Genomic DNA, 114,371 nt, shown 5'->3' with positions numbered 1-114,371 from the left:
CCGGTCGCCCTCCGCGACCAGTGCGTTCAGCGCGTCCAGCGAGGCGGTGGAGGTCAGCAGCAGCGGATAGCCGTCCGCCAGACTCACCGGCTCGCCCGGTCGCGCGTACACGGGATCGATGAAACGGCGCCGTTCCGGCGCGTCCAGATGGACCAGCCTGACCTCGGTGCCGAGGAAGGCCCCGAACCAGTCGTGGGCCTCCCGCGCCGCCTCGACGACATCGAGACGGCTGCGGTGCAGCCGCACCCGGACCGTCTCCCGCGGTTCCGGGACCTCCACGGTCAGGGCGGCGCTCCCCGGCGCGGCCAGCACGACTCCGCCGCCGGGCACGGGCTCGGCCGAGACCAGCGCCAGCCGGGGCCGCTGCCGCTGGGTGACCACCGTTCCCTCGGTGTCCACCAGCATCCAGCGGCGGTCGCCGCCGAGTCCCCATGGCTCGACGACGGCCTCCCCGACGGCGCACGCGGCCAGCGATTTGACCGGATGGACATGGACGGCGCTCAGGCCGGGAGCAGGCATGCCCCCATCCTGCCAGCCGCCACCGGGACGGCCCGCCCGTGCCCCGTACCTCCGCGGACGGGTGCTAGTAGCCCCGGCCGCCCTGGTACGGGCGGTTGTACGGGTCCTCGTACGGGGACTGCGCGGGCGCGGGCCGGGGCGCCGCCGGGCGCATCGACTCGTAGCCCGTCCCCGGCGCGGGACGCTGCTGCTGGTACGGCGGAGGGGACTGGTACCCGCCGCGGCTCGCCGCCGGCTGCTGCGGGATGTAGGGCGCCGGGGCGTGCTGCAGCTGGGCCGGCTGCATGGGCGCGTAGCTCTGCTGGGTCGCCGGCTGCGGGTAGCCGTACGACGGAGCGGGCTGGGAAGGGGCCGCGGGAAGCGCCGGCAGGGCCGACGGCAGCGCCGGCAGATAGCTGTTGCCGGTGTCGTACGCGGCGGGCACTCGGATCGGTGCGATCTGAGGCGTACCCCGCTCCGCGACCAGGGAGTCGTAGATGGGGGTGTCGGGGAAGGACGGCGCGGAGTAGTAGCCGCCGCCGTAGGTGGAGCGGGGGGAGGTCATGGCACCTAAGTTAAGCCCACGATGTGCGGATTGGGGAGTCCCAATCTCAGGCTCATCCGATTTACGCGGGTTCTCCCGTTCCGACCTGGCAAAACATCGTCCGGGAGATGGTTTGGGAGCGCGATCTACCCGCGCGTAGGCACGGCCCGCCCCCGGTGCCCGGAACCCGGTGTTCCGGGCGGTTTCCGGGCCCGGTGCCGAGGGGCGCGCCGCTCACTTCTTCCGTATCCCCTCGTTCCAGATCAGCGAGGCGATGTTCGGCTTCACCGCCGTGGTGACCACACCCATGGCGGCGCGGACGTGGTGCCGCTCCTCCAACTCGCGCAGCATGGCCGCCGCGAGGTCCCGGCGGGCGGTGAACACCCCGTCGGCGCTGGTGCGTTCGGTCCGGTAGTCCGTGACGACGGGGTGCTCGAAAAGGCCCGAGGGGCGGACCAGCGTCCAGTCGAGGCCGGTCGCTCCGATCACCTCCTCCATGCGGCGCATGTCCGCGTGCAGGGTGCGGCCCAGCCGCCGGTTCACCAGCGGATCGAGCACATGGTTGAAGAAGTGCGCGCCGGTGGGCCGCCAGTCGGGGTCGGCGACACTGGAGCTGACGGCCAGCAGCCGCTTCACGCCGTGGCGGGCCATGGCCTCGGTGATCGCCCCCGCGCTCGTCGAGTACAGGGTGATCGCCTCCTTGGAGAACCGCGCGCCGAGCGCGGAGAGGACCGCGTCCGTGCCGCGCACGGCGGCGTCGACCGCCGCGGGGTCGGTGGCGTCGGCCACGGCCTCGGTGAGTCCGGGCCGCGCCTCCAGGGAGCCGGGGCGGCGGGTCACGCCCACCACCTCGTGGCCGGCGGCGAGGGCCTGGTCGGTGAGGTGCCGGCCGGTGGGTCCGTTGGCACCGAAGACTGCGATACGCATGGCGGGGTTCGTCCTTCCGAGGGGTCGTCCTGACGCCCTTGACTCTGTCGATCACGCCACGCAGGCTCAACGCTGATGAATAACGCCGCCGTTGCCGCCGCCCCCGCCCGTCCCCGCGGCAGGCCGCCCGGCCGTCCGCCCACCCGCGCCGCGATCGTGTCCGCCGCCCGCGCGCTGTTCCTGGAGCGCGGCTACCGGGCGACGACCGTACGCGCCGTCGCGGGGGCCGCCGGGGTCGACGCGGCGCTGATCTCCTACCACTTCGGCTCCAAGAAGGGCCTGTTCGCCGAGGTGATGCAGGTGCGGTGCGCCGATGTGCTGGGCGTCGAGGAGGTCCTGGGCGGGGATCCGGCCGGTCTGCCCGGACGGCTCGTCGACGCGGTGACGGGGCTGTGGGAGGACCCCGACTTCCGGAGGCTGTCCGGGCTGGGCGGCGAGGGCGCGGAGGCGGTCCGGGAGTACCTGGAGACCGAACTGCTGGCCCGGCTCGTTGAATTCCTGGGCGGCCGCGACGCCACCGCCCGCGCCACGGCCGTCGTGACCGTCCTGGGCGGTCTCATCTACACCCGTTACGTGAATCCGCTGCCCACCCCGGCCGCGCTCACCCGGGACCAGACCCGCGCCGTCCTCGCGCCCGTCCTGCGCGCGGCCCTGGGCACCCGCCCGGCCCGCCCGGCCTCCGCCCCCGCGGGCCGGCGGCGCGGAGACCGCCCGCCACCGAGGTGACACCCCGGAGCGCGTCGGCTCGAACGACCTTTCGTCGAATTGCAAAATTCTGCAATTCACTACATGCTGTGTTCGCCGTATCCGCAAGTGATGCGGTGCGCCGACGGGGGCACCCCGGCGCGCCGAGGGCTGACGAAGGGGTCCGCGACCGTGCCGGTTCCGCTGTACCAGGCCAAGGCCGACTTCTTCCGGATGCTCGGACACCCCGTCCGGATAAGGGTTCTGGAGCTGCTGCAGAACGGCCCGATGCCCGTCCGGGACCTGCTGGCCGCGATCGAGGTGGAGCCCTCGGCGCTCTCCCAGCAACTGGCGGTGCTCCGCCGGTCCGGCATCGTCCACGCCACCCGCGAGGGTTCGACCGTCGTCTACGCCCTCGCCGGCGGCGATGTGGCCGAGCTGATGCGGGCCGCCCGCCGGATCCTCACCGAGATGCTGGCCGGGCAGAACGAACTCCTCGCCGAACTCCGCGGCGCCGAGGTCTCCGCGCCGTGAGCACCCCCGCCCTCCGGCCCGTGGCACGGGTCCGCGCCCTGCTGCCCACCCGCGCCGACCTCGGCGCGATGACCCGGAACCCGCGCCGGGACCTGCTCGCCGGACTCACCGTCGCCGTCGTCGCGCTGCCCCTCGCGCTGGGCTTCGGCGTCTCCTCCGGCCTCGGCGCCGAGGCCGGACTCGCCACCGCCGTGGTCGCGGGCGCCCTCGCCGCCCTCTTCGGCGGCTCCCACCTCCAGGTCTCCGGCCCGACCGGCGCCATGACCGTGGTGCTGCTGCCCATCGTGGCCGCGCACGGCCCCGGCGGCGTGCTCACCGTCGGACTGATGGCCGGTGTCCTGCTGATCGCGCTCGCGCTGCTCGGGGCCGGCCGCTTCATGCGCTACCTCCCCGCCCCGGTGGTCGAGGGCTTCACCCTCGGCATCGCCTGCGTCATCGCGCTCCAGCAGGTGCCGAACGCCCTCGGCGTGCCGAAACCCGAGGGCGACAAGGTCCTCCCCGTGACCTGGCACGCGGTGCAGGCGTTCGTACGGGCCCCCAACTGGACCGCCGTCGTCCTCGCCCTCGCCGTCGCCGCGGTGATGCTCGTCGGCGCCCGGCTGCGGCCCGCCGTCCCCTTCTCCGTCGTCGCGGTCGCCGCCGCCACGCTCGCCGCCCAGCTCCTCCACCTGGACGCGGCCGCCCCCATCGGCACCCTGCCCTCCGGACTGCCCGCCCCCTCCCTCGCCTTCCTGGAGCCGGCCGCGCTGCCCTCGCTGCTCGCCCCGGCCGTCGCCGTCGCGGCGCTCGCCGCCCTGGAGTCCCTGCTCTCGGCGACCGTCGCCGACGGGATGACGACCGGTCACCGGCACGACCCGGACCGGGAACTGTTCGGACAGGGCATCGCCAATCTCGCCGCCCCGCTCTTCGGCGGTGTCCCCGCCACGGCGGCCATCGCCCGTACCGCGGTCAACGTCCGGACCGGCGCGGGCTCCCGGCTCGCCGCCCTCACCCACGCCCTCGTCCTCGCGGTGATCGTCTTCGCCGCCGCGCCGCTCGTCTCGCGGATCCCGCTCGCCGCGCTCGCCGGAGTGCTCCTCGCCACCGCCGTCCGCATGGTCGAGGTCGGGGCCCTGCGGGCGATGGCCCGCGCGACCCGGCCGGACGCCGTCGTCCTGGTGCTGACCGCCGCCGCCACCCTCGTGCTCGACCTCGTCCTCGCGGTGATCATCGGCCTGGCCGTGGCGGGGGCGCTGGCGCTGCGGGCGGTCGCCCGGCAGACCCGCATGGAGCGGACCGAGGTCACGGCCGACCTCACCGGACCGCACAGCCCGGAGGAACACGCGCTGCTGGCCGAGCACATCGCCGCCTACCGCATCGAGGGACCGCTCTTCTTCGCGGGCGCCCCCCGCCTCCTGCCGGAACTCTCCGAGGTCGCCGGCGTCCGCGTGGTCGTCCTGCGGATGGCGGGGATCACCACCATGGACGCCACCGGAGCCCTCGCCCTCAAGGACGCGGTACGCGCGCTGCACCGGCGCGGGATCGCCGTGTTCGCCGCCGGGATCCGCCCCGCCCATCTGCCGGTCCTGGGCTCCGTCGGCGCCCTCGGACCGCTCCAGCGGGAGGGACCGGCGCACACCACCACGGGGGAGGCCGTCACCGCCGCGCGCGCCCATCTCCACCGGTCCGGACTGCTGCCCGCCGCACCCGTCACCGAGGAGGCCGTCCGGTGAGCCCCCGGCCCGACACCCTGCCCCTGCGGCACGTCCTGACCCTCCCGGCGATGGGCCCCGCCGTCCGGATCGCCCGCGAGACCACCGAACAGGTGCTGGCCGAATGGGGCATCAGCCGACGCCACCGCACCGTCGACCCGGCGCTGCTCATCCTGTCCGAGCTGGTCACCAACAGCGTCCGGCACGCCGCCTCGCACTCCCCGAACATCACCGTCCACTACGCGGCCGGCCGCCACACGTTCGCGTTCGCCGTCCACGACCGCCACCCGCACCGGCCCGCCCTCCTGACCGCCCTGCCACGCCCCGGGACCACCGGCGGCGGCCTCGGCACCGTCATGGAACTCACCCTCGGCCTCGGCGGCACCGCCGTCGTCCGCGGCGACGCCGACGGCGGCGGCAAGAGCATCTGGATCACCCTCCCGCTGTGAACCGCGGCGGCAGGACCACGTACGGCAACGCACAAGGCAAGGAACGACCATGAACGACACCACCGGGGCCCTGCCGCCCTGCCCCGAGTGCTCCGGCACCTACACCTACGAGTCGGGCGCGCTCCTCGTCTGCCCCGAATGCGGCCACGAATGGGCCCCGGCCGGCACGGAGTCCGGAGCACCGGCCGAGGACACGGCGATCCGCGACGCGGTCGGCAACGTCCTCGCCGACGGCGACACCGTCACCGTCGTCCGCACCCTGAAGGTGAAGGGCAGCCCGACCGGGATCAAGGCCGGCACCAAGGTGCGCAACATCCGCCTCGTCGACGGGGTGGACGGCCACGACATCGACTGCAAGGTCGACGGATTCGGCTCCATGCAGCTCAAGTCCAGCGTGGTCAAGAAGGCCTGAGCACCGGCCCGCCGCCCGCCCGTCCGGCACGCCCGGGGTCATGACGGGCGGGCGGAGGCGCGAGGATGTCCCCATGGAGAACGTTTCTGGGTGGACACGGCGCACCGCGCCCGTACGACGGCGGCCGTCCGGCACGCGGGCACGCACGGCGGGCGAGGAGCGGCAGCGGTGAGCACGCCCCTCTACCAGTTGAAGGCGGAGTTCTTCAAGACACTCGGTCACCCGGTCCGCATCCGGGTGCTGGAACTCCTCAGCAAGCGCGAGCACGCGGTCTCGGAGATGCTCACCGAGATCGGCGTCGAACCCGCCCACCTCTCCCAGCAACTGGCCGTGCTGCGCCGCGCCAACCTCGTGATCCAGCGCCGGGAGGGCTCCGCCGTCCTCTACTCCCTGGCCGACCCCCGGCTCGCGGAACTGCTGAGGGTCGCCCGGACCATCCTGTCCGGCGTCCTGGCCGGGCAGGCCGAACTCCTCGCCGATCTGGAGGCCGCCGACGGACCGGGCTCCTCCCGGCGGCGCGGCACGCGGTGACGGAGCGCGCACCGGGCCCCTCCCGGCGGGCGGGAGCGGCCCGCCGAGGCGCTAGGTTGACCGGGAGAAGTCTCGGCAGACGGACTCGCGATGGGGGCGAGCATGACCATGCTTAAGGGAACCAACGTTCCGGTGGCGGCCCAGGCCGTCCGCGTCGAGCTGGGGTGGCGCACCGGCCCCGGCACACCGGACGTGGACGCTTCGGCACTCCTGCTTCTCGCGAACGGGAAGGTACGCGACGACGGGGACTTCGTCTTCTACAACCAGCCCGTGCACGCCGCGGGCGCGGTCCGCCACGAGGGCAAGCGGGCCACCGCGGGAGCGGCCACCGACACGCTCGCCGTGGACCTCGCCCGGCTGGAACCCGCCGTCGACCGGGTGGTCCTCGCCGCCTCCGCGGACGGCGGCAGCTTCGGCCGGGTCGCCGGACTGTACGTACGGGTCATCGACGCGGTCGGCGGCGCGGAACTGGCGCGCTTCGACAGCACCGACGCCACCGTCGAGACGGCCTTCATCCTCGGCGAGCTCTACCGGCGCCAGGGCGCCTGGAAGTTCCGCGCGGTCGGCCAGGGGTACGGCAGCGGACTCGAAGGGCTCGCCACGGACTTCGGCATCTCCGTCGACGAGCCGCAGCGCCCCGCGAGCCCGGTCCCGCCCGCTACCATGCCCGCCGCCCCGCCGCCGCCCCAGCCCTCGGCCCGGGTCGCGGCGCCGCCGCCCGCACCGCTCCCGCCGCACGCCCAGCCGACCCTCGCCGGGCCGATGGCCCCGCCGGTGCCGCCCGCGCCCCCGGCCCCGCCCGCCCAGCCGGTGCGCCTGACGAAGGTGACGCTCACCAAGGACGCCCCCGCCGTCTCCCTCGCCAAGCAGGGCGGCACCTCCGGGGCGATGCGCGTCAACCTCAACTGGGAGGTGCGCAAGCAGTTCAAGGGCTGGGGCAGCAAACTCGGCCGGGCCGTGGCCCAGCACGCCGACCTCGACCTCGACCTCTGCGCCCTCTACGAACTGACCGACGGCCGCAAGGGCGTCGTCCAGGCCCTCGGCAACGCCTTCGGCGCCTACCACCAGCCGCCCTACGTCGAACTCGACGGCGACGACCGCACCGGCGCCGTGGAGGCCGGTGAGAACCTGACCATCAACCTCGACCAGAAGGCCCGGATCCGCCGGCTGCTGATCTTCGTCACCATCTACGAGGGCGCCCGCAGCTTCGCCGATCTGCACGCCACGGTCACCCTCCAGCCGCAGCACGGCGCGCCGATCGACTTCTCGCTCGACGAGTGCACCGTCCCCTCGACGGTCTGCGCGCTCGCCCTCATCACGAACAACGGCGGCGACCTCACCGTGCAGCGCGAGGCCCGTTACCTCGTCTGCGACCGGGGCGTCAGCCCGCAGCGCACCATCGACCGCGCCTACGGCTGGGGCATGAACTGGACGCCCGGCCGCAAGTGAGCCGGACCCGCGGTCACTGATCCGGCGCGGCCTCGGGACGGGCGTAGTGACGCCCCTTCCAGGCCGCGCCCCGGCCCCGGTAGTGCTGAACCGCCGAGTCGACGGTCATCAGCAGGTACAGCAGCGCGGTGAACGGCAGCAGCGGCGCGAGCCACAGCGACTGCCGGTAGTACCCCAGCATCGGGGTGTACGTCCCGGCCATCACGGCCCAGGCCGCGCCCCCGGCCCAGGCCGCCGTCGCGTCGCCGCCCAGCAGTCCGGCGGCCAGCGTGAGCGGCGGCGCCAGATAGACGAGCGCGAGCCCCAGCACCGTACCGAGCAGCACCAGCGGGTTGTGCCGCAGCTGGGCGTACGCGCTGCGCGACACCATGCGCCACAGATCCCCCAGCCCCGGGTACGGGCGCACACTGTCCACCCGGTCCGCCAGACCCAGCCAGATCCGCCCGCCGCCGCGCCGCACCACCCGCGCCAGCGCCACGTCGTCGATCACCGCCTGCCGGATCGAGTCCGGCACCTGGGCCCGTACGGCGGTCTCCGTCCGCAGCAGGACGCAGCCGCCCGCGGCGGCCGCGGTCCGCCCGCCGCTCCGGTTGATCCACCGGAACGGGTACAGCTGAGAGAAGAAGTAGACGAACGCCGGGACGACGAGGCGCTCCCAGGCGCTCTCCACGCGCAGCCGCGCCATCTGGGAGACCAGGTCGTAGCCGCCCGCCGTGGCGGCGGCCACCAGTTCCCGCAGACTGTCCGGCTCATGGGCGATGTCCGCGTCCGTGAGCAGCAGGAACTCCGGATCACGGGAGCGGGCCAGCGTGATCCCGTGCCGTACCGCCCAGAGCTTGCCCGTCCACCCCGGTCCGGGCTCCGGGGGCGACACCACCGTGACCGGAAGACCGCCGTGCCGTACCGCCAGTGTGCGGGCCAGCTCGCCCGTCCCGTCGGTGCTGCAGTCGTCCACCAGGACGATCTCCGCGGTCCCGGGATAGTCCTGCGCCAGCAGCGACGGCAGGCTCAGCGGGAGCATGTCCGCCTCGTCGCGGGCGGGGACGACGACCACCACCGAGGGCCAGTGCGCCGGGGCGGCGCGGGCGGGGAGCCGCTGGCCGGTCCGCCAGAAGAACCCCTGTCCCAGCAGCAGCCAGACCCATGCGACCAGCGACACCACGGCGATCCAGGCAACGGCGCTCATTGCCCGAAGTCTGCCCCACTGAGCCGGGACCGCAAGGGGCGTCGACTATGGTGACCGGGTGAAGATCGCGCTCATGGACTCCGGAATCGGCCTGCTGGCCGCCGCCGCCGCAGTACGCCGGCTGAGGCCGGACGCCGGTCTGGTGCTCTCCTCGGACCCCGGCTCCATGCCCTGGGGACCGCGCACCCCGCAGGACGTCACCGTACGGGCGCTCGCCGTGGCCCGCGCCGCCGCCGAGCACCGCCCCGACGCCCTGATCGTCGCCTGCAACACCGCCTCCGTGCACGCGCTGGAGACCCTGCGGGCCGAGCTGGAGCCCGCGCTCCCCGTCATCGGCACCGTCCCCGCGATCAAGCCGGCCGCCGCCGCGGGCGGCTCCGTCGCCATCTGGGCCACCCCCGCCACCACCGGCAGCCCGTACCAGCGCGGACTGATCCGTGAATTCGCCGGCTCCGCCGACGTCACCGAGGTGCCCTGCCCCGGACTGGCCGACGCCGTGCAGTACGCGGACGAGGACGGCGTCGAGCGGGCGGTCGCCGCCGCCGCCGCGCTCACCCCGCCGGACGTGCGTGCCGTCGTCCTGGGCTGCACCCACTACGAGCTGGTCGCCGACCGCATCCGCGCCGCCGTCCAGCGGCCCGGCCTGCCGCCCGTCGTCCTGCACGGCTCGGCCGGTGCCGTCGCCGCCCAGGCACTGCGCCGGATCGGTGCCGAACCCGCTCCGTCGGCCGAACCGGCCGCGTCCCTCACCGTGCTGCTCGGCGGCATCGCCTCGGACCTCCCGGCCGCCGCCCTGGCCTACCCGGAGGGCCGCGGACTGGCCGCGGTCGGCTCCCCGCGCTGAGGCCCGCACCACCCGAGCGGGGCCGTCGGACCCGCCCCCGGAGGCACGTTCTTCAGTACGCTGCTTGACATGACGGACCACCCTCGCAAAACGACGCGCAACGGTGCCGCCACTCACACCGCGGTCTGGACCGGCCGCGCCACCAACCGCACCCAGTGGGTGCTCGCGGCCGCCGGCGCCGCCTGCCTGGCCCTGGGCATCCAGCTCGCCGTCAGCTCGACCTGGACCTCCGGCGGGGTGCCGCTCCTGATGTCGGTCATCGGCTGCGTGGCGGCCGGGCTGCTCATGCTCTTCGGCACCCTCGCCTTCGTGAACGTGGCGGTCCGGGTGGACGGCGACGCCCTGGAGGTGCGCTGCGGCCACATCGGCCTGCCGCGCCGCAGGATCCTGCTCACCCATGTGGTCGGGGCCGAGTTCGCTCCGAAGGTCACCCCGCGCCAGTGGGGCGGCTGGGGATACCGCTGGCGTCCCGACCAGGGGACCGCCGTGGTGGTGCGCCGGGGCGAGGGCCTGGTGCTCCGGCTCGGGGACGGCCGGACGTTCACCGTCACCGTGGACGACGCGGAGGCCGGGGCCCGGTTCATCCGCGACCGGCTCCATCTGCCCGCCCCCGGCTCCGCCGCGGGCACCTGACCGAGGGTTCGTCGGCGTCCGTGCGCGCTCGCGCGGGGTCCGCCGCGGGCACCTGGCCTCCTGGGTCCTTCCGGGTCCGTGCGTGCCCGTCCGCGCGGGCGGTCAGACCCCGTCCGGCGTGATCGGCCGCCGCGCCGAGGCCAGCCCGGCGAGCAGTCCGGCCCCCGCCGTCACGGGAGTGAAACTCAGCGCGTTGCCCACACCCGCCAGCACCGCGAGCGCGGTGAGCGCCGCACCGGCCGTCAGCACCACCGGGGTGCTGCGCGGCGAGCGCCACAGCGTGTACAGCAGCCAGGCGAACGCCGTCCCCAGCAGCACCACACCGACCACACCCTGCTCGGCCGCCTGCTGGAGCGCCGCCGAATGCGGTTTGCCGTCCGCGCCCAGGGTCTGCCGCACGGTCGGGCTCAGCTCCGCGAAGCGGTCCGGACCGATGCCCAGGACCGGATGCTGTCCGGCCAGCCGCACCGCGTCCTGCCACAGCCGCACCCGGTCGCCGGTGAACCGCCCCTCCAGGGCGGCGGTCAGCCCATCGGGAAGGACCCCCTCGGCCAGGGCCCACGACAGACCGGCCATCAGACCTGCCACCACCGCCAGACCGGTCAGGACCAGCAGCCGGCCGCGCATCCCGGACGCGGCCAGCGACCACAGCAGGACGCCCAGCGCCGCCACGCACCCCGGCACGGAACCGAGCCCGAGCGCCACCCCGGCGGCCCCGAGCGCCGTCAGCCGCAGGACGAGCCGCACCCCCTCGGACCGGGCCGCGGCCGCCGCACAGCACGCGGTCCCGGCCGACAGCACCAGCAGCGCCGCCGTGGCGCCGGTGTCCCCGGGCGCGGTCTCCGCCGTCGCCGTCGCGCCCGGCATCCCGTGCCGCCACACGAACGCCGCCGCCAGCGCGGCCGGCGCGGCGGCGGAGGGGGTGGCCACCGGGGCGAGCGTCCCGCAGATGCGACCGCAGGCGAAGCCCGCCGCGACCGCCAGCAGGGCGAGCAGGACCCCCTCGGGCCTGGTCTCCCGGCCCGCCGCGCTGATCAGCGTCCAGATGGCGCAGGCGGCGAGGATCAGGGCCCCGGCGGCGTCGGACCCGGTGCCGCTCTCGGGACCGCGTCCCGGCGGTTCAGCCCTCACGTGGTCCCCCGTCCGTGACCGTCGCGTTCACGAACGGCAGCGTCGGGCCGCTCGGCGGGGGGTGGGCGACAGGGTAACGGCAGGAGGGGGCACAGGGGCGGAAGATGCGGGGAAACGATCCGGCGGTGGTGATTCCGTGATCGGGGCGGGGCTCCCGTACGGCGGGCCCGCCACCGTAGACTCCGCCGGGTGAGCACCACGATCGCGCCGGTCGGCGAACCGCAGCAGCCCGCCCCCGCCCGTCCACGAGCCCTGCCGCGCCTCGCGCGGCCCGCGGCGGCGGTGGTCTCCGGCGTGCTCCTCTACCTGAGCTTCCCGCCGCGCCCCCTGTGGTGGCTGGTGCTGCCCGGTTTCGCCCTGCTCGGCTGGGTGCTCTTCGAGCGCCGGCTCCGCGCGGCCCTCGGCCTCGGACTGCTCGCCGGGCTCGGATTCATGCTGCCGCTGCTGCACTGGACCGGCGAGGAGGTCGGCCCGGTGCCGTGGCTGGCCCTGGCCGCGGCCGAGGCGCTGTTCGTCGCGGTCGGCTGCGTCGGCATCTCGGCGGTCACCCGGCTGCCTGGCTGGCCCCTCTGGGCGGCGGCCGTCTGGACCCTCGACGAGGCGGTCCGGGCGAGGGTGCCGTTCGGCGGCTTCCCCTGGGGCAAGATCGCCTTCGGGCAGGCCGACAGCCTGTTCCTGCCGCTCGCCGCGCTGGGCGGCACCCCGCTGCTCTCCTTCGCCGTGGTGCTCTGCGGTTTCGGTCTCTTCGAGGCCGTCCGCCGCTTCCGGCTGCGGCGGACCACGGGCGAGCTGCCCCGGCTGGCCGCGGCCGCCACCGCCGCGGCCGTCCTGGTGCCCGTCGCCGCCGCCCTCGCCTCGCTGCCCCTGGTGGACGACTCCGCCGAGGACGGCACCGCGACCGTCGCCGCGATCCAGGGCAACGTGCCCCGGCTCGGCCTCGACTTCAACGCCCAGCGCCGCGCCGTCCTGGACAACCACGCCAAGCGCACGGAGCAGCTCGCCCGGGACGTCAAGGCGGGCAAGGTGGCCCAGCCCGACTTCGTCCTGTGGCCGGAGAACTCCTCCGACCTCGACCCCTACCGTTACGCGGACGCCCGGATCGTCATCGACGACGCGGTCAAGGCCATCGGCGTGCCCACCGTCGTCGGCGCCGTGGTCGAGCCCGACACCGGGAACCTGCGCAACACCCTCATCCAGTGGGACCCGGACAAGGGCCCGGTCGACACGTACGACAAACGCCATATCCAGCCGTTCGGCGAGTACATGCCGATGCGCTCCTTCGTCCGGATCTTCAGCTCGGACGTGGACCGGGTGCAGCGCGACTTCGGACCGGGCCACAAGGTCGGCGTCTTCGATCTCTCGGGTACGAGCGTCGGACTGGTGACCTGCTACGAGGCCGCGTTCGACGACGCCGTGCGCGACACGGTCGAGCACGGCGCCCAGCTGATCGCCGTCCCCAGCAACAACGCGACCTTCGGCCGCAGCGAGATGACCTACCAGCAGCTCGCCATGTCCCGGGTGCGCGCGGTCGAGCACAGCCGCGCGGTCGTCGTCCCCGTCACCAGCGGCGTCAGCGCGGTGATCCGTCCCGACGGCACGGTCGTGCAGAAGACGAAGATGTTCACGCCGGACGCCCTCGTCGACGAGGTGCCGCTGCGCTCCTCGCTGACGCCCGCGACGCGGATGGGCCCGCTCCCGGAAGGCCTGCTCGCGCTGCTCGCGCTGGGCGGGATCGGCTGGGTGGCGACGCGGGCGGTCCGTGCCCGCCGCGTCCGCTGAACGGGGGACGTGCCGCGTAGGGTCGGTGCATGGCTACTCCTGACTTCATCCGCGAGATCCGCGCGACCGCCGGTCACCAACTGCTCCTGCTGCCCGGCGTCAGCGCCGTCGTCCTCGACGACGAGGGCAGAGTGCTGCTCGGCCGGCGCGCCGACACGGGTGGCTGGTCGGTCGTCGGCGGCATCTCGGAGCCCGGGGAGCAGCCCGCCACGACGGCGGAGCGCGAGGTCTACGAGGAGACGGCCGTGCGCTGCGTGGCGGAGCGGGTGGTCCTCACCCAGGCGCTGGAGCCCGTGCAGTACGCGAACGGCGACCGCTGCCAGTTCCTCGACATCACCTTCCGCTGCCGCGCCGTCGGCGGCACCGCCCGCGTCAACGACGACGAGTCCCTGGAGGTGGGCTGGTTCCCCGTCGACGCGCTGCCGCCGCTCAAGGACTTCTCGCTCCTGCGGATCAAGCACGCGCTCACGGACGGCCCCACCTGGTTCGAACCCACCGACGCGCGGGCATGACACGGGGGCCGGGCGATCCGCCCGGCCCCCGTTCCACGCGCGAGGTCAGCCCTCACCCGCGACGGCCGGCGCGGGCCGCGCATCCCCCGTGGCCCGCCCGTCCGGCTCCACATCGGCCAGGTCCCGCAGCCGGGTCTCCTTCGCGCAGACGACCGCCAGCACCGTGACGAGGACCGCCGCGATCACGTACAGCGCGATCGGCGCGGAGTCGTCGTAGTCCGCGAGCAGCGCGGTGGCGATGAGCGGCGCCGGGGCACCGGCCGCGACGGACGAGAACTGGGCGCCCATCGACGCGCCCGAATACCGCACCCGGGTCGCGAACAGCTCCGAGAAGAACGCCGCCTGCGGCGCGTACATCGCCCCGTGGAACACCAGCCCGACCGTGACGGCGAGCAGCAGGTTCCCGAAGTCCCGGGTGTCGATCAGCGCGAAGAACGGGAACATCCACAGCCCGACCCCGACCGCACCGGCCAGATAGACGGGCCGCCGGCCGACCCGGTCCGAGAGCGCGCCCCACAGCGGGATGACGGCGAAGTGCACCGCGGACGCGACGAGCACCGCGTTGAGCGCCGTCTGCTTGCTCAGATCCGCGGCCGTCACCGCGTACACCAGGACGAACGCGGTGATGACGTAGTAGCTGATGTTCTCCGCCATCCGGGCCCCCATGGCGACGAGCACATCCCGCCAGTGGTGCCGCAGCACGGCCACCACGGGCATCCTCTCGGCCTCCTCCGCCTCCTTGCCGCGCTCCCGCGACCGGGCCAGCGCCGCCTTGAAGACCGGCGATTCATCGACAGAGAGACGAATCCACAGACCGACCATCACCAGCACCCCGGACAGCAGGAACGGAACCCGCCAGCCCCACGCCTCGAACGCCGAGTCCGACATCAGCGCGGTGAGCGCCGACAGCACCCCCGTCGCGATCAGCTGCCCGGCCGGCGCGCCCGTCTGCGGCCACGAGGCCCAGAACCCCCGGCGCGCCGGGTCCCCGTGCTCCGACACCAGCAGCACCGCCCCGCCCCACTCACCGCCCAGGGCGAAGCCCTGCACCAGCCGCAGCAGGGTCAGCAGCACCGGCGCCGCCACCCCCACGGTGGCGTGCGTCGGCAGCAGCCCGATCGCCAACGTGGCCCCGCCCATCATCAACAGGCTCAGCACCAGCAGCTTCTTGCGCCCCAGCCGGTCACCGTAGTGCCCGAACACCAGAGCCCCGAGCGGCCGGGCGGCGAAGCCGACGGCGTACGTCAGGAACGACAGCAGCGTGCCGACGAGCGGTTCGGAGTCGGGAAAGAACAGCTTGTTGAAGACCAGGGCCGCCGCCGACCCGTACAGGAAGAAGTCGTACCACTCAATGGTCGTTCCGATGAGACTGGCGGCGACGATCCTGCGGAGGCCGGACGGCGTCGGGGGAGCGGATGCTGGGGTGGCCATGGTTACCACTTCCGGAGGGGGACGGGGGACGGGGACGTGTCGCCACACCGTAGGAAGGGGCAGGTCGGGGGCGTATGTGGTGGGGCACCACAGTTGGGCGCGGGGGAGTGCCCGGGGGCACCATGGGGCGGGTGCGATCAGCCACGGAGGCGCGGGTGATGTACGTCGACAACGATCCGATCGTGCTGGCGCACGCGGGTGCGCTGCTGAGCGGGACGCCGGAGGGGGAGACCCGGTACGTCGAGGGGGACGTGCGCGAGCCGGAGACGGTGCTCGAACGGGCCGCGGAGACGATCGACTTCACGCGGCCGGTGGCGCTGTCGCTGATCGCGCTGATGCACTTCGTTCCGGACACGGACCACGCGCACGAGCTGGTGGCACGCTACGTCGGCGCGCTCGCGCCGGGCAGCCGGCTGATTCTCTCCCAGGTCACCGGGGACTTCGACCCGGAAGGGGTGGCCAAGGGCGTGGCGACGTACGCGGCTCGTGGCGCGGTCTTCGTTCCCCGGTCCCATGCCGAGGTGGTCCGGTTCTTCGACGGGCTCGAACCGGAGGAGCCCGGCGTCGTGCCGTTGGACCGGTGGCGTCCGGAGCCCGGCGAGGCCGAGGAGTCCGCAGGCCAGGAGCCGGTGCCGATCTACGGGGGAGTGGCGCGCAAGGTCTGACGTGTACGGGGACGCCGTGACCGTGCGACGAGCGGGTGACGGTGTCCCCGCGCAGGGGTGCGGCGACGCGCCGTCCGCGCCCCGTTCCGCATTGCGGTGTTCCGCGGATGCGCTTGACTCGGTAGGTGTACAGATTCGCCTCGCTCGCTCTGCTGGTTCTGGCCGCGGCCTTTTCGGTGGCCGCCTCGTTCGCCTTCTCCCCGTGGTGGTGGGTGGCGGCCGGTCCGCTGGTCCCGCCGGCCCTGACCGGGCTGTGGGACGTGACGCAGCGACGGCATTCGGTGCTGCGGAATTATCCGGTGCTGGGGCATCTGAGGTACGTCCTCGAATACATCCGACCGGAGATGCAGCAGTACTTCGTGGAACGCAACTACGACGGCCGGCCCTTCGACCGCAGTGTGCGGAGCATCGTCTACCAGCGGGCCAAGGGAACGGAGGCCGAGGAGGCGTTCGGTACCGAACGCGATGTGTACCTCACCGGCTACGAGTTCCTCGTGCCCTCCATGGCGCCCGAGCCCGTGCCCGACCGGGCCCCGGTCGTCCGGGTCGGCGGGCCCGACTGCACCCGCCCGTACGACATGGCGCTGCTCAACGTCTCCGCCATGAGTTTCGGCTCCCTCTCCGCGAACGCGGTGCTCGCGCTCAACCGTGGCGCGGCCGCCGGCGGATTCGCGCACGACACCGGGGAGGGCGGGCTGTCGGAATACCACCTGCGGCACGGGGGCGATCTGATCTGGGAGATCGGCACCGGCTATTTCGGCTGCCGCACCGGCGACGGAGACTTCGATCCGGACGCCTTCGCCGGGAAGGCCGCGCACCCGCATGTGAAATGCGTGTCCCTGAAACTCTCCCAGGGCGCGAAACCCGGCATCGGCGGGGTGCTCCCCGGTGGCAAGGTGAACGCCGAGATCGCACGCGTACGGGGTGTTCCCGAGGGACGGACCGTGATCTCCCCGCCCTACCACCGGGTCTTCCGGACGCCCCGCGAACTCGTCCGTTTCATCGCCTCGATGCGGGAGAAGGCGGGCGGAAAGCCCACCGGGTTCAAACTCTGCGTCGGCTCCCGGCGTGAATTCCTCGCCGTGTGCAAGGCGATGCTCGCGGAGGGCGTCACCCCGGACTTCATCGTCGTCGACGGCGCCGAGGGCGGCACCGGAGCCGCCCCGCTGGGCTTCGCCGACAACGTCGGCATGCCCCTGACCGAGGGGCTGATCACCGTGCACAACGCCCTGGTGGGCACCGGACTGCGCGACCGGATCCGGATCGGGGCGAGCGGCAAGGTCGCCACCGGCAGCGACCTCGTGAAACGGCTCCTCCAGGGCGCCGACTACACCAACGCCGCCCGCGCCATGATGTTCGCCGTGGGATGCATCCAGGCCCAGCGCTGCCACACCAACACCTGCCCGGTCGGCGTCACCACCCAGGACCCGCGCAGGGCGCGGGCACTGGACGTCGACGACAAGTACCAGCGGGTGCGGCGCTTCCAGGAGGCCACCGTGAACAGCGCGCTGCAGATCATGGCCGCCATGGGCGTCCGCGACCCGGGGGAGCTGAGCCCCGCCCAGCTGCGCCGCCGGCTCGATCCGCGCACCGTGCTCTCGTACGCCGAGCTGTACGACTGGCTGCGCCCCGGCCAGCTGGTGGACGGGCCACCGCCGGAGTGGGCGGCGGACTGGCGGGCGGCCGACCCGGACACCTTCGGGCATTCCCTAGGATGAAGGGCGTGACAGCGAGAACGAGCGACATCGAGCAGGCGGCCCGCGTGCTGCGCGCGGGCGGTCTGGTGGCCCTTCCGACCGAGACCGTCTACGGACTGGGAGCCAACGCGGAGGACCCCGCCGCCGTCTCGCGCATCTTCCGGGTCAAGGGGCGACCGCCGTCCCACCCGCTGATCGTGCACCTGGCCGGAGCGCATCAGCTCGACGCCTGGGCCGTGGACGTGCCCGACACGGCCCGGCTGCTGGCGGAGCACTTCTGGCCGGGGCCGCTCACCCTGGTCCTGCGGCGCGGCCCCCAGGTGCCCCTCGAAGTGACCGGCGGTCTGGAGACCGTCGCGGTGCGGGTGCCCGACCACCCCGTCGCCCTCGCGCTCCTGGAAGCCTTCGGCACGGGTGTCACCGCCCCCTCCGCCAACCGCTTCGGCGCGGTCAGCCCCACCACCGCCGACGACGTCCGCAGCGAACTCGGCGACGGTGTCGACCTCGTCCTGGACGGCGGCACCTGCGCGGTCGGCATCGAGTCGACCATCGTCGACGTCACCGGTGAGGTCCTGGCCGTCCTGCGCCCCGGCGGCGTCACCCGCGAGGACATCGAGGCCGTGCTCGGCCACCCCGTCGACGTGCCCGTCACGAGCGGCGTCCGCGTACCGGGACAACACCCCTCCCACTACGCCCCGCGCGCCCGCGTCGTCCTCGTCGACCCGGAGCGGGCCGTCGCCGAGGCCGAGCGCGCCCAGGAGGAGGGCCGGCGGGTCGGCCTGCTCCTCCCGGCCGCTCTCGCGGGCACCGACGTCAAGGCGCACGCCGTGCTGACGGTTCCCGCCGCACCGGCCGCGTACGCCCGCGAGCTGTACGGCTTCCTCCGCGAGTTCGACCGCAGGGGCTGCGACCTCGTCGTCGCCTCCCTGCCGCCGGAGGACGGACTGGGCCTGGCCATCGCCAACCGGCTCCGGCGCGCGGCGGGCCCCCGCTCCACGGACTGACCCCCGGCCGGCAATCCCCTGGTGCCACGCGCCGGTGACGTCGAGAATCGGCGGATGGATGACGTGAGGCTGTCCGACGGGACCATCGTGCTGACCCCGCTGGGACCGGACGATCTGGAACCCCATCTCGCCGGGGAGGACGCGGAGCTGGTCCGCCGGCTCAACGGCGGATCCGGCACCCGCGAAGGGGTCGCCGCCTATCTGCGCCACTGCCGGGAGCAGTGGGAGGCGGCCGGGGCGCTGCGGGCCTTCGGGGTCCGGGCCGGGGACGCGGGCACGCTCGCCGGGACCGTCGACCTACGGTTCGGCGTGGAGGGACTGGACCCGGGACAGGTGAACGTCGCCTACGGGCTCTACCCGTCGTGGCGGGGGAGCGGCCTGGCGACCCGGGCGGTGCTGCTCGCCTGCCGGTACGCGGCCGGCGAGGGCGCGACGCAGGCCGTGATCCTGGCGGAGCCGGACAACGCGGCCTCCCTGGCCGTGGCCCGGCGCGCGGGATTCACCGCCGCGGGGTCCACGACCACACGGGACGGCACCGCCTTCGAGCGGTACGTCCTGGACCTGGCCGCGACCGCTCCGCCCGGCCGGAGCGTGCGCGTCGAGCATCTGGACGGGCCGGGCGCGCTGCGCGCCGAGGACGCGCTGCGGACGGTGTACGCGGAGGCGTTCGCCGGGCCCCCGTTCCACGAGACGGCCCAGGACGTCGACGCCGCGTTCCGCCGCTTCCCCGTCCTGGCCGGCCGCCCGGCGTTCCGCGCCGTCCTGGCCAGGACCCCCGACGGCGAACCGGTCGGCATGGCCTACGGTCACGCCCTGACGGCCGACACGGTCTGGTGGGACGAACTCGTCGACCCCGTCCCCGAGGCCGTGCGGCGCGAGGACGGGCGGCGCTCCTTCGGACTGATGGAGCTGGCGGTCCGGGAGGCCTGGCGCGGGCAGGGCGTCGCCCGGCGGCTGCACCGGGCGCTGCTCGGCAGCGTCCGGGCCGAGCGGGTCCTGCTCAATGTGCACCCCCGGAGCCTGGAGGCGCGGGCCGCGTACCGGGCCTGGGGCTACCGCACGGTCGGCCCCGCGAGCAGGTTCGGCACCGGCGAGGACGCCGAACGGCTCGATCTGATGCTGCTCGATCTGACCGCCGCGCGGCCGTAGGGACCCCGCCCCGCCCCCGCGCGTCCGTGGCGCGCGGGAGCCGGACGGGGCCGGTCCGGGTCAGACGGGGGTGCGGGCCAGCAGGGCGGTGAAGTCCGTGCCGGTGGGCAGGGTGCCGAAGGCCAGTCCGCGGTCCCCGGCCAGCCGCGAGGCGCAGAAGGCGTCGGCGACGGCCGCCGGGGCGTGCCGGACCAGCAGCGAGCCCTGGAGGACCAGGGCGGCGCGCTCGATGACGCGGCGGGCACGCAGCGGGGCGTCCTCGGTGAGGACCATCTCCCGGCGCAGCTCCTGCCAGGCGGTGTCCAGCCGGCGGTCACCGCCGGACGCGGCGTCGATCTCCGCGGACAGCGCCTCCAGGGACTCCGGCTCTCGGGCCAGGGCACGCAGCATGTCCAGCGCGTTGACGTTGCCGGACCCCTCCCAGATGCCGTTCAGCGGGGCCTCCCGGTAGAGCCGCGGCATGCCGGACTCCTCGTCGTACCCGTTGCCGCCGAGGCATTCCAGCGCCTCCGCCACCGCGGCGGGCTGGCGCTTGCACACCCAGTACTTGCCGACCGCCGTGGCGAGCCGGAGGAAGGCCCGCTCCCCGGCGTCCCCGCGCTGCGCCCGGTCGGCGGCGCCGGCCAGCCGCAGCGCCAGCGTCGTGGCCGCCTCCGACTCCAGCGACAGGTCCGCGATCACATTGCGCATCAGCGGCTGGTCGATGAGCTTGGCGCCGTACACCGAGCGGTGGCGGACGTGGTGCGTCGCCTGGGCGAGGGCCGCCCGGGTGCCGGAGGCGGAGCCGAGGACGCAGTCGAGACGGGTCATGGTGACCATGTCGATGATGGTGCGCACCCCGCGCCCCTCGTCGCCGACGAGCCAGGCCACGGTGTCGTCGAACTCCGGCTCGCTGCTGGCGTTCGAGCGGTTGCCGAGCTTGTCCTTGAGGCGCTGGATGCGGAAGGTGTTGCGGCTCCCGTCGGGCAGCACCCGGGGGACGAGGAAGCAGGAGAGCCCGGCCGGGGCCTGGGCGAGCACCAGGAACAGATCGTTCATCGGCGCGCTGGTGAACCACTTGTGGCCGCGCAGCCGCCAGGTACCGTCCGGCTGCGGGGCGGCCGCGGTGGTGTTGGCGCGTACGTCCGTACCCCCCTGCTTCTCCGTCATGCCCATGCCCGCGAGCAGACCCGGCTTCTCGGCCGGGGTGCGCAGCCCCGCCTCGTACACCCGGCTGGTCAGCAGCGGTTCGTACGTCTTGGCGAGGTCGGGCGCGTGGCGCAGCGCGGGGACCGCCGCGTACGTCATGGAGACGGGGCATCCGTGGCCCGCCTCGGCGCTGCTCCACACCATGAAGCCGGCCGCGCGCGCCACATGCGCCCCGGGGCGCTCGTCCGCCCAGGCCGCCCCGCCGAGCCCCGCGCCGATCGCCACGTCCATCAGGGCGTGGTACGAGGGGTGGAACTCCACCTCGTCCAGACGGTTGCCGTAGCGGTCGTGGGTGCGCAGCCGGGGCTCGTGGCGGTTGGCCTCGTCGGCCCAGCGCTGGACCTCCTCGCTGCCGGCCCGGCGGCCCAGCCGGTGCAGTTCGTCGAGATACCACTCCGCGCCCTCGCGGCGCACCCCTTCGAGCAGGACCGGGTCGTCGGCGACGTCGTGACCGACGAGCGGAGGGGTCTGGTTGGTCACCTCGTGGGTGGTGGCGGTGGGGTGGCTGTGCGGAGCGGGGCTCGCGGACATGGGGGTCCTCCTGGGCAGAGACGGATCAGGGGCGGGGAGCGGCGCCCGCGCAGCGCAGCGCCATGGCGGCCAGCTCGTCGAGCAGGCTCTCGGGGTCGCCGTCCCCGGGGTCGCCGAGCGGGGCCACCAGGACCTCGCCGATCGCGCCGGTGAGCGCGGCGGCGGTGATCTCCCCGTTCTGGGGCGGCAGCAGACCGTCGGCCATGCCCTGGCCGATCACCTCGGCGAACAGGGCGCGGTAGCGGAGGCGGAAGACGAGGCGTTCCGCGCCGACCGGGGGATCGGCGGGCGCGGCGAGCAGCGCGTAGGCCAGTCCGGGGTTCTCCAGCGCGCGGCGGGCGAAGGTCTGCACGCCCCGCACGAGCCGTTCGACCGGCGTCCCGGCGGTGGCGAGCACGGCGGAGAGCACCTCCACCTCCCGCCCCGCCGCCCGCCGGAACACCTCGACGGCGAGCGCGGACTTCGACGCGAAGTGCTGGTACACCGACCCCGCCGAGATTCCGGCGGCACCGGCGACCGCGGTCACGGACGCCCCTGACCAGCCGACTTCCGCGACGACATCGGTCGCTCGGGCGACGAGATGCTCGCGTGCCGATTCGAGACGCTGGATTTGGGCCGGGGTCTTGCGGTAAGCCATGGAAGAAGTGAAGCATCATTCATAGTTTCCCGACAAGGGCCGGACGCGCCGGTCCTCGATCCCTGGAGCACGTGTGCATCTCAGTGCCATGCTGGACGGTGTCGTTCGCTCGGCCGGCCGCAAAGAAGCCCTTGTCTACCGCGACCGGCGATGGACCTACCGCGAGTTCGACGAGGCCGTGCGCCGCGCCGCCACCCTGCTGCGGGAGGCGGGGCTCGGCCCCGGCGACCGCCTGGCCGTGATGACGCACAACACCCCGGCCTTCCTCTTCGCCGCCTTCGGTGCCTGGCTGGCCGGTGCCACCCTGGTGCCCGTCAACCACAAGCTCCAGACCGCCGAGGTCACCGACCAGCTGCTCCACTGCGGGGCCCGGCTCGCGGTGGTCGACCAGGAGATCGGCGAACGGGCCACCACCGCCGCCGCGGACGTGCGCTGGCTGGTCAGCCACCCGGACGCCCCGGCGGACGAGGTGCCGGAGGGCTCCTTCGAGGCGCTGCTGGCCGGCGCGTCCCCCTGGTGCGGCGAGCCCGGACCGGACACCGACATCGCCCAGATCCTGTACACCTCGGGAACCTCCGGCCGCCCCAAGGGATGCGTGCACACCCACCGGGGCATCGCCCTCACCGCCACGTACACCGCGGCGACCGTGCCCCTGCGCCGCGACGAGCGCTTCCTGGTCTGCATGCCGATCTGGCACGCCTCCCCGCTGAACAACTGGGCCCTGGGCACCCTGCTGCTCGGCGGCACGGTCGTGCTCCAGCGCGAGTACGAGCCCCGCACCATGCTGGAGACCGTGGAGCGCGAGCGGATCACCGCCGTCTTCGGCGCGCCGGTCGCCTTCATCGCCCCGGTGCAGACCGTGCCCGACTTCGACGCCCACGACCTCTCCTCGGTCCGCTCCTGGATCTACGGGGCCGGGCCGATGGACGCCGGAACCGTCCGCAGGCTGATGAAGGCGTACGGCTCGCGCCGCTTCCACCAGGTCTACGGGATGAGCGAGATGGGGCCCGTGGGGGCCTCGCTCTCGCCCGACGAGCAGGTGGAGAAGGCCGGGTCGATCGGGCGCGGCGGCATGGTCGGCGTCGATCTGCGCGTCGTGACGGCGGACGGGACGGACGCCGCCGCCGGGGACACCGGGGAGATCTGGCTCCGCTCGGACACCCGCATGGTCGGCTATCTCGACGACGAGGCCGCCACCGAGGCCGCGTTCGAGGGCGGCTGGTACCGCAGCGGGGACCTCGGCCGGGTCGACGAGGACGGGTTCGTCACCATCGTCGACCGGCTCAAGGACATGATCATCACCGGGGGCGAGAACGTCGCCTCCCAGGAGGTCGAGGGCGCGCTGCTGGCCCACCCCGACGTCGTCGACGCCGCGGTCGTGGGGCGCCCGCATCCGCAGTGGGGCGAGACCGTCGTCGCCGTCGTGGTGCCGAGGGAGGGTGCCGCACCCGGGCTGGAGGAGATCCGGGCCTGGCTGGAGCCCCGGCTGGCCCGCTACAAGATCCCGCGCGAACTGGTGCTGAGCGACGCCCTGCCCCGTACGCCCTCCGGGAAGATCACCAAGCACGTGCTGCGCGCCCGGCTGTCCCAGGGCTCCTGACCGGCCGCGCCGTCGCCACCCCGTGCCGGTCGGGGCGCCGGGGCCGCGTAGGGTCGCGGCATGGCCGAGGAGCGGGTGCGGGGCGTACGCAGGGGGCCGGGACGGCCGCGCGAGGAGCGGGTGACCGGCGCCGTGCTGGACGCCGTCGTCGCGCTGGTGGCCGAGAGCGGCATGGGCGCGCTGACCATGGACGCCGTGGCGGCGCGGGCCGGGGTGAGCAAGCCCGCCATGTACCGCCGCTGGTCCACCAAGCAGGATCTGATCATCGCCGCGGCCGAATCGCGCATCGGACCGCTGACCGTGCCCGACATGGGCGACTTCCGCGCCGAACTGCGCGCCGTCCTCACCGCCCGCGCCCGCGCCTACCGGCTGCCGGGCGTCGACCGGCTGCTCGCCGGCGTCATCGGCTCGGCGGCCGAGGCGGGGGCGGAACGCGGTGCGTACCGGGACTACACCGCGCGCGTGATGAGCGAGACCCGGCACCTGCTGGAGCGCGGGGTCGAACGGGGCGACGTGCGGCGGGACGTCGACATCGACGCCGCGGCCACCCTCGTCGCGGCCTCCCTGGTGTTCCGGATGGTCGGCGAGCAGCGGCAGCCGGACGACGTGCTCGTGGAGTCGGTCGTCGAGCTGATCGGCCGGGCGGTCGCGGTCCGGCCGTGAGCCGCGGGGGCGTGTCCGGCGCCCCCTGAACGAGAGCCGCGAGCAGTCGCGGAGAGGGTGCGGCCGGAGGGCCGTGCCCTTCTCCGGCATGCCCGCACCCGGGTCGGGTCCCTCGTCCCCGCCCGCGCCGACACGCCTGTTACGCAGGGACGTTCACGCGCGGTGGCCCCGGCGGACCGGTCCCGGAGCGGAGCGGAATCTTTTCCTCCCACCCCGTTGCCCCCGGGCGGCCCAATATCGATACTGTCGGTTACGTAATCAACGTCGATCGTGGGAGGAACCCATGGCAGCCGCCATCACCGACGGTCCGAAGCCCGTACTCGACAAGCCGCTCATGCGGTACGGCCGCAGGACGCTGGAGCGCCTCGCGCCCGGTACCCCCGAGACGCCCTACCGCGTCCTCGGCATCAGCCCCCTGACCCCGCTCATCGGCGCGGAGATCAGCGGCGTCGACCTGACCCGGCCGCTCGGCGAGGAGGTCGCCGAGGAACTGCGCCGGGCACTGCTCGAATGGAAGGTGATCTTCTTCCGGGGGCAGACCGGTCTGGAGCCCGGCCACCACCTCGACCTCGCGGCCGTCTGGGGACCGCCGGAGGCCAACCCGTTCTTCCCGAAGGCCGAGACCGCCGGTGTGTCCCGGCTCGCCAAGGACGCCATGGCCGTCGGCAACGAGAACATCTGGCACAGCGACCACTCCTTCATGGCCGCGCCCGCCCTCGGCTCCGTCCTGCGCTCCGTCGAGGTGCCCTCCGCCGGGGGAGACACCATGTGGGCCGACATGGGCGCCGCGTACGACAACCTCTCCGAGGAGATGAAGGCGCGCATCGAGCCGCTCACCGCCGTGCACGACTGGGTGCCGAGCTGGGGATCGACGATGACCGGGGAGCAGATCGCGCACTTCCGCGAGACGCTGCCGCCGGTCGAGCACCCCGTCGTGGTGCGCCACCCGCGCAGCGGCCGCAAGCTCCTCTACGTCAACGAGCCGTTCACCACCCGCATCGTGGGCCTCACCGACGCCGAGAGCCGGGCACTCCTGGACGAACTGGTCCTCCAGGCCCGCGTCCCCGAGTTCCAGGTCCGCTTCCACTGGGAGCAGGACTCCGTGGCCATCTGGGACAACATCGCCACCCAGCACTACGCCATCAGCGACTACTACCCGCGCCGCCGGGTCATGGAGCGCATCGCCGTCGCCGGCGTCCCGCTGTCCTGACCCCCTCCCGGGCCGCGTCCCGAACGCGCCGTCACATGCGGCCCCTTCCGGACGCGGCCCCGGTCCGCGCACCGCCCGGCGGCCGTCCGCGGTACGCCCGCCCGCCCCCTCATCCGTTGCCCGCTCCCCCGGAGGACCCCATGAACGCGGCTCCGACCCTGTCCCATCAGTCCTCCACACCCACCGGCCGCGTCGACGGCCGCCGGGCCTGGACCGTGACCGCGCTGCTGGTGGTCTTCATGATGGTGAACTTCGCGGACAAGTCCGTCCTGGGCCTGGCCGCCGACGAGATCCGCGCGGACCTGCATCTGAGCGCCACCCAGTTCGGCCTCGCCAACAGCGCGTTCTTCCTGCTCTTCTCGGTCTCCGCGGTCGTCGTCGGCCTCGTCGCCGACCGGGTCTCCCCCCGGCTCCTGCTGCTGGTGATGGCGCTGCTCTGGTCGGTCGCCCAGGCACCGGCCGCGCTCGGCGGGGGGCTCGCCGTCCTGGTCACCTCCCGTGTCGTCCTCGGCGCCGCCGAGGGACCGGCCTTCCCCGTCGCCCAGCAGGCCACCCTCGCATGGTTCCCCGACCACCGGCGCAATCTGCCCGGTGCCCTGATCACCCTCGGCGTCACGCTCGGCGTGATCGTCTCCGCACCCGGCCTCTCCTGGCTGATCGAGCACCACGGCTGGCGCTCCGCGCTCTGGGCCCTCGCCGCCGTCGGACTCCTGTGGGCCGCCGCCTGGAAACTGCTGGGCGCCGACGGCACGCACACCACCGAGGACACCGCGCCGGCCGCCGGCACCCGGACGGGGACGGCCACGGCCGTGCCGTACCGGAAGATCCTCGCCACCCGTACCTGGACCGGCGCCACGCTCGCCTACTTCACCAGCTACTGGTCCGTGGCCCTGATGCTGGTCTGGCTGCCCTCCTACCTGCGCAACGCCCTCGGCCACCCCGCGCACACCGCGGCCGTCCTGATCGTCGTGCCCTGGGCGGTCGGCGCCGTCGCCCTGCTCGCCCAGGCCGGGATCACCGGCCGGCTCATGCGCCGGGGCGTCGGCAGCCGCCGGGCGCGCGGCCGGGTCGGCGGCTGGCTCCTCGCCCTGGGCGCCGTCTGCCTGCTCTCCCAGGCCCTGGTCGAGGACCCCACCGGAAAAACCGTCCTCGTCTCGCTGGGCTTCGGCCTCGGCGGCTCGTACGCCACGGTCGCGGCGACCACCGTCGCCGAACTCGCCCCCGCCGGACGGAGCGGCGGCGCGCTCGGCGCCATGAACGCGGTCGTCACCGCCGCCGGACTCGCCGCGCCCGCCGTCGTCGGCGCCCTGGTCGACACATGGGGCAACCACGGCTACCACCTCGCCGTCGCCCTGTCCGGAGCCCTGCTCGTCATCGGCGCCGCGGCCTCCTTCCTCCTGATCGACCCGGCCCGCGACATCGCACGGCTCGGCCGCTGATGCCCGCCGCCGGCCGCACCCGCCCATCCGACCCACCTCAAGGAGCCGCCCCCGTGAGCACCCCCACGGAACCCGACACCGCCCCCCTCGACCGGGCCGTGACCGCCCTGCGGGCCGGCCGCGAGAGCTGGGCCGCGACCGGCACCGCCGAACGGATCGCCCTGCTGGAACGGATGCTGCCGCGCATCGCGCAGGGCGCCCCGGCCATGGTCGCCGACGCCGCGCGCGCCAAGGGCTACGAGGCCACCTCCTCATGGGCCGCGGAGGACTGGGTGACCGCACCCTGGGCCCTGGCCCAGACCGTGGGCGCCTACCTCCATGTGCTGCGCAGGCTGGCCGACGGCCGCGACCCGGTTCCGGCCGGCGCCGTCCGGGAGCGCGACGGGCGCACCGTCGTCGACGTCTTCCCCGCCACCGCCACGGACCGGCTGCTCCTCAACGGCTTCTCCGCCCAGGTCCGGACGCTGCCCGGCACCACCCGGGAACAGGTGCTCGCCCGCGCCGCCGGGACCTACCGGGGCCGGCCCGCCCACCCGGGTGTCGCCCTGGTGCTGGGCGCGGGGAACGTCGCCGCGATCACCCCGCTCGACATCCTGCACAAGCTCTGCCAGGACAACCAGGTCGTCCTCGCCAAGATGAACCCGGTCAACGCCTATCTGCGCCCCCACTTCGAGGCCGTCTTCCAGGAGTTCGTGGACCGGGACTGGGTCCGCTTCGTCGACGGGGGAGCGGCCGAGGGCGCGTACCTGACCGGGCACGAGGGCATCGACACCATCCATGTGACGGGCAGCGAGCGCACCCACGACGCCATCGTCTGGGGCACCGACGAGGACGCGGCGCGCCGACGCCGCGAGGACACCCCGCTGAACACCAAACCGTTCACGAGCGAACTCGGCGGCGTCAGCCCCTGCATCGTCGTCCCCGGGCCGTGGAGCGACGCCGATCTGCGCTTCCAGGCCGAGCACATCGTCACCAGCAAGATGAACAACTCCGGGCACAACTGCGTCGCGAGCCAGATCCTCGTCGTCCCCCGGGACTGGGACGGCACCGACCGCCTGCTCGACGAGATCCGCCGGGTGCTGCGCCGCCTCCCGGCCCGCACCGACTACTACCCCGGCGCGGCCGGCCGGCTCCGCGCCGTCGTGGACGCGCACCCCGGAGCCGAGCACCCGGCCGGCCCCGGCGGTGCCACGCTGGTCGCGGACGTCCGCGGCGAGGGCGACCCGATGCTCACCGACGAGGTGTTCGCCAGCGCCCTCGGCGTCGTACGCCTCGAAGGCGGCGACCCGGAGACCTTCCTGCGCCGGGCCACCGACTTCGCCAACGACACCCTGCCCGGCACCCTCGGCGCGACCCTCCTCGTCCACCCGCGCACCGAACGGGCCCACCGTGCCGCCGTGGACGCCGCCGTCGACGGACTGCGCTACGGCACCCTCGGGATCAACTGCTGGTCGGCCTTCGGGTTCCTCCTCGGCTACACCCCCTGGGGCGCGTACCCCGGGCACACCCGGCAGGACATCGGCAGCGGCATCGGCTTCGTCCACAACGCGTTCATGCTGGAGGACGTGGAGAAGACGGTGCTGCGGGCCCCGTTCGCCCCGTCGCCGAGGGGGCTGTTCACCGGAGCGCCGTCGCTCTCCCCGCGCCCTCCGTACTTCGTGACCAACCGGACCGGGCGCACGACGATGCGGCGGCTCACCGGGTTCACCGCCGCACCGAAGGCGTCGAAGCTGCCCGGCATCCTCCTCTCCGCCCTGCGCGGCTGAGCGGCCGGGCCGGGGTGTCAGGGCGTGACGAGCGCGAAGTCCGGGTCCGGAGCGCCGAGATGACCCAGCAGCTCGGTGATCCTCGCCGGGTCGCCGGTCACCTCGGCGCGGCCCGCGAGGTCCGCCGGGGCGAGCTGCCCCAGCAGGACGGCCCGCAGATCCGCCTCGTCCAGGGTCACCTCGACATCGGGCTCCACGGCCGCCGGTCCGCCGGCGGCCGTGTGTGTCAGCACCCCGTTGTGCAGGCGCAGCACGATCGCGTCGCCGCCGCGCACCTTCCAGAGCACGGTGATGTCGGCGTCCCAGCTGCGCGGGCCGTCGACCCGGATGCACAGCGCGTCGAAGAGCTGGTCCAGGCTGAGCGCCCGCAGGAAGTCGAGGGAGGTGGTCGTGGTCGGTGTGCCGACCGCGCCGTCGCGCAGTTCCAGGGCGCCCATCAGGAAGAAGTTGCGCCAGGTGCCGTTCTCGCTGCCGTAGCCCAGCTGCTCCAGGGCGTCGGCCTGGAGCGCCCGCGCCCCGGTGTGCTCCGGCTCCGCGAAGACCACGTGGTTGACGACCTGGGCCACCCATCGGTAGTCGCCCGCCTCGAAGGCCTCGCGCGCCCGGCGCACCACCTCGTCCGCGCCGCCCATGAAGTCCACGTACCGCCGGGCCGCCTCGACGGGCGGGTGCTCCCACAGATGCGCCGGGTTCCCGTCGAACCAGCCCAGGTACCGCTGGTAGACCGCCTTGGTGTTGTGGCTGACCGAGCCGTAGTAGCCATGGGTGTGCCAGGCCCTCTCCAGGGCCGGGGGCATCTCCATCGCCTCCGCGATCTCCAGCGGGGTCATCCCCTCGTTGATCATCCGCAGCGTCTGGTCGTGCAGATAGGCGTAGAGGTCGCGCTGTTCGGACAGGAAGCCCAGCACCCGCTCACGGCCCCGGACCGGCCAGTGGTGGGAGGCGAAGGCGAGGTCGGTCGCGTCGCCGAACAGGGCGACGGCCTCCGTCAGATACCGCGCCCAGACGTGCGGGTCGCGGACCTCGGCGCCCCGCAGCGTCAGCAGGTTGTGGAGGTTGTGCGTGGCGTTCTCCGCCATGCAGAGCGCCGAGTGGGCGGGGAAGTGGATGTTCAGCTCGGCGGGCGCCTCCGTGCCCGGTGTCAGCTGGAAGACCATCCGGATCCCGTCGACCGTCTCCGTCTGCCCCGTACGGGTGATGTCGAGCGTCGGCGGGACCAGCCCGACCGAGCCGGTCGACGTCGTCTGCCCCAGTCCGGCACCGATCTGGCCGCGCTCGCCCTTGGGCAGCGCCGCCCCGTACATGTACGCGGCGCGGCGGGCCATCGCCGTGCCCGCGTACACGTTCTCGCTCACCGCGTGCTCCAGGAAGCCCTCCGGCGCGAGCACCGGCACACCGGCCGCCACGTCCTCGTCGGTGAGGACGCCCCGCACCCCGCCGAAATGGTCGACATGGCTGTGCGTGTACAGCACACCGGTGACCGGGCGGTCCCCGCGGTGGCTCCGGTACAGGGCGAGGGCCGCGGCGGCCGTCTCGGCCGAGATCAGCGGGTCGATCACGAGGACGCCGCGCTCGCCCTCGACGACCGTCATGTTCGAGAGGTCGAAGCCCCGGATCTGGTAGATCCCCTCCGTGACCTCGAACAGACCGTGGTCGCGGACCAGCCGGCTCTGCCGCCACAGGCTCGGATTGGCGGTGGGCGGGCAGTCGCCGTCCAGGAAGCCGTAGGCGTCGAGGTCCCATACGGTCCGCCCGTCGGCCGCACCGATGATGCCGGACTCCGCCGTTCCCATGAACCCGTGGCGCGCGTCGTCCAGATCCCGGGTGTCGTCGAACGGGAAGCGGCGCAGCACCGACTCGTTGGCCCGGCCGATCGCGGGCTGCGCGTCCTTGGGCGGTGTGTTCCCGGTCATCCCGTGCTCCCTGTCCGTCGGAGAGGCGGCCCGCCGGCCGCCCCTGACCGCCAGCCTCGCCCGCGCGGCGCACCCCGGCCAGCAGGACTGCGCCGAACGGATCACCCGAATGCCGCTGCCGCTTGCGGCACTTGTGTGACCTGCGAGAACGGAGGAGAATTCCGCCAGTGGGGTGGACTGAGCAGGACACGCAATGGCAGGCGCTGGGTCTCGGAGCGGACGAACTCCGGGTGTACGAGGCGCTGCTCGACCCACCCGCACCCGTGTCCCGCACCGCGCTCGCCCAGCGTCTCGGGCTGACGGTCCGCCGGGTGACGAACGCGCTCGGCCGACTGGCCGTGCAGGGCTTCGTCCATCCGGCCCGGCGCGGCACGGCCCTCCCCGAAGCCGTGGCGCCCGCCACCGCGCTGCGCAATCTGATCCATCTGCGCCAGGCCGAACTGCTGCACCGCTCCGCGGAGCTGGAGGAGCTGACCGGATCCGTCGACCGGATCGCGGCCCGGCTCCAGAGCGCCGTGCCCACCCGGGGCGCCACCGGGATCGAGGCGGTCCGGGGCGGCCGGGCGATCGCCCTCCGGGTGCGGTCGCTGCTGGTCTCGGCGAGCGAGGAGGTCGTCCTCCTGGACCGCCCGCCGTACGCGTCGAGCGCGCCGAACGGGATGCCCGCCCCGCTCGACGTCGCCGAACCGGTGCGGCGCGGGGTGCGGGTGCGCGTCGTCGTGGACCGCGAGGGGCTGCGCTTCCACGGGCGGGCCCGGGGCCTGGGCGAACTGGCCGCGCAGGGCGTCCAGATACGGGTCGGCGTGGACCTGCCCACCAAGCTGATCGGGATCGACCGCCGGGTGACCCTGCTGCCCCCGACCGACGCGGCGGACCCGACGGCCTCCGCCCTGGTGGTGAGCGACGCGCTGCTGAGCAACGCCCTGGTGCCGCTGTTCGAGGGGATCTGGGAGCGCGCCCTGCCCATCGGCTCCGTGGTGGAGGAGGAGATCACCGACGAGGACCGGGAACTGCTCACCATGCTCGCCTCCGGCCTCAAGGACGAGGCGATGGCCAGACGGCTGGACATCCACGTCCACACCGTGCGCCGCCGCATCACCCGGCTGATGCGCGCGCTGAACGCGGAGACCCGTTTCCAGGCGGGCGTCCAGGCCGCGCTGCGCGGCTGGCTCATGGCCTGACCCCGTGCGCCCCGCACCGCGGGCCCATAATCATTCCGGTTTGTCCTGTCGAGTCCGGTACGCGTAGATTCCCCGGGCCTGCCGCCGACGAACCGCTCCCCTCCCGGCTCGCGGACGAGCGGCACGGCGACCTGTCGTCATCGGCTGGGAGGCCCCGCCCATATGTCCGGAACCGTCGACCGATGGACCACCGCGCTGCGCGACGCCCGGCGCGCGGGCACCCTGTGGCCGTGGTGGCTGGCGGCCCTCGCGTCGGCCTGCGGCTACGCCGTGGCCACCGTCTTCCACCCCGGCTACCTCAGCGCCGACAGCAACACCCAGCTGGGACAGGCGCTCGGCGACGAGCCCGTCAACGACTGGCACCCGCCCGTGATGGCCCTCGCCTGGCGGGCCGTCATCGCGGTCACCGGCGACTTCGCCGCCATGGCCGCCCTCCAGACCGCCCTGCTGTGGGCTTCCCTCTGGGTACTGGCCCGGCTGGTGTGGAAGCACACCGGCAGCCGCGGACTGTCCCTCGCCCCGCTGGCCGTCGGCTTCGCCCCGCACCTCATGAACTTCACCGGCGTCGTCTGGAAGGACGTGCACCTGGCGTATGCGCTCCTCGCCGTTCTCGCCGTGGCCCTGACCGTGCGCGACCTGCCTCCGGACCGGACGAGGACGCGCTGGGCGCTCCTCGCCCTGGGCCTGCTGCTGCTCGGCTACGCCGCCCTCGTCCGCAAGAACGGCCTGCCCGCCACGCTCCCGTTCCTCGCCCTGCTCACCCTCGCGGCCCGGCCCGCCCCCGGCCGGCGGCACTGGCTGGCCGCCGCCGGGGCCTTCCTCGCCGTCGTCCTGGCCGGCGGCGCCGCCGTGGACGCGGCCACCTCCCCGCTGCCGACCCGCGTCTACGCGGTGATCCCCGTCGACGACCTCGTCCACGTCCTCACCCCGGAGCAGGTGCGGACGGCCGCCGAACGGGCGGGCGCGAGCCCCGGTCTGAGGGACGGTCTGGTCACCGCCGCCACCGACTGCGCGCGGCGCGGGATCACCTCCGACGCGTACCTCCAGTGCTTCCCGCACCGCCGGCCCTTCGACGTCACCTATCTCGACCGGAACGCCGACGTCCTCGTCCGCATGTGGACCCAGCAGATGCCCCGGCACTGGAAGGGGTACGCGGAGTACCGCGTCCGGGTCTTCAGCAAACTGCTGTTCCGGAGCAACCAGGTCTTCTGGAACGGCACCCGCGTCAACGAGGGCGTCGAGGTCAACCCGGTCGTCCGGCGCGAACCGCTCAACGACACCCTGCGGGCCGCGCTGGGCAACTACGTGACCGGGGCCCACCGCGATCTGCCCGTGCTGTTCCAGGGCTGGTTCTGGCTGGCCGTCTCGCTCGTCCTCGTCCTGCGCCGCCGGTGGGCCGGCCCCTTCGGCCGCGAACTGCGCCTGCTCGGCGCCAGTTCGCTGCTCTACATCCTGGCCTATCTGCCGACCGCCCCCGAGTCCAACTACCGCTATGTGTACTGGCCGGCGCTGGCCGGGACCGTCGCGCTGACCCTCGTCGCCGTCGGCCACGCCGCCCGGCGCCGCGCCGTGCCGGGCACCCCGGCCGGAACGTCCTCCACCCGCCCCGCCGTACCGCAGGCCGGGGCCCCGCCCGAGACCGTCCCGGCCGCCGCGCCCCTCGGCTGACCGGCGCCGGGACTGGCGGACCGTGCGGCCGCTCGGGCAGGCTGGCCCGTATGTACCCGGAACTGCAGAACGTGGCGATCGACTGTGCGGATGCCTATGAACTGGCCCGGTTCTGGAGCCGGGTGCTGGGCCACCCGCTCCACGAGGAGGACGGGCCGGGCGTGACGGAGGCGGAGGTGATGCTGCCGCACGGGCCGCTGCTCCACTTCAACCAGGTGCCCGAGCCGAAGACCGCCAAGAACCGGCTGCACCTGTGCCTTCGGCCGACGACGACCCGGGAGGCGGAGGTCGCCCGGCTCCTGGAGCTGGGCGCCACCCTCGTCGACGACCTGAGGGAGCCGGACGGCACCGGCTGGGCGGTCCTCGCCGACCCCGAGGGCAACGAGTTCTGCGTTCTGCGCAGCGCCGCCGAGCGGGCGGCGACGAGCGCGTCCTGACCCGGCGGCCGGACCGTGGTGGCGGGTGGGGCCCGCGTTACCATGGGGCTTTCTGTCCACTTGGTCGAACGGTCGGCCTGGAGCGAGCGTGCCCGGGTGGTACGGAGATCGGAGCGTCGTGTCGAGTCGACCCGCGGGCCACAAGGCGATCATCGAGGCGGCCCGGCAGGAGTTCTCCGAGCAGGGGTACGGATCGACCTCGATCCGCGACATCGCCCAGCGCGCCGGCGTCAGCCTCTCCGCCCTGTACTACTACTACAAGGGCAAGCAGGAGCTGCTGGTCGCCATTCTCGACGACGGGCTCGACACCTACTTCTCCGCCTGCGAGCGCGCGCTCGACGCGGCCGGCGACGATCCGGCCGAGCGGCTGGAGGCGCTGGTCGAGGCCACCGTGCGCTTCCGCATCGACCACCGCACGAAGAGCAGCATCGTGCTGACCGAGGGCCGCAGCCTGGAGCCCGAGCACCTCGCCCGCTACCGGGAGAACGAGGAGCGGGGCTCCCGCCAGTTCCGCGAGGTGATCGAGGACGGGGTGGCGCAGGGGCTGTTCCTCACCCCCTACCCCGACGACGCCCGGCGTGCGGTGATCGCGATGTGCAACGCGGTCGCCCAGTGGTACCGCGCCGACGGCGAGGTCGGTCCCGACGAGCTGGTCGAGCGCTATGTCGCGCTGGCGCTCGTCGTCGTCGAGTACCGCCCCCGGGCCACCCGCCGAGGCGCCGCCGTACGCGACTGACCCCCGCCGCGCCCGCCCGAGAGGCGCCCGCCGACCCCGTCACCGGGGCTCGGCGGGCGCCTTTCGCGTTCCCGCGCCGGGCAGGCCCCTCACGTAAACGGTCAGTGCTGTCCGAATAGCTTGGCATTAAACAGTCAGCGCTGTATGTTTTACGTGCCGGCGCAGACGCCGGCCGCAGAGCCGCCCCGGAGCCGGGGCGAAGAGCCGAGGAGCCACATGTCCGGCGAGATCCTGGAACACCCCACCCTCTTCATCGGCGGCCGCTGGGTCCGGCCCGCCGGGTCCGATGTCATCGAGGTCCGCTCGCCGCACGACGGGAGCCTCGTCGGACGGGTGCCGCACGCCACCACCGAGGACGTCGACGCCGCGGTCGCCGCCGCCCGCGAGGCGTTCGACCACGGGCCCTGGCCGCGGCTGCGGGTGGAGGAGCGGCTGGCGGTCATCGGGCGGATCGTGGAGCTCATGGCCGCACGGGCCCGGGAGTTCGCCGAGCTGATCACCCGCGAGAACGGCTCCCCGATCTCCTGGAGTCTCGTCAACCAGGTGAAGGGCGCGATCGGCCACTTCGCCGTCACGGCCGAGGTGGCCGGGGCCTTCCCGTTCGAGGAGTCCCGTCAGGGCCTGAGCCGGCCGCTGGTGCTGCGGCGTGAACCGGTGGGCGTCGTGGCCGGCATCGTGCCGTGGAACGTGCCGCAGTTCACCGCCGCCTCCAAGCTGGCCCCCGCGCTCGCCGCCGGCTGCACCGTCGTGCTCAAGCCCTCGCCCGAAACGCCCCTCGACGCCTTCCTGTTCGCGCGGATCGCGGCCGAGGCCGGACTGCCCGAGGGTGTCCTGAGCGTGCTGCCGGCCGACCGCGAGGTCAGCGAGTACCTGGTCGCGCACCCGGGCGTCGACAAGGTCGCCTTCACCGGATCGGTCGCCGCGGGCAAGCGCGTCATGGAGGTCGCCGCCCGCAACCTGACCCGCGTCACCCTGGAACTCGGCGGCAAGTCCGCGGCCGTCGTGCTGCCCGACGCCCCCGTCGACGACGTGGTGAACACCGTGCTCACCGGCTCCTTCCTCAACAACGGTCAGGCCTGTGTCGCCCTGACCCGGGTGCTGCTGCCCCGCAGCCGCTACGAGGAACTGAGCGGCGCGCTCGTCGAGGCCGTCCGCGCGCTCACCGTGGGCGACCCCCTCGACCCGGCCACCCAGGTCGGCCCGCTCGTGACCAGGCGTCAGCAGGCCCGCAACCTCGACTACATCCGCATCGGCCGGGAGGAGGGCGCCACCCTGCTGACCGGCGGTGGAGTCCCCGCCGGACTGGAGGCCGGCGCCTATGTCGAGCCGACGCTCTTCGGCGACGTCACCAACGACATGCGCATCGCCCGCGAGGAGATCTTCGGCCCGGTGGTCTGCCTGCTGCCGTACGAGGACGAGGAGGACGCCGTACGGATCGCGAACGACTCCGACTTCGGGCTCTCCGGGGCCGTCGTCACCGCCGACGTCGACCACGGACTGGAGATCGCGCGCCGCGTCCGCACCGGCACCTTCACGGTCAACGGCTTCTCCGTCGACCTGACCGCGCCCTTCGGCGGCTACAAGAACTCCGGCATCGGCCGCGAGTTCGGCGCCGCCGGCCTCACCGCCTACCTGGAGCAGAAGGCGATCGCCCTGCCCGCGTTCTGACCCGCCCCGGCCCCGGTGCGCCGGGGCCTCCCCTCCCCACCCACCGCACATCCGCGGGCCCGCCCCCGCGCGGGCACCCGCACCCCTCAGGAGCCGTCATGCTTGCCGCACTCATCACCGCCCCCGGTCAGGACACCCTGGAAGTCCGCGACGACGTCGAGACCACCGGCTTCGGCCCCGGAAAGGTCAGGGTCGCCATCAAGGCCACCGGCCTCTGCCACTCCGACCTCTCCGGCATGTCCGGGAAGATCCCCGGCCCCACCCCGATGGTCCTCGGCCACGAGGGCGCCGGAGAGGTCCTGGAGGTCGGCGACGGCGTCACCCATGTGAGGCCCGGTGACCGCGTCATCGTCAACTGGCGCCCCGCGTGCGGACACTGCGCCCACTGCCGGCGCGGCGAGTCCAACCTGTGCGGCGCCGGATCCGCCGCCATGCGGGTCCCCGCCTTCACCTCGCGCGGCACCGACCTGTACCGCTTCATGGGTGCGGGCACCTTCGCCGAGGAGGTCGTCCTCGAAGCCGGATTCGCCGCGCCGATCCCCGACGACGTGTCCTACGAGGCCGCCCTGATCGGCTGCGGCGTCACCACCGGCATCGGCGCGGCGATCAACTCCGCGCGGGTCGCGCCCGGTGAGACCGTCGCCGTCGTGGGCTGCGGCGGCGTCGGCATCAGCGCCGTCATGGGCGCGCGGGCGGCCGGTGCCGCGCAGATCGTCGCGATCGACCCGGTGGCCTCCCGCCGTGCCTGGGCCGTCGACTTCGGCGCCACCGCCGCCGTCGCCCCCGACGAGGTCAAGGACGCCGTCGCCACCTACACCGGGGGACTCGGTTTCGACCACGTCATCGAGGCCGTCGGACGCCCGGCCACCGTGCGCTCGGCCTACGAGACCGCGCGCCAGGGCGGCACGGTCTGCCTCGTCGGCGTCGGCGGCTTCGAGGACATGGTCCCGGTCAACCTGCTGGAACTCTTCGTCAGCGCCAAGCGCATCATCCCCTCCGTGTACGGCGGCGACGACGTCACCCGCACCTACGACCGCATCATCAACCTGCTCCGGGCCCGCCGCATCGACCTGGAGGCGCTGGTCACCCACCGGCTGCCGCTGGCCGACGTCAACGACGCCCTCGGCCTGATGCGCAGCGGCGAGGCGCTGCGCGTCATGCTCACCACCGGCTGAGCAGCCCGCCCCGCCCGCGCCGCCCGGATCCGCCACCCGCCCCTGCGGGGGCGCGGACCCGGGCGGCGGCCCGTCGGCCCCGTACGGCATAGGATTTCCGCATGTCCGAGCAGCATCCCCCCCGGCAGCGGCGTGTCCAGCAGCGCGCGCTCGACACCCGCAGGCTCCTTCTCGACGCCACCGTCCGGGTCCTCGTCGACCAGGGCTTCGCCCAGTTCTCCACGCTCGCCGTGGGGGAGGCCGCCGGGGTGTCACGGGGACGCCTCGTCCACCACTTCCCGACCCGCACCGCGCTCATCGAGGCCACGCTCGACCACCTCGTCGAACGCTACCGGGAGCGCGTCCCGCTCCATCTGGAGCTGATCACCGACGGCCCGCACGAGGGACGGATCGCCCGCGCCCTCGATGTGCTGTGGAGCCTCAAGCGCAGCCGCGAGTACCAGGCGTGCCTCGAACTGATGGCGGGCGCCCGCGGCGACGACGAACTCCGCGACGCCCTGCGCGTCTTCGACCGCCGCCTCGGCGACGCCCTCTCCGACGCCGTGCACCGCCTGGTCGGCCCCCTCGCCGACCGTCCCGGCTTCGACGCGAGCCTGCTGACCGCGATCAGCGCGATGCGCGGACTGCTCCTCATGGCCCGCGCCACCGGGGTCTCGCAGGGCGAACTGGAGGCCGACTGGTCCGCGATGCGCGAGCGGCTCGTGCTGGTCTTCCGGGAGTACGACCCGGAGGGCGTCTAGGAGCCCCCGCCCGGCCCTCGGGTCTGGGTGTGAACCGGACACACACCTGGAGGTCTCGGCAGCGGCTGACCGGCCCCGGACCGTGCCGGTGGCCCCGTCCGGCTACGGTGGGGCGGCATGACCTCCACCGAGACCGAGATCACCGCCGAACTCGTCGTCGCGCTGCTGCGCGAGCAGCATCCCGACCTGGCCGGCCGGCCCGTCCGCCTCGGTGCGCGCGGCTGGGACAACCAGCTCTGGCGACTGGGCGACGACCTCGCCGTACGGCTGCCCTGGGCGACCGAGCGCTCGGACGAACTGCTCCGTAAGGAACACGCCTGGCTGCCCGTCCTCGCCCCCGGACTGCCGCTGGCGGTGCCCGTGCCGCAGCGCATCGGTGAGCCGTCCGCGCGGTTCCCCCGGCCCTGGACCGTCACCACCTGGGTGCCCGGGACGCCGGGCGACCGGGCGCCCGCCACCCGGGCCGACCACGCGGCCGAGACCCTGGCCGCCTTTCTGGCGGCGCTGCACCGCCCCGCGCCCGACTCCGCGCCGACGGGAGGATTCGGCCGGGGCGGACCGCTCGCCGCGATCTCCGACTCCGTTGTGACATCGATCGGCGCCTGTGCGGAGCAGGGGCTGATCGACGACCCGGACGCGGTCCGCGCGGTCTGGGAGGACGCGGTCGCCGCACCCGGGTGGGACAGTCCCGCGCTCTGGCTCCACGGGGACCTCCACCCGGCCAACGTCCTCACCGCGGACGGCAGTTTCTGCGGGGTGATCGACTTCGGCGACCTCTGCTGCGGCGATCCGGCGGGCGATCTGGGGTCCGCCTGGGTGCTGCTGCCGGACGGTGCGCTCGACCGCTTCCACGCGGTGTACGGACCGGCCGCGGATCCCGCGACGCGGCGCCGCGCCCGGGGCTGGGCCGTGGTGCAGGCGCTGACCGGGCTCTCCGTCGGTGACGCGGGCGACCACGGCCGCCCCGGCGGCAAGTCCTCCTGGGGCCCGCCCGCCCGCGCCTCGCTGCGCCGCCTCCTGGAGACGGCGGCCTGAGCCGGGGCGCGGCTCAGGGGCGGCTGGTGAGATAGCCGCCCATCGAGGTGAAGTACTCCGTCGCCGCCAGCTCCCTGCCGTCGTCGGTGCGCACCCGGGTGACCGCCAGACCGCGGTTGCGGCCGGTGCGCGCGTCGGCGCCCGCGACGATCACGACGCCCTCGCCCTCGCGGTAGAAGATGCGGCCGGGCGTGCCCCCGTACCGCCCCTCGGAGACGTCGGCGGCGAGGACTTCGAGGCGCCGGCCCCGGTGGTAGGCGTAGGCGCTGGGGTACGGCTCGGACTGGGCGCGCACCAGGCGCTCCAGGTCCTCGGCGGGCCAGGTCCAGTCGATGCGGATGTCCTCGTCGGACCGCTTGTGGAAGAAGCTCGCCTGCGAGCGGTCCTGGCGGGTGAACTCGGTCTGCCCGGAGGCGATCAGGGCGAGCGCGCCGGTGGTGACCGGGGCGATGAGGTCGACGGTCCGGTGGAACAGGTCGGTCGCGGTGTCCTTCGGGCCGACGGGCACCGCCTCCTGCCGGACGATGTCGCCGGCGTCGAGTTCGTCGTTCATCAGGTGCGCGGTGACGCCCACCTCGCTCTCGCCGTTGATCAGGGCCCAGATCAGCGGGGAGAAGCCGGCGTACTTCGGCAGCAGCGAGTCGTGGATGTTCAGCGTGCCGTGCCGGGGGAGGGCGAAGACGCGCGGCGGGATCCAGGTCCGCCAGTTGTTGGCCACGATGATGTCGGGATCGGCCGCGCGGAGGCGCTCGTACAGCTCGTCGTCGTCCGGGCGGTTGCGGATCAGCACGGGGACGCCGTGCTCCTCGGCCAGGTCGGCGACCGAGTCGCTCCAGATCTTCTCGTACGCGTGCTCGCTCTTGGGGTGCGTCACGACCAGCGCCACGTCGTGCTCGGAATCCAGCAGGGCGCGCAGGGTGCGGTGCCCCCAGGTCTGATAACCGAACATGACGACCCGCATGGGGTTCCTCCTCAGCATGGGAACGGTGCGAGGCAAGTAAAGCAAGGCTTACCTTATCGCGCAACGCACCCTCGCGGGCGCGCAGTTGTGGGGCGTTCCGCCCGGGGTTGGCTGAAAATGCTGTCCGGATCTGACCTATCGACACCGCCGCGTGATTAACTTAGCCTTACCTAAGTTCAGCGGGCCGGTCCTTCGGCGTGCCCGTCCTTCGTACTGTCTCCGCACCTGGCGCGCGGCGGCTTTCCCGCACGATGGGAGTGATATGTCACAGGTTCGTCCTGCCGACGCACCACCGGTCCACGACCTCATCGGAATCGGCTTCGGGCCGTCCAATGTGGCCATGGCGATCGCGGTCAGCGAGCACAACGCAGCAGGCGCGGGGGAGCCGCTGAGCGCGCTGTTCTTCGAACGCCAGCCGAGCTTCGGCTGGCACCGCGGCATGCTCATCGACGACGCGACGATGCAGGTGTCCTTCCTCAAGGACCTGGTGACGCTCCGGAACCCCTCCAGCGGGTTCAGCTTCCTCTGCTACCTCCAGAGCAAGGGACGGCTGATCGACTTCATCAACCACAAGAACCTCTTCCCGCTCCGGGTCGAGTTCCACGACTACTTCGAGTGGGCCGCGGCGCAGGTCGGCGACATGGTCGCCTACGACCACGAGGTCGTCGCCGTCACGCCCGTCCTCGTCGAGGGCGTCGTGGAATACCTGGACGTCACGGTCCGCTCCGGCCAGGGCCTTGCCGTCCACCGCGCCCGCGACCTCGTCGTCGGCACCGGGCTGCGCCCCCTCCTGCCGGACAACGTCGAACGCGGCGACCGCATCTGGCACAACTCCGAACTGCTCGCCCGCATCAACGAGCTGGACGGCACCTCGCCCCGGCGTCTCGTGGTGGTCGGGGCCGGCCAGAGCGCCGCGGAGAACGTGGCCTATCTGCACCGCCGCTTCCCCGAGGCCGAGGTCTGCGCGGTCTTCTCGCGCTACGGCTACAGCCCCGCCGACGACAGCAGCTTCGCCAACAAGATATTCGACCCCGGCGCGGTCGACGAGTTCTACGCCGCCCCCGAGGGCGTCAAGCGCCGGCTGATGGACTATCACGGCAACACCAACTACTCGGTGGTGGACATCGATCTGATCGACGACCTCTACCGGCAGATGTACCAGGAGAAGGTGCTCGGCGCCGAGCGGCTGCGCTTCCTCAACGTCTCGCGGCTGGAGGAGGCCAAGGAGACGTCCGACCACGTCCTGGCCACCGTCCGTTCCCTCGTCACGGGCGAGGAGACCCGGCTGGAGGCCGACCTCGTCGTCTTCGCGACCGGCTACAGCCCCGCCGACCCGCTCGCCCTGCTCGGCGACGTCGCCGGCCACTGCCTCCGCGACGAGGAGGGCCGGGTCCGGGTCGAACGCGACTACCGCATCTCCACCGACGACACCGTGCGCTGCGGCATCTACCTCCAGGGCGGCACCGAGCACACGCACGGCATCACCTCCGCGCTGCTGTCCAACACCGCGGTGCGCGTGGGCGAGATCCTCGACTCGATGCTCGCCCGGGGCACCGCGCCCGCCCCGCGCTGATCCGCACCGCACACCCGTGACCAGAGGGATGACGTACGCCGACATGAGCACCACCGCAGTGGAGCGCCCCGCCCCCCGGGGTCCTGCCGAGGCCCGCCGCAAACGGGCCGCGGGACTGGGCGCACTGGTGGTGCTCCTCGTCCTCGCGTCCGCCGTCTCCCTGGCGGTGGGCGCGCGGGCGCTGAGCCCCGCCGAGGTCTGGCACGGGCTGTTCGCCGCGCCCGAGCCGGACCAGCGGCTCACCGAGATCCGGCTCATCGTCCACACCGTACGGCTGCCGCGGACCGTGCTCGCCGTGGTCGCGGGCCTCGCCCTCGGCGTCGGCGGCGCCCTGATCCAGGGCTACACGCGCAATCCGATCGCGGACACCGGCCTACTGGGGGTGAACGCCGGCGCCTCGTTCGCCGTGGTGTCGGCGATCGCCGCGTTCGGGCTGACCGACCCGTTCCAGTACGTGTGGTTCGCCTTCGCGGGCGCGGCCGTCTCCGGGGTCGTCGTCTTCGGCCTGGCCAGTATCGGCCGGGGGGCGGGCAATCCGCTGACGCTGGCCCTGGCGGGCCAGGGCATCACCGTGTTCCTGGCGGCGCTGACGACCGCCGTCGCGCTGTCGGACCAGAAGTCGCTGAACGCGCTGCGGTTCTGGAACGCCGGTTCGGTCGCGGGCGTCGGATTCGACGTCATCGGCCCGGTGGCGGTCTTCGTCGCCCTCGGTCTGGTCGCCGCCCTGTTCGTGCTGCCCTCCCTCAATCTGCTGAACCTCGGGGACGACGTGGCGCGGGGGCTGGGCGTGAACATCGCCCGGAGCCGTACGGTCGGGATCGTCGCCGTCACGCTGCTGGCGGGCGCGGCGACGGCGGCGTGCGGGCCGATCGCCTTCCTCGGGCTGATGGTGGCTCATGTGGCCCGGTTCCTCACCGGTCCCGACTACCGCTGGCTCGTCCCGTACGCGGGTCTGCTCGGCGCGGTCGTCCTGCTGGTCTGCGACATCGTGGGCCGGGTGGTGGTGCGGCCGGGCGAACTGGACTCCGGTGTCGTCGTGGCGCTGCTGGGCGCCCCGTTCTTCGCGGGCCTGGTGTGGCGCGGAAAGTTCAGGAGCGCATGAACGTGACGCAGGAGCGCGTGAACGTGACAGAGGTACGGCGCCCGGTCCTGGCGCGGGGTGTGCGCTGGGGCGGGATGTCGGTGGTCCTGCGGCCCCGGGTCGCCCTGGTCACCCTGGCCCTGGCGGCGGCCGCCTTCCTGGTGTTCTGCCTGTCCATCGCCGTCGGGGACTTCCCGATCGCGCTGTCCCGGGTGATCGCCACGCTCTTCGGCGGGGGCGAACGGGTCGACGAATTCGTGATCATGGACCTCCGGATGCCGCGCGCCCTGGCCGGGGCCGTCGTGGGGATCGCCCTCGGGGTGTCCGGGGCGATCACCCAGTCCGTCGCCCGCAACCCGCTGGCCAGCCCGGACGTCCTCGGCATCACCGGCGGCGCGGGCATGGTCGCGGTGTTCCTGGTGACCGTGTCGGGCGGGGCCTCGGCGGCCGTCGCCGGCACGCTGGGACTGCCGCTGGCCGCGCTCGCCGGCGGGCTCGGGGCCGGACTGCTGGTGTACTTCCTGGCCTGGCGGCGCGGGGTGGACGGCTTCCGGCTGATCCTCATCGGGATCTCGGTGAGCGCGATGACCGAGGCCGTCACGACCTGGCTGCTGGTCGGCGCCGACATCCGGGACGTGGCCCGCGCCCAGGCCTGGCTGGTCGGTTCGCTGGACAACCGATCCTGGGACGACGTGCGCACGGCGCTGTGGTGCTCGCTCGTTCTGCTGGTGGTCGTGGCCTGCGCGGTCTTCCCGTTCAAGCCCATGCACCTGGGCGACGACGTGGCGGCCGGCCTCGGCGTGCGCCACACCCGGGTCCGGGCCGTCCTGCTGCTGTGCGCCGTGCTGCTCGCCGCCGTCGCGGTGAGCGCGGCGGGCCCGGTGCCCTTCGTCGCCCTCGTGGCGCCGCAGGTGGCGATGCGTCTGGCGCGCTGCCCCACACCGCCGTTGGTGGCCTCCGGGCTCTTCGGCGCGCTGCTGCTCACCGGCGCCGACCTGATCGCCCGCGCCGTGCTTCCCGCCTCCCTGCCCGTAGGGGTCGTGACCGCGGTGATCGGCGGACCGTTCCTGGTGTACCTGCTGATACGGGCGAACCTGCGGCAGGGCGCCGCGTGACCGACGAGCCGGACCACCCCGACGAAGGAGCAGCCGTGGCCGTTCAATCCATCCTGACCACCCCCGAGTCCCCGCCCGCGGAGCCGGGCCCCGCGCGGCTGGCCGCCCGGGGCGTCACCGTCGGGTACGGGGGCCGGACCGTCATCGACGGCCTGGACGTGGAGATTCCACCCGGAGTCATCACGACGATCATCGGGCCCAACGGCTGCGGGAAGTCGACCCTGTTGCGCACCCTGAGCCGGCTGCTGAAACCGGCCTCCGGCACCGTGGTGCTGGACGGGGACGACATCGCCCGGCTCAGGACCCGGGACGTGGCCAGGAAGCTCGGGCTGCTGCCGCAGGCACCCGTCGCGCCCGAGGGGCTGACGGTCGGCGACCTGGTGGCGCGCGGCCGCCATCCGCACCAGAGCTGGCTGCGGCAGTGGTCCTCCGACGACGCCGACGTGGTGGCCGACGCGCTGGCGATGACCGGGGTGTCCGAACTCGCCGACCGCCCGGTCGACTCGCTGTCCGGGGGGCAGCGCCAGCGGGTCTGGATATCGATGACCCTGGCCCAGGGCACCGACCTGCTCCTGCTCGACGAGCCGACCACGTACCTCGACCTGGCGCACGCCGTCGACGTGCTCGATCTCGTGGACGATCTGCACGAGTCCGGCCGCACCGTGGTCATGGTCCTCCACGACCTCAACCTCGCGGCGCGGTACAGCGACAACCTCGTCGTGATGCGCGGGGGCGAGATCCTGGCCCAGGGCCATCCCCGCGAGGTGATCACGGCCGAGCTGCTGGACGAGGCCTTCGGCCTGCGCGCCCGGGTGATCGACGATCCGGTGGGCGACCGCCCGCTGATCGTGCCCATAGGGCGCACCCACGTCCCGCTCAACTAGGGCGCGGACCAAGGAAGTAGAAGAATTTAGGCTAGGCTACCCTCACCTCACCGAGGTAAGGTTTGGCTGCCCTTATCCAAGGGCTCAGTGGACAGCGCAAAAGCAAGGGAACCCGGATGCTCCTCCATAGAACGACGCCCATGAAGCCCTGGCGGCGACTGGCCGCGACCCTGTCGGCGGCGGCCCTCGGCGTCGGCCTCCTGGCGGGGTGCGGATCCGACACGAAGGACGACGCGGACACGACGGCGGACAAGGCGCCGGCCGCCGCGGGCGCCTTCCCGGTGACCGTGGAGCACGCGTTCGGGTCCACCGAGATCACCAAGGCCCCGGAGCGCGTCGTCTCGGTCGGCTACACCGACGACCAGGCGATCCTCGCCCTCGGCATCAAGCCGGTCGGCATGGTCGACCAGTACCCCAACCCCGAGGGCACGACGCCCGACATCAACACCCAGTGGCCCTGGGTGAAGGACAAGTGGGGCGACGCCCGTCCCGAGGTCATCATGAAGAACGGTGACACGGGCCCCAACTACGAGAAGATCGCCTCCCTCCGGCCCGATCTGATCGTCGCGGTCTACTCGGAGATCGATCAGGCCGCCTACGACAAGCTCTCGAAGATCGCTCCGACCGTGGGCCGCACCAAGGCGGAGAAGGAGCCCTTCAGCGCCCCGTGGCAGGACAACGCGGTGCACATCGCCAAGGCCCTCGGCAAGGAGAAGGAGGGCAAGGACCTGGTCGCCGGCATCCAGACGAAGCTGGACGCCGCGGCGAAGGCCCACCCCGAGTTCGCGAAGCAGACCGCCGTCCCGCTCTCCTGGTACGACAACTCGGTCGCGCCGTTCACCACCACCGACGTCCGGGGCCGCCTGGTCACCGGCATCGGCTACCAGGGCGCCACGGAGATCGACAAGATCGCCGGCGGGAAGTTCTACACCAAGCTCTCGCCCGAACGCATGGACCTCGTCGACGTCGACCGCATCTTCGTCATCAACGACAAGGCCGACACGGAAGCCCTCAAGAAGTCGCCGCTCTTCGCCAACCTCAAGGCGGTCAAGGAGGGCCGGGTCTCCTACCTCCTGGACAGCGAGGGCCCGGCCGTCGGCGCCGCGATGTCCCAGGGCACGCTGCTGTCGCTGCCGTACGCCATCGACGAGCTCGTGAAGTCGGCGGGCCAGTGACCCCCTTCGCACGGCACACCCCGGACCCCGGGTGAGCGCCGCCGGAACGCGCGCCGTCCCGGCCGCCCTCTCCACGGCGTCCGGCCGGGAGGCCGCCCGCTGGGTCGCGGAGCACTGCCGCGCGATGCCGTGGCTGACGGCGGCCACCGTGGGCACCACGGTGGCCGGGGCCGCGCTCCAGGTCCTCCCGGTGCTGCTGCTCGGCCAGGTGGTCGACGGCGTCACCGGGGGCGAACCCCGGTCCCTGCTGGTCAGGATCGGCGTACTGATGGTGGCCGCCGCGCTGTTCGGCGCGGCGGCCACCGCGGCGTCGACCTATCTCATCGGACGGCTCGGCGCGGATCTCCTCGCCCGGCTCCGGGAGCGCGCCGTGCGCGCGGTCCTCGCGATGCCGAGCGCCCGGATCGAGCAGGTGGGGCGGGGGGACGTCCTCTCCCGGGTCGGCGACGACGTCGCCGTGCTGTCCCGGGGCATCCGCTCCGCCGTCCCCACCGTGTTCACCGCCGGGGTGCTGGTGGTCATCGCCACCCTGGGCATGTTCGGTCTCGACTGGCGGCTCGGGCTGGCCGGGGCCGGGGCGCTGCCCGCGTACGCGTTCGCCCTGCGCTGGTACCTGCCCCGCTCCGCGCCGCTCTACCGCCGGCAGCGGGCCGCCCAGGCCGACCGGGCCCAGGCCCTGATCAGCGGACTCGACGGGATCGACACGGTCCGCGCCTACCGGCTGGAGGGCGCGTTCCGGGAGAAGGTCACCGAGGAGTCCTGGCGGGTGCGCAATCTCGGCGTCGACGTCTTCCGCTTCTTCGGGCGCTTCGTCGGCCGGGAGAACCGCGCCGAGTTCATCGGACTGGTGCTGATCCTGCTGGTCGGGTACGTCCTGCTGGAGGGCGGATCGGCCACGCTCGGCGAGGTGGCCGCCGCCCCGCTGATGTTCCACCGGCTGTTCACCCCGCTCGGCGCCATCATGTTCACCTTCGACGAGGCGCAGAAGTCCGGCGCCAGTCTGACCCGGCTGGTCGGCGTCGTGGGGGAGGACGCCCAGGAGCGGCTGGTGGGGGACGGCGGGGCCGCCGCCCCGGAGACCGTCGCCCACCCCGTGTCGGTGGAGAAGCTGACCTTCGGCTACCCCGGCTCCGAGGAGCCGGTCCTGCGGGACGTCAGTCTGACGATCCCGGCCGGGAGTTCGCTCGCGCTGGTGGGGGCGACCGGGGCCGGCAAGTCCACCCTGGCCGCGCTGATCGCGGGGATCGGGACGCCGTGGAGCGGTGCCGTGCGCATCGGACCGCACGATCTGGCGGATCTCGACGAGGCGGGCGCGCGGGCGCTGGTGAGCATCCTGACCCAGGAGACGCACGTCTTCTCCGGGCCGCTCGCCGACGATCTGCGGCTGGCCGCGCCGGGGGCGACCGACGCCGAACTCGCCGACGCGCTGCGGACCGTGGGCGCGGCCTCCTGGGTGGAGGAACTGCCCGAGGGGACGCGGACCGCGGTCGGTGAGGGCGGTGAGCGGCTGGACGGCACCAAGGTCGCGCGGATCGCACTGGCCCGGCTGGTGCTGGGGCGGGCCCCGGTCGTCGTGCTCGACGAGTCGACCGCCGAGGCGGGCAGCGAGGGCGCGGCCGAACTGGAACGCGCGGTGCTGGCCGCCTGCGCGGGCCGCACCACCCTGTTCGTGGCACACCGTCTGACCCAGGCGATGGCCGCGGACCGGATCGCCGTCCTGGACGCCGGACGGGTGGTGGAACAGGGCACGCACGGCGAACTGGTGGCCCTGGGCGGCCGGTACGCACGACTGTGGCAGGCCTGGCGAGAAGGTAGTTAGGTAAGCCTTAGTTAGGCTAGGCTAAGTCGCAAATCTCGGATGGGAAGCGGAGTCTTTCGATGATGGAACCGGTCGCTCGTCTCGTACGGCTCTCCGACCCCCGGCTGGCGGGCCTGCGCCGCCGGACCGGGGAGCACACGGACCGGGCCCTGACCGAGGCCTGTGCCATCGCCCTGGCCCACTGGGCGACCGGCCGCGGCCCCGAGGGCATCGACCTCACCCCCGCCACCCTGTTCGCCGACGTCGTCGGCTGGGCCGGCAACGGCGGCCGGGCGCCCGTCGGCTGGGAGGCCGACCCGCGGGCCCGGACCGTCGCCGTCCCGGAGGGGGTCGACCTGTCCGAGGCGCAGCGCGCGCTCGACGACCTCGCGGACTTCCCCGACCGGCCGCTCGGCACCGTCGGCCCCTTCGGGCACGCCGAACGCCTCGCCGCGCTCGCCGCGTGGAACGACACCGACGCCGACCGCGAACGGCCCACCCTCGTCGAGATGTTCCGCGACCGGGCCCGGGAGCGGCCCGACGCCGTCGCGATCGTCGACGAGCACCGGACCCTGACCTACCGTCAGGCCGCGGAGAGGTCGGCGCAGCTGGCCCACGCGCTGCGCGACCGCGGACTGACGGCCGAACAGGTGGTGGGCATCTCCCTGGACCGCTCGGCCGACATGGTCGTCGCCCTGCTCGGCGTGCTCCAGGCCGGCTGCGCCTTCGTCCCGCTCGACCCGCGGTGGCCGGCCGCTCGCCGGGCCGTCGTCGTCGAGGACGCCCGCGTCGTGCTCCAGCTGAACGACTCCGGTGTCCACGACCCGGACGAACCGCCGGCCCTCGCCGTCGACCTCGGCGACTGGGGCTTCACCGACCGCCCCACCGAGGCACCCGCCGTCACGATCCCCGGCCCCGCCCTCGCGTACGTCATCTTCACCTCCGGATCCACCGGCCGTCCCAAGGGCGCGATGATCCGTCACGAGGCCATCAGCGAACGCCTGCTGTGGCAGGTGAACGAGATCCTGGGCTTCGGGCACGACGACGCCTCGCTGTTCAAGGCGCCGCTCTCGTTCGACATCTCCATCAACGAGATCTTCCTCCCGCTGGTGAGCGGCGGCCGGGTGGTCGTCCTGCGCCCCGACGGCGAACGCGACCCGCACCACCTCCTCGGCGTCATCGCCGCCCAGCGCGTCACCTTCACCTATCTCGTCTCCTCCATGCTGGACGTCCTGCTGGAGATCGCCGGCGACTCCGGCCGGCTGGACAGCCTGCGGCACGTGTGGTGCGGGGGAGAGGTGCTGACCCCCGAGCTGTACGAGCGCTTCCGCACCCGCCTGGACATCCCGATGTACCACGGCTACGGCCCCGCCGAGACGACGATCGGGGTCTCCCACGTCATCTACCGGGGCGCCGCCGAACGCCTGTCGACCTCGATCGGCCGGGCCAACCCCAACACCCGGCTCTACGTCCTCGACGACGAACTGCGCCCCGTCCCCACCGGAGTCGGCGGCGAACTCTACGTCGGCGGCTTCCTCCTGGGCCGCGGCTACGTCAACGCGCCCGCGCTGACCGCCTCCCGCTTCGTCGCCAACCCCTTCGCCACCGACGGCTCACGCCTCTACCGGACCGGCGACCTCGCCCGCTACGCCCCCGACGGCACGCTCGACTTCCTCGGCCGCGCCGACAACCAGGTCAAGATCCGCGGCATGCGCCTGGAACTGGAGGACGTCGAGGCGGGCCTCGCCGAACACCCCGGCGTACGGCACAGCTGCGTCGTCGCCCGGAAGAACACCGCGGGCGGCAGCTACCTCGTCGGCTATGTGATCCCCGCCGCCGGGCACGAGGAACTGGCCGCCGACGACGTCAAGGCCTGGGCCGAGGACCACATGGTCGCCTACATGGTCCCCGCCCATCTGGTCGTCCTCACCGCGTTCCCCCTCACCGCCAACGGCAAGACCGACCGCGCGGCCCTGCCCGACCCCGTGGTCACGACCGGCCCGGTCCTCGCCCCCGCCACCGAGAACGAACGGCTCGTCTGCGCCGCCGTCGCCACCGTGCTCCGCCTCGACGAGGTCGGCGCGGACCAGGACTTCTTCCGGCTCGGCGGCGACAGCATCCTCGCGATCTCCCTGCTCAGCGCCCTGCGCGAGGCGGGCCTCCATGTGACGGCACGGCAGATCTTCACCCACAGCGTCGTCGGCGCGCTCGCCGCCGTGGCGAGCCGCGAGGAACCGGCCGCCGCGGCCGACGACGACGTGGCGACCGGCGCCGTCACCGGCTCGCCCATCGTGCGCTGGCTCGGCACCACCACCGACGCCGTCGACGGCTTCGTGCAGTCGGTCGTCCTGAACACCCCGGCCGGGCTGACCGACGACGCCCTCGACACGCTCCTCACCGCGCTGGTGCGCCGCCACGCCGTGCTCCGCGCCCGGCTGGTGCGCGGCGACCACTGGGGCTTCGAGATACCGGAGGCGGACGGGGCCGCCGCCGGCTGGGAGCGCAGCGACCTGCCCCTCGACGCCTGCGTCGACCTCGCCACCCGCGCGCTCGCCCCCGACCGCGGCGTGATGCTGCGCGCCGTCTGGCGGCCCGGGGACCGGCAACTGGTGATCGTCGTCCACCACACCGTCGTCGACGGCGTGTCCTGGCGGATCCTCATGGACGACCTGACCGCCGGGTGGCGCCGGTACACCGCCGGCGAACCCGTGGACGACACCGCGGCGGGCACCTCGTTCCGGCGCTGGACCGAACTGCTGGAACACACCGCCTTCGACACCGACCGCGCCCACTGGGACCGCCCGCTGCCCGGCACCGACCAGCCGCTCGGCCGGCGCGCCCTCACCGCGTCCGACACCGTCGCCCGCGAACGCGCCCGCACCCTCACCCTCGGCCCCGGAACCACCGCCGCGCTCCTCGGCGACGTCCCCGCCCGCTTCCACGCCGGCGTCAACGACGTCCTGCTCACCGCCCTCGCCGTGGCCCTGGCCCGGTGGCGCCGCGACCTCGGCCAGGACCAGACCTTCGCCCACATCGAACTGGAGGGCCACGGCCGCGAAGGACGCTTCGTCACCGGCCCCGAACCCGACCTCTCACGCACCGTGGGCTGGTTCACCACCCTGTTCCCGGTGACCGTCGACCCCGGCACCGCCGCCGACCTCACCGCGCCCGGCTACCTCACCGCCGCCCTCAAGGCCGTCAAGGACGCCCTGGCCCGGGTCCCCGCCAACGGACTCTCCTACGGCGCGCTGCGCCATCTCCACGACACCCCGTTCGACGCCCCCGCCCCGCAGGTCCTCTTCAACTACCTCGGCCGCTTCGACTCCGGCACCGCCGGGGACTGGCAGCTCGCCACCGCCACCGGACAGCTCGGCGAGAAGCGCGACCCCGGCATGCGCCTGCCGCGCGCCCTGGAGTTCAACCTCATCGCCGAACCGGCCCGCGACGGCGGCGACGGATACGCCCTCGTCACCACGATCACCTGGCCCGACGGCGTCTTCACCGACGACGACATCACCACGATCGCCGGCCATCTGCGCACGGCCCTGACGGGCCTCGCCGCCCTCGAAGAAGGCGGCCACTCACCCGGTGACTTCCCGGCGCTCCCGCTCACCCAGGAGGACGTCGACGCGCTCGACGGCCCCGCCCTGCGCGACATCCTGCCGCTGACCCCGCTCCAGGAGGGTCTGTACTTCCACTCCGTCTACGACGACGACTCGGCCGGCAGCTACGTCGAACAGCAACTGCTCACCCTGGAGGGGGAGGTGGACGCCGGCCGGCTCGCGGCGGCCGCCACCCGGCTCCTCGCGCTCTACCCCAACCTCGCCGCACGGTTCGTCGCCCTCGCCGACGGCCGCGTCGTCTCCGTCCTGGAGAGCGGCGTCGAGGCTCCCTTCACCGTGCTGGAGCGCCCCGGCATCACCGACGCCGAGACCGCCGCCCTCGCCGAGGCGGACCGCCGCGCCGGATTCGACCTGGCCACCGGACCGCTGATGCGCTACACCCTGGTCCGCGGCGGACCCGGCCGCACCGTCCTCGTCCAGACCGTGCACCACATCGTCGCCGACGGCTGGTCGGTCCCGCCGATGCTGCGCACCCTGCTGGCCGAGTACCACCGGCCGGGCGGCGAGTACCGCACCGGAGGCTTCGCCGACTACGTGCACGCGCTCGCCGCCCACGACGACGCGGCGGCCGACCGCGTCTGGGACGAGGAACTGGCCGGCCTGCCCGGCCCCTCGCTCGTCGCCGAGGGGCACACCCCCTCCGACCGCTTCGCCGACTGCGTCCGCGTCCCGGACGCCGACATCGACGCGGCCGCCCGCGCGGCCGGGGTGCCCCTGAGCGTCGCCGTGCACAGCGCCTGGGCCGTGACGCTCGGCTCCCTCCTGCACGCCCGGGACGTCGTCCTCGGCTCCACCGTCTCCGGCCGCGACGCCGATGTCCCCGGCATCGCGGACATGGTCGGCCTGTTCATCAACACCATCCCGGTCCGCGCCCGGTGGACCGCCACCACGACCGCCGCGGACCTCCTCGCCGCCGTGCGCGCGCACCAGAGCGCCGTCCTGCCCCACCAGCACGTCTCACCCGCCGCCCTCGGCCGCCGCACCGGCGCCCGCTTCGACACCCTGGTGGTGTTCGACGTCGCCACGGACATCGAGGCACTGCGCCGCCCCGGCGACACGCTCGCGATCACCCGTCTCGTCAACGAGGGCGCCCCGCACTACCCGTTGACCCTCGTCGTGGAACGCGACCCCGAGGGCGGGCCCCGCTTCAACCTCATCCACGACGGCGCGCTCCTGCGCACCGAGGGCGCCACCGCGCTCCTCGACCGCTTCCTGCGCACCCTCACCGCGCTGCTCACCCGGCCGGACACCCCGGTCGCGGAGATCGCGGCCGACGACGTCCGCCGCCCCGAGCCCTTCGCCCCGACCACCCTGGACGCCCTCTTCGACACCGCCGCGCGGCGCGACCCCGCCGCCGTCGCCGTCACCCAGTGCGCCCTGGAGGGCTCCACCCGCTCCCTCACCTACGGCGAACTCGCCGCGGCCAAGGACGTGTTGGCGGACACCCTGCGCGCGGCCGGTGTGGCGCCCGGCGCCCGCGTCGCCGTCGCCGTGGACCGCTCCGTCGACCAGGTCGTCGCCCTCGTCGCCGTCGTCTCGGCCGGCGGCGCGTACGTACCGCTCGACCTGGCCTACCCCGACGAACGCCTCGCGTACGTCCTTGAGGACGCCGCCCCCGAGGCCGTCCTGGTCGACCGCGCGCAGCGCGAGCGCTTCACCCGCCTCCTGGAGAGGGCCGGCTCCCCGGCCCGGGTCCTCGTGCTGGGCGAGGAGGGGCGGGCCGCCGAGGCCCCCGCTCCGGCCGCCGCACGGCCCGGACCCGGGGACCCGGCGTACATCATCTACACCTCGGGCTCCACCGGCCGCCCCAAGGGCGTCGCCGTCCCGCACTCCGCCGTGGTGGCGCTCCTCACGCACACCCGGCCGGCGATGGGCTTCGGCCCGGACGACGTCTGGGTCCAGTTCCACTCGTACTCCTTCGACTTCGCGGTCTGGGAGCTGTGGGGCGCGCTCGTCCACGGCGGCGAGCTGCTGGTGCCGGACTACGCCCTGACGCGCTCCCCGGTGGACTTCCACCGGCTGGTCCGCGAGCGCGGGGTGACCGTGCTCAACCAGACCCCCTCGGCCTTCTACCGGTTCATCGAGGCCGACCGGCACGCGGAGGAGCCCGTCACCTCGCTGCGCCGGATCGTCTTCGGCGGCGAGGCCCTGGACCCGGCCCGGCTGCGCGGCTGGACCGAGCGGTACGGCACGGCACGGCCCGAGCTCGTCAACATGTACGGCATCACGGAGACCACCGTCCACGTCACCCACCGGGTGCTCGGCGACGACGACCTCACCGCCGACGTCAGCCCCATCGGGGGACCGGTCCCCGGTCTGACGACCCATCTGCTGGACGAACGGCTGCGGCCCGTCCCGCCCGGCCGGGTGGGCGCGATCTATGTCGCGGGCGACCAGGTGGCGCTGGGCTATCTGGGACGGACCGGGCTGACCGCGGGCCGCTTCGTCGCCGACCCGTTCGCCGCCGACGGCTCCCGGATGTACCACACGGGCGATCTGGCGCGCCGCACCCTGGCCGGCGAGCTGGAGTTCGCCGGACGCGCCGACGACCAGGTGCAGCTCAAGGGCTTCCGGATCGAACTCGGCGAGGTCGAGTCCGCGCTCAGGGCGCTCGACGGCGTCACCGACGCGGCCGTCACCGTGGCGGACGAGGGCGACCACCTCGTCGCGCACGTCGTCGGCCGGGTGCCGGACGGCCTCACGGCCCTGCTGGCCGCCACGCTGCCCGCGCACATGCTGCCCGGCCGCACGCGCGGGGTCGACGCGCTGCCGCTGACCGTCAACGGCAAGCTGGACCGCAGGGCGCTGGCCGAGGCCGCCGCCCGCGACGATGACCCGGCCACCACGGGCCCCGGCACGCCCGCCGCCCCGGACGGCGGCGCGCTCGACGCCCTCACCGCGGTCTTCGCCGCCGGGCTGCCGGACGCCGACGTGGACGCCGACACCGACTTCTTCGCGGCCGGCGGCGACAGCATCCTCGCCATCACCGTGATCAACCGGGCCCGCGCCCTCGGCCTGGCCATCGCGCCCCGGGACGTCTTCCTCCACAAGACCCCCCGCGCGCTCGCCGCCCATCTGGCCGAGCGGACACCGGGGCCCGCCCCCGCCGCCCCGCAACGCCGCGCGGACGGACCGGTCGTCCCGACCCCGGTCGTGCTGCGCCGGCGCGAACTCGGCGGCTCCCTGGCCCGGTTCGCCCAGGCCCGCGCGCTGACCGTCCCCGAGGGCGTCGCCCTCGCGGACATCGAGCGCGCCGTGACCACGGTCGTGGCCGCCCATCCGATGCTCCGGCTCGTCCTGGACGTCCGCCACGGCGTCTGGTCGCTGCGGACCGAGGCCCCCCGCCCGGTCACCGTCGCGCGGCCGGGCACGGACGACACCACCTCCACGGACCCCGACGGGGCGGCTGTCACCGCCGCCGCGAACGAGGCCGCCGGGCGGCTCGACCCGGAGCGCGGTGAGACCGTCGCGTTCTCCTGGATCGCCGCGAGCCGGACCCTGGTCGTCACCGCGCACCACCTCGCCGTGGACGCGGTCTCCTGGCTGATCCTCCTGGACGACCTGGACACCGCCCTGCGCGGGGAGCCGCTCGCGCCGCCCACCACGTCCTACGCCGAGTACGCCGAGGCGCTGGCCACCCGGGCCGCGACGGCGGGCGGGGACCCGGCCCCGTGGGCGACCGTGCTCGCCGCGCCCCCGCTGCTGCCCGCCGTGACCGGGCTGCGCGAGACCGCCGTGGTCCTCGACCCGGAGACCAGCGACCGCGTGACGCGCACCGCGCCGGCCGCGCTGGGCCTCGGCCCGACCGAACTGCTCTGCGGCGCCCTGCGCACCGCCCTGACCCGGATCCAGCCGACCCCCACCGATCTCGCGATCGACCTGGAGCGGCACGGCCGGGTCCCCGTCGCGGACGACCACGACTACAGCCGCACGATCGGCTGGTTCACCGCGATCGCCCCGGTCCGGCTCACCGCGCACACCGACCCGGTCGAGGCCGCCCGCGAACTGGCCGCCCGCCAGCCCGACGAGGACGGCCACCTCGCGTACGGCGGACTGCGCTACCTGAACCCGCAGACGGCCCCGCTGCTGACCGCCCGCCCGCAGGTGCTCTTCAACTACCTCGGACGGGGCGGCGAGTCCCGGGCGCCCGCGATCACCGGCGCGGACGAGGGCGCGCCGTACGCCGTCGAGGTCAACGCCTGGACCGACGACACCACCGGACGGCTGCACGCCACCTTCCTCGTGGCCGACACCCTTCCCGGCGATCCGGCCGCGCACTGGCGGACCGCGCTGGAGGAGATCGCGGACGCCGCCGCGACGGCCGAGCGCACCGCGCCGGTCGGCCCGCTCCAGCGCGGCCTGTACTTCCAGGCCCAGCTGGCGGACGCGGACACCGCCGGACACTACGTGGCCCAGAGCCGCTTCGCCTTCGACCGGCGCCTGGACCCCGACGCGCTCGCCGAGGCCATGGCGGCCGTGATCGCCCGGCACCCCGGCGTCGGCGCCGGATTCACCACCGACGACGACGGCAACCCCGTACAGCTCCTCCGGGCGGGGCGGCGCGTTCCCGTGCACGTCGTCGAGGTGGCCGGGGAGGCCGAGGCGGACGCCCTGTGCGCCGAGGACCGCACCTCCGGTTTCGACACCGCACGCCCGCCCCTGGTCCGGCTCACCGTGCTGCGGCTGCCCGGCGGGTGCGACACCCTGCTGCTGAGCTACCACCTGCTCCTGTGGGACGGCTGGTCGCGGGAGATCCTGCTGCGCGACCTCTTCGAGGCCTACCGCCGCGTCCTGGCGGGCGAACCGCTCGACACGGCCCCGGCCCGGCCCGGCTTCGAGGACCACGTCCGGGAGCTCGCCGGCCGGGACCCGTCCGGCGCCGAACGCTTCTGGGCCGAGCACCTCGTCCCGCTCACCGGGCCCACCCTGCTCGCCGGGGCCCGGCCCGTCCTCACCGACACCCTGCCCGTCCCGCTCGTCCGCACCCTGTCCGCCGCACTCTCCGACCGGCTGCGCAGCGCCGCCAGGGCCCACGGCGTCACCCTGAACACGGTGCTGACCGGCGCGTTCGGCCTGCTGCTCGGCGCGCACACCGGGCGCGGCGACGCGGTGTTCGGCGTGACCGTCTCCGGGCGCGACGGCGAGGGGCTCTCCGACATCGTCGGCGTCCTCCTCAACACCGTGCCGATGTGGACCCGCGCCCGGCCCGAGGCCACCGTCCGGGAGTACCTGACGGACATCCAGGAGAGCCGGACCGCGGCGATGGACCACGAGCACCTGGGGCTCGGCGAGATCCAGCGGGCCGCCGGGCACGACACCCTGTTCGACAACCTGTTCGTGCTCCAGAACTTCCTGGACCTCGACGCGCTCGCCGCGATGAACGCCCGCCACGGCATCACCTCCGTACGGGCCGACGACTCGACGCACTACCCCTTCACCTGGGTCGTCACCCCCGGCGAACGGCTCACCGTCAAGCTGGAGCACCGCGAGGACGACCCGGAGCGGGCCCGGCACCTGCTCGACGGCTATCTGCGCGTCCTGGAGGACCTGGCGTCCTCCACCGGACCGCTCGGCGCCCTGCCCGGACTCGGCACCACCGACGGGCCCGCCGACGCCACGGACATCGGCACGGACACCGTCGTCGACCGCTTCGACACGGCCGCCGACCGGGACCCGGAGCGGACCGCCCTGGTCGCCCACGGCGCGACCCTCACCTTCGGCGGACTCCGCGACCGCAGCCGGGCCCTCGCGGGCGTGCTCGCCGCCCGCGGCATCGGACCCGAGCGGACCGTCGCCCTCGCCGTCCCGCGCTCCCTCGACTCCCTCGTGGCGCTCTTCGCCGTCCTGCGGACCGGCGCCGCCTACGTCCCCCTCGAACTCGACCACCCGGACGAGCGGATCGCCGCGATCCTCGACGAGGCCCGCCCCGACACGATCCTCACGGTGAGCGCGGTCGCCCCCCGGCTGACCGGCGACCTCATCGAACTGGACCGCCCGCTGCCGCCCGCCGAGCCGCTGCGCACCTTCGACCCCGACGACCCGGACCGGCTGCGCCACCCCGCGTACACGATCTTCACCTCGGGCTCGACGGGCCGGCCCAAGGGGGTCGTGACCGAGTACGCCGGACTCACCAACATGCTGATCAACCATCAGCGGCGCATCTTCGAGCCGGTCCTGGCCGAGCACGGCCACCGCACCTTCCGCATCGCGCACACCGTGTCGTTCGCCTTCGACATGTCCTGGGAGGAACTGCTCTGGCTGGCCGACGGCCACGAGGTGCACATCTGCGACGAGGAACTGCGCCGCGACGCGCCCCGGCTGGTCGCCTACTGCCGCGAGCACGGCATCGACGTCGTCAACGTCACCCCGACCTACGCCGGCCAGCTGGTCGCGGAGGGACTGCTCGACGACCCGGAGCGGCGGCCCGCCCTGGTGCTGCTGGGCGGCGAGGCCGTCACCCCGTCCCTCTGGCAGCGGCTCGCCACCACGCGGGGCACGGTCGGCTACAACCTCTACGGGCCGACCGAGTACACCATCAACACCCTCGGCGTGGGCACCTTCGAGTGCCCCGACCCGGTGGTCGGCGTACCCATCGACAACACGGAGGTGTACGTGCTCGATCCGTGGCTGCGCCCGCTGCCGGACGGGGCCCCGGGCGAGCTGTACGTGTCCGGCGTGGGCATCGCCCGCGGCTACCTCGGACAGCCGGGGCTCACGGCCGAACGCTTCGTCGCCTGCCCGTTCGCCGCGCCCGGCACCCGGATGTACCGCACCGGCGACCTGGTCGTCCGGCGCCCCGACGGCAATCTCAGCTACCTGGGCCGCACCGACCAGCAGGTCAAGATCCGGGGCCACCGGGTGGAGCCCGGCGAGGTGGAGGCCGCGTTCGCCGCGCACCCGGCGGTCCGCTTCGCCGCCGCCGTCGCCCAGCCCGACCCCACGACCGAGGGGACGTACCTGCTCGCCGCCTATCTGGTGCTCGACGGCGCGGAACTGGCCGACGTGGCGCACGAGGTGGGCACCACGCTCCCCGACTTCCTGCGCCCCACCCACTACGCGCGGGTCGACCGGATCCCGCTGACCGTCAACGGCAAGGCCGACACCAAGGCCCTCCCGCCGGCCCGGCCCCTGGGCGTCCTGACCGGCACCGCCGACCGGGCGCCGCGCCCCGGCACCGAGACCGAGGTCTGCGCGTTCTTCGCCGAGGCGCTGGACCTGGACGACGACGAGGTCGGCGCGGTCAGCGACTTCGTCGCCCTCGGCGGACACTCCATGGTCGCCGTCCGGCTGGTCGGACTGCTGCGCCGGGAGTACGGTCCGGTGATCACGATCCGCGAACTGCTCACCCTGCGAACCCCCGAAGCGATTGCCGGTCACCTCGATGCACACTCCTGAGAAGCGGCGGACCGCCCCGGGCGCCGCCATCCTGCGGACCGCGCTGCGCCGCAACATCGGCGCCATGGCCCGGGGCACCGTCCTGATGGGGCTCTACCAGGCGGGCGAGACGGCGTTCCCCATCGCCCTCGGCCTGATCGTCGAGCACACCCTGCGCGAGCGGAGCGCCGGCTCGCTGGGGCTCGCGATCGGGGCGCTGGCCGTCATCATCACGACGGTGTCGCTGTCCTGGCGGTTCGGCATGCGGGTGCTCCAGAAGGCCAACACGACCGAGGCGCACCGCTGGCGCGTCCAGGTCGCCTCCTGCGGACTGCAGCCCGTGGGCCGGGACGGCGGTCTGAAGTCCGGCGAGGTGCTGACCATCGCCACCGAGGACGCGGACTCGACCGCCGACATCATCGAGGTGGTGCCGCTGCTGATCAGCTCCCTGGTCGCGGTGCTCGTCGCGGCGGTCGCGCTGGGACTCGCGCACCCCGTCCTCGGCCTGCTGGTGATCGTGGGGACCGTCGTCATCCTGTCGATCCTCAGCGTGATGTCCCGCCGGATCGGCGCGAGCACCCAGGAGCAGCAGGCCCGGGTCGCCCGCGCCGGAGCCAAGGTCGCCGACCTCATCACCGGACTGCGCCCGCTGCACGGCTTCGGCGGCAACCACGCCGCGTACGTCTCGTACCGCGAGGTCAGTACGGAGGCGAAGCGGCAGGCGATCACGGTCGCCCGGATCAACGGGGCCTACGCGGGCGTAGCCCTCGCCCTCAACGCGGTCCTCGCCGCCGCCGTGACACTGACGGCCGGCTGGCTGGCCTTCGAGGGGCGGATCACCATCGGGGAACTCGTCATGGCCGTGGGCCTCGCGCAGTTCATCATGGAACCGCTGAAGATGTTCTCGGAGATGCCCAAGTACGTGATGATGGCCCGCGCCTCCGCCGAACGGATGGCCCTGGTGCTGGGCGCACCGCCGCTCGCCGCACCGGAGCGGCCCGGTCCGCCGCCCGGCGGGGACCTGGAACTCCACGGGGTCCGCCACGGGGAGCTGAGCGGGCTGGAACTGCGGGTCGCGGACGGCGAGTTCGTGGCGATCACCGCCTACCGGCCGCGCGCGGCCGCCGACCTCGTGGCGGTGCTGGCCCTGAACGTGCCCCCCGCGGCCTACGAGGGCCAGGTGCGCCTGGGCGGGGTGCCGCTCGCGGAGCTGTCGGTCGAGGCGGTCCGCGGGCACCTGCTGGTGAACCCGTACGACGCGGAGATCTTCGCGGGAACCCTGCGCAGCAACATCGACCCCTCGGGCACCGCGCGGAACGTGGCGGAGGCCGTGGAGGCGTCGATGCTCACCGATGTGGTGGCCCTGCACCGCGAGGGGCTGGACCACGCCGTGCGCGACCGGGGCGCCAACCTCTCCGGGGGCCAGCGCCAGCGCCTCTCGCTGGCCCGCGCGCTCGCCGCCGACGCCGAGATCCTGGTGCTGCACGATCCGACCACCGCGGTGGACGCGGTCACCGAGCAGCTCATCGCGCGCAATCTGGCGACGCTGCGCCGGGGCCGCACCACCGTCGTGCTCACCAGCAGCCCGGCGGTGCTGGACGCCGCCGACCGGGTGCTCGTCCTGGACGACGGCGTCGTCGCGGCGGAGGACACCCACCGCAACCTCCTGGCCCGCGACGAGGCGTACTGCCGGGCGGTCGCCCGCTGAACCGTGGCCGGGGAGCCGTCCGACTCCCCGGCCACGGGGTTCAGCCGAGGGCCCAGGCGACGTCCCGGAGCAGGGCGTGCCGCCAGCCCGCGCGGTCGTGACCGGACGGGGACCGGGAGACGCGGACGGTGGCGCCCGCCTCCTCGGTCAGCGCCTCCACCGGGGCGCAGTGCGGCAGCATCCGCTCCTCGTGCTCGCCCACGTCGAAGGCGATCCGCAGCCCGGACAGGGCGGGGCGCTCCCGCAGCCGCGCGGCGAGCGCGCCGCCCGCCGGCCCGCCGAGCGGATCGGCCAGGTCCACGACCCCGGGCCCCCACCAGAAGGACCCCGACTGGCAGGCGACGCGCGAGACGAGGCCGGGGAACTCCAGCGCCGCGTACAGCGCCGAGAGCCCGCCCAGGCTCTGTCCGGCCACCACCATCCGGCCGGTGTCCGCGACCACGCCCGATCCGGCCACCAGCGGCAGCAGTTCGTCGCGGACGGCCTCCCACAGCGCGGGCCGGCAGGTGAACTCGGCGGCCCGGTCCTTCGCGGGCAGGAAGACGAGCGTGACGGGCGGCACCGCCCCGTCCTCGGCCGCCGCGTCGAACGCGGCCGTCGCCGGATGGAGATGGAGCCAGTCGTCCCCGTCGAGCAGCAGCACCACCGGCCCGCCGCCGGCCACCGGATGGACGCGCACGGTGCGCCGTCCGCCCAGCCGCGCACTGTTCCAGCGCAGCCGGGTGAGCGGCACGGGCAGCACGTCGTCGGCGCCCAGGAGCGGCCAGTGCGGTGCGGGCGGGGTGTCCGGGGTCGCGGTGAGCGAACGGTCCGGACCGGCCCCGACCGGGTTGAGCGGGTCGGCGTACGCGTCGCCGTCCACGAGGAACCAGTAGGTGGACCAGAGCCGTCGGGGCCGGTCCACCTCCGCGTACCAGCAGTCCGTTCCGCCCCGGCGGCGCAGCGGCAGCGGCTCGGACACGCCCTCGAAGCAGAGGGCCGCGGGCGCCGGGCCGCGCCACAGGAACAGGGCGGTCCAGCTGTCGTCGGACGGGGCGTACGCGGGCGTGCGCGCCGTCGCCCAGAAGGCGTCGGAGCCCGGGACGCCGGGCAGGCCGAACGCGGCGAAGGGGGAGTCCGCTGCGGTGGTCACGGCCGGAGCCGTTCGGTTTCCGGGGGCATCGCTGTCTCCTTGTGGAAGGGAAAGAGAAAGAGCTAAGCTCCTCTCAATTAAGGGGAGCCTAACCTAAGTTTGACCTCCCTGTCCGTTCCGAGGAGGCACTTCCGCATGAGCACCAATCCGTTCGACGATCCCGACGGCCGGTTCCTGGTCCTGGTCAACGACGAGGGCCAGCACTCGCTGTGGCCGTCCTTCGCGCAGGTGCCGGGCGGCTGGACGGTCGCCTTCCCCGAGAACACCCGCGCGGCCTGCGTGGAGTACGTCGAGGCCAACTGGACGGATCTGCGGCCCCGTTCGCTCGTGACGCCCGCGGAGCGCTGACCTTGAGCCTCGCCCCGGCCCTCGCCCCGCCCCCCGTCGTGCGGCCCGCCGGCCCGCGCGACGCCGCCCGACTCGCCGCGCTGTCGCGGCCGTTCGTGCGCACCGGGGCCCTGCGCGAACGCCCGGTCTCCCTGTACGCGGCGCGCGCCGCCGACTTCCTGGTGGTGCGCGGGCCGGGCGGCGGTTTCGACGGCTGTGTCGGCCTGCGGGTGTACCCGGCCGGCGCCGACGGCGCCGAGGGGAGCGCCGGTGTCCTGTACAACTTCTGCGTCGCCGCCGGGCGGCAGGGGGGCGGCCTGGGCGGCGCGCTGCTGCGCTCCGTCCTGGACCGGGCGCGCTCCCGGTCGCTGACCGCCCTGTTCACCGCCACGACCGGGGACGGCCGGCTGTTCGGCCGGTACGGATTCACCACCGCCGAACCGGACCGGGCGCCGCGTGCCTGGGTGCGCGAACTGGACCCCCGGCGCGGCGCCCGGATTCTCCGACGGGCCCTCTGAGTACGGGTGTTACGCGGTGAGGGCGGGGGAGGGGGCGGCACTGCCGGGGACCACGGTGGTGCCGTGGCCCTCCTCGTCCGCGACGGCCCGCAGCAGCGCGTGCTCCACCCGGCCGTCGACCACCCTGGCCCGGCCGACCCCGCCGCGCACCGCCCTCAGGCAGCCCTCCATCTTCGGCAGCATTCCGCTCGCCAGTCCGGGCAGCATCCCGTCCAGCGCGTCCGCCGTCAGCCGCCCGATCACCTCGGTGCTGTGCGGCCAGTCCGCGTACAGGCCCGGGACGTCGGTCAGCACGACCAGCCGTTCGGCCCGCAGCGCCACGGCCAGCGCCGAGGCGGCGAGATCGGCGTTGACGTTGTAGACCCGCCCGTCCTCGCCCCGGGCCACGGGGGAGACCACGGGGATGTGGCCCCGGTCCAGAAGCCCCCGCACCATGCCGGGGCTGACGTCCACGACATCCCCGACGAGCCCGATGTCCACGGGCCGGCCGTCCGGCCCGGCCGTGCGCCGCACGGCCGTCATGGTGTGCGCGTCCTCGCCCGTCAGCCCCACGGCGAACGGGCCGTGGGCGTTGATCTCCCCGACCAGCTCCCGCTGGATGCGCCCGGACAGCACCATGCGGACCACGTCCATCGTCTCCCGGGTGGTCACCCGCAGCCCCGCCTCGAACCGCGACTCCAGCCCGAGGCGGTCCAGCATCGCGCTGATCTGCGGGCCGCCGCCGTGCACGACGACCGGGCGCAGTCCGCCGCGCCACAGCTCCACGACGTCCCGGGCGAACTGCCGTTGCAGACTCGCGTCGACCATCGCGTTGCCGCCGAACTTGACGACGATCACACGGTGGTGCGCACCGGCCGGTTCCATGGTCCACTCCCTTGGTTCGGTAAGTTAGCTGAGCCTAACCTAAGTTTGCAGAGGGGTGAGATGGATCAGGCCACGTCAAACCCACGTCAGGGAGCGGCCGTTACGGATCAGGGCAACGTCAACGGGACACCCGCCGGCCCCACGGCGATCTAGCGTCGGAACGGAGCGTCCGGCCGACCGGGCCGGCGCGAGCCCCCGAGGAGAGCCATGAACGACCACCCGCAGGCCGAGGACCCCGACCCGCTGCGAACCGGCCGGACCGGAGCGCTGTACGTTCCGGTCCGGCACGGACACCCGGCCGACCGCGTCCGCCTGTTCCGCACCCCGCTGGGCGCGCGCACCGCCGTCGCCTTCACCAGCGCACCGCGCCTCACCCGGACCCTGGGCCGGCGGCAGGACTGGACCCGGCTCTCCGAGGCTGCCCTCCGCTCCCTCCTCGCACCGCTCGACGGCATCGGCCTCGTCGTCGACCCGCCCCTGGCCGCCCCCGCCCCCGCCGGGACACCGGCCGGCCGCCCGGCCCGGGGCCCCCACGGCCCCGCGTCCGTCCGGGTCCCCGCCGCCCCGCCCCTCGCGTCCGCGCCGACCGTCTGACCCGCCGAGGAGCCCGCCATGACCCCAGGACCCACGGGGACCGCCACGGCGGCCCGTACCCGCACCCCGGCCGGACTCTCCGTCTGGCCCGCCTCCGCCCGCGTCACCGGCCACGGGGACGTCGCCGTCGCCGGGGTGTCGCTCGCCCGCACCGCCGAACGCTTCGGCACCCCCCTCTACCTCCTCGACGAGGACGAGGTGCGCCGCCGCTGCCGCGCCTACCGCGAGGCCTTCCCCGGCGCCGAGGTGGCCTACGCCGCGAAGGCCTTCCTGTGCCGCGCCCTCGTGCACTGGATCCGCGACGAGGGACTCGGCCTCGACGTCTGCTCCGCCGGAGAGCTGGAACTCGCCGTCACCGCCGGCTTCCCGCCCGACCGCGTCCTTCTGCACGGCAACGCCAAGACCCCCGAGGACCTGGCCACCGCCCTGCGGCTGCGCGTGGGCCGCATCGTCATCGACAGCGCGGGGGAGATCGCCCGCCTCGCCGCGCTCGTCCCGCACGGCGACCGGCAGAAGGTGCTCCTCCGCGTCGTCCCCGGCGTCGAGGCCGGCGGCCACGCGGCCGTCCGCACCGGAACGGACGGCCAGAAGTTCGGCCTCTCCCTCACCGACGGCAGCGCCCTGCACGCCGTCTCCCGCGTCCTCGGCCAGACCCGGCTCGAACTGACCGGACTGCACTGCCACATCGGCTCGCAGATCCCCGGCACCGCGCCCTACCTCACCGCACTGCGCCGGGCCGTCGGCGTCCTGGCCCTGATCCGGGACCGGCACGGGACCGTCCTGCCCGAACTCGACATGGGCGGCGGCCACGCCGTCGCCCACCGCCCCGGCGAACCCGCCCAGGACATCCGGGACCTGGGCGCCCGGATGCGTGCCGCGCTGTCCGAGGAGTGCGCCGCCGCCGGACTGCCCGTCCCCCGGCTCACCGTCGAACCGGGCCGCGCCCTGGTCGGCCCCGCGGGCGTCGCCGTCTACCGCGTCCTCGCCGTCAAGCGGAGCGGCCCACGCGTCTTCGTGGCCGTGGACGGCGGGATGAGCGACAACCCCCGCCCGGCGCTGTACGGGGTGCGCTACGCGCCCCGGCTCATAGGCCGCCGCTCCACCGCCGGCCCGTGCGCGGTGACCGTCGTCGGACGGCACTGCGAGGCGGGCGACGTCCTGGCCGTCGATGCGGAGCTGCCGGCGGACGTGCGCCCCGGGGACCTGATCGCCGTACCGGTGGCGGGGGCCTACCAGCTGTCCATGGCCTCCACGTACAACGCCGTGGGCCGCCCGCCCGTCGTCGCCGTCCGCGACGGCCGGGCCCGGCTGCTGGTGCGCCGGGAGTCCCTGGCCGATCTGACCAGCCGCGACATCGGACTCTGAGGGCCGTCGCCCGGGGCCGCCGCACGGTCCCGGGCGACGGTTCCACTCCGTTTGCGGAGGCATGGACCTCGGGTTTGAGTGGAGACGACCCCCCTGCCGCCCGTCTGGAGCTGACCATGTCGATGGCGTTCGGATCACCCTTCGGATCGTCCGATCCCTTCAGCGAGATGCTGGACCGGTTCTTCGGCATGTCACCGGCCTCCTCGCCGCCCGCCGTGCAGCGGGTGCCCATCGGACGGCTGCTGACCGAGTCCTCGCACGAACTGCTCGGTCTCGCCACCCGCAAGGCCTCCGAGAACGGCACCACCGACCTCGACACCGAACACCTCCTGTGGGCGGCCACCCAGGTGGACCCCGCGCGCGGACTCCTCACCCGGGCGGGCGTCGACACCGACGCGCTCGCCGCCCGCATCGACGAGGTGCTGCCCCGCGAGTCGGCGGAACCGTCCGCGCGGCCGGGTCTCACCCCGGCGGCCAAGCGGACCCTCGCCGCCGCCTACGCCGGATCGCAGGCCGTCGGAGTCTCGTACATCGGCCCCGAGCACATCCTCGCCGCCCTCCTGGAGGACCCCGATTCCGGCGCCTCCCGCTTCCTGCGGGCCCAGGACCTGGACACCGGGAAGCTGCGCGGCCTCACCGAGCAGGCGGCCCGCGCGGAGGGCACCCCCGCGGGCGGGCAGCAGCAGCCGGCCACCACCCTCGACGAGTTCGGCCGGGACCTCACCGAGGAGGCCCGCGCCGGGCGGCTCGACCCCGTGGTCGGCCGGGGCGAGGAGATCGAGCAGACCGTCGAGATCCTGTCGCGCCGCTCCAAGAACAACCCGGTGCTCATCGGTGAGCCCGGGGTCGGGAAGACCGCCATCGTGGAGGGCCTGGCCCAGCGCATCGTGGCCGGCGAGGTCCCCGAAAGCCTCAAGGACAAGCGGGTCGTCTCGCTGGACCTGTCCGGCATGGTGGCGGGCGCCCAGTACCGGGGCCAGTTCGAGGAACGGCTGAAGAAGGTCATCGAGGACGTCCAGCAGTCCGGCGGGAACATCATCCTGTTCATCGACGAACTCCACACCGTCGTCGGCGCCGGTGCCACGGGCGAGGGCGCCATGGACGCGGGCAACATGCTCAAGCCCGCGCTCGCCCGCGGCGAACTGCACGTGGTCGGCGCGACGACGATCGACGAGTACCGCAAGCACGTCGAGAAGGACGCCGCCCTCGAACGCCGCTTCCAGCCCGTCCTCATCCCCGAACCCACGGTCGAGGAGACGGTGCAGATCCTCGAAGGACTGCGCGACGCCTACGAGGCGCACCACCAGGTCCGCTTCGCCGACGGCGCCCTCACCGCGGCGGCCGAACTCTCCGACCGCTACATCAGCGACCGGTTCCTGCCGGACAAGGCGATCGACCTGATGGACCAGGCGGGCGCCCGCGTCCGGCTGCGCAGCTCCGGCCGCTCCACCGAGGTCGTCAGCCGCGAGGACCGCCTCGCCGGACTGCGCAGGGAGAAGGACCAGGCCGTCGCCGCCGAGGAGTTCGAGAAGGCCTCCGGCCTCAAGCGGCAGATCGCCGAGGTGGAGGGCGAACTCGCCGGGATCGAGGAACGCCGCGAGGGCGTCGTCTCGGTCACCGCCGCCGATATCGCCGACATCGTCTCCCGCCGCACCGGCATCCCCGTCTCCCAGCTCACCGCGGGCGAGAAGGAACGGCTGCTGCGCCTGGAGGAGGAGATGCACGCCCGCATCGTCGGCCAGGACGAGGCCGTCACCGCGGTCTCCGAGGCGGTGCGCCGCAACCGCGCGGGCATGGGCGACCCGAACCGCCCGGTCGGCTCCTTCCTCTTCCTCGGCCCCACCGGCGTCGGCAAGACCGAACTGGCCAAGACCCTCGCCGAGCTGCTGTTCGGCGCCGACGACCGCATGATCCGCTTCGACATGAGCGAGTTCCAGGAGAAGCACACGGTCGCCCGCCTGGTCGGCGCGCCTCCCGGATACGTCGGTTACGAGGAGGCCGGCCAGCTCACCGAGAAGGTCCGCCGCATGCCGTACAGCGTGGTGCTCTTCGACGAGGTCGAGAAGGCGCACCCCGATGTCTTCAACACGCTGCTCCAGATCCTCGACGACGGCCGGCTCACGGACGCGCAGGGCCGCACGGTCGACTTCCGGCACTGCGTCGTCATCATGACGTCGAACATCGGCGCCCACCGCATCCTCGCCCACGAGGGCGACGCGGCCGAGCTCAAGGACGAGCTGATGGGCGAGCTGCGCGGACGCTTCCTGCCGGAGTTCCTGAACCGCATCGACGACATCATCGTCTTCCACAGCCTCACCGAGGACGACCTCTCCCGCATCGTCGAGCACCTGCTGGACGGCAGCAGGCACCGCGTCCGCGCCCAGGGCCTGACCCTCGACGTGACCGAGGCCGCCAAGAAGCTCCTCGTCGCGCACGGCCACCAGCCGGAGTTCGGGGCCCGGCCGCTGCGCCGGACGATCCAGACGGAGCTGGACAACCGGGTGGCCTCGCTCCTCCTGGGCGGCGAGGCCGATCCGGGCGACACGATCGTCGCCGACGTACGCGACGACTCGCTGCACTGCACGATCCGGAAGGGCGAGGGCGCGCGGGCAGCCGGGGACGCGCAGGACGGGCAGGACGAGCGGGGGACCGAGGCCGGGCGGGCCGCCTGAACCGGGGAGCACCGGTGTCGGCACGGGGGAGGCCCGGGACGCGTTGCCGGTCCCGGGCGTCCGGGTGATGCTGGGGGAATGGCTGACCACCCCGGCCCCGAGCCCGTCGCCGCCGTGAGGCGTGCGCTCCGCCTGCTGGACGCGGCCGGGGCGCAGCACGGCGCGGCGACCGCGCGGCAGCTGGCGCACACGGCCGGGCTCTCCCTGGCGGCGGTCGAGGAACTGCTGCCCGCGCTGGCCGGGGACGGCTATCTGGCGCGTTTCGGGGACGGCACCTTCGCCCTCGCCGAAAGCGGTCCGGGCACCGACGGCCACGCGGGCGGACCCGCCTCGCTGAGCCGGATCCGCCCCGCCCTGACGACCCTGCGCAACGATCTCGCCGCCGCCGTCTACCTCACGCTGTACGAGGACGGCGAGATCCGGGTCATGGAGATCGTCGACAGCGCCCGCACCCCGAGGGTCGACCTCTGGGTGGGTTTCGAGGACGCCGGCCACGCCACGGCCCTCGGCAAGAGCGTGCTGCGCGAGCTGGACGAGGAGGCGCGCGCCGAGTACCTGTCCCGGCACACGCTGACCGGGCTGACCCCCCGGACCCTCACGCACCGCGACGAACTGCTCCGGGACCTCGACGCCCCGGCCGCCCCGCCGCTGGTCATGGACCGCGAGGAGTACGCGAGGGGGACGACCTGCGTCGCGGTGCCGGTGTACAGCGGGGAGCAGGTGGGCTCGCTCGGGATCTCCTTCCGGTCGGACCGGATGTACCGCTCGTCCCTGGTCAGGTCCGGGCTGATGTCCTGCGCGATCCGGGTCTCCCGGGGCCTGTCCCTGCCGGGCTGACCGCGCGGACGGCGCACGGCCGTCCGCGGGAGCGGCGGCTACTCGACGACCAGCTCGACCGGGATGTTGCCCCGCGTGGCGTTCGAGTACGGGCAGACCTGGTGGGCCTGCTCGACCAGTGCGCGGCCGGTCTCCGCGTCGAGCGTGTCGGGCAGCTCCACGCGCAGGGTGACCGCCAGGGCGAAGCCCTCGCCCTCCTTGCCGATGCCGACCTCGCCGGTCACGGCGGCGTCGGTGACGTCCACGCCCGCCCGGCGGCCCACGACGCCCAGCGCGCTCGCGAAGCAGGCGGCGTAGCCGGCGGCGAAGAGCTGCTCCGGGTTGGTGCCCTGCCCGTTGCCGCCCATCTCGGACGGAACGGCCAGCTGGAGGTCGAGACGGCCGTCGGAGCTGACGGCGCGGCCGTCGCGGCCGTGGGTGGCGGTGGCGACGGCGGTGTAGAGCGCGTCCATGGAAACCGTTCCTCTCGGTCTGTGCCGGCGGGGGTTCCGCCCGTACCCCTGAAGTGAAGCACACAATTAAATTGTGCACAATCAAATGGAGTCCGCGGAGCTATGCTGGGCCCATGACCGCCACGCCCAGCCCCGCCCGCCCGGACCAGGACGGGGCCACCGCCGGGACCGAGGCCGACCACCTCCGTCTGGACCGGCAGATCTGCTTCTCGCTCAACGCCGCCTCGCGCGCCTTCGGCGGCGTCTACCGGGTGCTCCTGAAGGACCTGGGGCTCACCTATCCCCAGTACCTCGTGATGCTGGTCCTCTGGGAGCACGGCGAACTCCCGGTCAAGACCCTGGGCGAGCATCTGCGCCTGGACTCCGGGACCCTGTCGCCGCTCCTCAAGCGGCTGGAGGCGGCCGGGCTGGTCCGCCGCGAGCGCAGCGCCGCGGACGAGCGCTCGGTGCACGCGCACCTCACGGAGGAGGGCACCGCCCTGCGCGAGCGGGCCCTCTCCGTCCCCCGCCGCATCGCCGCCGCCACCGGCTTCGGCCTCGACGAGATCAACGATCTGCGCACCCGCCTCGACCGGCTCACCGCCGCCCTGGACGCGGCCGACCTGGACGAGGCCGCACCGCCCGCGTGAACGCGGTGCCGTGCGGTGCGGGACGGGGGCCGCGCCCCCGTCCCGCCGCCGGTCTCAGTCCCGCCGAGCCAGCAGGAACAGTTGCGGCTCCGGCACCGCCTCCGGGAGCGCCGGGACGAACATGATGCTCTCCTGGTCCAGCACGGTGAACCCGGCCCCCTCGACCGCCGCGAGGAACGCGTCCTCGCCGAAGCTGGTCACGTTGACCGACTGGCCCATGAACGTGCCGTCCACCCCCTCCACGTCCAACGGCACCGTCGCCACCGCCAGATGGCCGCCGGGGCGCAGCGCCCGCGCGGCCGCCCGCAGAATGCCGGTCTGCTCCTCGCGCGACAGCTGGAGCAGCGCGAAGTACACGCACACCGCGTCGAACGCACCCTCCTCCAGAGGGACTTCGCGGATGTCGGCGCACCGGAACTCCGCCGCCGGAACCTGCCGGGTGGCCAGCTCCACCATCACCGGCGAGACATCCACCCCCAGCACCCGGTGACCGGCGTCGGCCAGCGTCTGCGCCGTCGGCCGCCCCGTACCGCTGCCGATGTCGAGCACCCGGCTGTGCGGGCCGAGACGCGCGAGCAGCCGCTCCAGCGACGCGCGGTGCCCGGCCGAGGCGCCGAACGCCCGCTCGTAGTCGGCGCCGAGCGCGTCGAACACCGATGCGGCGGTGGGGTGCTGACCTGATTCCATCGAGGAATCCTTTCTCCCGTGACGGTCCCGCCACGGTACGCGGACCACGGCCGCCGCGGAGCCCTTCCGCCGGCGCCCCGGACCCGGACGTCCCCCGAAACCACCCGTGCGCAGTCACCGGCCCCGCACCGCGGGGGCCGCTACTGGAGCGCCCGGACCGCCGTGCGGAACAGGGCCGGGGCCCGGTGCGCGGCGGGCACCACGAGCCGGGCCGTACCCGGACGCCGGGCCAGCGCCAACAGGCCGGCCGTCAGGACACGGTGACGCCGGGTCAGCCGGGCCCAGGCGGCCGGGTAGTCCTGCGGCCGTCCGGCGGCCACCGCGTCCACCGCCGCCCGTGCCGTCGCCACCGCCAGCGCGACGCCCTCACCGGTCAGCGCGTCGACATAGCCCGCCGCGTCACCGGCCAGCAGCACCCGGCCCGCCCACGGCGTCCGCGCCCGCCGGCGCAGCGGCCCCGCCCCGCGCACCGGTCCGTCCTCCCGGCCCGCCAGCACGTCGGCCAGCCCCGGGAAGTCCGCCAGCTGACTCGCGTACGGGCGGCGCTCCTGGCTCAGCACGGCCACGCCCACCAGATCCCCGCCCAGCGGGGTCACGTACGCCTCCCCGCGTGCCGACCAGTGGACCTCCACGAACGGGGTCCACGGCGGCACCCGGAAGTGCCGGCGCTGCCCGTAGCGGCGCACCGGGGACACCGGACCGTCCAGGCCGAGCCCCCGGCGCACGGGGGAGTGCAGCCCGTCGGCGGCGATCAGCCAGCGGGCCGTCAGTCCGCAGGCCGTGACCCGGTCCGGACCCTGGCGGACCCCGGTGACCTTCCCCGGCACCACACGTACCCCGAGCCCCACGGCCCGCTCGTACAACGCCGTGTGCAGCACGGTGCGCCGGACCCCGAGACCGGCCGGACCGGTGAAGTCCGCCTCCGCGCTCCGGGGCCCGCGCACATAGCGGATGCCGCGCAGCGGATGACCGGCCGGCTCCACCCCGAGGGCGCGCAGGGCGGCGACCCCGCTGGGCATGATGCCCTCCCCGCACGCCTTGTCCACGGGCACCGGGCGGGGCTCCACCACCACCGCCTCCAGGCCGAGCCCGGCCGCCCGGACGGCGGCCGCCAGCCCGGCGGGCCCGCCGCCCGCCACGAGGACGTCGATCACGCGGCGGCACCCCCGCCGGACGCGGCGGCGAGCGCGGCGTCCTCGCACCGCACACGCACCGCCATCAGCGCCCCGTTCAGCACGGTGAACACCACCGCCGTGACCCACGCCCCGTGCACCAGCGGAAGCGCCAGCCCCTCGGCGGCCACCGCCACGTAGTTGGGATGGCGCAGCAGCCGGTACGGCCCGCCCGTCACCAGCGGCAGCCCCGGGACCACGACGACACGGGTGTTCCACCGGTGCCCGAGCGTCCCGATGCACCACCAGCGCAGCGCCTGCGCCGCCACGACCACCGCGGTCATCGTCCAGCCCACCACCGGGACGAACGGGCGGTGGGCCGGCCCCGCCTCCACCAGACAGCCCGCCAGCAGCCCCGTGTGCAGGGCGACCATCGCCGGATAGTGGCCGCGCCCCGATTCGGTTCCGCCCCGGGCCCGCGCCCAGCGCGTGTTGCGCAGCGCCACCGCCAGTTCGGCGAGCCGTTCGGCCGCCACGGCCAGCACCAGTGCGGTGTACCAGATCATCCGTCCCTCCGACCTACCAGCGCAGCAGCACCAGTTCGCAGCAGAAGCCGGGCCCCATGGCCATCATCAGACCCGGCGAACCCGGCTCGGGACGCCGCCGCTCCAGCGTGTCCCGCAGGACGTGCAGCACGGAGGAGGACGACAGATTGCCCACCTCGGCCAGCGAGCGCCAGGTGACGTCGAGCGCCCCCTCGGGCAGGTCCAGCACCTCGGAGACGGCCTCCAGCACCTTGGGCCCGCCGGGATGGCACACCCAGTGGGCGACGTCCTTCGGCTTCAGCCCGTGCTCCGCGAGGAAGTCCCGCACGTCGTCCGCCAGATAGCGGCGCACCACGTCCGGGACCCCCGGATCGAGCACCACCCCGAACCCGGAGTCGCGGACGTCCCAGCCCATCACGTGCTCGGTGTCCGGATACATCCGGCTCCGCGTGGCCACCACCTCGGGCCCGGGACCGGCCGCCCGGTCCCCGCCGACGGCCACGACGGCCGCCGCGCCGTCGCCGAACAGCGCGGTCGCCACCAGGTTCGCGGGCGAGTTGTCGCCCCGCTGGAAGGTCAGCGAGCACAGTTCCACCGAGAGCAGCACCGCGACGCCGTCCGGACGGCCGAGCAGATGGTCGTGGAGCCGTGCCACGCCCGCCGCCCCGGCCACGCAGCCCAGCCCGAAGACCGGCAGCCGCTTCACGTCCGGGCGCAGCCCGAGCCGTCCCACGAGACGGGCGTCGACGGAGGGGGCGGCCACTCCGGTGACCGAGGTGAACATCAGCAGGTCCACGTCCTCGGGCCGCAGCCCGGCCGTGCGCAGCGCCCCGCGCACCGCCTCACCGCCCAGATCGACGGCGGACCGGACGAACACGTCGTTGGCGTCCCCGAACCCCTTCAGCCCGGCGTACCGCTCCAGCGGCAGCGCCATGTGCCGGGTCCGCACCCGCGCGTTCGCGTGCAGCCGGTCCAGGACCCGCCGGTCGGCGCCCGGCGGCAGACAGGTGCGCGCCACCATGTCGGTGACCTCGCGCTGGGTGTGTCGGTACGGGGCCAGAGTGCCGTGCACGGCGGCGATCCGGGTCATCCGGGGTCCTGCGGGGAAGACGTCATGGCCCCATCCCTGCCCCGCCCGTCCCTGACGCCACCGCAAACAACCCGTGCGGCTGTCACGCCCGCCGCCGCGCGGTGCCTACGCTCGGCCGATGGGCACTCCGGAACCCCCGCACGCCTGGGCCACGACGACGGCGGGGCCGCCGCGCCGGGCCGCGGCGCTCCTGCGCTCCTGCCACCCCGGCCCGGTCGCGGCCGTCACGTTCACCGCCGGCGCCCTCGGCGCGGGCGTCGGCCTGGACGCGGTCCGCACCGCGCTGCTGGCCGCCGCCGTGCTGTGCGGGCAGCTCTCGGTCGGCTGGTGCAACGACGCCTTCGACGCCCGCCGCGACGCGGCGGCGGGACGCCGGGACAAACCGGTGTCCGACGGCCGGGTGGGCCGTGGCACCGTCTGGGCGGCGGCCGCCTGCGCCGCCCTGCTCTGCGTTCCGCTCTCCTGGGCCTGCGGCCCCCTCGCCGGCACGCTGCACCTGGGCGCGGTCGCCGCGGCCTGGGCGTACAACCTGCGGCTCAAGGCCACCGTCCTGTCCTGGCTGCCCTACGCCCTCGGCTTCGGCGTCCTGCCCGCCGTCGCGGCCCTGACCCTGCCGGCCCGGCCGGCCCCGGCCTGGTGGGCCGTCACCGCGGGCGCCCTCCTCGGCGTCGCCGCCCATCTGGGCGACGTCCTGCCCGACATCGAGGACGATCTGCGCGAGGGCGTACGCGGTCTGCCGCACCGCCTCGGCCCCCGCACCACCGCCCTCCTCCTGCCCCTGCCCCTCCTCGCCGCCTCGGTGGTCCTCGCCCTGGGCCCGCCCGGTCCGCCGGGCCCCTGGGGCACCCTCACCCTGGCCCTCGCACCCCCGGCCGCCCTCGCCGGTCTCCTCCTCGCCCCCGTCCACCGCAAGGCCCCCCTCGCCGCCGCCGCCCTCCTCGCCGCGGCCGACGTCACCCTCCTCCTGGCACGCGGGACGGCCCCGCTCTGAGGGGTCCGGAGGGACCCGAGGCCGACGGAGGAACCGTCCGCCCTTGACGATAGGCAGGTGAATGACTGCATAATGTGGAGTGTGAGCCTCGAAGCAACCGCGATGGACGCGGTGTTCAAAGCGCTGGCGGATCCCACCCGGCGGCTCCTGCTCGACCGGCTGCGCCGGCACAACGGGCAGACGCTGGGCGAGCTGTGCCGGCACCTCGACATGGCACGTCAGTCGGCGACGCAGCACCTGAACCTCCTGGTGCAGGCCAACCTCGTCACCGTCGTGCGGCGCGGACGGGAGCGGCTGCACTATCTGAACCCGGCCCCAATTCACGAGATCGAGGAGCGCTGGATCTCCGGCTTCGACAGGCCCCGGCTACAAGCGATCAGTGCCATCAAGCACCAGGCAGAGGAGTACGCGATGACCCACGCACCCACACCGGTGCCGGACTATGTCTACGTCACCTACATCAGGGCCGGTGCCGAGCAGGTCTGGCGAGCCCTGACCGACGCCGACCTGACGGCGCGCTACTGGGGACACGCCAACGTCTCCGACTGGCAGCCGGGCTCGGCCTGGGAACACCGGAGGACCGACGGATCGGGAAAGACCGACGTGGTGGGCCGCGTCCTGGAGACCGAGCCCCCGACCCGGCTGGTCATCACCTTCGACGACGCCACCGACACCGAGCCGACGCGGGAGCCGTCGGTCGTCACCTTTCTCATCGAACCGCACCAGGACATCGTCCGCCTCACCGTGACCCACGAGAACCTCCCCAACCAGGAGATGCTGGGTGGTATCTCGGCCGGCTGGCCGGCCGTCCTGGCGAACCTCAAGTCGATGCTGGAGACCGGCGAGGTCCTTCCGCAGGCGCCCTGGGAGATGTCCAGCGCCCACGGCTGAGCGGCGCCGACCCCGCACCGTCCGTCCCCCGAACGCCCGCACGGAGAGCCGAGACACATGCTGGACATCGCCCCGCTCCGGGACGCCTACGGAGCACTGCTCGACGCCGCCGTCACCGTGGCGGAGGCCGGCGACCCGGGCGCCGCCCCGCCGGACGGCGAATGGGACGCGGACCAGATCCTCGCGCACGTCTCGCTCGTCGGCGCCACCACCCTTGCCGCCGTCGCCGCCGTCGCGGCGGGGGGCCACACCACCTACGACAACCGGATCGCCCTCGACACCTGGACCATCGGGCGGACCATCGAGCACGCCGGTGGCAGCGCCGGGCTCCGCGACCGCATCCGCGGCCAGGCGGCCGCCCTGTGCGCACTCGCCGGGGGCACGGTGCTCAGTGACGCCGAACTCGGCACCCCGGTGCCCGCCCGGCTCCTGTCCGGTGACACCCTTTTGGTCGATCGGCCCATGCCGCTGCGCGATCTCGTCACCGGGCTGGCGGAGGCGGAACTGCCCGGTCACACGAAGCAGCTCCTCGCTCTCCTGCCCGACCGGGCGGCTCCGTGACCGGTCACCGCGATCGAGACCCCGGCTCGCCGGGGAGGCGTTCGCGGCGGCGTCCCGATTCCCGCCGCAGGACTCCTCGCCCCCGCTGACGGCACCTTCCTCCGGGCGGCGCGGCCGGGACGGGCCCGGCCCCGTCACACCGCCCGGAGCCAGTCGCCGATCAGCCGCAGATCCCCGGCGGTCAGTCCCACGGCCGGCCCGACGCGGTGGAGCAGCGCCCGCCCGCCGTGCCGCCCGGCCACCCAGCGCCGGTCCGCCCCGGTGATCTCGTCGTCCACCCAGACGAAGGACCGGCCCGCCGCCAGGGCCACCAGCGCCCGCGTCTTCCAGTGGAGTCCGGCCCGCGCGTCCGCCTCGTCCGTGTCCGACGGCGCCGGCCAGTGGACGACGGGCAGCTCCGGAAGCCCGAGACGCGGGGCGACCAGCGCGTTGGCCTCGTCCTCCCACGTCGTCGCCCACACGGGCTCGCAGGGCAGCGCCGCCAGTGCGGGTCCCTGGGGCCTGTCTGACCATTCCCGTCTGCCGGGCGACGTCATGCACGCACTCTCGCCGCACCGGCCCCGGACCCCGGTACGTCCAGTACAGGGGTCTGGGGCCGGCACGCCGAGAGCACGCACCTGACGCCGCCCGGCCCGCCCTTCGGGCGGACGACGGGAATGGTCAGACAGGCCCCAGCGCCGGGTCGACCCGCGCGAGCAGCGGATGGTCCCTGCCGCCCGGCGGCCACGGACCCCCGGGGTACTCCGGGTGACCGCCCTCGCGCGGGCCGAACGGAATCAGTGGCCCGTCGACGTCGAGGAAGAGCAGGGGCAGGCGCCCGGAGCCGGTCATCGGCTCACCGTCCGCCCGCCACCCGCAGCACCGTGCCGGTGGTGTACGAGGCGTCCGCCGAGAGGAGCCAGGCGACGGCGCCGGCGATCTCGTCGGGGGTGCCGGGGCGGCCGAGGGGGATACCGGCGGCGGCCTTGTCGGGGCGCTCCGGATCGGCGTGGAATGCGGTGCGGATGATGCCGGGGGCCACGGCGTTGACGCGGATGCCGGCCGGGGCGGCCTCCTTGGACAGACCGACGGTGAGGGTGTCCACGGCGGCTTTCGCCGCGGCGTAGTGGACGTACTCACCGGGGCTGCCGAGGGTGGCGGCGGCGGACGACAGGTTGACGATCGCACCGCCGCCCGTCGGCGTCATGTCGCGCACCGCGCGGCGGGCGCACAGCAGATAGCCGAGGACGTTGACGTCCAGGGCGCGGCGCAGACCCTCGGCGTCGGCGTCGGCGAGCGGGCCCACCGGGCCGCTGATCCCGGCGTTGTTGACCAGGGCGGTCACGGGGCCGAGCTCCGAGGCGGCGGTGTCGAAGAGCAGGTCCACCGCGGTCTCGTCGGCCGTGTCGACCTGTACGGCCACGCAACGCCGGCCGGCCTCCCGGACCCGGGCGGCGACCGCCTCGGCCGCGACGGCGTCCGAGCGGTAGCCCAGGGCGATGTCGTGGCCGTCGGCGGCGAGCCGGACGCAGACCGCCGCGCCGATGCCCCGGCTGCCGCCCGTGACGACGCTGACCTGCTGACGGCTCATGAGGACCCCCGGGTTCCGCGCGGGGACCGTGCGTACCCGGCCGGGCCATCGTAGGCGGACGGCACCGCGGGCAGCGGTCGGGGCCACCGCCCGTGGAGGAGGCGGCGGCCCCGGTACGTATCGCGGGGGAGCGGTCTACCGAGGGACCCCGCCCACCGGCAGGTCCGTGCCCCGCTCACTGCGCTCCAGGAGGTTCCGGGACCGCTCCCGGAGCCGGCGCCGCTGCTCCGGGTCGCGGGTGCGCTCGGCGGCCTCGGCCATGTGCCGGGCCGTCTCCCGCAGCTGCGCGGCGGAGACGGTCGCTTCTGCAACGCTCATCGTTCACTCCTCGGACGGTGGGCACGAAACGGGTCCCCCCAGGGAAGCAGCGCCGCCCGACGGCCGCACGGCGAAGCGCTACGGACCGTGAGACCGGCAGGTCGGGCGGGCCGCGACGGCCGCCGGAGGCCGGTGGCGCCGCGCACCCGGGTCCGGGGCCCGCTCCGGCGCTGGCATGATCGGGGCATGAACGAGCGCATGATCGCCGCGTGTGACGGGGCGTCGAAGGGAAATCCGGGACCGGCCGCCTGGGCCTACGTGGTGGCCGGGGCCGACGGCACGCCGCAGCGGTGGGAGGCGGGACCGCTCGGGACCGCGACCAACAACATCGCCGAGCTGACCGCCCTGAAGGAGCTGCTGGAATCCGTCGACCCCGCCGTGGCGCTCGAAGTGCGGATGGACTCGCAGTACGCGATGAACGCCGTGACCAAGTGGCTGCCCGGCTGGAAGCGCAACGGCTGGAAGACCTCGGCCGGAAAGCCCGTCGCCAACCGGGAGCTGGTGGTCGCCATCGACACCCTGCTCACCGGCCGCGCCGTCGACTTCGTCTACGTCCCCGCCCACCAGGTCGGCGGCGACCCGCTGAACGCCGTCGCCGACCAGGCGGCCAGCGAGGCCGCCGTCGCCCAGGTCCCGGCCGGCACCTCCCGGGGCGCCGCCGAACCGCCCGCGCCCGCCCCGGGCCGCGCCACCGAGCAGCCCAGGACCCGCACCGCGCCGAAGAAGCGCTCCGGCGGCGCTGCCCGCTCCTCGACGGCCACCATTCGCGCCCGGTACGCGGGCCGCTGCCACTGCGGAAAGCCCTACGCGGCCCAGGAGATGATCGCCAGGAACGACCACGGCTGGGGCCACCCGGAGTGCCGGACCGCCGACGCCTGAGCCCCCGCGGACCCGCCCGGCGGGGACGTCCCCCGGCCACCTGGCGCCGATCCCGCCCGCGCGGCCCGGTCCGCGTGCCATGATGCGGCTCCGGCGGAGGGCGGCCACGGGCCGCGCCGCCGGAGCTGTGCGGGACCGCGACACGCTGGGGGGCGTATGGAAAGCACGGGAACGGTGCTGCGTGAGCTGCGCGGGGCGCAGAAGACCGCCAAGGGGGTGTCGCTCTACTCGCGGTACGTCAACCGGCCCGCCGGGCGGATCCTCGCCGCCGCGGCCTGGCGACTGCGGATGACGCCCAATCAGGTCACGCTGACCAGCGCGCTGTTCACCTTCTCCGGACTCGCGGTCGTGGCCCTGGCCCGGCCCGGGTGGGGGACCGCCGTCCTTGTCTACGCCGCCCTCGCCGTCGGATTCGCCCTGGACTCGGCCGACGGGCAGCTCGCCCGGCTCACCGGACGCGGCGGCCCCGACGGCGAATGGCTGGACCACGTCGTCGACTGCGCCAAGATGATCCTGGTCCACACGGTCGTCCTGATCGCGTTCCACCGCTTCTTCGCCCTGCCGGGCGAGGGCTGGCTGCTCCTGCCGCTCGGCTTCCTCTTCGTCGCCGTGCTCACCTTCTGCGCCGGACTGCTGCGCGAACAGCTCGGCAGGGCCGCGGCCCGGACCGCCGCGTCCCCCGCCGCCCCGGCGGCCCCCGTCTCCCGGCTGCGCGCCGTGGCGCTGCTGCCCGCCGACTACGGCGTCTTCTGCCTGGTCTTCCTGCTGCTCGGCGACGAGACGGCGTTCCGTGCCGGATACGCCGTACTCGCCGCCGTGCACGCGCTGTTCCTCGTGGCGTTCCTCGCCAAGTGGTTCAGGGAGCTGAGAGCGCTCCGTCCGGACTGACCAGTGTGTCCAGCACCCGGCGCAGCTGGGTGCTGGACGTGTGCACGGTGTACGGGAAGTAGACGACCTCGACGCCGACCTCGGCGAAGTCCCGTTCGAGCCGCAGCCCCTTCTCCGTACCGCGCCAGTCGTCCCCCTTGAAGATCACGTCGAACCTGACCTGCTGCCACGTCTCGACCTTGTCCGGGACCGTCTCGACGAACGCCGCGTCCACGTACCGCACGCTGCGCACGATCTCCAGCCGTTCCCGCAGCGGAATCACCGGCCGGTGGCCCTTGGCGAGCGCCGCCATCTCGTCCGAGACGACCCCCGCGACCAGGTAGTCGCACTGGCTGCGGGCATGTCTGAGGATGTTGAGGTGACCCACGTGGAACAGGTCGTAGACCCCCGGCGCGTAGCCGACCCTGTGCACCATCCGTTCTCTCCCCCCACGGTGTGAACGTGATGACCTCGGCCCACCGGTCGGTTTCCGGACATGACCTCCGGTCCGGTGGGATATCGGTATCGGTGTTGATGGTGCAACGACCTTACTGTGAAGACCACTTGCTCATCACGTGAACGGATAAGCTCACTTTTGGGGGCCGTTCCTTGGGGGGAACGCAGGTGGCTCCGGGGGGAAGGCGATCGTCCGATGCCGGAATCAGAGCACCGTGAACCGTGGAAGGGCCGCCGGCTGCTGGTGGTCTCGACGAACTACGCGCCGGAGGTGACCGGCATCGGCCCGTACGCCGCCCAGCTCGCCGAGCACTGGGCCGGCGCCGGGGCCGAGACGCATGTCCTCACCGGCATGCCCCACTACCCGTCCTGGCGGACCGATCCCGCCTACCGGGGCGTGTGGCGGGCCAGGGAGGAACGCGGCGGCGTCACCGTCCACCGGCGGCGCCACTACGTGCCGTCCCGTCAGACCGCCCTGCGCCGCGCCCTGTTCGAGGCGAGCGTGCTCGTCCACGGGCTGACCGCCCCGCCCGGGACGCGGCCCGACGCGGTGATCGCCCAGCTGCCGAGCCTCGCCGGGGGCGTCATCGGCGCCCGGCTCGCCCGCCGCCACGCCGTCCCGTACATCCCCGTCGTCCAGGACCTCATGGGCGCCGCCGCCGCGCAGAGCGGCATCCGGGGCGGCGGCAGGGCGGCCGCCCTCGCCGCACGCGCCGAACGCCACGCCCTCACCGCCGCCACCCTCGTCGGCGTCATCCACGAGAGCTTCGTCCCCCGGGTCACCGCCTACGGCGTGCCCCGCGACCGCATCCGTCTGGTCCCCAACTGGAGCCATGTGAGCGCCCCTTCGGCCGACCGCGCCGTCACCAGGGCCCGTCTCGGCTGGCGGGAGGGCACCCCCGTGGTCCTGCACTCCGGGAACATGGGGCTCAAACAGGGCCTGGAGGTCCTGGTGGACGCCGCCCGGCTGGCCCCCGACATACGCGTCGTGCTGATGGGCGACGGCAACCAGCGCGAGGAACTGCGCGCCCGCGCCGCCGGACTGCCCAACCTGGACTTCCTGCCGCCCGCCGGCCCGGACGAGTTCACCGACGTCCTGGCCGCCGCCGACGTGCTCGCCGTGACCCAGCGCGCCTCCGTCCTCGACATGAGCGTGCCCTCCAAGCTCACCTCCTACTTCGTCTCGGGCCGCCCCGTCGTCGCCTCCGTCGCCGAGGGCGGCGGCACCGCCCAGGAGGTGCAGCGCTCCGGCGCCGGACTCCTCGTCGCGCCCGAGGACCCGGCCGCCGTCCTCGCCGCCGTCCGCAAACTCGTCGAGGAGCCCGCGGCGGCCGCCGAACTCGGCGCCCGCGGACCCGGATACGTCGCGGCCCACCTGGGCCGCGAGGCCGCACTCGCCCGCTTCGACGCACTGCTCACCGAGGTACTCCAGGACGCCGATGGGAGACGCCCGCGATGACCCACCCGATCCGCGCCCTGGAGGACCAGGACGAGCCGGCCCTGCTCCGGGACCAGTTCCGCCAGCTGCTGCGCTACCGGTCCCTGCTCGCCCTGGGCGTCGTCGTCGGCCTGCTGGGCGGCGGCTGGCTCGCCCTCGGCGGCGAGGACACCTACACCTCCACCGGTGAGGTGTCCGTGCGCTCCGCCACCTCCGACCCCTTCGCCGCGGGGGCCTCGGCCGACAAGGGCATCAACATCGGCTCCGAACGCCAGACCGCCGTCAGCGATGTCGTCGGCACCGTCGCCGTCGCCACCCTCGCCAGGAGCGGGGACCGGGTGGAGGTCCGCAGCCTGCTCTCCGGCCTCCAGGTCACCAATCCGCCCAACACCCTCGTACTGCGGTTCTCCTACACCGGCCGCACGCCCGAACAGGCCAGGGCCCGCGCCCAGGCCCTGGCCGAGGCCTATCTGGAGATACGGCGCGAGCGCACCGAGGACAGCATCGACAACATGGTCGACGGCTACCGCGTCCAGCTGGGGCCGCTCACCGAGCAGCGCGATCGGCTGGCCCAGCAGGAGACCGGCACCACCGGCGACGACGTCAGCAGCGCGCGGGCCAACCTCATCGTCTCCATCTCCGAACTCAACCGGAAGATCACCGAGCTGAGGGCCCTGGACACCACGCCCGGCTATCTCAACAAGAAGCCCGTGGCCCCCGAGAACCCCAGCGGCCCGGGACTCCCGCTGCTGCTCGGCCTCGGCGGGGTCGTCGGCCTCGCCCTCGGCCTGCTGCTGTCCTGGGTGCGGCTCGTCTTCGACCCCGCCGTCCGCTCCACCCGCGAACTCGTCCGCTCGCTCGGCGCCCCGCTGCTCGGCACCCTGCCCAGGGAACGGAGCACGCCCGGCAGCCCGCTCGCCATCGGCCGCACCGACAGCCGACTCGCCGAGGAGTACCGGGCCGTCGCCTTCCGCCTCGCCTACGACCCCTCCTTCGCCGAACGCCGCCGGCTCCTCGTCACCTCCCCGCGCGGCGACAACGCCATGGCCACCGCCGCCGCCGCCAACCTGGCCGCCGCCTTCGCCGAGATGGGCCGCGACGTCCTCCTCGTCGAGGCCGATCTGCGCACCCCCACCCTCGCCGACGCCCTCGGCGCCGCCACCCGGGGCGGCCGCCCCAGCTGGGCCCTCGCCCCCGGCGGCCGGGGCTGGCCCGCCGACAGCCGCAGCAACGTCGACGTCCCCGGCTCCGGCGCCTTCACCCTGATCGCGGGCCGCCGCACGGACAACGTCCCCCGCGCCCTGACCTCCACACCCGTGGGCGTCATCCTCGCCGAGGGCGGCCGCCCCGGAGCCGTCGTCATCGTCCTGGCACCGCCCGTCCTCGCGTATGCCGACGCCGTCGCCCTCATCGACCGCGTCGAGGGCGTCGTGGTCGTCTGCGAAGCCCGCGAGGTCCACCGCAGCGACCTGGAACGCATCCGCGAGATCATCACCGCCGCTGGCGGCACCGTGCTCGGCACCCTCCTCCACCCCGGCCACGGCCGCCGCGAGCGCCGGGCCCTGCGCAAGGCCGCCCGGCGCACCGCCGCACGGCCCTCCGACCGCTCCCGCGACGAGGCCCCGCGCCCCCGGCCCGACGGACCCGGACGCGGCGGACCGCCCGGCGACCCCACCGAGACCCTCGGACTGCGCACCCTGGACCCGGGCGGCGACCACAGCGGCACCGCGGGACGCCGATGAGGGCACGCACGGCGGTCGTCTGCGCCGTCGCCGACCAGGGGGTCACCGCCCTCACCAACATCCTGGTCCTCGTGGTGGCCGCCCGGCTCTCCACCGTCGCCGACTTCGCCCGCTTCTCCGCCGTCTACCTCGTCTTCACCGTGCTCCTCGGCATGTCCGGCGCCTACACGGGCCAGCCCCTCGTGCTGCACCAGGGACAGGACCCCGCCACCCGCGGGGCCTGCCGCTCGGCCGTCGCGTTCACCCTGCTCGCCGCGGCCGCCGCCGGCGGGACGCTCGCCGCCGTCTGCGCCCCGCTGCCGGGGGAGACCGCCACGGCCCTCACCGTCCTCGGGCTCGTCCTGCCCGCCGTCCTCGCCCAGGACACCGCCCGCTACGCCTTCGCCACCCTGCACGCCCAGCACCTGGCGCTGACCGCCGACGCGCTCCGGCTGGTCTGTGTGCTCGGAGCCCTGTCCGTCCAGCCGCACGGCGCTCCCGCCGCCCGCCTCGTCCTGGTCTGGGGACTCTCCGCCCTGCCCGCCCTCCTGCTCTCGCTGGCCCTCCTCCGGCGCCGGACCGCCGGGACCCCGGTGCGGCTGCGGCCGCTGCTGGGCCGGGGACACCTCGGCCGCCGCTTCGTCGTCGAGTTCGGCGTGGGGAACGCGAGCAGCCAGCTCTCCGTCCTCGGCCTCGGAGCCGTCGGCAACCCCCTGGTCGTCGGTGCGCTGCGCGGCGCCACCACCCTCTTCGGCCCGCTGAACGTCCTCTTCACCTCCGCGACCGGCTTCGGGCCCCCGCTCCTCGGCCGCCTCGCCGGCCCGCGCCGCCAGGTCCGGGCCACCGCCGCCCTCGCCGCCGTCCTGGCGCTCACCGCCGCCGGCTGGGCGACCCTCCTCGCCCTGCTGCCCTCCTCGGCGGGCCGCCACCTCCTCGGCGACACCTGGCCGGCCGCCTCCGCCCTGCTCCCCGCGACCGGCAGCCAGTACGCCGCCATGGCCGTCGGCACCTGCGGACTCCTGGCCCTGCGGCTCCTGGACCCCCGCACCACCCTCTCCATCCAGGTGGTCTTCTCGCTCGCCGCCGTCGGCTTCCTCATCGGCGGCTATCTGGCCGGCGGCATCATGGGCGCCGCCTGGGGGCTGTGCCTGGGCTCCGTCTGCAAGGCCGTCGCCACCTGGACCCGGGTGGCCCGCCTGACCCGCCGGGGCGCGCCCGAACGCCCCGCCGTCAGCGCGTCCGCCGCCGGCTCCGCTCCGTGAAACTCGTGACCAGCGCCAGACACAGCACCCCGATCGCCAGCTTCCCCACGGCCTGGAGCAGCGGGCCGCGCAGCAGGATGAAGGTGTAGCCCGCGACCAGCGGCGCCACGATCGCCAGCACACTGCCGGGCCCCGGACCGTCCCGCATGACCGCGCGCGCGTACCGGCGGTCGGTGCGCGCGGCCGCGTACCCCACCAGCGCGAGCCCCCCGACCAGCCCCGGCGCCCCGAAGTCCACCCACAGCTCCGTCCACAGCGGCGCCGAGAGGTTGGTCATGTTCATCCCCATCCACTGGCCGACGCGCACCCCGGTGTCCTCCGGCTTGCCGCTCCACACCGAGCGCGGCACGAAGAACAGCGCCGAGCCCGCGAGCTGACGGCCGTAGGTGTGGCCCCGGGTGTCCACCCAGGAGATGGTGTTGGCGAACATCACCGTCTGGTCGTAGTCCTTCGTGGCCAGCGGCTCGAACACCGACGAGGACTGCACCGGGCGGTACCCCTCGTCGTCGTACCGGAACCGGTCCGCGTACGGGAACAGCACCAGCGCCCCGATCACGCCCATGGCCAGCACCGAGCGGTACATCGCCGCACTGCTCGGGAACGCCGTGAACAGCAGCGCGACCAGCACCGTCAGGAACCAGTAACGGGCGTTGGAGACCGGGTTGTTGACCACCAGATTGAGCGCCGCCAGCGCGCACCACACCAGCACCGCCGCCGGCGAGCGACGGGCCCGGCGCGAGGTCACCAGCCGGCGGGTGCAGAACAGCAGCGCCAGCAGCGCCGGCACCGTGCCGAACCCCTTCAGGAACGCCGAGCCCACATTGGACTGGGACGACGCCACCCCGCTCTCCGCGACCGAGGCGCTGATCTCCTGACGGCTGGTGAAGAACACCGCGGGACCGCCCAGCTTCAGCACGTAGTAGCCGCTCGCCGCGAACGCCAGCGCGATCAGCAGCCGCAGCCGCACCGGATGCGCGACCGCCGGGCCGCGCCCGGCCCGCACCGCCGCGCGCCGCCGCAGCGGTCGCCGGGACGCCAGCAGCGCCCCCAGGTCGAAGGCGGCGCACCCCACCAGGATCAGCGCGATCGCCGTGACCAGATCGGCGCGCGGCCCCACCGCCGGCGTCGGGGTCTGCCCGATCACCGCCTGCGCGAACGGCGCCACCCCCAGCGCGATGTAGACGAACATCCAGAACACGCCCTGGAGCAGCCGCCGCCGGGTCGACAGGATCATCGTCGCCAGCCGGGCGCCCGCGTAGCACGTCAGGACCAGCTGGAGCCAGTACGCCGTGTCCCGGACGCCCGTGCCGGGCTGGGCGGCGATCAGCGCGGGCAGGAAGCAGACCAGCCCCAGGATCAGCGGCACGGCCAGGGCCCGGGACAGCATCGCCCAGGACAGCGGCCTGCCCACCGGCTCCACCGGGGGGCGCGGACCGCCCCGCCCGGCGGGCGCGGACGGGATCGCCCCGTGCACGGACGTCATCTGCCCCCCGTTCCGTGAACCTGCCAACACCTTAACGAATCAACCCACTTGGGGTGATGTGATGACTAGTCTGTGAACAGTCGGACGAGGGCGAGGGGGACCCCGGTGAAGATCCTGCACATCGTCACGCTGCACACTCCGGACCACGCCTTCGGCGGCCCGACCAGGGTCGCGCTGAACCTCTCCAAGGTGCAGCGCGCCGGAGGCGACGACGCCAGGATCATGGCGCTCGGCGACGACTTCGAGGGCGCGCTGCCGGCCGAGGTCGAGGGGGTGCCCGTCCACCTCTTCCAGGCCCGGCACCTGCTGCCGATGTTCGAGGTCAGCGGCATCACCTCGCTGCCGCTGCTGCGCGCCGCACGCCGGATGATGCGCGGCGCCGACCTCGTGCACGTCCATCTGATGCGCGATCTGGTGACCCTGCCCGCCGCCCTCCTGGCCCTGGCCGGCCGCACTCCGCTGGTCGTCCAGACCCACGGCATGGTCGACCCCACCGAGAAGCGCGTCGCCCAGCTCACCGACCTGCTCGGGGTGCGGCGGGTGCTGCGCGGGGCCGACGCGGTGCTCCATCTGACCGAGGCCGAACGGCTCGATGTGAACGCGGTCGCCGCCCCGGTCGCCCTCACCCGCACCGTCCGGCTGGTCAACGGGGTCCGCCCGCAGGACTTCAAGCCCGCCCGCGAGCCCGGCCGCCCGCCCACGGTGCTCTTCCTCGCCCGGATCCAGCAGCGCAAGCGCCCCGAGGACTTCGTCGCCGCCATGCCCGCCGTGCTGGCCGAGCACCCCGACGCCCGCTTCGTCCTCGCCGGGCCCGACACCGGGGCCCTGCCCGGCACCCTGGCCCTCGCCGGGAGACTGGGCGTGCTGGACTCCCTGGACCATGTGGGACCGCTCGGCCACGAGGAGGTCCTGGACGCCGGACGCCGGGCCGATGTGTATGTCCTGCCGTCGATCGAGGAGCCGCTGGGCGTCTCGGTCCTGGAGGCGATGTCGGTGGGCACGCCCGTCGTCGTCACCCGCACCTGCGGACTGGGCCCCGATGTCGCCCGCGCCGGGGCCGGCCGGGTCGTCGACAGCCGGCCCGGCGAGGACGGGGCCAACGCCGCGAAGGTCGCGCGGGCCGTCCTCGAACTCCTCGAGCCGCGGGCCAACGCCGAGGCGGGTCGGGCCGCCTGGAAGCTCGTCAACGACGAGTTCACCATCGACGCGGTGACCGGGACGCTCCGGCGGACCTACGAGGACGTGGTCCGCCGGAGGCGCGCCGGCTCACCGCGCTGAGCCCTCCCGGGACTTCAGCGCGATCTGCCACCGGTAGAAGCTCATCGCCAGGGCGAAGTCGAACCCGGCCCGCCCGTCCAGGAAGCCCCTCCGGTACAGATACATGTACGCGAACGACACCAGCGGTTTGAACGGCGCCTTGTGGAACAGCTGCCCCTGCCGGGACTTGACCCGGCGCACCTGCTCCTTGACGTCCGGATGGTGCTCCAGCCACGCCTCCCAGTCCGAGTAGCGGTTGTGCCGCTCGAACCAGGCCGTCACCGGGTCCAGGTCCTGGTGCTCGATCGGATGGCGCAAGGCGCCGGTGCTCTCGGCGACCGGCTGGTAGTGGCCCTCCACCTCGCCGATGCCCGGCGCGTCGAGGTCCCCCACCTCCGGATAGCGGGCCCGGGTGCGGTCGGTCAGGGACCGCTTGCGGATGGTGTACCCGTGCCGCAGCCGCTTCCCGGAGAACCAGTACCCGAGCGGGATGTCGTACGCGGCGGGCTTCGGCGCGGCCGGATCGGCGAAGACCTCCCGCAGCTCCGCCAGCAGCCCCGGGCTCAGCCGCTCGTCGCCGTCGAGGAGCAGGATCCAGTCCAGGTCCGTGCGGACATGGTCCAGGCACCACTGCTTCTTGCGGGGATGGCCGCCGTCCCAGGTGTACAGGACCACCTCGGCCCCGCACTCGGCGGCGATCTTGGCCGTGTCGTCGGTGCTGTGCGAGTCGACGACGACGACCGCCTCGAAATGACCGAGGACCGACCGGACCGCCTCGGCGATGTTGAGCCCCTCGTTCTTCGTGGGGATCGCCACGGCTATCGGCAGTTTGCTCATCCCTTGTCCTTTACGGGCAGCCAGGCGTAGCAGCCTGTGGAGGTGAAGGTGCGGGCCGAGGCCGGAATCGTGAGCGTGCTCCGTCCGCCGTCCGTGGAGGATCCGGACGCCAGATCCTTGCCGCCGGCCCCGGTGACCTGCCAGGAGCAGGCCTTGGTCGGGCTGACGTCGCGGTAGCGCCCCGGGCGCAGGGCCCGGCCCTCGTACGTGCCGTCGGCGTAGCCCCCGGCCGCCCGGTCCACCAGGTCCTGGTGTCCGGTGCACAGATGCTCCACGGCCGCCTCCGCGTTCGCGATCTCTCCGGTGACGATCGCGCCGACGGCCACGTCGGGGTCGGCCCTGACCAGATAGGTGAGCCGGTCGCAGGTCTCCTGCCCGGTCTGGAGCACGGCCGCCGGGTCCATGCCCTTGGGCACCCGGTCGACCAGATACTCCTTCTGCTTCTTGGTGAACGAGCCGGTGGCCGGGGTCAGTTCGTCGCTCGGGACCTTGGGCCCGGTGTCGGCGGGGGCGGCCGGACCCGCGGAGGCCGGCTTCCCGCCCCCGGCCGCCGGGCTCGTGGCCGGGGACGGCGAGGCCGCGGCTGCCGCCCGGGGCGCGTGCTCCGCTCCGCCGTCCGGGGACGGGGAGCCGCAGGCGGCCAGCGCCGCCGTCAGGACCACGACGGCGGCGCCGGCCGGGAAGGGATGTCTCATCCACCCGTCCCCAGCGTGTAGTGGGAGGCGATCTGCGAGGCGCTGAGCGCGGTCGGGTAGACCGCCGTCTCGTCGATCTGCCCGGCGAAGAAGTTGCTCGTGGGACGGTTCGGCCAGTTGGCCAGGTTGTCCCCGCCGACCCGCCAGTACCCCGCGAAGGCCTGGTTGTTGGTGTACAGGCTGTTGGAGGCGCGCAGCTGGCCGTCGACGTAGAGGGCCATGCCCCGCGCACCCTGGGTGGCGACCACATGGTGCCAGGCGCCGTCGTTGTAGGCGGCGGTGGTGGCCACCGTGCGGCGGGCGCCCGAGCTGTACACGCCGAACATCAGCCGTCCGTCGTTGCGCATGTAGACGTGCTTGTCGAACGTGCCGCTGTTCTCCATGGTCAGATTGCCGAAGCCGATGATCTTCCCTCCTCGGACGGTCGTCGTTCTGATCCACGTCTCCAGCGTGAACGCGGCGGGCTGGTCGTGCCGCCGGTTGCTGTAGACGTACTCGTCCGTGCCGTTGAAGCCGATCGCGGTGGACGGGCCGGGCACCGCGGCCGGCGTCTGCCGGTAGGCCGGGGCGTTGCGCATGAAGCCGTTGTCCTGATTCCCGGAGGCGTCGGCGGCGAACGTCGAGACGCCCTCGTCGTAACGCCAGTACAGCGAGGCCCCGTCGGCGATCACCCGGGTCGGATACGGCTCCGGGCCCCAGGCCACCACCGCGGTCACCGCGGGCGACTTGGCACTGGTGTTGGTGCCGTCGCTCGCGCTGATCCGGTACGTGTGGGTCTCGCCCGCCGCCACGTCCCGGTCCGTCCACGTCAGCTGGGGGCGGTCCCAGAAGACCGAGGACGCGGTCACGGTGTGCACGGGCGTGCTCGCCCCGTCCTTGTAGATCCGGTACGTGAGATCCCCGTCGTCGGTGTCGAAACTGGTCTGCCAGTTCACGTCCACCTCACCCGGGCGGAGGGTGGAGACACTGGCGTTGGGAACCCAGGGCGCGCCCGTGTCCGGACCGTCGGCGAACCGCGTCAGCCCCTGCTGGGCCGACCCGTTGACGGTGGTGAACTCACCGCCCACCCACAGGTAGTGGTGCCCGCCCTTGTCCGTCTGCGCCATCACCCGGGGGCCGACGGGCTCGCCGATCCCGTCGTTGGTGTCCGGGAACCAGGGCAGCAGCTTGGGGTCGTCCACCGCCTGGGCCAGCAGATGCTTGCGCGGCTGGTCGGGGAACTCGCCCATGGACGCGCAGTCGTGGGCGTGGCTCCCGCTGTACAGCACCCCCGCGTGGACCAGGATCGCCTGGGTGGCGCCCAGGCAGGTGTCGCGCCACACCTGGTCGAAGGTGCCGAGGTCGAGCGCGATCCGGCCGTCGAACACCCCGCCGCCGGTGCCCTCGTTGGCGGTGTAGAACTGCGTGGCGTCCGACGTGAGGTCCTGCACCGTCGAGGTGTTCGGGATGAACCCGGGATAGCTCCTGGTCACGGCGCCCGTCGTGGCGTCCACCACGGCCAGCGCGTGCGAGTTCGCCCCGTTGACGGTGAAGAAGTCCCCGCCGATCACCAGGTGTTGCCCGTCCGGGGTCAGTTCGACGGCCCGGCCGACCTCGTCGGTGTTCGCGGTGAACGGCTTGAGCTGCGCGCTCGTGGTCACCGCGGCGAACTTGTTCCGGGTCTGCCCGGCGACGCTGTTGAAGTCGCCGCCGAGGTACACCGTGTCGTCGGTGACCGCGAGCGCCCGCACGGTCGCCGACACCGCGACCTTGAAGTCCTGCCGGGGCGTGCAGGTGGCCGTGTCGACGGCGGCGATGTTGCTGACGCCGACCCCGTTCACGGACCCGAACTGGCCGCCCGCGTACAGCGTGGAGCCGTCCGGCGAGAGCACCAGCGACCGCACCGTCGCGGTCCCCGAGGAGAGGGTGAAGGACAGGCTGCACCCGGTCGGCGCGCCCGTCGCCGCGTCGAAGGCGGCGAAGTTGACCGCGGGCTGTTCCGAGGTGCCGGCCGCCGCGCCGGGCGGCCGGACCGTGGAGAAGGTGCCGCCCGCGTAGACCGTGCCGTCGGCCGAGGCGGCCATGGACCAGACGATGCCGTTGGTCTGCCAGGTGGACAGGTCGTCGGCGGTGAGGGAGACCGGCGGGGTGAGCGCCGATGCCGGGGATCCCGAGGCGGCGGCGCTCAGCGCGCCGGCGAGCAGACAGAGCGCGCCGGCTGCGGCCCGCAGCCGGCCGCGTCCCCGTCCGTGCCCCGTGGTGGGGTTCATCATTCAGCTCCGAAGGTGAGAACGAGCTGCGGCCGCCAGGCCGCGGTGGCGATCTCGCCCGACCAGATGCGCAGACTGTCCGTTCCGCTTCCGGTGAGGGCGAGTGAGTAGGCGGAGCCCAGGGCCCCGCCCAGGGCCGGCGCGTCCAGTTCCACCGAGTAGTCCGTGGAGACGGCGGTCGCGCCGGAGATGGTCCCCAGCACCGTCGCGGCGAGCGACGGCCGGGTGTGGTAGGTGACGGTCGACTCGCTCCACGCGCCGGTTACCGGCACGAGGGTGTGGGGTTCGGCCGAGCCGGCCGTCGGATCGGAGGAGGTGCGGAAGGTGAGCCGGGCGGAGGTGAGCCGCTGCCCGGCCGGTGCGCGCGGCAGCGCGAAGCGCAGATAGCCGAGGTATGGGGTGCTGCCCCGGGAGGCCAGCTGGTTGTCGTCGTACGTGGTGTTCGGGGCGACGCCGTTGACATAGGCGTCCTCGGCCGGCGTCAGCGCGACCGTGGTCTCCCCGGGGCCGGCCGGAGTGTCCGCCAGCGCGTGGTGCGCGGCCACCTGCTCCGCGCTCAGCGCCGTCGGGTAGAGCGCGGTCTCGTCGATCCGCCCCGCGAAGTAGCCGCTCGTCGGGCGGTTCGGCCAGACCGCGGACATGGCGTCCCCGCCCACCCGCCAGTAGCCGTTGTACGAGCGGTTCCCGGCGGTGGTGTTGGCGGCGACCTGCACCCCGTCCACGTACAGCCGCATCCCGGCCGGCCCCTGGGTGGCCACGGCGTGGTGCCAGACGTCGTCGTTGTACGAGGCCGCCGAGGTGAGCGTCGGACGGCTGCCGGTGCTGCCGGTCTGCACCCCGAAGGCCAGACGCCCGGTGTCGGTCAGATAGAGGATCTTGTCGGAGATGGAGCTGGTGTGGCCCTGGGCGGTGCCGATGTTGTTGCCGTATCCGACCAGCCGCCCGCCCCGGGTGGTCGCCGTGCGGAACCAGGTCTCGATGGAGTACGGCGACGGCGAGGTGTAGTGGTGCAGCCGGTCGCTGTACACGTACTGGTCGGTGCCGTCGAGGGCCAGGGCGGCGGAGCCGGCCACGGCGGACGGTGCCGAGCGGTACCCGGGCCCGTTCATGTACACGCCGCCGTCGCCGCCGTCCGAGGCGTCCGCCGCGAAGGAGCCGCCCGCCTCGTCGTAGCGCCAGTACAGCTCCGCCCCGTCGGCCAGCACCCGCGCCGCGTACGGACTCGCCGTACCGGCCGCGGTGACGGAGGCCCCCGGGGAGAGCGCGCTGGTGGTGCGGCCGTCGCTCGCGGTGATCCGGTACGTGTAGCTCCGCCCGGTCACCACGTCGCCGTCCGTGAAGGTGAGCTGGGGCCGGCTGTAGAAGAGGGACGAGGCGGTCGTGGTGTACACCGGCGTGGACCCGCCGTCGCGGTACACCCGGTAGGTGAGCAGGCTGTCGTCCAGATCCAGACTCGCGCGCCAGCTCACCCGCACCTGCCCGGCGCGCGGCGCCGACACACTGACCACCGGCACCGAGGGCGCCCCCGTGTCCGGGGAGGTGGCGAACCGGGTCAGCGACTGCTGCGCCGCCCCGTTGACGGTGGTGAACTCGCCGCCCACCCAGAGGAAGTCCCGCCCGCCCCGCGAGGCGACGGTCAGCGCGCGCGGCCCCACCGGCTCGCCGATGCCGTCATTGGTGTCCGGCCACCAGCCGAGCATCGCCGGATCGTCCACCTTCTGCGCGGTCAGGTGCTTGCGGACCTGGTTGGGGAAGCCGCCCATGGTCGAGCAGTCGTGGACGTGGCTGCCCGCGTAGAGGACCCCCTGATACACCCGCAGCGCCTGGGTGGCGCCCTGGCAGGTGTCCCGCCAGCGCTGGCCGAAGCCGGCCAGGTCCATCGCCAGCCGGCCGTCGAACGAGGCGCCGCCCGCGCCCTCGCCCGCCGCGTACCACCCCCCGGAGGCGGAGTCCGTGACGATGTCCTTGATCACCGCCGAGGCGGGGATGAAGTTGTCCGGGTACGCGCGGGTCACCGCGCCCGTGTCCGCGCCGGTCACCGCGAGCGCGTGCGAGGCCGTCCCGCCCACGGTGAAGAAGTCCCCGCCGATCAGCACATGGCGTTGGTCCGGGGTGACCCTCAGGGTCCGGCCGGGGTCGTCGGCGTTCGGATTCCACGCGGTCAGCGCGCCGGACGGCGTCACGGCCGCGAAGAACCGGCGGCCGGTCCCGTTCACGGTCTGGAAGTCGCCGCCCGCGTACACCGTGCCGTTCGCCGCCACGTCCAGCGCCCGCACGGTCGCCCCGAAGCCCGGCGCGAACCCCGGGCGCACGGTGCACGTCGCGGTGTCGATCGCCGCCAGGCCGTTGACCGCCGTCCCGTTCACCGCGTTGAAGTAGCCGCCCGCGTAGAGCGTCGACCGGTCCGGGGAGACGGCGAGCGCGCGGACCGTCGCGGTGCCGGAGGTCCGGGTGAAGGAGAGCGAACAGCCCGTGGGCGCCCCGGTGGCGGCGTCGAACGCGGCGAAGTTCACCGCAGGTGCCCCCTCGGCCGGGGCCGAACCCGCCGGACGCACCCGGGTGAAGGTGCCGCCCGCGTAGACCACCCCGTCGGCCTCGGCCAGCGTCCAGACGATGCCGTTCGTCTGGTACGTCGGCAGGTCGTCGGCGGTGAACGCGACCGGGGGAGTGAGCGCGGCGGCCGGGGGAGCGGTGGCGGCCGAGGCCGTCAGTACGCCCGCCGCCAGCGCCAGGACCGTGGCGACCACCCCGCCGCGCCGGGGCCGCCCCCGCGGTCTCACCGGTCCACCCGCACGGCCGCGCCCGTCAACTGGTCGGCCAGCAGCCGGACATCGGCGTCGACCATGATCCGCGCCAGCTCCCGGGCCCGCACCGCCGGCTTCCAGCCCAGCAGCTCCGCGGCCTTGGAGGCGTCCCCGATCAGCGCGTCGACCTCGCTGGGCCGTTCGTACTTGGCGTCGTAGCGGACGTGCTCGCGCCAGTCGAGACCGGCGTGCTCGAAGGCGTACTCCAGGAACTCCCGGACGCTGACGCCCTCCCCGGTCGCCACCACGTAGTCGTCCGGGGTGTCGCACTGGAGCATCCGCCACATCGCGTCGACGTACTCCGGCGCGTACCCCCAGTCGCGCACCGCGTCCAGGTTGCCCAGGTGCAGACGGCTCTGGAGCCCCGCCTTGATCCGGGCCACCCCCCGGGTGATCTTCCGGGTCACGAAGGTCTCGCCGCGCCGGGGCGACTCGTGGTTGAAGAGGATCCCGTTGACCGCGAACATCCCGTACGCCTCGCGGTAGTTGACCGTCGCCCAGTACGAGTAGACCTTGGCGACGCTGTACGGGCTGCGCGGGTGGAACGGGGTGCGCTCGTTCTGCGGCGGCGGGCTGGCGCCGAACATCTCCGAGGACGAGGCCTGGTAGATCCGGGTCTCCACCCCGCTGGCCCGCACGGCCTCCAGCAGCCGGATCGTGCCGAGCCCCGTGACGTCACCGGTGTACAGCGGCGCGTCGAAGGAGACCCGCACATGCGACTGCGCGCCCAGGTTGTACACCTCGTCCGGCCGGATGTCGCGCAGCAGGTTCACCAGCGCCACCCCGTCGGCGAGATCGGCGTGGTGCAGCACGAAGGAGCGGTGCTCCTCCTCGGGCCCCTGGTAGATGTGGTCGATCCGCTCGGTGTTGAAGCTCGACGAGCGACGGATCAGCCCGTGGACCGTGTAGCCCTTCTGCAGCAGCAGTTCCGACAGGTACGAACCGTCCTGCCCGGTCACACCGGTGATGAGCGCGGTCTTCCCCATGTGTCCCCCCTTCTGTGGTCGCCGGAACGGCGATCGGTCACCGAAATGTCAAGACTTGAGCGTTCTGTTGCAAAACATCACGACATCGGAACGGTGCTGGCAGAATCCGGGCCATGACGACTGATCTCCCCGGCCCCTCCCAGGAATCCGTTCCGTCCCTGCTACGTCCGGGCGCCCGGGTGTTCGTCGCCGGCCACCGGGGCCTGGTGGGCTCGGCGCTGGTGCGCCGCCTCACCGCCGACGGCCACGACGTCCTCACCCGGGGGCGCGAGACGCTCGATCTGCGCGACGCCGAGCGCACCGCCGCCTTCCTCCGCGACACCCGCCCCGACGCCGTGGTGCTCGCCGCCGCCCGGGTCGGCGGGATCATGGCCAACAGCACGTATCCGGTGCAGTTCCTGGAGGACAACCTCCGCATCCAGCTGAGCGTGATCGCCGGGGCGCACGCCGCCGGGATCCCGCGGCTGCTCTTCCTCGGCTCGTCCTGCATCTACCCCCGGCTGGCCCCCCAGCCCATCCCCGAGAGCGCCCTGCTCACCGGCCCGCTGGAGCCGACCAACGAGGCCTACGCCCTCGCGAAGATCGCCGGCATCGTGCAGACCCGGTCCTACCGGAGGCAGTACGGCGCCTCGTACATCAGCGCCATGCCGACCAATCTCTACGGACCCGGCGACAACTTCGACCTGGAGAGCTCGCACGTCCTGCCCGCGCTGATCCGCCGCTTCCACGAGGCGGAGCGCGACGGTGCGCCGGAGGTGGTGCTGTGGGGCTCCGGAAACCCCCGGCGCGAATTCCTCCACGTCGACGACCTGGCCGCCGCCTGCGTCCTGCTGCTGGAGCGCTACGACGCGGAGGAACCGGTCAACATAGGCACCGGCGAGGACCTGACGATCCGTGAACTCGCCGGAACCGTCGCCGAGGTGACCGGCTACCGGGGTGCCGTGCGCTGGGACACGGAGAAGCCGGACGGCACCCCGCGCAAACTCCTGGACGTCTCCCGGCTCACCTCCCTCGGCTTCGCCCCCCGCGTACCGCTGCGCGAGGGCATCGCCCGCACCTACGCCGGCTGGCTGGAGGAGCGCGGCGCCCCGCGCTGACCCGTGCCGCCCGCCCGGCGTCCCCGCCGGAGGGACCGCCGCCACCGCGCGGCGGTCCCTCCGGCCCGATCCCGTTCCCCCCATCCGGCCCGCCGCCCTCAGTACGCGCCGCGGCCGTCGGTGACGGCGCGCAGGGTCCGGGCCATCAGCCCCATGTCCGTGGCCACCGACCAGTTGTCGACGTACCAGAGATCGAGCGAGACGGTCTCCTGCCAGGACAGGTCCGACCGGCCGCTGACCTGCCACAGGCCCGTGAGCCCCGGCTTGACCGCGAGCCGCCTCAGCTCCCGCTCGTCGTAGCGGGACACCTCGTCGGGCAGCGGCGGACGGGGACCGACCAGGGACATGTCACCGCGTAACACATTGAAGAGCTGGGGCAGTTCGTCCAGGGACGAGCGGCGCAGCAGCCGGCCCACCCGGGTCACCCGGGGGTCCCGGCGCATCTTGAACATCGGGCCGTCGGTCTCGTTCGCGGCCGCCAGCCGCGCCCGGTGCCGTTCGGCGTCCGCCACCATCGTGCGGAACTTCCACATGGTGAACGGGCGGTTGTGCTGCCCCTGGCGGACCTGGCGGTGGAAGACCGGCCCGGCCGAGGTGAGCCGCACCGCGACCGCCACCGCCAGCAGCAGGGGCGCCAGGGCGAGCAGACCGAGGGCGGCACCGGCACGGTCCACCGCCGCCTTGAGCGCGGGCTGCGGCCCGTGCCGCAGCGGCGGCGCGATGTGCAGCAGCGTGAGACCCGCGGCCGACGAGGGGCGGACCCGGCGCTCGGAGATCTCCGAGAGGTGCGAGAGGACGGACAGGTCGAGCCCGCCGTCGTGCAGCGCCCAGGAGAGCCGGCGTAACCGCTCCTCGGCGAGCCGGGTGCCCGGCACCACCAGCGCCAGATCCGCCTCGTACGCGAAGGCCGCGCCCAGGACCGTCGAGGCGTCGTCGTCCGCGGGCTCCGGAGCCAGCCGCCCCGGCACCGGGGCCTCGCAGCCCAGGGCCGTCGTGCCGACGGGCAGGGCCGCCACCACCCGGTAGCCGTGATCGCTCCGGGAGGTCAGCAGCCGCACCGCCCGGTCCACCCCCGCGGCCTCGCCGACCACCAGCACCCGGCGCACCGCGCTCCGCCGCCGGGACCACGGCAGCCGCCGCACGCCTCCGGCCGCCAGGGCCACCAGGAGTCCGGGCAGCAGTGCGACGACCACCGTCGCCGGATCGACCGGGGCCTGTGCGGCGGTGCCGATCACCGCCACCACGCCGATGAGCAGCAGCCAGTCCCCGGCGGCGGTCAGGGCGCCGGACGCGGCATCGGCCGGCCGCCGTGCGTAGCGGCCGCGAGCGGCCCGCACGCAGCACCACACCAGTGCGGCCGTGGCCGCCGCGGCGGCCGGAGAGGGCTGGGCGCCGGCGCGGAGCACCAGCCAGCCGGGAACCCCCAGGCCCAGCAGGTCGGTGCAGACGACGAACGGCAGACGCCGGCCGGTCCCCGTTCGCGCCCTGGTCCGGGCCGAACGGTCGCGCTGTACGGTCGGGCCCTGCGGCGGCCGGTCGGAGGCCCCGCCGCAGAGCCGGTTCGAAGCGGTCCGCGGACGTGGCGCCCCTGCCAGTCCCACGGGTCCTGATATTTCGGATTCGGGTAGCTCGACATGCCCCATGAACCCCCCAGTCACAGTTGCATCGCCACAAACGGGGCGCATCCGCCGATCCTGTGGACTGACGGATGCGCCCTCGCTCGGTGCACGATATCCACACACGTGCCCTTTCGCTGCTGTTCCAGTGAAGTTCAGACATGCGAAGGGGGCATGAACTCGTCCCGATCCGTACGGGATCTCAGGTTCTGTAGCCGGTTGTTGGTATGTGGGACGTGGGGGAACCGGATGCTGTGCGGATATGTCCGTCTGGGAGAATCGTGGTGCCGGGGCGGGATCGGCCCCGGACACGAGCGAAAGAAGGACGCACGGTGACTCCCGCGGAGACGAACTGGGCCGGCAACATCACGTTCGGGGCGAAGCGGTTGTGCGTCCCCCGCTCGGAGGCCGAACTGCGGGAGACGGTGGCCGCCGCCACCTCGGTCAGGGCGCTCGGCACCCGGCACTCCTTCAACACCGTCGCCGACACCACCGGTGACCTGGTCTCCGTGGCCGGACTGCCCCGCGAGGTCGGCATCGACCCGGAGGCGCGCACCGCGACGGTCGGGGGCGGGCTGCGCTTCGGCGAGTTCGCCGGGGATCTGCACGCGCGCGGGTTCGCGCTGCACAACCTGGGTTCGCTGCCGCACATCTCGCTGGCCGGCGCCTGTGCGACCGGCACCCACGGCTCGGGGGCCGCGCTCCCGTGCCTCGCGGGCGCGGTCCGCTCCCTCGACCTGATCACCGCCGACGGCGCGAAGCTCACCCTGGGCCGGGGCGACGCCGGCTTCGACGGCGCGGTCGTGGCGCTGGGCGCGCTCGGCGTCGTGACAAGGCTGACGCTCGACCTGGTACCCGCCTTCGACGTGCGGCAGTGGGTGTACGAGGATCTGCCCGATTCCGTCCTGACCGACGGCTTCGACGCGGTGACGGGCGCCGCGTACAGCGTCAGCGTCTTCACCGACTGGCGGCCGGGACCGCTCGCCCAGGTCTGGCTCAAGGAGCGCGTCGGCGACCCGGGCGCCGAGGAGGTGCCCGCCCTGCTGCCGGGCGCGCGCCCGGCCGGCGGTCCGCGCCACCCCGTCCCCGGCATGGACGCCGGCCACTGCACGCGCCAGGGCGGCGTCCCCGGCCCCTGGCACCGACGGCTGCCGCATTTCCGGCTGGAATTCACCCCGAGCAACGGCGACGAACTCCAGTCCGAGTACTTCGTGGCCCGTGAGGACGCGGCCGCCGCCTACGAGGCCCTGGCCCGTATCCGCGACCTGATCGCCCCGGTGCTCCAGATCTCCGAGATCCGCACCGTCGCCGCCGACCGGCTCTGGCTCAGCCCCGCCTTCGGCCGCGACTCCGTCGCCTTCCACTTCACCTGGGTCCCGGACGGCGAAGCGGTCGCCCCGGTGCTCGCCCGGATCGAGGAGGCGCTGGCCCCCTTCGGCGCCCGCCCGCACTGGGGCAAGGTCTTCGGCACCCCGCCCGACGTGCTGCGCACGCTCTACCCCCGGTACCGGGACTTCGAGGCGCTGATGGCCCGCCACGACCCCGAGGGCACCTTCCGCAACGACTTCCTGGACCGCCACTTCGCGCGCTGAGCCCCCGCGCGGCGCCCGGTCAGCGGCTGTCGCGTTCGTCCTCCGCCCGCGAGGGCCAGGCCGCCGCCGACCGGCCGGGGGCCAGTTGGTCGACCAGTTCGGCCAGTTCCTCGCAGGCGCGCTCGATCCGCCGCCGGACCGTCTGCTGCTCGGTCACGACGGCCGCCAGCAGCAGCGCGGTCAGCGCGACGGCACCGTTCAGGACCGTCAGGTTGATCATGTCCTCGACCATCGTGTGGCCGGCGAACGGCCCGACCCGGTCCGTGGCCGCGACGGTCGCCAGGACCGACACCAGCAGCGCGCACGGCGCGCTGCCCGCCAGCCGGAAGCGCAGGGCCGCCCAGACGACGATCGGGAAGACCAGATAGAGCATCGACAGCGGGCTGCGGGTCGCCTCCAGTGTGCCGACGACCGCGACCACCGTCAGCGCGCCCGCCTCCGCCCAGCGGTCGTCGGCCCGGGGCATCCGCAGCCGCCGCAGCACCAGCACCAGCGGGGTGACCACCAGCACCCCCATCACGTCCCCGGCCCACCACGCCGCCCACGCCGACCAGAATCCGCTCGGCGGCAGCTTCTCGACCACCAGCAGGGACACCGTGCCGGTGGTCGCGCTGATCAGCATCCCGGTCAGCGCCCCCAGGAAGACCAGCAGGATGCCGTCGCGCAGCCGTGCCAGGTCCGCGCGGAATCCGGCCCGGCGCAGCAGCAGATACGCGAGGAAGGGGGCGAGCGTGTTGCCCGCGACGACGAACGCGGTGGACCCCGACACCGAACCGCTGAGCGTCGTGATCACGAGCAGGGAGCCCAGCGCGATCCCCGGCCAGACCCGCGCGCCCATCAGCAGCAGCGCGGCCAGCGCGATGCCGGTGGGCGGCCACAGCGGGGTGATCACCGCCCCGTCGACGATCACCTGCCGGGTCAGTCCCAGGGCCCCGGCCGCGTAGTAGGCACCGGCGACACCCAGGACACGGAGTAACGCCACGGCCCGGCGGCGGTTGTTCTCGCTGCGGATCACGCCTCTCATCAGACACCGGCGCCCGGGGTGACGGCCGCGTGACACGCCCCCGCCGCCCCGCGCCCGGTGGTGCGGCGCCGTCTCAGCCGGCGGCCGGGGGCCCGGTGTGGCGCAGCACGAGGACCGCGGCGTCGTCCTCGTGCCCGGTGCGCTCGGCCGTGCCGAGGACGGCGTCGGCCAGCGTGTCCGCGTCGTCGCGCGCATGCGCGCGCACCACCCGCTCGACCGCCTCCATCCCCTCCGCGATCGGGTACGAGGGGCCCTCCACCACCCCGTCGGTGACCAGGACGAACACCCCGTCGCCGGTGAGGCGGCGGGCGGTGACCGGATAGTCCTCGCCGGTCTGGATCCCGAGCGGCAGACCGCCCTCGTCCTCGGTGACGCCCGAGGCTCCGCCGGCCGTGGCCCAGACCGCGCCCACATGGCCGGCGCGGGCGATCAGCAGCTCCCGGGTGCGCGGATCGAGCCGGACGAAGGTGCAGGTCGCCAGGAGGGCGGAGTCCACCGCGAGCAGCAGTTCGTTCGTCTGCCGCAGGACCTCGCCGGGATCGGCCGCCGTCGTCGCCAGTGCGCGCATGGCGATGCGGACCTGGCCCATGAAGGCCGCCGCCTCGACGTCATGGCCCTGGACGTCCCCGATGGCGAAGGCCAGCGCACCGTCCGGCAGCCGGAAGCCGTCGTACCAGTCGCCGCCGATGTCGAGCCCGCTGCGGGCCGGTGCGTAGCGGGCGGCCGTGCTCAGCCCGGGTGCCGAGGGCAGTTCGGGCGGCAGCATCTCGCGCTGGAGGGCTTCCGCCAGTTCCACCCGGGCCTGGTGCAGCTCCACCTCGTGCCGTGCGCGCGAGGTCAGCCGATGGAGGGTCGTGAGCAGCTCCTCGGCACTGGCCGAGCGGGGACGCCGGTTCATGGGCCGCTCCGCGGTGCGTGGGGTCGCCAGGAAGCATCGTATTTCGGACCGGGGTCCGGCGCAGGCCGAGCCGGGGCCGCCCGTGCCGGGAACGGGCGCGGGCGGCCGGTTGGGTGGATGCTGGAGATGACCCGTACGACGACGGCGGCGCCCGCCCACCGGTAGCGGGCCCGGGAGGTGTGCGATGAACCGCACGATGGAATGGACGGTCCGCGTCGATCTGTCGGAGGTGGACGGAACGACGAAGGCGGAAGCGGTGCTGGACACCGGAACGGCGAAGCTCACCGGTCACGGCATCGCCCGGTGCAGTCCCCAGGACCCGGACGTGCCCACCATCGGGGACGAGCTGGCGGCGAGCCGCGCGATGCGCGATGTCGCGGGTCAGCTGATGAGCGTCGCCGACCGCGAGATCGGCCGCGCGGGCGCGGGCCCGTCCGACGAACCCGTGCCGCCGCCGTACGCCTGGTCGGACGGAACGGCCTGACCCGGACAGGACGGACCCGTCCGCCCCGGTGGCCGGGGCGGACGGGCGTCACGGCTTGTCCGCGTCAGTCGGCGTAGGTGATGTCGGAGCCCGAGTAGATGCAGTTCGTGCCGTCGGCGCCGGTGCCGGTCTTGCTGGGCTCGCCGCTGGTCACGCCCTTGTACTTGGTGCAGATGTCGATGTCGCGGTCCGCGTCGTCGTAGATCGTGACGCCGGAGAAGCGGGCCGTGTCACCGTAGTTGGTGTTGATGCCCACCAGGGTGTCGCCCGGAGCGGTGATCCAGACGTTCTGCACCTGGACGTGCCGTCCGTACTGGGTGGAGCAGTTGCCGCAGGAGCGGTAGAGCTTGCCGAAGTCCTCGACCTGGAAGTTCTTGATGACGAGGGTGCCGCCGCCGTTGTGCTGGAAGACCTTGTCGTCCGCCAGCCTCGCGCCGCCGCCGTCGACCGTGCGCACCAGCGAGGAGGAGCCGCCGAGGAAGGTGGCGGCGTCCTCGCCGACATCCTCCCACCACACGTTCTTCAGCGTGCAGGTGCCCGCGCAGTGCACCCCGTCCGCGGCGGGGGAGCCGAGGATGACGTTCTGCAGGGTGGCGCCGTCCGCCAGCTCGATCAGGGCCGGCTGGTCCTCGTCCTGTCCGCCGCTGCCCAGGTCGCCACTGCCGTAGAAGCGCTTGAGACCGCCGTCGTAGCTGCCGGAGACCTTCATCGTCGAGGTGAGCGGCTGGCTGCTCGTGGCCTTCGGCCAGGCCGGCGGGGCCCCGGGGTCGGTCGGCGGGTCGGTCGGGTCCGTGGGCGGGTCGGTCGGGGTCGATCCGGCCGCGGTGAACGTCCAGCGCTTGCTGGTCACCGAGTCGCAGGAGTTCTGCTGGACGAGGGCGCCGGCCGCCGTCGAGCTGTCCTTCACGTTCAGGCACTTGCCGCCGTTGGCGTTGACGACCTGGTACGTGGCGCTGCTGACCTGCGTCAGCGTCCACACCTGCCCGGCCCCGCCGGTGCAGCCCTGCTGCTCCACGGCCTTGCCCGCGCTCGTGGAGGCGTCGCGCACCCCGGCGCACCGTCCGCTGTGGGCGGCGGTCAGGGTGTAGCCGCTGCCGGACGCCTTGAGCTGCCAGGTCTGGGCGGCGGCCCCGGAACACGCACGCTGGGCGAGCTGCACTCCGTCGGAGGACGCGGAGCCGGGGACCTCCAGACACAGTCCGCTGTTCGCGTTCGACAGGCTGTACGAGCCGGTCGCGGGGGCCGCCGTCGCGGAGTCGGTCGCGAAGAGCGCGGTGAACCCGGCGAGGAGGAGTGAGGCACCGGCGACGAAGGCGGCGGCTGTTCGGCCGCCCCTCCGTTTGGCATGCTGATTTCTGGTACGCACTGGGTATTCCTTTCACCGCCCGCGGTGTTCCCCGCGGGCACCAATGAGGGGTTCGGTCCGGTGGCAGGCAATCCCTCGGCCAGGGGAACGGCAGAGGAGAGCGTTCCGTATGCTGACCTGAGTTCTTGTATGCGAACGACGGTGACGGTACGTCAATGGCATGGACCGGTCAAGGAGTGGGTGTGTCACAGTCCGCGACCCGGCCGGCGGGCCGTACCGTGACCGGGGCGGCGGCCGCGGTCCGGCGCGGCCGGCGGAGACGAGGAACCACGGGGTGAGCCATGTGCTGGAGCGCCACCGCCGATCTCGTCGCGGGCACCGCGGTGGCCGCGACCGGCGTCGTCTGTGTCGCACGCACCCGACGGGCGCGCGATCTCCCGCTCGCCGCCCTGCCGCTCCTCCTCGGAGCCCACCAGATCGTCGAGGCCGCGGTCTGGCACGCGGACGGCGGCAGCGGCCCGGCCACCCTCGCCTGGGCCGTCATCGCCCTGCCGGTCCTGGCGCTCTGGGTCCCGCTGGGCGTGCTGTGCGCCGTCCCGCCCGCCGCCCGCCGCCGCCAGGCCGTGCCGCTGGCCGCCGGGGTCCTGACCGCCGCCGTCCTCGCGTACGCCCTGGCGACACGGCCGGTGACGGCCCATATCCGCGGCCGCACCGTCGGATACGTGCTCGGCCTGCCGCTGCCCGGACTGATCGTGGCGGGCTACCTCCTCGCGACCGTCGGCGCGCTGCTGCTCTCCGGCGACCGGTGGCTGGTGCGCCTCGGCGTCCTGGCGGGCGTCGGGGCGGCGGTCTGCGCGGTGCTGTGGCGCACGGAGTTCGTCTCCACCTGGTGCGCGCTCGCGGCGGTCTGCTCGGTGGTGCTGCTCGCCCGGTCCGGCGCCCGGCCGGCTCCCGCCTGAGGCCGGCGCACGGCCCGCCTCACCGCCCGGCCGCCCGCTCCTCGTTGAGGGCCGCCACCGCCCCGCGCACATCGCCGATCGTCGTGTAGTCCACGGCCACGAAGTTCACCGGCCGGCCCCGCTCCCGCTCGCAGCGGCGGGCCCGGTCGAGCACCCAGTCGCGGGCGTTGACCTTCCCCGCGTCCAGCCGGCTGCCGCCCGCCACCGTGATGAAGTGGTTCAGCAGGAACAGCCGCTTGCCGGTGCCGCCCCGGTGCGGCACACAGCTCATCGCGTCCGGCGAGCGGAACGCGAACGGCGTCTCCATCCCGTACCGGTAGAAGTTCCGGTACCAGGGCGCGGGCCCGTCCGCCTCCTCGGCGAAGACCACCAGCCGCCGCCCGCTGTCCACCATCGCGCCCAGCGTCGGCCACGGCGCGTCCGGATCGGGGTCCGGGGTGTGCAGCAGATCGTCGAGACCCGCCTCCCGGAACGCCCGCGCGGTGTCCTCGCCGCTGATCGCGTCCTGCACGATCAGCGTGACGACCTCGTCCGGGTGCTCCCGCATCCACGTGCCCAGCGCCTTCAGCGCCGGCACCAGCTCGATCGCGCCCGCCCGGCACACCGCATGGCAGAGCCACAGCCCCGGACGCGGCGGATTGACCCGGTCGATCGCAGCGGCGACGAGCCGCCGCTGTTCGGGGGTGAGATCGGAGTCGGCCAGCCGCGCGGTGATCTCCTCCGACGTCTCCCAGCGGTAGGTGTCGATCTGGAGCGCCCGCGCCCCCGCGTCGAGCTGCGCGGTGATCCCGGGGTCCTGGAGCGGTCCGATGAACCGGTCGTACGTGGTCGCGTTGGCGTTGTGCGAGGTCACGTACGCCACCTCGTCGTACCGCAGCGCGCAGAGCCCGACGCCGCCCTCGCAGGCGCGCGGCGGGGCCGCGTTCACGCCCGGCGGCACCAGGAGCACCCCGGCGATCGCGGCGCACCCCACCCCGGCCGCCAGCCCCCGGACCCGGGGCGCCGTGAACACCGCCCGGGGCCGCGTCCGCAGCAGCCGTCCGCCCGCCATCAGGAGCGCCCCGCACACGAACGGCACCAGGGCCGTCGCCAGCGCCGTCACCGCGATCCGGGTGAAGGCGGCCCCCTGCACGTCGTCCACCAGCGCGGACACGCTCGGCGGCCAGGAGCCCGGCGGGTCCACCACCCGCCCGCCGGTCACCATCCGGGCGATCAGCACCGCGAGCGCCGTCAGGAGCGCACCCGAGACCAGCGCCCCGCCCAGGAACGCCGACCGCCGCGCCGTCCCCCCGGCGCAGGCGAACCAGAGCACCACCAGGGACGCCGCGCCGAGCACGGTCGCGATCGCCTCCGCGAGGCCGAGGCCCCCGTGCGTGACGGCCCGCGCCCGGTGGACGGCGTCCAGCCCGTTGCCCGACGCCGCCAGCGCCTGCGTCACGTCCCAGGTGCCGTCGCCGGCCATGTCCCGCAGACCGGCCGCCGAGGCCCGGGTCCGCTCCGACACGGCGGCCGGGGCGACGGCGGCCAGCGCCGTGGCGACATCGCCCTCCTCCAGCGCGACCGAGACCTCGGGCCGCAGCGCCGCCCGCTCCGCCTCCGGCACCGCCCTCAGCAGGGCGTCCGTCGCCGTGTCGGCCTGCGCCGCGGAGAGCGGCAGCTCCGGCAGCCCGGCCGGGCGGCGGCCGGCCACCAGATCCGCCAGCGCCGCGTTCAGACCGGCCGAGAACGCCGCGAAGTCCGGCTCGTCCCGCTCCTGGAGCGAGGCCACCAGATCACCGAAGTAGATCTGCGTCAGCTCGCCCAGCCCCGCCGCGACCGGCCGCAGATCGACCGTCAGGCGCAGCGTGCCGACATCACCGCGCAGATAGCCGACCACGCTGTCGATCTGCTGGTGCGCCAGGTACCGGACGGTCTCGGGCGGCAGCACCACCTTGATGTTCGAGGTGACGACCGCCTCCGGGACCGGCAGCCGGGCCAGCAGGTCCCGGGTGACGCCGGACGCCTCGGGGTCCACCAGCACCTCGTCGTACAGCCGGGTGTAGACGTGCGCGCCGTCCAGGACCGAGCGGTGGAAGGCGGGGGAGAGCACCGTGGAACGGGCCGTCGCGGTCAGGGCCATGACCAGGGTGCACAGGGCGGCCAGGACGAACGCCGCGTCCCGCAGGAGACGCGGCTCCCCGCGCGGGTTCTCCATGGCCATCCCCTCGTGCTCCGTCCGCGCGGCCCGTGCCCCGGGCGCGACACCCCGCCGGCGCGCTCCTCAGGAGCTCGCGACGTCGGTGATCTCCTGCTCGGTCCAGAGCGCCTTCCCGTCGGAGCTGTACCGGGTGCCCCAGTGCGCCGCGAGCTGGGAGACGATGAACAGCCCGCGCCCGCCCTCGTCCACGGTGCGGGCGTGGCGCAGATGCGGGGCCACCGGACTGGTGTCGTGGACCTCGCAGGTCAGGGTGCGGTCCAGCAGGAGCCGCAGCGTCAGCGGCGGGGTGCCGTAGCGCACCGCGTTGGTGACCAGCTCGCTCACGATCAGCTCGGTCGCCTCGACCGTCGCCTCCTCCAGGCCCCAGCCCTCCAGCCGGTCGCGGACCAGGGTGCGGGCCACGGCCGGGGTGGTCCGGTCGTGCGGCAGCTCCCAGGTCGCCACCCGGTCGGGCGGGACGACGCCCGTCCGGGCGAGGAGCAGCGCGGCCCCGTCCGGATGCGTCCCGGGCGGCAGGTTGTACACGATCGCGTCGCACAGTTCCTGGAGCGGCCGGTCCGGATAGGCGAGGGCGTCCCGCACCTTCGTCACCGCGTCGGCGTCGGTCAGCAGCGAAGCGGTGAGGAAGGCCAGCACACTGCCCTCGTCGAGCGCGACGGTGGTGGTGGCGAACGGGGCGCTGTCCTCGGAGAACAGCGGCGGGCCCTCGGGGACGTCGATCGGGACCGGGCGGCCGTCGGGGTCGACGACCACCGGCGCCGGATGCCCCGCCCGCGCCACCGTGCAGCTCCGGCTCAGCGGGTCGTAGACGGCGAACATGCAGGTCGCCGTCAGCGGCTGGCGGTGCAGCGCGTCGCCCGGCGGGAGCGCGCGCCGCTCCTCGGCGAGCCGGTCGGCCGTGTCGTTGAGCCGGGCCAGGACCTCGTCCGGCTCCAGGTCCAGCCCGGCCAGGGCGTGCACGGCCGTGCGCAGCTGCCCCATCGCGATCGCGGTCTGCAGTCCGTGCCCGGCCACATTGCCGATGACCAGCGCCGTCCGGGCCCCGGAGAGCCCGATGGTGTCGAACCAGCAGCCGCTGTTGCGCCCCGGCAGCAGCACCTGGGCCGTCTCGACGGCGACCCGGGCCCCGTCGGACTGCGGCAGCAGCCGGCGCTGGACCGTCGAGGCGATCACATGGTCGTGGGCGTAGCGCCGGGAGGTCTCGATGCTCAGCGCCACGTGCGCGGCCGCGGTCAGGGCCAGGGTGAGATCGCGTTCGTCGAAGGGCTCGGAGCCGGTGCACCGGTAGAGGCTGACCAGGCCGAGGAAGGCGCCGTGCAGCTTCAGGGGCGCCACGATCAGGGAGTGCGCACCGGTCGCCTCGACCACGTGCCGGGTCACCGGATCCATCGCCAGCCAGGGAACGCCCGGACCCAGGGGCAGCAGCCGGGGCCGCAGATCGGCGGCGGTGAGCGCCGACGGGGTGCCCTCCGGCAGCCGCCGCAGCTCGCCGACCGGGGCGTCCCCGTCCACCCCCAGCTGCGCCGCCCGGCGCAGCGGGATGTCGCCGCCCACCGGGCTGAGCGGCGCGCGCGACCCCCGCAGTACGTCGTCGACCACCTCGATCACCGCGAAGTCCGCGAACTTCGGCACCAGGGCGCGGACGAACCCCTGGCTGATCGCCTCCATGTCCAGCGAATGGCCCACGTTGCGGCGGACCGAGGCCAGCGCGTCCACCCGGGCGCGCGACTTCTCCCGCTCGTGGACGTCGACGACGGCCGCCAGCAGCCCCAGCGGACGGCCGGAGGCGTCGTCCAGGCGGTGCACGGTCACCATCACGTTGTGGCTGGGGCCGGTGCTTCCGGCGACCCGTCCCCGCATCACCGTGTTGAGCAGCGGGGTGCCGCTCTCCAGGACCCCGCGCAGCAGCCGCTCGGACTCCTCCGGGTCGTCCAGCACATAGGCGTCCGTGAAGCGCAGGCCCACGATCTCCTCGGGGGCGATCTCCTCGGTGAGGGGGTTGACCCGCTCCACCCGCAGGTCCGTGTCCAGGACGTGGAGGCCCACCGCGGACTGGCTGAACAGGGTGTCCAGGAGCGCGTCCGCCATGCGGTCGGCCGGCGGAGTCCCGTGGTCGCGTGGACCGGTGTCCGGCACGTCGTACCCCCATCACCCTCTGCCGCCGGTCTGTCGGCGGCACTGGCCCACAAGCCTGTTCCCGGCGGGGCGGGGCCGCCACCGCGCTGCGGCGAACGGGTGAACTCCGTGTGACGCGCGGCGGCAACCTTTCCGGGGCCGGCGGGCACTGAGGGGTACCCCACCCGTCCCCACTCCGGAAGGCACGCACCGTGGCTCCTGAGCAACCCCGTTCCCCCCGCAGACGCCGCTCCACCCGGACCCGCACCCTGCTCGGTGCGGTCACCGCGGGGGTGCTGGCCGCCACCGCCCTCGTCGTCACCGGCCAGACCTCGCAGGCGGCGACCGCGCGACAGGCCGAGAGACTGGACCGCGGCCTGGTCAGCGTCCACACCGACACCGGCAACCTGATCAGCTGGCGCTGGCTCGCCACCGACGCCGACGACGTCTCCTTCAACGTCTACCGGGCGGGCACCAAGGTCAACGCCTCCCCGGTCACCGGCTCGACGAACTACTTCCACGCGGGCGCCCCGAACTCCGCCGACTACACCGTGCGTGCCGTCGTCGGCGGAGTGGAGCAGGGCGACTCCGTCCACGCGATCCAGTTCCGCGCCGGATACAAGGACGTGCCGATCAGCCCGCCCGCCGGCGGCACCACCCCCGACGGCGTCGCGTACACGTACGAGGCCAACGACGTCTCGGTCGGCGACCTCGACGGCGACGGGGCGCTCGACTTCGTCCTGAAGTGGCAGCCCACCAACGCCAAGGACAACTCCCAGTCCGGCTACACCGGCAACACGATCGTGGACGGGATCCGTCTGGACGGCACCCGGCTCTGGCGCGTGGACCTGGGCCGCAACATCCGCTCCGGCGCCCACTACACCCAGTTCCAGGTGTACGACTACGACGGCGACGGCCGGGCCGAGGTCGCGATGAAGACCTCGGACGGGACCGTGGACGGACGGGGCACCGTGATCGGCAGCTCTTCGGCCGACCACCGCAACTCGGCCGGCTACGTGCTGTCCGGTCCGGAGTACCTGACGATGTTCGACGGCCGCACCGGTGCGGCCATGGGCACCGTCGACTACGTTCCGGCCCGCGGCACGGTCTCCTCCTGGGGCGACAGCTACGGCAACCGGGTCGACCGCTTCCTGGCCGGAACCGCCTATCTGGACGGCTCCCGCCCCTCGCTGATCATGGCCCGGGGCTACTACACCCGCACGGTCGTCGCGGCCTGGGACTGGCGCGGCGGGGCCTTCACCCGGCGCTGGACCTTCGACACCAACAGCTCGACCAACAAGGGCCGGGGCTACGACGGCCAGGGCAACCACCAGCTGTCGGTCGCCGACGTGGACGCGGACGGCAAGGACGAGATCGTCTACGGGGCCATGGCCGTCGACGACAACGGCAACGCGCTGTGGACCACGAAGAACGGCCACGGCGACGCCCAGCACGTCGGCGATCTGGACCCGTCACGGGCGGGTCTGGAGGAGTTCAAGGTCGACGAGGACGGATCCAAGCCGTCCTCCTGGATGGCGGACGCGCGCACCGGACAGATCCTCTGGTCGACACCGGCCGGCGGCGACAACGGACGCGGTGTCAGCGGCGACATCTGGGCCGGCAGCGCGGGCGCCGAGTCGTGGTCGTCGGCCGCCGACGGCGTACGCAGCCCCCAGGGCGCCGTCGTCGCGAGCCGCAAGCCCTCCAGCACCAACTTCCTGTGCTGGTGGGACGGCGACCTCACCCGCGAACTGCTGGACGGCACCCACATCGACAAGTACGGCACCGGCGGTGACACCCGGCTGCTGACCGGCGCGTCGGTCCACGCGAACAACGGGACCAAGGCCACGCCCGCGATCTCCGGCGACCTGTTCGGGGACTGGCGCGAGGAGGTCGTCTGGCCGACGACGAACAACACCGCGCTGCGGATCTACTCCACGCCGTACGAGACCGACACGAAGATCACCACCCTGCTCCACGACACCACCTACCGCACCGCCCTGGCCTGGCAGAACACCGCCTACAACCAGCCGCCGCACCCGGGCTTCTTCCTCGGCACCGGCATGGCGAAGGCCCCGAGGCCCACGGTGACCACCCCGTAGCCGCGTACACGCGTCCCGAGAGCCTCGGCAGGAAGGCGGCCGGAGCCGGTTGCTCCGGCCGCACCGCCGGTCAGGAACCGCCGGAGGCGGCTGCCGGTCCCGGCGGGGCGAGCTCGGCGAGGAGTTCCTCGACCAGCGCCCTGATCGCGTCGCGGATCGGACGGACGGCCTCGACGCCCCGGCCGGCCGGGTCGTCGAGCTTCCAGTCGAGGTAGCGCCTGCCCGGGAAGACGGGGCAGGTGTCGCCGCAGCCCATGGTGATGCAGACGTCCGACTCGCGGACGGCGTCGGTGGTGAGGATCTTCGGGACTTCGGCGGAGATGTCGATGCCGACTTCGGCCATGGCGGCGACGGCGGCCGGGTTGACGGCGTGTCCGGGGCTGGATCCGGCGGAGCGGACCTCGACGCGGTCTCCGGCCAGGTGGGTGAGCCATGCGGCGGCCATCTGGGACCGCCCCGCGTTGTGGACGCAGACGAACAGGACGGACGGCTTGCGCCGGGCCTCGGCCATGGTGGTCGCTCTCTCTCGTCGCGGGACGGCACACGGTCACCAGCACATCAGTTGTCGCTGGTATCAGTGGGAGGTGATGTGACAGTATCAGCGCATGCTGACTTCAGTCGATCCTGATGTGATCCGGGTGCTGGGCGATCCACTCCGCCTGAGGATCGTGACCCTGCTGGCGCGCGAGACGTTGTGCACGACGCATCTGGTCGAGGAGACCGGCGCCAAGCAGACCAATCTGTCCAACCACATGAAGGTGCTGCGCGAGGCCGGAGTGGTGGAGACGGAGCCGTGCGGCCGCTTCACGTACTACCGGCTGCGCCCGGAGGTTCTGGCCGGCCTGTCCGAGCGGTTCGCGGCGCTGGCGGAGTCCGCCCGTGCCGCGGCCGGGAAGAAGAGGGCCTGTCCGTGACCTCCGCCGAACCCGCCACGGCCGGAGCGGCCGGGGACGATTCGATCGTCCGGAAGCTCTCGACCCTCGACCGGTATCTGGCGGTGTGGATCCTGGTGGCCATGGCCGTCGGCCTGGGGCTGGGCCGTCTGATTCCCGGGATGAACGACGCGCTGGCGAAGATCGAGGTCGGCGGCGTCTCGCTGCCGATCGCGCTCGGCCTGCTCGTGATGATGTACCCGGTGCTGGCCAAGGTCCGCTACGACCGGCTCGACACCGTCACCGGTGACCGCAGGCTGATGGTGTCCTCGCTGGTCGTCAACTGGATCGTCGGCCCGGCGGTCATGTTCGCGCTGGCGTGGATCTTCCTGCCGGACCTGCCCGAGTACCGCACCGGTCTGATCGTCGTCGGCCTGGCCCGCTGCATCGCCATGGTCATCATCTGGAACGACCTGGCGTGCGGCGACCGCGAGGCGGCCGCCGTGCTGGTTGCCCTGAACAGTGTGTTCCAGGTGATCGCTTTCGGTCTGCTCGGCTGGTTCTACCTCGATCTGCTGCCGAGGTGGCTGAGCCTCGGGGACGGCCAGGGCCTGGACGTCTCCGTGTGGCACATCGCCGTCAACGTGATCGTGTTCCTCGGCGTCCCGCTGCTGGCCGGGTTCCTCACCCGCCGTATCGGGGAGCGGCGGATGGGCCGGGAGGGCTACGAGACCGCGTTCCTGCCGAGGGTCGGGCCCTGGGCCCTGTACGGGCTGCTGTTCACGATCGTCGTCCTGTTCGCCCTGCAGGGAAGGACGATCACCTCGCAGCCGCTGGACGTGGTCCGGATCGCGCTGCCGCTGCTCGTCTACTTCGCCGTCATGTTCTTCGGCACGTTCCTGCTCGGCAGGTCCCTGGGGCTGGCCTACGACCGCACGGCGACCCTGGCGTTCACGGCTGCGGGCAACAACTTCGAGCTGGCCATCGCCGTCGCCGTCGCGACGTTCGGCGTCACCTCCGGTCAGGCGCTGTCCGGGGTCGTCGGCCCGCTCATCGAAGTGCCGGTCCTGATCGGGCTCGTGTACGTGGCGCTGGCCTGGCGCAAGACGTTCGCACCCACGGCACTCACCACCCCGGGAAGGGGCGACTGATCCGCTGCCCCGGCCGCGGCACACGCGAACCGGCAGCCCCGCCGCCGGGGTCTGCCGGTTTCGCGGTTCCGGAGTCCGCGCGGCCCTGCGGCATCAGGCCGCGGATGCCTTTGTCAGCAGCGCGCCCATCGCGGCCAGCACGGCCGGCTCGACCCGGTAGTACACCCAGGTGCCGCGCCGCTCGGAGGACAGCAGCCCGGCCTCCTTCAGCTTCTTCAGGTGGTGGGAGACGGTCGGCTGGGACACGCCGACGTCGGAGATGTCGCACACGCACGCCTCGCCGCCCTCGTGCGACGCGACCGCCGAGAACAGTCGCAGGCGGACCGGGTCGCCGAGCGCCTTGAACATCTTCGCCGTCCGCTCGGCCTCCTGCGCGGTCAGCGGCCGCTCGTTCAGCGGCGGGCAGCACGGCTCGACCTCGGGCTGAAGCAGCGGAAGCGCCTTCGCATTCGACATGTATCTATGTTGACACATGTCGAACCAAGAGGGCTGCGCCCGACTTGGTTCGATGAATGTCTATGTTGACGTCTGTCGATATCGGGTGCATGCTGAAACACGCAGGAGATCGACAGACGTCGAAATACAAGGGGACTCGTCATGAATGCCACCGCCACCGAACAGCTGCCCGTCGTGGTCGTCGGAGCCGGACCGGCCGGCCTGGCCGCCGCCGCCCACCTGGTCGACCGGGGTCTTCGGCCGCTGGTTCTGGAAGCCGGTGCGCGGGCGGGCACGGCGGTCCGCGGGTGGGCGCACGTGCGGCTGTTCTCCACCTGGGGCGAGGTCACCGACCCGGCCGCCGAGAAGCTCCTGGCCCCGACCGGCTGGGTGAAGCCCGACCCGGCCACCTTTCCCACCGGCGGTGAGTGGGCCGAGCGCTACCTCCAGCCGCTGGCCGACGTCCTCGGAGACGCGGTCCGCCTCGGTGCGACCGTCACCGGGGTCTCCCGCGCGGGCCGGGACCGGATCGTCGATGCCGACCGGGCCGCCCAGCCCTTCGTCGTTCATGTCACCCACGCCGACGGCCACGAGGAGCGGCTGCTCGCCCGCGCGGTCATCGACGCCTCCGGCACCTGGGCCACGCCGGGCCCCGCCGGCGCCTCCGGCCTGCCGGCCCTCGGCGAGAAGGCCGCCGCCGACCGGATCTCCTACCGCGTCCCCGACCTCCGGGACCCCGCCGTCCGCGCCCGCTACGCGGGCAGGCGCACCGCCGTCGTCGGCACCGGTGCCTCCGCGTTCACCGCGCTCGCCTCCCTCGCGGACCTGGCCAGGACCGACGACGCCACCGGCACGCACGCGGTATGGGTCCTGCGCCGGGGCATCTCCGGCTCCACCTTCGGCGGCGGTGCCGCCGACCAGCTCCCCGCCCGCGGAGCCCTGGGCCTCGCGGCGAAGGCCGCCGTCGACGAGGGCCACGCGGACGCCGTCACCGGATTCCGCACCGAAGCGATCGAGCGCGCCGGAGACCGGCTCGTGCTCGTCGCCGAGGACGGCCGCCGCCTCGACCCCGTGGACGAGGTGATCGTGCTGACCGGCCTGCGCCCCGACCTGTCCTTCCTCGACGAGCTCCGCCTCGGCCTCGACGAACGACTCCAGGCACCTGTCGCACTCGCACCGCTGATCGACCCCAACCAGCACTCCTGCGGCACCGTCTACCCCCACGGTCACCGGGAGCTCTCCCACCCCGAACCCGGCGTCTACCTCGTCGGCATGAAGTCCTACGGCCGCGCTCCCACCTTCCTCGCCATGACCGGCTACGAACAGGTCCGCTCCGTCGCCGCCGCCCTCGCCGGCGACACCGAAGCGGCCGACCGCGTCGAACTCACCCTCCCCGAGACCGGCGTCTGCGGCGGCGCCGGACTCTTCGACGCCCCGGCCACCGACCGGGCCGACAGCACCGGATGCTGCGCCGCCCCGGCACCCGCCCTCGTCCGGATCCCGGTCGCGACCCCCGCACCGCTCACCGCCGCATCCGGCACGGCAGCGTCCGAGGGCTGCTGCGGATCCTGAACCCCACGGCTCACCGGCTGGGGCGGCACCGTCTCGTCCGCCCTCCGAGGCCCGCGGTGACCACCCCGTAGGCCCGTCCGGTCCGCGGGAAACGGGGGAGGGGCGGGGGGGGGCCCCCCCCCCCCCCCCCCCCCCGCCCGCGCCCCCCCCCCCCCCCGCCCCCAACCCCCCCCCCCCCACCCCCCCGGGGGCGGGGGGGGGGGCCCCGGCGGGCGAACCGGCGCTAAAGTGAA

95 protein-coding genes and 1 pseudogene (1 of these 96 running past the window's edge) are annotated in these 114,371 nt (G+C 73.9%); 60 read left to right on the top strand and 36 right to left on the bottom strand.

Annotated features, from left to right (window positions below; translation table 11 throughout):
• The 3 genes from ACZ4FH_RS30490 to ACZ4FH_RS30480 form a co-directional block, all read right to left on the bottom strand.
• Positions 1-519, bottom strand: the 5' portion of a protein-coding gene (locus ACZ4FH_RS30490; protein ID WP_467308968.1) for an MOSC domain-containing protein. It extends 306 nt beyond the left edge of the window; only the first 519 of its 825 coding nucleotides appear in the window; it begins with the start codon at positions 517-519; the stop codon falls past the left edge of the window.
• Between the two features lie 64 nt (positions 520-583).
• Positions 584-1,063 (bottom strand): DUF6643 family protein, encoded by a 480-nt coding sequence (locus ACZ4FH_RS30485; protein WP_467308966.1) that lies wholly within the window; start codon positions 1,061-1,063, stop codon positions 584-586.
• A 213-nt stretch (positions 1,064-1,276) separates the two neighbouring features.
• The gene (locus ACZ4FH_RS30480; protein WP_467308964.1) at positions 1,277-1,969 is read right to left on the bottom strand and encodes an NAD(P)-dependent oxidoreductase; all 693 of its coding nucleotides are present in this window, start codon (positions 1,967-1,969) and stop codon (positions 1,277-1,279) included.
• Positions 1,970-2,044: 75 nt separating this feature from the next.
• On the opposite strand from ACZ4FH_RS30480, the gene ACZ4FH_RS30475 reads away from it, so the two are divergent.
• The 7 genes from ACZ4FH_RS30475 to ACZ4FH_RS30445 all read left to right on the top strand — a co-directional run bounded on the left by ACZ4FH_RS30475 (position 2,045) and on the right by ACZ4FH_RS30445 (position 7,719).
• A complete protein-coding gene (locus tag ACZ4FH_RS30475; protein WP_383634359.1) occupies positions 2,045-2,695 on the top strand; it encodes a TetR/AcrR family transcriptional regulator in 651 nt (216 codons plus the stop codon).
• 150 nt (positions 2,696-2,845) lie between these two features.
• Positions 2,846-3,187: an ArsR/SmtB family transcription factor gene (locus tag ACZ4FH_RS30470; protein ID WP_383634357.1), complete on the top strand. Its 342-nt coding sequence runs from the start codon at positions 2,846-2,848 to the stop codon at positions 3,185-3,187.
• Positions 3,188-3,255: 68 nt separating this feature from the next.
• Positions 3,256-4,899 (top strand): SulP family inorganic anion transporter, encoded by a 1,644-nt coding sequence (locus ACZ4FH_RS30465; RefSeq protein WP_467309029.1) that lies wholly within the window; start codon positions 3,256-3,258, stop codon positions 4,897-4,899.
• A gap of 50 nt (positions 4,900-4,949) precedes the next feature.
• A complete protein-coding gene (locus ACZ4FH_RS30460) occupies positions 4,950-5,327 on the top strand; it encodes an ATP-binding protein (RefSeq protein WP_467309028.1) in 378 nt (125 codons plus the stop codon).
• Positions 5,328-5,376: 49 nt separating this feature from the next.
• On the top strand, positions 5,377-5,739 hold the full coding sequence (locus ACZ4FH_RS30455; RefSeq protein WP_467308962.1) for a zinc ribbon domain-containing protein YjdM: 363 nt from the start codon (positions 5,377-5,379) through the stop codon (positions 5,737-5,739).
• A 168-nt stretch (positions 5,740-5,907) separates the two neighbouring features.
• Positions 5,908-6,270: an ArsR/SmtB family transcription factor gene (locus tag ACZ4FH_RS30450; protein WP_467308961.1), complete on the top strand. Its 363-nt coding sequence runs from the start codon at positions 5,908-5,910 to the stop codon at positions 6,268-6,270.
• A gap of 102 nt (positions 6,271-6,372) precedes the next feature.
• Entirely contained in the window at positions 6,373-7,719 is a 1,347-nt protein-coding gene (locus tag ACZ4FH_RS30445; RefSeq protein WP_467308960.1) for a TerD family protein, read from the top strand.
• A 13-nt stretch (positions 7,720-7,732) separates the two neighbouring features.
• Here the strand turns inward: ACZ4FH_RS30445 and ACZ4FH_RS30440 are convergent, their stop codons facing one another.
• Complete coding sequence (locus ACZ4FH_RS30440) at positions 7,733-8,905, bottom strand: glycosyltransferase (RefSeq protein ID WP_467308958.1); 1,173 nt, start codon at positions 8,903-8,905, stop codon at positions 7,733-7,735.
• Between the two features lie 58 nt (positions 8,906-8,963).
• On the opposite strand from ACZ4FH_RS30440, the gene ACZ4FH_RS30435 reads away from it, so the two are divergent.
• Together ACZ4FH_RS30435 and ACZ4FH_RS30430 are read left to right on the top strand one after the other, a co-directional pair.
• A complete protein-coding gene (locus ACZ4FH_RS30435) occupies positions 8,964-9,749 on the top strand; it encodes a glutamate racemase (RefSeq protein WP_467308956.1) in 786 nt (261 codons plus the stop codon).
• 69 nt (positions 9,750-9,818) lie between these two features.
• Positions 9,819-10,382: a hypothetical protein gene (locus tag ACZ4FH_RS30430; RefSeq protein WP_467308955.1), complete on the top strand. Its 564-nt coding sequence runs from the start codon at positions 9,819-9,821 to the stop codon at positions 10,380-10,382.
• A 102-nt stretch (positions 10,383-10,484) separates the two neighbouring features.
• Here the strand turns inward: ACZ4FH_RS30430 and ACZ4FH_RS30425 are convergent, their stop codons facing one another.
• The gene (locus ACZ4FH_RS30425) at positions 10,485-11,513 is read right to left on the bottom strand and encodes an O-antigen ligase family protein (RefSeq protein WP_467308953.1); all 1,029 of its coding nucleotides are present in this window, start codon (positions 11,511-11,513) and stop codon (positions 10,485-10,487) included.
• 189 nt (positions 11,514-11,702) lie between these two features.
• Between ACZ4FH_RS30425 and lnt the strand changes: the two genes are divergently transcribed.
• Positions 11,703-13,292 (top strand): apolipoprotein N-acyltransferase, encoded by a 1,590-nt coding sequence (lnt, locus tag ACZ4FH_RS30420; RefSeq protein ID WP_467308951.1) that lies wholly within the window; start codon positions 11,703-11,705, stop codon positions 13,290-13,292.
• Positions 13,293-13,321: 29 nt separating this feature from the next.
• Complete coding sequence (locus ACZ4FH_RS30415) at positions 13,322-13,804, top strand: NUDIX hydrolase (RefSeq protein WP_467308949.1); 483 nt, start codon at positions 13,322-13,324, stop codon at positions 13,802-13,804.
• Between the two features lie 45 nt (positions 13,805-13,849).
• Here ACZ4FH_RS30415 and ACZ4FH_RS30410 read toward each other — a convergent pair whose 3' ends face one another.
• Positions 13,850-15,235, bottom strand: a complete 1,386-nt coding sequence (locus ACZ4FH_RS30410; RefSeq protein ID WP_467308947.1) for an MFS transporter — start codon at positions 15,233-15,235, stop codon at positions 13,850-13,852.
• Between the two features lie 131 nt (positions 15,236-15,366).
• Between ACZ4FH_RS30410 and ACZ4FH_RS30405 the strand changes: the two genes are divergently transcribed.
• The 4 genes from ACZ4FH_RS30405 to ACZ4FH_RS30390 all read left to right on the top strand — a co-directional run bounded on the left by ACZ4FH_RS30405 (position 15,367) and on the right by ACZ4FH_RS30390 (position 19,750).
• Positions 15,367-15,900 (top strand): SAM-dependent methyltransferase, encoded by a 534-nt coding sequence (locus ACZ4FH_RS30405; RefSeq protein WP_467308946.1) that lies wholly within the window; start codon positions 15,367-15,369, stop codon positions 15,898-15,900.
• 149 nt (positions 15,901-16,049) lie between these two features.
• Positions 16,050-17,618 (top strand): FMN-binding glutamate synthase family protein, encoded by a 1,569-nt coding sequence (locus tag ACZ4FH_RS30400; RefSeq protein ID WP_467309026.1) that lies wholly within the window; start codon positions 16,050-16,052, stop codon positions 17,616-17,618.
• Complete coding sequence (locus ACZ4FH_RS30395; RefSeq protein WP_467308944.1) at positions 17,615-18,601, top strand: L-threonylcarbamoyladenylate synthase; 987 nt, start codon at positions 17,615-17,617, stop codon at positions 18,599-18,601. Before ACZ4FH_RS30400 ends, ACZ4FH_RS30395 begins: the two co-directional genes overlap by 4 nt.
• Positions 18,602-18,655: 54 nt before the next feature.
• Positions 18,656-19,750 carry a GNAT family N-acetyltransferase gene (locus ACZ4FH_RS30390; RefSeq protein ID WP_467308942.1) on the top strand — a complete coding sequence of 365 codons (1,095 nt, stop codon included), beginning with the start codon at positions 18,656-18,658 and terminating at the stop codon, positions 19,748-19,750.
• Positions 19,751-19,810: 60 nt separating this feature from the next.
• On the opposite strand, the gene ACZ4FH_RS30385 is transcribed toward ACZ4FH_RS30390, so the two are convergent.
• Together ACZ4FH_RS30385 and ACZ4FH_RS30380 are read right to left on the bottom strand one after the other, a co-directional pair.
• Positions 19,811-21,469, bottom strand: coding sequence for an acyl-CoA dehydrogenase family protein (locus ACZ4FH_RS30385; protein ID WP_467308940.1), 1,659 nt, complete (start codon positions 21,467-21,469; stop codon positions 19,811-19,813).
• A 25-nt stretch (positions 21,470-21,494) separates the two neighbouring features.
• Positions 21,495-22,106 (bottom strand): TetR/AcrR family transcriptional regulator, encoded by a 612-nt coding sequence (locus ACZ4FH_RS30380; RefSeq protein ID WP_467308939.1) that lies wholly within the window; start codon positions 22,104-22,106, stop codon positions 21,495-21,497.
• Between the two features lie 73 nt (positions 22,107-22,179).
• On the opposite strand from ACZ4FH_RS30380, the gene ACZ4FH_RS30375 reads away from it, so the two are divergent.
• The 5 genes from ACZ4FH_RS30375 (at position 22,180) to ACZ4FH_RS30355 (ending at position 28,784) form a co-directional block, all read left to right on the top strand.
• Positions 22,180-23,706 carry a class I adenylate-forming enzyme family protein gene (locus ACZ4FH_RS30375; RefSeq protein WP_467308937.1) on the top strand — a complete coding sequence of 509 codons (1,527 nt, stop codon included), beginning with the start codon at positions 22,180-22,182 and terminating at the stop codon, positions 23,704-23,706.
• Between the two features lie 60 nt (positions 23,707-23,766).
• Positions 23,767-24,369, top strand: coding sequence for a TetR/AcrR family transcriptional regulator (locus ACZ4FH_RS30370; protein ID WP_467308935.1), 603 nt, complete (start codon positions 23,767-23,769; stop codon positions 24,367-24,369).
• A 283-nt stretch (positions 24,370-24,652) separates the two neighbouring features.
• The gene (locus ACZ4FH_RS30365) at positions 24,653-25,579 is read left to right on the top strand and encodes a TauD/TfdA dioxygenase family protein (RefSeq protein WP_467308933.1); all 927 of its coding nucleotides are present in this window, start codon (positions 24,653-24,655) and stop codon (positions 25,577-25,579) included.
• Between the two features lie 140 nt (positions 25,580-25,719).
• Positions 25,720-27,018 carry an MFS transporter gene (locus ACZ4FH_RS30360; RefSeq protein WP_467308932.1) on the top strand — a complete coding sequence of 433 codons (1,299 nt, stop codon included), beginning with the start codon at positions 25,720-25,722 and terminating at the stop codon, positions 27,016-27,018.
• Positions 27,019-27,071: 53 nt separating this feature from the next.
• Entirely contained in the window at positions 27,072-28,784 is a 1,713-nt protein-coding gene (locus ACZ4FH_RS30355) for an aldehyde dehydrogenase family protein (protein WP_467308931.1), read from the top strand.
• A gap of 17 nt (positions 28,785-28,801) precedes the next feature.
• On the opposite strand, the gene ACZ4FH_RS30350 is transcribed toward ACZ4FH_RS30355, so the two are convergent.
• Positions 28,802-30,697 (bottom strand): alkyl/aryl-sulfatase, encoded by a 1,896-nt coding sequence (locus tag ACZ4FH_RS30350; RefSeq protein ID WP_467308929.1) that lies wholly within the window; start codon positions 30,695-30,697, stop codon positions 28,802-28,804.
• A 167-nt stretch (positions 30,698-30,864) separates the two neighbouring features.
• Here ACZ4FH_RS30350 and ACZ4FH_RS30345 point away from each other — a divergent pair, with 167 nt between their 5' ends.
• From ACZ4FH_RS30345 to ACZ4FH_RS30310, 8 genes are all read left to right on the top strand, one after another.
• Positions 30,865-31,878 carry a LuxR family transcriptional regulator gene (locus ACZ4FH_RS30345; RefSeq protein ID WP_467308927.1) on the top strand — a complete coding sequence of 338 codons (1,014 nt, stop codon included), beginning with the start codon at positions 30,865-30,867 and terminating at the stop codon, positions 31,876-31,878.
• Positions 31,879-32,040: 162 nt separating this feature from the next.
• A complete protein-coding gene (locus ACZ4FH_RS30340) occupies positions 32,041-33,546 on the top strand; it encodes a hypothetical protein (protein ID WP_467308925.1) in 1,506 nt (501 codons plus the stop codon).
• A 50-nt stretch (positions 33,547-33,596) separates the two neighbouring features.
• A complete protein-coding gene (locus ACZ4FH_RS30335; protein ID WP_467308923.1) occupies positions 33,597-33,983 on the top strand; it encodes a VOC family protein in 387 nt (128 codons plus the stop codon).
• 118 nt (positions 33,984-34,101) lie between these two features.
• A complete protein-coding gene (locus tag ACZ4FH_RS30330; RefSeq protein ID WP_467308922.1) occupies positions 34,102-34,719 on the top strand; it encodes a TetR family transcriptional regulator in 618 nt (205 codons plus the stop codon).
• A gap of 216 nt (positions 34,720-34,935) precedes the next feature.
• On the top strand, positions 34,936-36,387 hold the full coding sequence (locus ACZ4FH_RS30325) for an aldehyde dehydrogenase (protein ID WP_467308921.1): 1,452 nt from the start codon (positions 34,936-34,938) through the stop codon (positions 36,385-36,387).
• A gap of 98 nt (positions 36,388-36,485) precedes the next feature.
• On the top strand, positions 36,486-37,562 hold the full coding sequence (locus tag ACZ4FH_RS30320) for an alcohol dehydrogenase catalytic domain-containing protein (RefSeq protein ID WP_467308919.1): 1,077 nt from the start codon (positions 36,486-36,488) through the stop codon (positions 37,560-37,562).
• Between the two features lie 101 nt (positions 37,563-37,663).
• Entirely contained in the window at positions 37,664-38,302 is a 639-nt protein-coding gene (locus ACZ4FH_RS30315; protein ID WP_467308917.1) for a TetR/AcrR family transcriptional regulator, read from the top strand.
• Positions 38,303-38,419: 117 nt separating this feature from the next.
• The gene (locus ACZ4FH_RS30310) at positions 38,420-39,337 is read left to right on the top strand and encodes an aminoglycoside phosphotransferase family protein (protein WP_467308916.1); all 918 of its coding nucleotides are present in this window, start codon (positions 38,420-38,422) and stop codon (positions 39,335-39,337) included.
• A gap of 13 nt (positions 39,338-39,350) precedes the next feature.
• Here ACZ4FH_RS30310 and ACZ4FH_RS30305 read toward each other — a convergent pair whose 3' ends face one another.
• The gene (locus tag ACZ4FH_RS30305) at positions 39,351-40,298 is read right to left on the bottom strand and encodes a methionyl-tRNA formyltransferase (protein WP_467308914.1); all 948 of its coding nucleotides are present in this window, start codon (positions 40,296-40,298) and stop codon (positions 39,351-39,353) included.
• Between the two features lie 262 nt (positions 40,299-40,560).
• Here ACZ4FH_RS30305 and ACZ4FH_RS30300 point away from each other — a divergent pair, with 262 nt between their 5' ends.
• From ACZ4FH_RS30300 to ACZ4FH_RS30265, 8 genes are all read left to right on the top strand, one after another.
• Positions 40,561-41,871, top strand: a complete 1,311-nt coding sequence (locus ACZ4FH_RS30300; RefSeq protein WP_467308913.1) for a lysine N(6)-hydroxylase/L-ornithine N(5)-oxygenase family protein — start codon at positions 40,561-40,563, stop codon at positions 41,869-41,871.
• Positions 41,872-41,914: 43 nt separating this feature from the next.
• Positions 41,915-42,973, top strand: coding sequence for a FecCD family ABC transporter permease (locus ACZ4FH_RS30295; protein ID WP_467308911.1), 1,059 nt, complete (start codon positions 41,915-41,917; stop codon positions 42,971-42,973).
• Positions 42,970-44,067: a FecCD family ABC transporter permease gene (locus ACZ4FH_RS30290; protein ID WP_467308909.1), complete on the top strand. Its 1,098-nt coding sequence runs from the start codon at positions 42,970-42,972 to the stop codon at positions 44,065-44,067. The genes ACZ4FH_RS30295 and ACZ4FH_RS30290 overlap by 4 nt, the downstream gene beginning before the upstream one ends.
• Before the next feature lie 35 nt (positions 44,068-44,102).
• Positions 44,103-44,951 (top strand): ABC transporter ATP-binding protein, encoded by an 849-nt coding sequence (locus tag ACZ4FH_RS30285; protein WP_467308907.1) that lies wholly within the window; start codon positions 44,103-44,105, stop codon positions 44,949-44,951.
• A 116-nt stretch (positions 44,952-45,067) separates the two neighbouring features.
• Positions 45,068-46,126, top strand: a complete 1,059-nt coding sequence (locus ACZ4FH_RS30280; protein ID WP_467308905.1) for an iron-siderophore ABC transporter substrate-binding protein — start codon at positions 45,068-45,070, stop codon at positions 46,124-46,126.
• A gap of 31 nt (positions 46,127-46,157) precedes the next feature.
• Positions 46,158-47,945 (top strand): ABC transporter ATP-binding protein, encoded by a 1,788-nt coding sequence (locus tag ACZ4FH_RS30275; RefSeq protein ID WP_467308903.1) that lies wholly within the window; start codon positions 46,158-46,160, stop codon positions 47,943-47,945.
• Between the two features lie 59 nt (positions 47,946-48,004).
• Positions 48,005-58,942: an amino acid adenylation domain-containing protein gene (locus ACZ4FH_RS30270; protein ID WP_467308902.1), complete on the top strand. Its 10,938-nt coding sequence runs from the start codon at positions 48,005-48,007 to the stop codon at positions 58,940-58,942.
• Positions 58,929-60,629, top strand: a complete 1,701-nt coding sequence (locus tag ACZ4FH_RS30265) for an ABC transporter ATP-binding protein (protein ID WP_467308900.1) — start codon at positions 58,929-58,931, stop codon at positions 60,627-60,629. Before ACZ4FH_RS30270 ends, ACZ4FH_RS30265 begins: the two co-directional genes overlap by 14 nt.
• 40 nt (positions 60,630-60,669) lie before the next feature.
• Here ACZ4FH_RS30265 and ACZ4FH_RS30260 read toward each other — a convergent pair whose 3' ends face one another.
• Positions 60,670-61,761: an alpha/beta hydrolase-fold protein gene (locus ACZ4FH_RS30260; RefSeq protein WP_467308898.1), complete on the bottom strand. Its 1,092-nt coding sequence runs from the start codon at positions 61,759-61,761 to the stop codon at positions 60,670-60,672.
• 135 nt (positions 61,762-61,896) lie between these two features.
• Between ACZ4FH_RS30260 and ACZ4FH_RS30255 the strand changes: the two genes are divergently transcribed.
• Both ACZ4FH_RS30255 and ACZ4FH_RS30250 read left to right on the top strand, forming a co-directional pair.
• Entirely contained in the window at positions 61,897-62,109 is a 213-nt protein-coding gene (locus tag ACZ4FH_RS30255; RefSeq protein ID WP_383634269.1) for an MbtH family protein, read from the top strand.
• A gap of 2 nt (positions 62,110-62,111) precedes the next feature.
• On the top strand, positions 62,112-62,606 hold the full coding sequence (locus ACZ4FH_RS30250) for a GNAT family N-acetyltransferase (protein ID WP_467308896.1): 495 nt from the start codon (positions 62,112-62,114) through the stop codon (positions 62,604-62,606).
• Between the two features lie 9 nt (positions 62,607-62,615).
• On the opposite strand, the gene argB is transcribed toward ACZ4FH_RS30250, so the two are convergent.
• Positions 62,616-63,470, bottom strand: a complete 855-nt coding sequence (gene argB, locus ACZ4FH_RS30245) for an acetylglutamate kinase (RefSeq protein WP_467308893.1) — start codon at positions 63,468-63,470, stop codon at positions 62,616-62,618.
• A 207-nt stretch (positions 63,471-63,677) separates the two neighbouring features.
• Between argB and ACZ4FH_RS30240 the strand changes: the two genes are divergently transcribed.
• From ACZ4FH_RS30240 to ACZ4FH_RS30225, 4 genes are all read left to right on the top strand, one after another.
• A complete protein-coding gene (locus ACZ4FH_RS30240; RefSeq protein WP_467308891.1) occupies positions 63,678-64,064 on the top strand; it encodes an SAV_915 family protein in 387 nt (128 codons plus the stop codon).
• Positions 64,065-64,082: 18 nt separating this feature from the next.
• Positions 64,083-65,429 carry a diaminopimelate decarboxylase gene (lysA, locus tag ACZ4FH_RS30235; protein ID WP_467308889.1) on the top strand — a complete coding sequence of 449 codons (1,347 nt, stop codon included), beginning with the start codon at positions 64,083-64,085 and terminating at the stop codon, positions 65,427-65,429.
• A gap of 116 nt (positions 65,430-65,545) precedes the next feature.
• Positions 65,546-68,101 (top strand): ATP-dependent Clp protease ATP-binding subunit, encoded by a 2,556-nt coding sequence (locus tag ACZ4FH_RS30230; RefSeq protein WP_467309024.1) that lies wholly within the window; start codon positions 65,546-65,548, stop codon positions 68,099-68,101.
• A 78-nt stretch (positions 68,102-68,179) separates the two neighbouring features.
• Positions 68,180-68,938, top strand: coding sequence for an IclR family transcriptional regulator (locus ACZ4FH_RS30225; RefSeq protein WP_467308887.1), 759 nt, complete (start codon positions 68,180-68,182; stop codon positions 68,936-68,938).
• A gap of 38 nt (positions 68,939-68,976) precedes the next feature.
• On the opposite strand, the gene ACZ4FH_RS30220 is transcribed toward ACZ4FH_RS30225, so the two are convergent.
• Complete coding sequence (locus ACZ4FH_RS30220) at positions 68,977-69,390, bottom strand: organic hydroperoxide resistance protein (RefSeq protein WP_467308885.1); 414 nt, start codon at positions 69,388-69,390, stop codon at positions 68,977-68,979.
• Positions 69,391-69,503: 113 nt separating this feature from the next.
• Here ACZ4FH_RS30220 and ACZ4FH_RS30215 point away from each other — a divergent pair, with 113 nt between their 5' ends.
• A complete protein-coding gene (locus ACZ4FH_RS30215) occupies positions 69,504-70,019 on the top strand; it encodes a MarR family winged helix-turn-helix transcriptional regulator (RefSeq protein WP_467308884.1) in 516 nt (171 codons plus the stop codon).
• A 54-nt stretch (positions 70,020-70,073) separates the two neighbouring features.
• Here the strand turns inward: ACZ4FH_RS30215 and ACZ4FH_RS30210 are convergent, their stop codons facing one another.
• The 4 genes from ACZ4FH_RS30210 to ACZ4FH_RS30195 form a co-directional block, all read right to left on the bottom strand.
• Positions 70,074-70,706 carry a class I SAM-dependent methyltransferase gene (locus ACZ4FH_RS30210; protein ID WP_467308882.1) on the bottom strand — a complete coding sequence of 211 codons (633 nt, stop codon included), beginning with the start codon at positions 70,704-70,706 and terminating at the stop codon, positions 70,074-70,076.
• Between the two features lie 140 nt (positions 70,707-70,846).
• Complete coding sequence (locus ACZ4FH_RS30205; RefSeq protein ID WP_467308880.1) at positions 70,847-71,860, bottom strand: NAD(P)/FAD-dependent oxidoreductase; 1,014 nt, start codon at positions 71,858-71,860, stop codon at positions 70,847-70,849.
• Entirely contained in the window at positions 71,857-72,384 is a 528-nt protein-coding gene (locus ACZ4FH_RS30200) for an isoprenylcysteine carboxyl methyltransferase family protein (protein WP_467308879.1), read from the bottom strand. The genes ACZ4FH_RS30205 and ACZ4FH_RS30200 overlap by 4 nt, the downstream gene beginning before the upstream one ends.
• Before the next feature lie 13 nt (positions 72,385-72,397).
• Positions 72,398-73,453 carry a type III polyketide synthase gene (locus tag ACZ4FH_RS30195; protein ID WP_467308877.1) on the bottom strand — a complete coding sequence of 352 codons (1,056 nt, stop codon included), beginning with the start codon at positions 73,451-73,453 and terminating at the stop codon, positions 72,398-72,400.
• Positions 73,454-73,571: 118 nt separating this feature from the next.
• Here ACZ4FH_RS30195 and ACZ4FH_RS30190 point away from each other — a divergent pair, with 118 nt between their 5' ends.
• The 3 genes from ACZ4FH_RS30190 to ACZ4FH_RS30180 all read left to right on the top strand — a co-directional run bounded on the left by ACZ4FH_RS30190 (position 73,572) and on the right by ACZ4FH_RS30180 (position 75,896).
• On the top strand, positions 73,572-74,444 hold the full coding sequence (locus ACZ4FH_RS30190) for a UbiA family prenyltransferase (RefSeq protein WP_467308876.1): 873 nt from the start codon (positions 73,572-73,574) through the stop codon (positions 74,442-74,444).
• Between the two features lie 102 nt (positions 74,445-74,546).
• Entirely contained in the window at positions 74,547-75,335 is a 789-nt protein-coding gene (locus ACZ4FH_RS30185; RefSeq protein WP_467309022.1) for an ArsR/SmtB family transcription factor, read from the top strand.
• 57 nt (positions 75,336-75,392) lie between these two features.
• On the top strand, positions 75,393-75,896 hold the full coding sequence (locus ACZ4FH_RS30180; RefSeq protein ID WP_467308874.1) for a hypothetical protein: 504 nt from the start codon (positions 75,393-75,395) through the stop codon (positions 75,894-75,896).
• A gap of 134 nt (positions 75,897-76,030) precedes the next feature.
• Here the strand turns inward: ACZ4FH_RS30180 and ACZ4FH_RS30175 are convergent.
• From ACZ4FH_RS30175 to ACZ4FH_RS30160, 4 genes and pseudogenes are all read right to left on the bottom strand, one after another.
• Positions 76,031-76,390: pseudogene (locus ACZ4FH_RS30175) on the bottom strand (HAD domain-containing protein); the annotation flags it as partial.
• A gap of 166 nt (positions 76,391-76,556) precedes the next feature.
• A complete protein-coding gene (locus tag ACZ4FH_RS30170; protein WP_467308872.1) occupies positions 76,557-76,727 on the bottom strand; it encodes a hypothetical protein in 171 nt (56 codons plus the stop codon).
• A gap of 4 nt (positions 76,728-76,731) precedes the next feature.
• On the bottom strand, positions 76,732-77,466 hold the full coding sequence (locus ACZ4FH_RS30165; protein WP_467308870.1) for an SDR family NAD(P)-dependent oxidoreductase: 735 nt from the start codon (positions 77,464-77,466) through the stop codon (positions 76,732-76,734).
• A gap of 135 nt (positions 77,467-77,601) precedes the next feature.
• On the bottom strand, positions 77,602-77,784 hold the full coding sequence (locus ACZ4FH_RS30160) for a DUF6381 family protein (protein WP_383634237.1): 183 nt from the start codon (positions 77,782-77,784) through the stop codon (positions 77,602-77,604).
• Between the two features lie 186 nt (positions 77,785-77,970).
• Between ACZ4FH_RS30160 and ACZ4FH_RS30155 the strand changes: the two genes are divergently transcribed.
• Both ACZ4FH_RS30155 and ACZ4FH_RS30150 read left to right on the top strand, forming a co-directional pair.
• A complete protein-coding gene (locus ACZ4FH_RS30155) occupies positions 77,971-78,663 on the top strand; it encodes a ribonuclease H family protein (RefSeq protein WP_467308867.1) in 693 nt (230 codons plus the stop codon).
• Positions 78,664-78,819: 156 nt separating this feature from the next.
• The gene (locus tag ACZ4FH_RS30150; protein ID WP_467308866.1) at positions 78,820-79,551 is read left to right on the top strand and encodes a CDP-alcohol phosphatidyltransferase family protein; all 732 of its coding nucleotides are present in this window, start codon (positions 78,820-78,822) and stop codon (positions 79,549-79,551) included.
• Here the strand turns inward: ACZ4FH_RS30150 and ACZ4FH_RS30145 are convergent.
• Positions 79,520-79,966, bottom strand: a complete 447-nt coding sequence (locus ACZ4FH_RS30145) for an FAD synthase family protein (RefSeq protein WP_467308864.1) — start codon at positions 79,964-79,966, stop codon at positions 79,520-79,522. The two genes, ACZ4FH_RS30150 and ACZ4FH_RS30145, sit on opposite strands and share 32 nt — an antisense overlap.
• Before the next feature lie 216 nt (positions 79,967-80,182).
• On the opposite strand from ACZ4FH_RS30145, the gene ACZ4FH_RS30140 reads away from it, so the two are divergent.
• From ACZ4FH_RS30140 to ACZ4FH_RS30130, 3 genes are read left to right on the top strand one after another with little or no spacing between them, the layout of a single operon-like run.
• On the top strand, positions 80,183-81,445 hold the full coding sequence (locus tag ACZ4FH_RS30140) for a glycosyltransferase (protein ID WP_467308863.1): 1,263 nt from the start codon (positions 80,183-80,185) through the stop codon (positions 81,443-81,445).
• The gene (locus ACZ4FH_RS30135; protein ID WP_467308861.1) at positions 81,442-83,166 is read left to right on the top strand and encodes a P-loop NTPase family protein; all 1,725 of its coding nucleotides are present in this window, start codon (positions 81,442-81,444) and stop codon (positions 83,164-83,166) included. The genes ACZ4FH_RS30140 and ACZ4FH_RS30135 overlap by 4 nt, the downstream gene beginning before the upstream one ends.
• Positions 83,163-84,407 carry an MATE family efflux transporter gene (locus ACZ4FH_RS30130; protein ID WP_467308859.1) on the top strand — a complete coding sequence of 415 codons (1,245 nt, stop codon included), beginning with the start codon at positions 83,163-83,165 and terminating at the stop codon, positions 84,405-84,407. The genes ACZ4FH_RS30135 and ACZ4FH_RS30130 overlap by 4 nt, the downstream gene beginning before the upstream one ends.
• Here ACZ4FH_RS30130 and ACZ4FH_RS30125 read toward each other — a convergent pair.
• Positions 84,376-85,890, bottom strand: a complete 1,515-nt coding sequence (locus ACZ4FH_RS30125) for a hypothetical protein (protein WP_467308857.1) — start codon at positions 85,888-85,890, stop codon at positions 84,376-84,378. The two genes, ACZ4FH_RS30130 and ACZ4FH_RS30125, sit on opposite strands and share 32 nt — an antisense overlap.
• 105 nt (positions 85,891-85,995) lie before the next feature.
• Here ACZ4FH_RS30125 and ACZ4FH_RS30120 point away from each other — a divergent pair, with 105 nt between their 5' ends.
• On the top strand, positions 85,996-87,168 hold the full coding sequence (locus ACZ4FH_RS30120) for a glycosyltransferase (RefSeq protein WP_467308856.1): 1,173 nt from the start codon (positions 85,996-85,998) through the stop codon (positions 87,166-87,168).
• Here ACZ4FH_RS30120 and ACZ4FH_RS30115 read toward each other — a convergent pair.
• The 5 genes from ACZ4FH_RS30115 to gmd are packed head-to-tail and all read right to left on the bottom strand — an operon-like array spanning position 87,157 to position 94,718.
• Positions 87,157-87,984, bottom strand: coding sequence for a glycosyltransferase family 2 protein (locus ACZ4FH_RS30115; RefSeq protein WP_467308854.1), 828 nt, complete (start codon positions 87,982-87,984; stop codon positions 87,157-87,159). The two genes, ACZ4FH_RS30120 and ACZ4FH_RS30115, sit on opposite strands and share 12 nt — an antisense overlap.
• Positions 87,981-88,679 carry a hypothetical protein gene (locus tag ACZ4FH_RS30110; RefSeq protein ID WP_467308853.1) on the bottom strand — a complete coding sequence of 233 codons (699 nt, stop codon included), beginning with the start codon at positions 88,677-88,679 and terminating at the stop codon, positions 87,981-87,983. The genes ACZ4FH_RS30115 and ACZ4FH_RS30110 overlap by 4 nt, the downstream gene beginning before the upstream one ends.
• Entirely contained in the window at positions 88,676-90,931 is a 2,256-nt protein-coding gene (locus tag ACZ4FH_RS30105; RefSeq protein WP_467308851.1) for a LamG-like jellyroll fold domain-containing protein, read from the bottom strand. The genes ACZ4FH_RS30110 and ACZ4FH_RS30105 overlap by 4 nt, the downstream gene beginning before the upstream one ends.
• Positions 90,928-93,708 carry a LamG-like jellyroll fold domain-containing protein gene (locus tag ACZ4FH_RS30100; protein ID WP_467308850.1) on the bottom strand — a complete coding sequence of 927 codons (2,781 nt, stop codon included), beginning with the start codon at positions 93,706-93,708 and terminating at the stop codon, positions 90,928-90,930. Before ACZ4FH_RS30100 ends, ACZ4FH_RS30105 begins: the two co-directional genes overlap by 4 nt.
• Positions 93,705-94,718: a GDP-mannose 4,6-dehydratase gene (gene gmd / locus ACZ4FH_RS30095; protein ID WP_467308848.1), complete on the bottom strand. Its 1,014-nt coding sequence runs from the start codon at positions 94,716-94,718 to the stop codon at positions 93,705-93,707. Before gmd ends, ACZ4FH_RS30100 begins: the two co-directional genes overlap by 4 nt.
• Before the next feature lie 113 nt (positions 94,719-94,831).
• Here gmd and ACZ4FH_RS30090 point away from each other — a divergent pair, with 113 nt between their 5' ends.
• Entirely contained in the window at positions 94,832-95,815 is a 984-nt protein-coding gene (locus ACZ4FH_RS30090) for a GDP-L-fucose synthase family protein (RefSeq protein ID WP_383634210.1), read from the top strand.
• A 98-nt stretch (positions 95,816-95,913) separates the two neighbouring features.
• Here the strand turns inward: ACZ4FH_RS30090 and ACZ4FH_RS30085 are convergent, their stop codons facing one another.
• The gene (locus tag ACZ4FH_RS30085) at positions 95,914-97,416 is read right to left on the bottom strand and encodes an exopolysaccharide biosynthesis polyprenyl glycosylphosphotransferase (RefSeq protein WP_467308845.1); all 1,503 of its coding nucleotides are present in this window, start codon (positions 97,414-97,416) and stop codon (positions 95,914-95,916) included.
• Between the two features lie 347 nt (positions 97,417-97,763).
• Between ACZ4FH_RS30085 and ACZ4FH_RS30080 the strand changes: the two genes are divergently transcribed.
• Complete coding sequence (locus ACZ4FH_RS30080; RefSeq protein WP_467308844.1) at positions 97,764-99,023, top strand: D-arabinono-1,4-lactone oxidase; 1,260 nt, start codon at positions 97,764-97,766, stop codon at positions 99,021-99,023.
• 19 nt (positions 99,024-99,042) lie between these two features.
• On the opposite strand, the gene ACZ4FH_RS30075 is transcribed toward ACZ4FH_RS30080, so the two are convergent.
• Together ACZ4FH_RS30075 and ACZ4FH_RS30070 are read right to left on the bottom strand one after the other, a co-directional pair.
• The gene (locus ACZ4FH_RS30075; protein WP_467308843.1) at positions 99,043-100,038 is read right to left on the bottom strand and encodes an MASE1 domain-containing protein; all 996 of its coding nucleotides are present in this window, start codon (positions 100,036-100,038) and stop codon (positions 99,043-99,045) included.
• 82 nt (positions 100,039-100,120) lie between these two features.
• The gene (locus ACZ4FH_RS30070) at positions 100,121-100,945 is read right to left on the bottom strand and encodes a PP2C family protein-serine/threonine phosphatase (protein ID WP_467308841.1); all 825 of its coding nucleotides are present in this window, start codon (positions 100,943-100,945) and stop codon (positions 100,121-100,123) included.
• 184 nt (positions 100,946-101,129) lie between these two features.
• Here ACZ4FH_RS30070 and ACZ4FH_RS30065 point away from each other — a divergent pair, with 184 nt between their 5' ends.
• Positions 101,130-101,429, top strand: coding sequence for a DUF1876 domain-containing protein (locus ACZ4FH_RS30065; RefSeq protein ID WP_467308840.1), 300 nt, complete (start codon positions 101,130-101,132; stop codon positions 101,427-101,429).
• A 64-nt stretch (positions 101,430-101,493) separates the two neighbouring features.
• Here ACZ4FH_RS30065 and ACZ4FH_RS30060 read toward each other — a convergent pair whose 3' ends face one another.
• A complete protein-coding gene (locus ACZ4FH_RS30060; RefSeq protein ID WP_467308839.1) occupies positions 101,494-102,795 on the bottom strand; it encodes a pectate lyase in 1,302 nt (433 codons plus the stop codon).
• Positions 102,796-103,076: 281 nt separating this feature from the next.
• On the opposite strand from ACZ4FH_RS30060, the gene ACZ4FH_RS30055 reads away from it, so the two are divergent.
• On the top strand, positions 103,077-103,694 hold the full coding sequence (locus tag ACZ4FH_RS30055) for a DUF6629 family protein (protein ID WP_467308838.1): 618 nt from the start codon (positions 103,077-103,079) through the stop codon (positions 103,692-103,694).
• A 19-nt stretch (positions 103,695-103,713) separates the two neighbouring features.
• On the opposite strand, the gene ACZ4FH_RS30050 is transcribed toward ACZ4FH_RS30055, so the two are convergent.
• Both ACZ4FH_RS30050 and ACZ4FH_RS30045 read right to left on the bottom strand, forming a co-directional pair.
• Entirely contained in the window at positions 103,714-105,888 is a 2,175-nt protein-coding gene (locus ACZ4FH_RS30050) for a PI-PLC domain-containing protein (RefSeq protein ID WP_467308837.1), read from the bottom strand.
• Positions 105,889-105,954: 66 nt separating this feature from the next.
• Positions 105,955-108,027, bottom strand: coding sequence for a SpoIIE family protein phosphatase (locus ACZ4FH_RS30045; RefSeq protein WP_467308836.1), 2,073 nt, complete (start codon positions 108,025-108,027; stop codon positions 105,955-105,957).
• A gap of 191 nt (positions 108,028-108,218) precedes the next feature.
• Between ACZ4FH_RS30045 and ACZ4FH_RS30040 the strand changes: the two genes are divergently transcribed.
• Positions 108,219-110,108, top strand: a complete 1,890-nt coding sequence (locus ACZ4FH_RS30040; RefSeq protein WP_467308835.1) for a rhamnogalacturonan lyase — start codon at positions 108,219-108,221, stop codon at positions 110,106-110,108.
• Between the two features lie 70 nt (positions 110,109-110,178).
• Here the strand turns inward: ACZ4FH_RS30040 and ACZ4FH_RS30035 are convergent, their stop codons facing one another.
• Complete coding sequence (locus ACZ4FH_RS30035; protein ID WP_467308833.1) at positions 110,179-110,619, bottom strand: arsenate reductase ArsC; 441 nt, start codon at positions 110,617-110,619, stop codon at positions 110,179-110,181.
• A gap of 94 nt (positions 110,620-110,713) precedes the next feature.
• Here ACZ4FH_RS30035 and ACZ4FH_RS30030 point away from each other — a divergent pair, with 94 nt between their 5' ends.
• Entirely contained in the window at positions 110,714-111,022 is a 309-nt protein-coding gene (locus tag ACZ4FH_RS30030) for an ArsR/SmtB family transcription factor (protein WP_467308831.1), read from the top strand.
• Complete coding sequence (arsB, locus tag ACZ4FH_RS30025) at positions 111,019-112,131, top strand: ACR3 family arsenite efflux transporter (RefSeq protein ID WP_467308830.1); 1,113 nt, start codon at positions 111,019-111,021, stop codon at positions 112,129-112,131. Before ACZ4FH_RS30030 ends, arsB begins: the two co-directional genes overlap by 4 nt.
• 93 nt (positions 112,132-112,224) lie before the next feature.
• Here the strand turns inward: arsB and ACZ4FH_RS30020 are convergent, their stop codons facing one another.
• The gene (locus ACZ4FH_RS30020) at positions 112,225-112,479 is read right to left on the bottom strand and encodes an ArsR/SmtB family transcription factor (protein ID WP_467309020.1); all 255 of its coding nucleotides are present in this window, start codon (positions 112,477-112,479) and stop codon (positions 112,225-112,227) included.
• A 249-nt stretch (positions 112,480-112,728) separates the two neighbouring features.
• Between ACZ4FH_RS30020 and ACZ4FH_RS30015 the strand changes: the two genes are divergently transcribed.
• On the top strand, positions 112,729-114,138 hold the full coding sequence (locus ACZ4FH_RS30015; RefSeq protein ID WP_467308828.1) for an NAD(P)-binding domain-containing protein: 1,410 nt from the start codon (positions 112,729-112,731) through the stop codon (positions 114,136-114,138).
• The last annotated feature ends 233 nt before the right edge of the window (positions 114,139-114,371 follow it).

This window comes from Streptomyces sp. NPDC024555 (assembly GCF_055559335.1).
This window is presented reverse-complemented; position numbering and strand designations above follow the sequence as displayed.

Excerpts from the sequence above, each read along its gene's own strand:
- ACZ4FH_RS30475 (WP_383634359.1), top strand. The coding sequence starts at position 2,045 with ATGAATAACGCCGCCGTTGCCGCCGCCCCCGCCCGTCCCCGCGGCAGG.
- ACZ4FH_RS30070 (WP_467308841.1), bottom strand. The coding sequence starts at position 100,945 with ATGAACCGGCGTCCCCGCTCGGCCAGTGCCGAGGAGCTGCTCACGACC.
- ACZ4FH_RS30015 (WP_467308828.1), top strand. The coding sequence starts at position 112,729 with ATGAATGCCACCGCCACCGAACAGCTGCCCGTCGTGGTCGTCGGAGCC.
- ACZ4FH_RS30290 (WP_467308909.1), top strand. The coding sequence starts at position 42,970 with ATGAACGTGACGCAGGAGCGCGTGAACGTGACAGAGGTACGGCGCCCG.
- ACZ4FH_RS30030 (WP_467308831.1), top strand. The coding sequence starts at position 110,714 with ATGCTGACTTCAGTCGATCCTGATGTGATCCGGGTGCTGGGCGATCCA.
- ACZ4FH_RS30280 (WP_467308905.1), top strand. The coding sequence starts at position 45,068 with ATGCTCCTCCATAGAACGACGCCCATGAAGCCCTGGCGGCGACTGGCC.
- ACZ4FH_RS30140 (WP_467308863.1), top strand. The coding sequence starts at position 80,183 with ATGCCGGAATCAGAGCACCGTGAACCGTGGAAGGGCCGCCGGCTGCTG.
- ACZ4FH_RS30350 (WP_467308929.1), bottom strand. The coding sequence starts at position 30,697 with ATGACCGGGAACACACCGCCCAAGGACGCGCAGCCCGCGATCGGCCGG.
- ACZ4FH_RS30190 (WP_467308876.1), top strand. The coding sequence starts at position 73,572 with ATGGGCACTCCGGAACCCCCGCACGCCTGGGCCACGACGACGGCGGGG.
- ACZ4FH_RS30165 (WP_467308870.1), bottom strand. The coding sequence starts at position 77,466 with ATGAGCCGTCAGCAGGTCAGCGTCGTCACGGGCGGCAGCCGGGGCATC.
- ACZ4FH_RS30340 (WP_467308925.1), top strand. The coding sequence starts at position 32,041 with ATGTCCGGAACCGTCGACCGATGGACCACCGCGCTGCGCGACGCCCGG.
- ACZ4FH_RS30270 (WP_467308902.1), top strand. The coding sequence starts at position 48,005 with ATGATGGAACCGGTCGCTCGTCTCGTACGGCTCTCCGACCCCCGGCTG.
- ACZ4FH_RS30240 (WP_467308891.1), top strand. The coding sequence starts at position 63,678 with ATGAACGACCACCCGCAGGCCGAGGACCCCGACCCGCTGCGAACCGGC.
- ACZ4FH_RS30195 (WP_467308877.1), bottom strand. The coding sequence starts at position 73,453 with ATGACCCGGATCGCCGCCGTGCACGGCACTCTGGCCCCGTACCGACAC.
- argB (WP_467308893.1), bottom strand. The coding sequence starts at position 63,470 with ATGGAACCGGCCGGTGCGCACCACCGTGTGATCGTCGTCAAGTTCGGC.
- ACZ4FH_RS30430 (WP_467308955.1), top strand. The coding sequence starts at position 9,819 with ATGACGGACCACCCTCGCAAAACGACGCGCAACGGTGCCGCCACTCAC.
- ACZ4FH_RS30335 (WP_467308923.1), top strand. The coding sequence starts at position 33,597 with ATGTACCCGGAACTGCAGAACGTGGCGATCGACTGTGCGGATGCCTAT.
- ACZ4FH_RS30090 (WP_383634210.1), top strand. The coding sequence starts at position 94,832 with ATGACGACTGATCTCCCCGGCCCCTCCCAGGAATCCGTTCCGTCCCTG.
- ACZ4FH_RS30465 (WP_467309029.1), top strand. The coding sequence starts at position 3,256 with ATGACCCGGAACCCGCGCCGGGACCTGCTCGCCGGACTCACCGTCGCC.
- gmd (WP_467308848.1), bottom strand. The coding sequence starts at position 94,718 with ATGGGGAAGACCGCGCTCATCACCGGTGTGACCGGGCAGGACGGTTCG.
- ACZ4FH_RS30110 (WP_467308853.1), bottom strand. The coding sequence starts at position 88,679 with ATGAGACATCCCTTCCCGGCCGGCGCCGCCGTCGTGGTCCTGACGGCG.
- ACZ4FH_RS30200 (WP_467308879.1), bottom strand. The coding sequence starts at position 72,384 with ATGATCTGGTACACCGCACTGGTGCTGGCCGTGGCGGCCGAACGGCTC.
- ACZ4FH_RS30125 (WP_467308857.1), bottom strand. The coding sequence starts at position 85,890 with ATGACGTCCGTGCACGGGGCGATCCCGTCCGCGCCCGCCGGGCGGGGC.
- ACZ4FH_RS30255 (WP_383634269.1), top strand. The coding sequence starts at position 61,897 with ATGAGCACCAATCCGTTCGACGATCCCGACGGCCGGTTCCTGGTCCTG.
- ACZ4FH_RS30460 (WP_467309028.1), top strand. The coding sequence starts at position 4,950 with ATGGGCCCCGCCGTCCGGATCGCCCGCGAGACCACCGAACAGGTGCTG.
- ACZ4FH_RS30145 (WP_467308864.1), bottom strand. The coding sequence starts at position 79,966 with ATGGTGCACAGGGTCGGCTACGCGCCGGGGGTCTACGACCTGTTCCAC.
- ACZ4FH_RS30185 (WP_467309022.1), top strand. The coding sequence starts at position 74,547 with ATGGACGCGGTGTTCAAAGCGCTGGCGGATCCCACCCGGCGGCTCCTG.
- ACZ4FH_RS30410 (WP_467308947.1), bottom strand. The coding sequence starts at position 15,235 with ATGGCCACCCCAGCATCCGCTCCCCCGACGCCGTCCGGCCTCCGCAGG.
- ACZ4FH_RS30225 (WP_467308887.1), top strand. The coding sequence starts at position 68,180 with ATGGCTGACCACCCCGGCCCCGAGCCCGTCGCCGCCGTGAGGCGTGCG.
- ACZ4FH_RS30065 (WP_467308840.1), top strand. The coding sequence starts at position 101,130 with ATGAACCGCACGATGGAATGGACGGTCCGCGTCGATCTGTCGGAGGTG.
- ACZ4FH_RS30455 (WP_467308962.1), top strand. The coding sequence starts at position 5,377 with ATGAACGACACCACCGGGGCCCTGCCGCCCTGCCCCGAGTGCTCCGGC.
- ACZ4FH_RS30310 (WP_467308916.1), top strand. The coding sequence starts at position 38,420 with ATGACCTCCACCGAGACCGAGATCACCGCCGAACTCGTCGTCGCGCTG.
- ACZ4FH_RS30265 (WP_467308900.1), top strand. The coding sequence starts at position 58,929 with ATGCACACTCCTGAGAAGCGGCGGACCGCCCCGGGCGCCGCCATCCTG.
- ACZ4FH_RS30390 (WP_467308942.1), top strand. The coding sequence starts at position 18,656 with ATGGATGACGTGAGGCTGTCCGACGGGACCATCGTGCTGACCCCGCTG.
- ACZ4FH_RS30315 (WP_467308917.1), top strand. The coding sequence starts at position 37,664 with ATGTCCGAGCAGCATCCCCCCCGGCAGCGGCGTGTCCAGCAGCGCGCG.
- ACZ4FH_RS30325 (WP_467308921.1), top strand. The coding sequence starts at position 34,936 with ATGTCCGGCGAGATCCTGGAACACCCCACCCTCTTCATCGGCGGCCGC.
- ACZ4FH_RS30300 (WP_467308913.1), top strand. The coding sequence starts at position 40,561 with ATGTCACAGGTTCGTCCTGCCGACGCACCACCGGTCCACGACCTCATC.
- ACZ4FH_RS30320 (WP_467308919.1), top strand. The coding sequence starts at position 36,486 with ATGCTTGCCGCACTCATCACCGCCCCCGGTCAGGACACCCTGGAAGTC.
- ACZ4FH_RS30230 (WP_467309024.1), top strand. The coding sequence starts at position 65,546 with ATGTCGATGGCGTTCGGATCACCCTTCGGATCGTCCGATCCCTTCAGC.
- ACZ4FH_RS30020 (WP_467309020.1), bottom strand. The coding sequence starts at position 112,479 with ATGTTCAAGGCGCTCGGCGACCCGGTCCGCCTGCGACTGTTCTCGGCG.
- ACZ4FH_RS30395 (WP_467308944.1), top strand. The coding sequence starts at position 17,615 with ATGAAGGGCGTGACAGCGAGAACGAGCGACATCGAGCAGGCGGCCCGC.
- ACZ4FH_RS30445 (WP_467308960.1), top strand. The coding sequence starts at position 6,373 with ATGACCATGCTTAAGGGAACCAACGTTCCGGTGGCGGCCCAGGCCGTC.
- ACZ4FH_RS30150 (WP_467308866.1), top strand. The coding sequence starts at position 78,820 with ATGGAAAGCACGGGAACGGTGCTGCGTGAGCTGCGCGGGGCGCAGAAG.
- ACZ4FH_RS30035 (WP_467308833.1), bottom strand. The coding sequence starts at position 110,619 with ATGGCCGAGGCCCGGCGCAAGCCGTCCGTCCTGTTCGTCTGCGTCCAC.
- ACZ4FH_RS30365 (WP_467308933.1), top strand. The coding sequence starts at position 24,653 with ATGGCAGCCGCCATCACCGACGGTCCGAAGCCCGTACTCGACAAGCCG.
- ACZ4FH_RS30135 (WP_467308861.1), top strand. The coding sequence starts at position 81,442 with ATGACCCACCCGATCCGCGCCCTGGAGGACCAGGACGAGCCGGCCCTG.
- ACZ4FH_RS30055 (WP_467308838.1), top strand. The coding sequence starts at position 103,077 with ATGTGCTGGAGCGCCACCGCCGATCTCGTCGCGGGCACCGCGGTGGCC.
- ACZ4FH_RS30105 (WP_467308851.1), bottom strand. The coding sequence starts at position 90,931 with ATGATGAACCCCACCACGGGGCACGGACGGGGACGCGGCCGGCTGCGG.
- ACZ4FH_RS30220 (WP_467308885.1), bottom strand. The coding sequence starts at position 69,390 with ATGGACGCGCTCTACACCGCCGTCGCCACCGCCACCCACGGCCGCGAC.
- ACZ4FH_RS30480 (WP_467308964.1), bottom strand. The coding sequence starts at position 1,969 with ATGCGTATCGCAGTCTTCGGTGCCAACGGACCCACCGGCCGGCACCTC.
- ACZ4FH_RS30050 (WP_467308837.1), bottom strand. The coding sequence starts at position 105,888 with ATGGAGAACCCGCGCGGGGAGCCGCGTCTCCTGCGGGACGCGGCGTTC.
- ACZ4FH_RS30215 (WP_467308884.1), top strand. The coding sequence starts at position 69,504 with ATGACCGCCACGCCCAGCCCCGCCCGCCCGGACCAGGACGGGGCCACC.
- lysA (WP_467308889.1), top strand. The coding sequence starts at position 64,083 with ATGACCCCAGGACCCACGGGGACCGCCACGGCGGCCCGTACCCGCACC.
- ACZ4FH_RS30440 (WP_467308958.1), bottom strand. The coding sequence starts at position 8,905 with ATGAGCGCCGTTGCCTGGATCGCCGTGGTGTCGCTGGTCGCATGGGTC.
- ACZ4FH_RS30295 (WP_467308911.1), top strand. The coding sequence starts at position 41,915 with ATGAGCACCACCGCAGTGGAGCGCCCCGCCCCCCGGGGTCCTGCCGAG.
- ACZ4FH_RS30415 (WP_467308949.1), top strand. The coding sequence starts at position 13,322 with ATGGCTACTCCTGACTTCATCCGCGAGATCCGCGCGACCGCCGGTCAC.
- ACZ4FH_RS30180 (WP_467308874.1), top strand. The coding sequence starts at position 75,393 with ATGCTGGACATCGCCCCGCTCCGGGACGCCTACGGAGCACTGCTCGAC.
- ACZ4FH_RS30170 (WP_467308872.1), bottom strand. The coding sequence starts at position 76,727 with ATGACCGGCTCCGGGCGCCTGCCCCTGCTCTTCCTCGACGTCGACGGG.
- ACZ4FH_RS30385 (WP_467308940.1), bottom strand. The coding sequence starts at position 21,469 with ATGTCCGCGAGCCCCGCTCCGCACAGCCACCCCACCGCCACCACCCAC.
- ACZ4FH_RS30370 (WP_467308935.1), top strand. The coding sequence starts at position 23,767 with ATGGCCGAGGAGCGGGTGCGGGGCGTACGCAGGGGGCCGGGACGGCCG.
- ACZ4FH_RS30485 (WP_467308966.1), bottom strand. The coding sequence starts at position 1,063 with ATGACCTCCCCCCGCTCCACCTACGGCGGCGGCTACTACTCCGCGCCG.
- ACZ4FH_RS30130 (WP_467308859.1), top strand. The coding sequence starts at position 83,163 with ATGAGGGCACGCACGGCGGTCGTCTGCGCCGTCGCCGACCAGGGGGTC.
- ACZ4FH_RS30210 (WP_467308882.1), bottom strand. The coding sequence starts at position 70,706 with ATGGAATCAGGTCAGCACCCCACCGCCGCATCGGTGTTCGACGCGCTC.
- ACZ4FH_RS30305 (WP_467308914.1), bottom strand. The coding sequence starts at position 40,298 with ATGCGGGTCGTCATGTTCGGTTATCAGACCTGGGGGCACCGCACCCTG.
- ACZ4FH_RS30380 (WP_467308939.1), bottom strand. The coding sequence starts at position 22,106 with ATGGCTTACCGCAAGACCCCGGCCCAAATCCAGCGTCTCGAATCGGCA.
- ACZ4FH_RS30115 (WP_467308854.1), bottom strand. The coding sequence starts at position 87,984 with ATGAGCAAACTGCCGATAGCCGTGGCGATCCCCACGAAGAACGAGGGG.
- ACZ4FH_RS30360 (WP_467308932.1), top strand. The coding sequence starts at position 25,720 with ATGAACGCGGCTCCGACCCTGTCCCATCAGTCCTCCACACCCACCGGC.
- ACZ4FH_RS30155 (WP_467308867.1), top strand. The coding sequence starts at position 77,971 with ATGAACGAGCGCATGATCGCCGCGTGTGACGGGGCGTCGAAGGGAAAT.
- ACZ4FH_RS30160 (WP_383634237.1), bottom strand. The coding sequence starts at position 77,784 with ATGAGCGTTGCAGAAGCGACCGTCTCCGCCGCGCAGCTGCGGGAGACG.